Source organism: Streptococcus sp. Marseille-Q4154 (assembly GCF_916700545.1).
Lineage (GTDB): Bacteria > Bacillota > Bacilli > Lactobacillales > Streptococcaceae > Streptococcus > Streptococcus infantis_I.
On sequence record NZ_CAKAKN010000001.1, the window covers coordinates 461372 to 576714 of the forward strand.

Consider the following 115343-nt stretch of genomic DNA (forward strand, 5'->3'; position numbering starts at 1 on the left):
GTCAATGTTGATTCTACCGAGCAAGTAGTGATGTAGAAATTGAAGCTACACAAAAACCAAGGATGATTGTCCTTGGTTTTTATGTTTTAGAAAAATGGATTGAAAGTTTTTTCGTGAGCGATGGTCGTAGCCGGACCATGTCCTGGATAGACATCGTAGTTTGGAAGGGTGAAGAGCTGGGTTTGGACACTATGAAGGAGTTGTTCCATACTACCAGTTGGCAAGTCTGTCCGACCAATGGTTTCTCGGAAAAGGGCATCTCCCGTTAAGACCAAGTGTCCATCTGGGAAAACCAATGAAACTCCACCGATAGAGTGACCTGGCGTTGGTAAGGCTGTGAAGCGGAATTCCTCAATCTGGTATTCTTCATGAAAGACATAAGTGTGTTCAGCTGGTTTGCAGATGACATCCGCCATATCATCGTGTCGAGGGAGTCCTGAAAGGTTGTCAACAGGAGTATAGAGCCAGCTAGCTTCACTTTCTGCCACATAGACTGGAGGATTTCCATAAGTATCTCTGACCAAGTCAAGACTCATAATATGGTCGTAGTGAGTGTGGGTCAGAAGAATGGCACAGACCGGTTTGTTGATGGTTTCGATAGTCTTGCGAATAGCCTCCCAATGGCTACCAGGATCGACTACAATCAGGTGTTGCTCCCCTTCGAGATAATAAGTATTTTCATAGGCGACAGGATTCACAGTTTTATGGATTTTCATAGGATTTCCTCTTTCATAGATTTACAGTTTCTAGTATAACACAGAAGAATAAAATAAGGAATCAACAAGAAAGTCCCTCCATAAAAGAAGGGACTTTTAACTTTTTAAAAATGATTTTTCCAGGCTTGGAAGCGTGCATCCAGTAGGAGTTGTGTCAGGTTTTTTAAGATTTCGACTTGCTCGGGCTCCAGTGTCTGGGCTTGAGAAACAAGTTGTTGAATGTGTTCAATAGCATTTCTAGAAGATAAATCGTTGATGGAAGTGATTCCAGATTCTAGGATGGTTCCGAAAAAGAGATCAAAGTAGAGCTCTAGTTCTTCATCAGGCACACTGTCCACCCATTCTTTAAGAGCGTCTTTGATTTGGAGACTTTCGCTACTAATTTCCTCTAGTTGGACAAAGTGCTGTCCTTCAGTTAGCCAGCTAAAGGTATTGTGTTGAGCGATTCCACCGAGAGCCGTAGATTTGACAACGGTAGGAGTATCAGGAACTTCTAGCATCATGCCGATGACAGAACCTTGTGGGACATAACGGTGAAATTTAGGGATAACATCTTGATAACCAGTCGTTTCTGTCAGATGAGCCTGCAAACCAGGAGCATCGTAGGTATAAACTGCTGATATCTTTTCCTGCAATTCAGGCTGGATTTGACTAGCAGCAAAGACGGCTAGATTCCCACCTTTAGAATGCCCAGCAAGAAGTACTTTTTGTTTTGGATGTTGTTTAAAGAAATCTTCCAAGTACTCAAGAGCATGCTTTTGGGCAGGGATTTCCTTCATATAGGTCATATGGAAATCTTCCTTCCAGCCAATAATACTGTCGTCTGTGCCACGAAAGACAATGAGATAAGTATCTAGGTTCAGACGATAGGTCATAGCAGCGAACTGTTTCTGTTGCTCAGTGTCAATCTCGTTAATAAAGTTTGATAGCTTGCAATTTCTAAAACGTTTGTGTTGGGCAAGCTGGTCTAAAAGTTGCAGACGTTCTTTATTGGTCAGCATGGTGCTTTCTCGCGGAACACGTGTTGCGATATCGCTTAAACGATTGACAGGCTGGTCCAATAGGTTATCAAAAGGAAGATAAGTCAGCTCTGTCAAAGCAAGTACATCCAGTTCATTTAAGGGAAGATCATAAAAAGAATCGTATTGAACATCAATTAGATAGTCAAAAATATTGGCCATGAGAATTCCTTTCTTAACTTTTATCATATCAGATTTGCATCAATTTCGCTAGTAGTCAGAAGAATTTTGCTATAATATAAAAAAAGGAGGAGCAGATGCATAAGATTTTACTAGTAGAAGATGATCCAGTAATCCGTCAGCAAGTTGGGAAAATGCTCTCCGAATGGGGTTTTGAAGTAGTCATGGTAGAAGACTTTATGGAAGTTCTGACATTATTTGTTCAGTCTGAGCCTCATCTGGTCCTGATGGATATTGGATTGCCTCTCTTTAATGGTTATCATTGGTGTCAGGAAATTCGCAAGATTTCCAAAGTTCCTATTATGTTTCTGTCTTCAAGAGACCAGGCTATGGATATCGTGATGGCTATTAATATGGGAGCAGACGATTTTGTGACCAAGCCTTTTGACCAGCAGGTCCTTTTAGCTAAGGTACAGGGTTTGTTGCGCCGCTCTTATGAATTTGGACGGGATGAAAGTCTCCTAGAGTATGCTGGAGTTATTCTCAATACCAAGTCTATGGATGTGCATGTCAATGGCAAAGCTATCAGCCTAACCAAGAATGAATTTCAGATTTTACGAGTTTTATTTGAGCATGCAGGAAATATCGTAGCGCGTGACGACTTGATGCGGGAACTCTGGAACAGTGACTTTTTTATCGATGACAATACCTTATCTGTTAATGTCGCTCGTTTGCGCAAGAAACTGGAGGAAGAAGGTTTGATTGGTTTTATCGAAACCAAGAAAGGGATAGGGTATGGATTGAAACATGCTTGAACTTAAAAGTTTTTTTCTAGCTTATATCCGTTCGCGTAGCCGTTTTTTTGCTTTTATTCTATCGCTTACAGGTTTGCTTTTTCTCTTTGAAATCTTGTTTGATAAGCAAGGGCCCTACTTTAACTATTTCTTCTTTCTATCTACATTTTTGACATTTTTGTTTTTGGTATTTGATTTCTTGATAGAATTGCAACGTTATCGTAAGGAATTGCTCTATGGCGAAAGAAAAGCTAAGTCACCAATGGAAGTCCTTCTAACTGAAAAATTAGAGAAAAGCGAATCTGAACTCTATCAAAAGAAATCAGATGCTGAAAACCGCTATAATGATTTGGTGGACTACTATACACTCTGGGTTCATCAGATAAAAACACCAATTGCAGCTAGTAAACTCCTAGTGAGTGAGGTGGCAGATCGCCAACTGAAGCAACAGTTGGAGCAGGAAATTTTTAAGATTGATTCATATACCAATCTCGTACTTCAATATCTACGCTTAGAAAGTTTCCATGATGATTTGGTGTTGAAGAAAGAAAATATAGAAGATCTGGTCAAGGAAGTCATTCGCAAATATGCCATTTTCTTTATCCAGAAAGGTCTTAGTATCAATCTGCATGACTTGGATAGAAGTATTGTGACGGATAAAAAATGGCTGTTGGTAGTCATTGAACAAATCCTGTCAAATAGCCTCAAGTACACAAATGAAGGTGGGGTTGAAATTTACATGGAAGGTTCAGACCTTTGCATCAAAGATACTGGGATTGGTATCAAAAACAGTGATCGGTTGCGAGTCTTTGAACGTGGATTTTCAGGATATAATGGTCGAATGACCCAGCAGTCATCTGGACTTGGGCTCTATCTAACCCAGAAAATCAGCCAAGAATTAGGACATCAGATTCAAATAGAATCCGAACTTGGGCAAGGAACAACTGTGAGGATTAAGTTCTCTGAAGTGAATTTACTGATTGAATGAAAAGATTGTGAAGAGGCTGGGACAAAAGTCCTAGCCTCTCAATTATCTTTGGATTGTCGAGCAAGACGCAGTGGTTGAGTGGGCTCTACTACGCTGATTTCATCAACTTTTACAGCCCTACTCAACTGTGCGGAGGTGGGACGACGAAATCAAATTCTAACGAATTACCGATTTCTGTCCCACTCTCTTCTTTAGACCTTGATATGGTGAGAAAAAAGGCTCCAATCAGATAATACTCTTTGAAAATCAAATTCAAACCACGTCAGCTTCGCCTTGCCGTACTCAAGTACAGCCTGCGGCTAGCTTCCTAGTTTGCTCTTTGATTTTCATTGAGTATAAAATAGTTTAATCTTACAAAAATGTAAGATTAAAGGCCTCTTTTGTAAGGTTATGTTATGGCAAGCCCTCTTTTTTTGGAGTAAACTTAGAGCATAAAGAAAAAGGAGAGGAACCATGAAAACAATTTTACAAAAGAAACAAACAAGTAAGCCAAGTCCAAAGGAAATCGAGCGAGTTCAAATCGGCATTCAAATGATGCAAGCTCAGTTTCAATTAATGGGATATTAAAAAGGAGAAGTTAAAATGACACTATTAGATGTAAAACACGTTCAAAAGATTTATAAAACTCGCTTTCAAGGCAACCAAGTAGAAGCACTGAAAGATATTCACTTTACCGTTGAAAAAGGCGACTACGTCGCTATCATGGGTGAGTCTGGATCTGGTAAATCTACTCTACTCAATATTCTTGCTATGCTTGACAAGCCAACGCGTGGGCAGGTCTTCCTAAACGGAACTGACACAGCTACCATTAAAAATTCTGAAGCATCAAGCTTCCGTCGTGAAAAGTTAGGCTTTGTCTTCCAAGACTTCAATTTGTTAGATACGCTTTCTGTTAAAGACAATATCTTACTCCCTTTGGTATTGTCTAGAAAGCCTATTACAGAAATGATGAAAAAATTGGTCGTGACAGCCGAAAATCTTGGCATCAATCAATTGCAGGAGAAGTACCCTTATGAAATCTCTGGAGGGCAAAAACAAAGGGTAGCAGTTGCACGGGCTATCATCACAGAACCAGAAATTCTTCTTGCGGACGAGCCAACAGGTGCTCTAGACTCTAAATCGTCTGCAGCCCTCCTTGATATCTTTGATCAGATTAACGAGCAAGGGCAAACCATTCTCATGGTGACCCACTCAACAGCAGCAGCTAGCCGTGCAAAACGTGTTCTTTTCATCAAGGACGGTATTCTCTATAATCAAATCTACCGTGGTGAAAAGACGGATCGTCAGATGTTCCAAGAAATCTCTGACACCTTGACTGTTATGGCAAGTGAGGTGAACTAGTATGTTTCGATTAACCAATAAGTTGGCCATATCCAACTTAATTAAAAACCGCAAACTCTATTATCCGTTTGCTTTGTCTGTTATTTTGGCAGTCACTATCAGCTATCTCTTTTACTCTCTAGCCTTTAATCCTAAAATTGTGGATTTACGTGGTGCATCTGCTATACAATTTACCCTACAACTAGGGCTTGTCGTTGTGACACTTGCATCTGCCATTATCGTTCTTTATGCCAATAGCTTTGTCATGAAAAATCGCTCAAAAGAACTGGGTGTATATGGCATGTTGGGATTAGAAAAGCGCCACTTGATTGGTATGACCTTTAAGGAGCTCTTGATATTTGGGCTAGTAACAGTCACTGCCGGGATTGGAATTGGTGCCCTCTTTGATAATCTGATTTTCGCATTACTGCTCAAACTTGCAAAGATGAAGGTAGAGTTAGTTGCAACTTTCCAATGGTCCGTAGTGCTTTCAATCCTTCTGGTATTCGGTTTTATCTTTTTAGTCATCGTTTTCCTGAACGCTGTACGCATTATCCGTATGGATGCTCTCCAGCTTTCTAGAGAAAAAGCGAAGGGTGAGAAGAAGGGGCGTTTCCTAGTCCTTCAAACACTTGTAGGGCTAATTACTCTAGGCGGTGGCTACTACCTAGCACTAAGCGTAACAGATGCTTTCAAAGCTGTCGCTACTTTCTTTATTGCGGTTATGTTAGTTATTGTAGGGACCTATCTCTTATTCAATGCTGGTATTACAGTTTTCTTACAGTTGCTCAAGAAAAATAAGAGATATTACTACCAACCCAATAACCTCATCTCTGTTTCTAACCTTATCTTTCGTATGAAGAAAAATGCGGTCGGATTAGCAACCATTGCCATCCTTTCAACAATGGTTTTAATCACCATGTCTGCAGCAACCAGCATCTACAACGGATCTGAGAATATGAAAAAACTCATGTATCCTCACGATTTTGATGTTAAGGGACAAAATATAGAAGTTGAGGATTTAGACAAGCTTTTGACTCAATACGCTAGCGAAAAGAACCTAACCATCAGCAATAAGGACGTCCTCAGTTATGCAAGTTTCGGTCTTTCGAGTCAAGACGGGACAAAATTAACCGCCTTTGAAAAAGGGCAAAACAATGTCATGCCTAAGACAGTCTTCCTGGTTTTTGATCAAAAAGATTATGAAAAAATGACTGGACAAAAGCTAAACCTTACTGGTAACGAAGTAGGACTTTGGGCTCGAAATGACCAACTTAAAGATCAGAAAGCATTTAGTCTGAACAATCAGAACTATACGATCAAGGAAGCAATTCAGCAGGATTTTATTGCCAATCATGTTTCCAATCCCTATGTACTATTGGTATCGGATTATAACTATCTTGTAGTAGCTGACCTTCAAAGCTTTTTAAAACAGTTCCAGGATTCAGCTGTATACTCACAGATCTACGGTGGTATGGATGTAACAGCTAGTCTAGAGGAACAGTTAAAGCTATCTGATGATTTTGATGCGTATGTGAACAATTTTAGTCATAATCTCAAAAATGAAGACGGTATGGTTTATGGTGGAGGCACTGCAAGTGACGCAATTGCCCAAATGAATGCCCTCTTTGGAGGAGTTCTCTTTATTGGTATTTTCCTCTCTATCATCTTTATGATTGGAACAGTACTCGTTATCTACTATAAACAAATCTCAGAAGGTTATGAGGATCGTGAACGCTTTGTCATCTTACAAAAAGTGGGCTTGGATCAAAAACAAATCAAACAAACCATTAACAAGCAGGTCTTGACTGTTTTCTTCCTCCCTGTAATCTTTGCTTTCCTACACTTGGCTTTTGCCTATCATATGTTAAGTTTGATTCTTAAGGTCATTGGGGTAGTAGATACAGCTATGATGTTAAGTGTAACACTTTCTATTTGTGGTATCTTTGCTTTAGTCTATGTACTAATCTTTATAATTACTTCAAGAAGCTATCGTAGAATCGTTCAAATGTAAAAACAGAAACATCAAAAAAGAGAGTGGGACAGAAATCGTTAATTCGCTAGAATTCGATTTCGTCGTCCCACCTCCGCACAGTTGAGTAGGGCTGTAAAAGCTGATGAAATCAGCGTAGTAGAGCCCACTCAACCACTGCGTCTTGCTCAACAATCCAAAGACAATTGAGAGGCTAGGACTTTTGTCCCAGCCTCTTTTTTAGAGCTGGGATTTTGTACAAGGTTTTATCTCTTATTTCTCAACACGTGATTTGTTGGCGATATCAACTAGGATTGCTGCTACAAACTCATCATGTTTAAACATTAAAACGGTATCTACTTTCAGAGGAGATATCGTTTTTCTTCTTCAACGGATAAGGATACAAAAATTTCTTCCTTTCTCTATCTTTTAAATGAATTGATTTCTTCAGAGAAAGACTGTAAAATTTTTGATATAATATCAAGGATGGATTGATGGATAAAAAGATAATGTTCAAAAGAATTACAGCTAAGAATTAAAAATATGTCAGATTGGACAAAAGTCTCTCTACCATCGTCTATACAGAAACAAGATTATATGAAATAAAAGGAGTAACCAATGACCGGAAACTATTCAACACGTGAATACCGTGAAAAATTATATGATGATCTTCATGTTCGATTAAGAGATACACTGATTTTGATGTGTTCGATTTTTATTGCCTCTATAGGTCTAAATATGAATTCAACAGCTGTCATTATTGGAGCCATGCTGATTTCCCCTCTTATGACACCGATTGTTGGACTGGGATTCGGTTTAGCTATTTTTGATACGCGTTTAATCAAGCAATCTCTAGAGGTTTTATTTACTCAAGTATTGGTCAGTTTGCTTGTCTCGACTCTGTATTTCTGGATTACTCCCTTATCTTATGCAAGTAGCGAGTTGATTGCACGAACCTCTCCAACAATTTGGGATGTTCTCATTGCTATTGCTGGTGGGATAGCAGGTGTTATTGGTTCAAGGAAAAAAGAAGCAAACAATATCGTGCCTGGAGTAGCTATTGCAACAGCTCTGATGCCACCTATCTGTACTGCAGGTTATGGTTTAGCTAATGGAAATGTGCGATTTTTATTTGGAGCTCTCTATCTTTTCTTGATCAACTGTGTCTTTATCATGCTAACCAATATTGTTGGAACTAGAATTTTAATGAGAAAATCTCCTTTAAGTTCATTTAAAGAGCTAAACATTAAAATGAAAATTGGCTTGATATCCTTAATTGTATTATTGGTTCTTCCAGCCAGCTATTCAGCAGTCACTCTGACGATAGATCAAGCGCGAAAAGAAGGGATTAAACAGTTTGTAGGAAAAGAGTTCGCCAATCATACGCTCATTAATCAAGTCTACAAGTCAAGTAGCAATGAATTAGTCTTGACAGTTGTTGGAGATCCGATTTCAGAAGAAGAATTAGAAACAATCCGCCAAAAACAAGCCTCTTACGGTATTCAAACTGTTCAATTGAAAGTCAATCAAGTCCATAATTCGACAAAATTAGATAGTGAGATGACCAAGGAATTTTATGAAACTATTAACAAGTATATCGATCAAAAACTCTCTGAAAAAGATTCACAAAAAGATCTCGTAAAAGAGAATGAAGCAGACAAGGATTGAGGATAGTCAACTTATCTAACTCGAGGAAGCAAATCTTGGGAGAATATCCTATATCCAAAAGTTAGTGGATAGAAAGGATCGTTGACGAGGATACCATTTGTGGTAGTTTGACCAATCACTACTAGCTCAGCTTAATCAAAATACAAAAAAGCAACAACTGAAATAGTTGTTGCTTTTTCTTACTGAAAAATGTTTCTCAGACTGTGATCGTTTTATTTCTCAACACGAGATTTGTTGGCGATATCAGCTAGGATAGCTGCTACAAACTCATCTACTGGCACAGTGTTTGTTTCTTTTTGTCCATAGCGACGAACGTTGACAGTTCCATCCTCCATTTCCTTGTCACCAACGATCAATTGGTAAGGAATCTTGCTAGTTTGTGAAGCACGGATCTTGAACTGCATTTTTTCATTACGTTCATCCACATCAGCACGGACACCACGGTCACGGAGCTTCTTAGCTACTTCCCAAGCGTAGTCAACGTGTTTCTCGTTAGATACTGGGATGAGGGTTACTTGATGTGGTGCAAGCCATGTTGGGAAGGCACCCTTGTAGTTCTCAATCAAGATCGCTGTGAAGCGTTCCATGGTTGAGATAACCCCACGGTGGATCATAACTGGGCGATGTTCTTCACCATCAGCTCCGATGTATTTAAGGTCGAAGCGTTCTGGGAGCAAGAAGTCAAGCTGGATCGTAGAAAGGGTTTCTTCTTTTCCAAGGGCAGTCTTAACCTGGATATCCAATTTTGGTCCATAGAAGGCTGCTTCCCCTTCAGCTTCAAAGTAGTCAAGTCCCATGTCATCCATAGCTGATTTCAACATACGTTGAGCATTTTCCCACATTTCATCATTATCAAAATATTTGTGAGTATCTTTAGGGTCGCGGTATGACAAACGGAAACGATAGTCAGTCAAGTTGAAATCTTCGTAAACATCAATAATCAATTGAAGCGTACGTTGGAACTCATCTTTGATTTGTTCAGGTGTTACGAAAGTATGACCATCATTAAGTGACATTTCACGTACACGTTGAAGCCCTGTGAGAGCACCAGATTTTTCATAGCGGTGCATCATACCGATTTCAGCAATACGGATTGGCAATTCACGGTAAGAGTGAACGTGGTGTTTAAAGACTTCGATATGGTGAGGACAGTTCATTGGACGAAGAACGAATTCTTCCCCATCACCCATATCCATAGTTGGGAACATATCTTCACGGTAGTGATCCCAGTGACCAGAAGTCTTGTAAAGTTCTACTGAGGCAATTGGTGGAGTGTAGACGTGTTGGTAACCAGCAGCGATTTCCTTGTCGACGATGTAGCGTTCCAATTCACGACGGATAGTGGCACCATTTGGCAACCAGAATGGTAGACCTTGACCAACTTCTTGAGAAATCATGAAGAGATCAAGCTCTTTACCAAGTTTACGGTGGTCACGTTCTTTGGCTTCTTCACGCATTTGAAGGTAGTTTTTCAAGTCTTTCTTGTCGAACCAAGCTGTACCGTAAATACGTTGCATCATAGCATTGTCACTATTTCCACGCCAGTAAGCACCAGCTACATGGAGAAGGTGGAAGATTTGGATGCGGCCTGTTGATGGGACGTGTGGTCCACGACAGAGGTCTACATATTCACCTTGACGGTAGATGGTCAAGCCACCCTCGTCTTCTGAGTGCTCTTCGATCAATTCCAATTTGTATGGATCATTCTTAAAGATTTCACGCGCTTCATCCTTAGTCACTTCTTCACGAATAGATGGGAAGTTTTCTTTAACGATTTTTTGCATTTCTTCTTCGATACGAGGAAGGTCTTCGTTAGAGATTTGACCAGCTTGGTTATCTGTATCGTAGTAGAAACCATCTTCGATAGCTGGACCAACACCCAAGTGAATATCTGGGAAAAGGCGACGAGCGGCTTGAGCAAACAAGTGAGCTGCTGAGTGACGCAAGATGTCAAGAGCGTCTTCGTGATCAGGTGTCACGATTTCAATGCTTCCATCTTCAGTGATCGCACGAGTAGTGTCGATGAGTTTGCCGTTGAATTTACCAGCAAGAGCTTTTTTAGCTAGGGAATTGCTGATTGATTGAGCAATTTCAAAAGTTGTAACGCCAGATTCGAATTCACGAACAGCGCCATCTGGGAAAGTAATTTTGATCATGGTTTTCTCCTTATATTAGTTATCCATTATTTCTATAGCAGAAGTGTTTCCTATTTTGCAGTCTTAAATCAAGAAAAACAAAAAGCGACATCCTAAAAAGGACGTCGCAACGTGGTTCCACCTTCATTTATGTTCCTCAAAAAAGAGGGACACCTCTGATTGGCTCTAACGTGGCCACCGTTTTATGTTTGCATAAAAGTTAGTAGAGTAGTATCAGTATAGTCTTTCTATGCGTTCTCAGCAACCACGCACTCTCTGGTAGAAAGGTTCTAAGTGACTTGTCTCTATGCATTATTATAGCATGATTGCGAGATTTTTCAAGGATTTTGTGAAAGTTTTTTGTTTTTCAGTTTTTGAACCAGATACTTGATAGTGGCACCAATAACTGTACCTAGTAGAATAAGAATTTCATAGGCTAGGAAATAAACAATGATAAATTCTCTGAAAGGAATGATAGTAAATCCATAGAGTAAGCAACTACCTAAAAGCCAATGAAGTGAAAAACCAAATCGGTAGCTATAAAGAAGAGAGACTATAAAAACTACAACAGGCGAAATGATGAATATATTTAAAAGATAGAGCTCCGTTAGTTTTGGATTCTGTAATAGTAGTATAAATAATCCATAAAGTGGACAATAAAAGAAAAATACGACCAAATAGTAGGGGAGATATTTGAAGAATTTACGCATGGTCAATCACCTCTCTTTTCAAGCTGTCTACTTAGATATCCTTCCTATAACTATTATAGCACATTTGAGGTATGGATAGTAAATCAGTTGACAAAGAACTTAGTTATTGGTAGAATAAGAAATGTCGTAAAGACAAATAACTTCTTCTTGGTTACAGGCATGCCAACCTGTCACTCGGATGAAGCCAAATAAAAAGGAGAAACATCATGGCAATCTCAAAAGAGAAAAAAAATGAAATCATTGCACAATATGCACGTCACGAAGGTGATACAGGTTCAGTAGAGGTTCAAGTTGCTGTCCTTACTTGGGAAATCAACCACCTTAACGAACACATCAAACAACACAAAAAAGACCACGCTACTTACCGTGGATTGATGAAGAAAATTGGTCGCCGTCGTAACTTGCTTGCATACTTGCGTAAAAACGACGTTAACCGTTACCGTGAGTTGATCAACTCTCTAGGACTTCGTCGCTAATCTTGCATCTAAAACGTTTCTATACTTCGTTGGCTTCGCATCGATGTACCATCAGTACAATCTTCGGCTTGCCGCCTAGTCTACAAACGTTTTATCCAGCAAGAATCAAGCTCTCTGACTTCAGAGGGCTTTTTATTTTTGTCACCTTACCTCGATATACTCAAGTATAATCTTCGGTTACGGTTCCTAGCACTGTAAGGAAAAATAAACCAGGATGATCTCCCTTCGGGGAGATTTTTTGTTTCACTAAGATTTTATCCCGAGTTCAAACGAACTCTCTGAAATCAGAGGGCTTTTTTGTGTGCTTTTTTCTAGTCTTGTTCCTGATTTAGAAATGTGGTATACTAATTATGAAAATTGTCTAAATTTTTAATTTTTGTTAAAGGAGGGTTTCATGCTTTCCAAATTTTCTGGAAGCCATCAAAACCTGAGATATTGTTTTTTACTAGCTATCCTGTTAGGAGCTTTGGGGATTTCTCTGTTTCTGGCAGTTTCTATGGGGTCTGTTCAAATTAGCTTGAGTGACACCTATCGGATAATTTTGAGTCAGTTAGGGGCTCCTTTTGAGATAGGAGACATTTCAAAGTCTACGCTTGCTATTGTTTGGAATATGAGATTGCCACGGGTTTTTCTTGCTTTGATTGTTGGTGCTGGCCTCTCCATGTGTGGCAGTGTCATGCAGTCAACTGTCAACAATCCAATAGCAGAGCCCTATGTATTAGGAATTTCAGCCGGGGCAACCTTTGGAGCAACTTTGAGTATTATTCTTGGATTTAAAGTTATGATTGGTCTAGGATCTTTCCTCGGAGCGATTTTAGCAACAGTTGCAGTTCTTCTCATTGCATCTATGCAGGGTAGGATGACAACTTCTAGCTTAATCTTATCGGGTACGGTAGTGAATGCCCTATTTTTGGCTTTTTCAAACTTTATTATCTCTATTGGGGCCAATGCTGACAGTGTCATGACCATCAAGTTTTGGACCATGGGTTCTCTAGCAGGGATTTCATGGGCTCACTTAACCCTGCCAGCAGTAGTCGTTGGAATCGCTTTTTTATTTTTCTCTACCCAATATCGTGTTTTCAATGCCATGATGATGGGAGATGAGGCGGCTTTGACTTTGGGAATTCCCTTGCGTTTTTATTGGTATCTCTATGTGACGATTGTAGCTGTGATGACGGCAGTCCTAGTTTCGACTTGTGGGATCATCGGTTTTGTCGGTTTGATTACACCACATTTGGCCCGAAGTTTGGTTGGTACAAATTATAGAAGGCTTTTTCCAATTGCAACCTTGCTAGGAGCCCTCTTTGTCGTCTGGGCAGATGTCTTTGCTCGCGTTTTGATTCAAAATGCTGAACTACCGATTGGAATTTTCACAGCCTTAGTAGGAGCCCCTTTCTTTATCTACATGGTTGCAAGTAGACGAAGGGAGGTGAAGGTCTGATATGGACTTAATGTGTCAGGATATTCACTTTGGAATTGGAGAAAAAAAGATTCTCAAAGGAGTCTCACTTAAACTTGAGGGAAACCAATTTCATACTATTTTGGGACCAAATGGAAGTGGAAAGACCAGCTTGCTGAAACTCTTCTATAGACAGGAAAAGCCGAATCAGGGCTTGATTTCTTTAGATGGGAAGCCTCTAGACCAAATGAGCGTCAAAGAAACGGCAAAGCAGATGGCAGTCATCACGCAGTTTAATCAACTTCAGTTTGATTGTACGGTTGAGGAGATTGTCATGCTGGGTAGAACACCCCATCTCTCTTTCTTGCAAAAGGAAAAAGACAGAGATTTTGCTTTGGTTGAGGATGCTTTGGTCAAGGTAGATATGCTCGAAAAGAGAAATCGACTCTACTCTTCTTTGTCAGGAGGAGAGAAGCAGCGGGTTCTGTTAGCACGCGCCTTGGCCCAAGAGCCGACCCTCTTGCTCTTAGATGAACCGACCAATCATTTGGATATCAAGTATCAGCTAGACTTATTGACCATTGTCAAAAATCTTCAGATCAATGTACTAGCAGTATTACATGATATTCAGCTAGCTTGTCGCTATTCAGACTATCTCTACCTAATGAAAGAAGGGGAGATTGTTTACCAAGGTACTCCAAAAGAGACCATCACACCCGAGTCATTGCAGGCTGTCTATGGCGTTCAAAGTAAGGTAACTTGGACAGAAGATCAGCAAGCCATGATTCACTATTTATAAAAAGGAAAATAAAAACATGAAAAAAACACTTAGTATTTTACTTGTAACAGTAGCTACCTTATCTTTGGCAGCTTGTGGTAACGCATCTAAAGAAACATCATCTGCACCGGCTACAACAGAAGCTAGTCAAAAAGCTACTACAGAAACCAGCTATCCTGTAACTATCAAAACTTATGATGCTAAAGGAAACGAAGTCGAACAAGTATTTGAAAAGGCACCTGAAAAGGTCATCACCAACAACCTCTCAACAACTGAAATCCTACTTGAACTCGGTTTGCAAGATAAAATTGCTGGCATGCTCAATCCTGATAATGCTGTAACTGGTAAATACAAGAATGCTATTGAAGCCATCCCTCACATTGGTGATAAAAAATCTGTCTCACAAGAAACAGTTCTTTCTTATGAACCAGATGCCTTGATGGGACGCAACATGATGTTTTCTGAAAAATCAATGGGAACCATTAGTGCTTGGAATGAAAACAAAATCCCTGTTTATACGCAAAAAGCTTCACTTTCAACTATCCAACAAGATTTAGGAAATATCGTAGAAGATGTGAAGAATCTTGGTACCATTTTCAATGTCCAAGACAAGGCGAATCAATACGCAGAACAATTACAAGCTAAAATCGATGCGGTTAAGAAAGCAAACCCAGAAACACAGGGTGAAAAGAAAAAAGCTCTGATTATGGTGGCCTACAATGACGAAACCTTTGGTGCTTACAAGTCAGCCCTTCAGGAAAGCTTGCTCAATCAACTTGGTTATACCAATGTCGCAACGGGAACTTCTGGCTTGACCTTGGAAAATCTAGTATCAATGGATCCTGAGTTGATTATCTATGTAACTAGTGACCGCAATCAAAAATTAGATGAAAAAGCAGTGGATTTGATGAAGGCAAATGCTGTTTTGGAAAATGTACCAGCAATCAAGAATCAAAAAATCATGACTATCTCTTACGATGAGCTGATGGATTACGGTCCTGCCGTGATTGATTCCCTTGAGAAGATCAATGACTTTATCAAGAAATAAGGAGTTTAACTGGGAAGGGATTCGAGTTAGGGTCAGTCTTCCTTCAAACTATGATCCTCAACAAGCCTACCCAACGATTCTTTTAAATGATGGACAATTGGACTATTTGTCAGACCTATCCCAATCTGTGATTTTGGTGGGGTTGATTCCAGAAAATCGTCTGGATGACTTTACACCCTGGAAGTCTAGAGCTTTGAAAGAAGGGGCACCAGACTTTGGTGGAAAGGTAGACCAATACCATCAGAAGCTATTTCAAGGAATTATAGCAAGTCTAAAAAAAGACTATTTGCTTGATGAAAGTCGAATTGCTTATGGTGGCTATTCACTGGGTGGGCTTGCTGCTGTCTATAGTCTCTATAGTAGTTATCTTCCTGCGTCCTGTATCTTTTCTATCTGTGGTTCCTTCTGGTATCCTGATTTTACAGAATATTGTAGGGAACAGGACTTGATACAGAGCCAAAGCCTGATTTATCTACAAAATGGTCAGACAGAAGGTGCCAATCATTCCAATCGTCTGTCTAAGGCTCCTATTTTTGCAAGAGACATTCATGATTTGATTTCAGAGAAAGTGCCTTCGACTTATTGCACATTTGATGCTTATGGGCATCATGAAGCTCTTAAGGAACGTTATCATCATTTTTGTGATTGGCTGAGAGACGAATGGAAGCTTTAGTAATCCTATAACACTCCTTGTTCATCATAACTAGGAGTGTTTCTTATGTATGCTTGGTTGTTAAAATGTTCATGGTATTATTCTTGACGGAAATCCATCCCCTGTAATAGACTAAATTATGGTATAATGAGTAGATAGATAGAATCGAGGAAATTATGTCATTTACACAATTTAAATTTAAAAAATATATAGAAGAAGCCTTGGAGGAGTTGAAATTTACGACTCCTACCGAGGTTCAGGAAAAGTTAATTCCTATTGTCCTAGCAGGTCGTGACTTGGTTGGTGAATCAAAAACAGGTTCAGGTAAGACTCATACTTTCTTGTTACCTATTTTCCAACAGTTGGATGAAGAGAGCGATAGCGTGCAGGCAGTTATTACAGCTCCAAGTCGTGAATTAGCGACTCAGATTTACCAAGCTGCTCGTCAGATTGCAGGACACTCAGAAGTAGAGATTCGTGTTGTGAACTATGTTGGTGGTACAGATAAGGCTCGCCAAATTGACAAACTGGCAAGCAATCAGCCACATATTGTCATCGGAACTCCAGGTCGTATCTATGATTTGGTAAAATCAGGTGATTTGGCTATTCACAAGGCTAAGACCTTTGTAGTAGATGAAGCTGACATGACCTTGGATATGGGATTCTTGGAAACAGTTGATAAGATTGCAGGTAGTCTTCCTAAGGACTTGCAGTTTATGGTCTTTTCAGCGACTATCCCACAAAAACTACAACCATTTTTGAAGAAATACTTGTCAAATCCTGTCATGGAGAAAATCAAGACCAAGACAGTTATCTCTGATACCATTGACAACTGGCTGATTTCGACCAAGGGTAGAGACAAGAACGCTCAGATTTATGAGTTGACTCAAGTCATGCAGCCGTATCTCGCCATGATTTTTGTCAATACAAAAACTCGTGCGGATGAATTGCACAACTACCTAACGGCTCAAGGCTTGAAGGTGGCTAAGATTCATGGAGATATTGCTCCTCGTGAACGCAAACGAATCATGAATCAGGTGAAAAATCTTGATTTTGAATATATCGTAGCGACTGACTTGGCTGCGCGTGGAATTGATATTGAGGGTGTCAGCCACGTTATCAATGATGCCATTCCACAAGACTTGTCCTTCTTTGTCCACCGTGTTGGACGAACTGGACGTAATGGTCTACCAGGTACAGCCATCACCCTCTATCAACCAAGCGATGACTCTGATATCCGTGAGTTGGAGAAATTAGGAATCAAGTTTGTACCTAAGGTTGTTAAAGATGGAGAGTTCCAAGACACTTATGACCGTGACCGTCGTGCCAATCGTGAGAAAAAACAAGAAAAACTGGATATCGAAATGATTGGCTTGGTTAAAAAGAAAAAGAAAAAAGTCAAACCAGGCTATAAGAAGAAAATCCAGTGGGCTGTCGACGAAAAACGCCGTAAAACCAAGCGTGCTGAAAGTCGTGCCCGTGGACGTGCAGAACGAAAAGCCAAACGTCAAACATTTTAGAATTGAGACAGTAAAACCAAGTGGTTTTACTGTTTTTTTGGAATAATTTAGAAGTGTTACGCTAGAGGATTTGGTGGCTATGATGAATTCTTTAATCAAGCAGAAGAAAGAACTTTGATATGAAAGGTTGATTTGCTTGTTATCAGAGTTCAAAAATGATGAACGCTTAAATTTATTGATGAAGTTATCCAAAATGAAATAAACATACTGGGACGAGTATCTCAGTGTGTTTTTGTGGTAAATTTGTCTTTAAAATAGATAAGATAGATTATTTGATAAAGCCGTTGTATTAGATGATTGGTTTGCCAAGAATGTAACAGATGAATTATTTCATTCAGCTAGAGCTGGATAAAAAACGCACCATTTTTGGTGCGTTTTTATTTTTTGTGCTATAATAGAAATAAAAGGAGGAGTTACATGATTGGAGAAAATATAAAAACGTTACGTAAAACACATAAATTAACCCAGCCTGAGTTTGCAAAGATCGTTGGTATCTCTAGAAATAGTCTGAGTCGTTATGAAAATGGGACAAGTCGAGTTTCGACAGAATTAATCGATCGTATCTGCAAGAAATTTAATGTTTCTTATATCGATATCGTAGGGGAGGAAAAAATGCTCACACCAGTAGAAGATTATCAGTTAACTCTAAAAATTGAAGTGATTAAAGAACGAGGGGCGAATATCTTAGCTCAACTTTATCGTTTTCAAGATGAACAAGGAATTGCATTTGATGATACTTCTAATCCTTGGGTTCTAATGAGCGATGATTTGTCTGATTTGATTAACACGAGGATTTATCTTGTTTCAACTTTTGAGGATATTGAGCGATTTAATGGCTATTTGGATGGCATTGAACGTATGTTAGAACAAGCTAGTCATCTGGTGGTGGCTTAATGAAATTAGAAGAATTTAGTCAAAATAATTTTGAACAAGCCTCCAAACGGCTTATCCGTTCTTTAACTCGTGGAAAAACAAGCTCATCTCATCCTAAGGCTATTTTGCTCGGTGGACAGAGTGGTGCTGGGAAAACAACGATTCATCGTATTAAACAAAGAGAATTTCAAGGTAATATCATTATCATTGATGGGGATAGTTATCGCTCTTTTCATCCGAACTACCTTGGCCTACAGGAAAAGTATGGCAAAGATAGTGTGGATTATACCAAAGTATTCGCGGGACAAATGGTTGAATATCTTGTAGATGAGTTGAGTAAAAAAGGTTATCATTTATTAATCGAGGGTACCTTGAGAACAACAGAAGTCCCTAGAAAAACGGCCCAATTATTGGCAACTAGAGGATATCAAGTCTCACTTGCACTGATTGCGACCAAGCCAGAATTGTCTTATCTCAGTACCTTGATACGTTATGAGGAGCTCTACGCCATAGATCCTAGTCAAGCAAGAGCGACTCCCAAAGAGCACCATGATGGAATTGTAGAACATTTAGTTGATAACTTACGAGAGTTAGAAAATGACAAAATTTTTAATCAAATTCAAATTTATCAAAGAGATCAATCGTGTGTTTATGATTCGGAAGTAGATCAAATCTCAGCAGCAGAAGTTTTACACAAATGCCTATTTGGAAAATGGAGTAAGGTGGAGGAAGAGATGTTGAAGATAGGGCAGGAACGGTTGAGAGAATTAATGGAAATAAAAAAAGGTATAATTGATGGAAATTAAAAAAATCTATATTCAACATTATCGTTTATTAAACGATTTTTCTTTAGAGTTGAAAAATGATTTATCCTTAATTGTGGGTAAAAATAATTGTGGCAAGACTTCAGTTTTATCTGTGTTAGAAAAAATATTCAATAAAAATTCTAATCGCAATTTGGTATGGGAAGATATTAATTTAAATCATAGGAGGGAAATCTTTGAGAATATAAAGAGAGTCGCTGATATTCCTGATTCGGAATTATCGTCTATTTTAGGGATTAATCTTCAAATTTGGATTCAATACTCAGAATTAGATTCTTATCAAAATATCCAAGGATTTATGATGGATTTAAATCCCGAAAATAATTTTATTATTCTTGAATTTTCGTATATAATTCCTACTCAAAAGCTTCGTGAGATAAGTAGTTTGACTTGTGATTTTGCAGATGATTTTTCAAAATTTGAATCATTTATGAAGAAAAATCTGAATAAATTTTTCGAAATACAGATTTATTCACGTGGATATAATCCTATTACTCAAGAAATGACAGAAGAAAAGTCTGATTTACATGAAATGAAAGATGTTCATAAAATTATTAAAGTAAGAGGCATTAGTGCTAGTCGAGAAGTATCTAATAAAGAAAATAACCATTCATTATCTAAGACATCAAATCGATTTTATAAATTAAATAATGGCGAAGAAATTAACAGTAAAGCAAATAATTTACTGCAATCTGCTATTTTAAAGGCAGATGAAACTTTAACCAGAGCATATAGTGGTGATGATAGCGACGAAGGAATTTTTACTTCAGTCTTTGAACGCGTCAAAAGATTTGGTGGAAATGATAGTGAAGCAGAGTTAGCAATTCATTCATCATTGTCTGAGAAAGATATTTTAAGTAATAATACGACACTGTACTATAAGCATGATGATAGTCTATTACCTGAAACATATAATGGTTTGGGGTATTTAAATTTATATGGAATTATTTTTGAAATTGAGACTTTAATGGCAGATATAAAAAACGAACCTGCTGATATTAACCTAATATATATTGAAGAACCAGAATCACATACACATCCACAATTACAGTATATTTTTATCAAGAATATTAAAGATTTGCTAAAGGAACACAATGATGAACTAAAAGAAAGTGGAGATTTTAGTTGTATTCAAACTTTAATTACAACTCATTCCTCTCATATAGTTTCTGATTGTAACTTTGATGATCTAATTTATTTTAAACGTGATAACGGTACAGCAGTATCAAAGGCTTTTAATTCATTGAAAGAAGAATATGGTGATGAACAACTAGGATATAAATTTGTAAAGCAGTACCTTACTCTCAATAGTAGTGAATTATTTTTTGCTGATAAAGTCATTTGTGTTGAGGGTGATACAGAAAGAATTTTAATTCCTACGATGATGCAAAAGGTGGATATATCCAATCCAATAAATCAAACTTCTAATACAATGCCATTGCTTTCTCAAAATATTTCAATCATTGAAACAGGTGCTCATTCACAAGTGTTTAGGAAGTTATTTGATTTTTTAGGAATAAAAGTATTGATAATTACAGATATTGACCCAGCGAATAAAAATGGAAATAATCGCTTGACTTCTTGTTCAGCAGTAGAGGCTACTTCTACGACAAATGCTTCAATTAAAAATTTTTTTGATATTTCTGGAGATGAAGTTTTTTCAATAGTAGCCCAAAAGAGTTCTGCAGAAAAAATAACATCAGATGGTAGAATTCGTATTGCATATCAAATTCCCGAAGATGAAAATGGTTATCAGCCTGCTAGTTTTGAGGATGCTTTTATCAGTTTAAATAAACAATTCATTATTGATCAAAAAGCTGGTTTTATTCAATTTAAAGCTTTAAAAGACTTTGATGATAGTGAAATAGAAGATTTTTATAAATTTGCTAGGGATAAAGTAAACAAAAAATCTGCATTTGCATCAAGTTTATTATATTTTGAAGGTGAAGAAAATACTTGGAAAGTACCTAACTATATTTCGGAGGGATTATTATGGTTGAGAAAACAGTAGAACCAGAGGTAGAAAAAGTATTTGAAGTAATAAAACAAGGTCAAAATTTTATTCTTGAGGGTGGTGCTGGGAGTGGGAAAACTTATTCATTAATTTCCATTATTGAAAAAATATCTATAGAAGAACCAAAAAAATCGATTGTATGCATTACTTATACTAATAATGCTGTTGCAGAGATTAAATCACGAATCATTAATGATAATTTATGGGTTTCAACAATTCACGAGTTTATTTGGCGTGTCATTGGAAATTTTCAAAAAGAGATTAAAGAATGTCTTGTTGAGTTAATAAATGATGATGCACAAAATTTATTTATTACTCCAAAGGAGATATCTAGTGAAGACTTTATTTCACTTGATTACTTTGATGGTGTTCGTGTTGACTATGCTGAATGGTATTCTATGAGCATAACTGAGCAAAATAAGGTTCAAATAAGTCATGACCATGTTCTTATAGTTGCTGAAAAAATGTTTTCTAAATATAAGAAGTTATGTGATATTTTAGCGAATACTGCAAACTATATATTTGTTGACGAGTATCAAGATACGAGTCCTTTAGTTGTAAAAATTTTATTAGAGCACCTTGAAAAGAGTACTAGAACTAATATTGTAGGTTTTTTTGGAGATTCAATGCAGGCTATATATGATTCGGGAGTGGGAAACATAGATTTCTACGGTCTTGAAAAAATACAAAAAAATCTAAACAGACGTAATCCACAAAAAGTTATAAATTTAGCGAATAAATTTAGAAGTGATGGATTAGTCCAGATTCCTTCGGGGGATGTAGACGCTCCGAACATGAATAATGGTAATGTAATTCAAGGGGTGGTGAAATTCATCTATGGAGATGGAATTAATCATCTTGAAAATCTTAGAAATAGTAAACTATACAAAGATTTAGAATTTGATATATCTAAAAAAACAAAGGAATTACGCCTGACACATAAACTTAATGCTGAAATGGCAGGTTTCTCTAAGCTATTTGAATTATATAATTCTGATTTGTTTGTAAAGTTAATTACAAATATAAAGAAAAAAATTAGTGCAAACGAGCTAGTTGATAAAGGAAAATCGTTTGAAGAACTAGTAGAAGAGGCAAAAATAGTTTTTGGGAAGGGCGGTCCATTAATAATTGATATTGTCAAATCTACTCCAGAACTTTTAGCTATTTACAATAGAATTAAGACATTTTCGTTTGAAGAAGTGATTAGTAAGAGTAAAATTAATAAAGATTCTTTATTGGCTTATAAATTTAATGGTTTAAATAATAGATATGAGGCTGGTACAGATAGAGATAGGATTCTTAAAAGATTAGATTTAATTTATGAACTATTAGAACTATATAAAATAGGTAAACATAATGAATTTTTGCGTATTACTCGTTTTAAAATAACTTCGTCAGATGATAAAATTACTCTATCTAAAATTATGACGGAAATCTCTGCTAATGATACTACAATTGGAAGAGTCATAGAACTTGCAGAGAGAACAGGATTAATTTCAAAGGACGACTTATTTACTAGTTTTATTGAAAATAAGGGATGTTATTTATGGTTACGACTCGAGAAATTACCATTTAAAGAATATGTAAATAGTATTGCTTATCTTAGAGAATATGTTTCAGTCATAACTCAGCATAAGGTTAAAGGTAGTGAATATGAGAATGTCTTAGTTTTGTTAGACAACGGAAGATGGAATCAATATAATTTTAACACTATATTTGGAAAAGGTTCAGCTAATGAGAATGTTCAAAACAGGACTAAGAAACTTTTTTATGTTGCAATCACTAGAGCAATGAAAAATTTAATTGTTTACATGCCAAGTAATGATCAACAGATTGTTGAAAAAGCTCAAGATTATTTTGAATCTAGTGATATTGTTGATGTTCTATGTTTAGACAAAGCGTAAATAATAATATTTGTTAACTTAAATTTAGTAAGGAAAAAGTATGATTACATTACAAAAAAAAATTCTTGAATTTGATATTACAGGTGTTCTAGGTTCTGAAATTAATCAGCATATTGATTTTTATAATATTGGAGTTGAAGAAGCTTATGTTGCAATAAAAAATAATGATGACAGTACAGCTCTGTCCATTTTAAGAATATTAAAATCACAACTAGATATAGAGTATAAGTATTTTGATTCTAAAAGGTTTTGGAATTTTAGTACATTAAACGACGCTTATAGTTATGTTGATGGTATAAATAGAGCTAGTCGAGCATTGGTGGGAGCACCCAATTATCGAAATATGAAATCTATGCTCTATGACATTCAAGATTATATGACTAGAACAAGATTTGACGATGATAGGTATTATGGAAATGTATTCGCTTTAGCTGTTGACAAATATTTAGATGAGATGACAGCCTCGGAACGTCATTCGCGTTTTGGAATATTCCTTCAAGGGATTAGAAAGTTTTACCATCGACCAGGAAAAGGTACAGCAAAACAATGCATTACTCTATCTAAAGGTCTCGCTCTTAAAGATATAGAACCTTTTATCTTCGTAGAGCATATTGAGAGATATTTGTGATAATTTATAATGCACTTCGTATATCAAATGTACAAAACAATAACAATTCAAATGGTGTGAACTTTTTGGTAGAATCTAGCTCAATTTGTGTATTTTTAGGGTAAAATTCACACCATTCAAATGAAATTTATTCAAATTAGATGAAATTCTGTTTTCTGTAAATGTGGGAAAACATTGATTTTAAGCGGATATTGAAACTTATTCAAATAAAAGTGTTTCCAACCAGGTCTTAAGAAAGCTCGTAAAGCATCACAATTTAGTAAACGTTAATTCGAAAGAATTACTATACTTACAAAGAGCACCTTTCGGGGTGTTCTTTTTTATACTTTCTGACTAAGTTGGTACAAATGTGGCTGCAATCTAACAAAGTCAGTTGCCTCAAAACGTTAATCAACACGATTATATCAACGTTTCAAAACACTTTATGGTTCACACTATGGTGTGCTTTTTTTAATGATTTTTAGCAAAATTCACACCACTTTTCACACCAAGTTCTCCCAATAGTCTTTGTCTTATATAATTTGTTCCTAGTATAAGTTTAGTATGATATAATTAGGGTGACAACAATCGAAAGGTATTATAAATGAAAATAGGCAAGATAATTAAAAGTACTGAAGATACTGTTTATATCGGTTATAATAATGGAAATTTTCAAAAGTCTGCTGTTGAGAATTGTGAATTTGAGCCCAAAATCGGGGATATTGTTCATATCTATGAGGATCTAGTTGTAAAACTTGAAGCTAAAAATTCTGCTTTTATTTATAAACCGAAGCATAAGATCATTAGAATTGAAGATGGACTTGCTAGAATACAGCGGAATACAGGGGATGAATTAACAATTCCGATTCGTGAGTTGAATTTTCAGCCTAAATTGAATGAATTAGTTGAGATTTATCAGGATGCTGATGAAATTATTGTTCTACGATCGAAAGAAAAAGGCATCAACTGGCTGTTGCTTTTGTCATGTTCCTTAATTCCTATAGTACTGATAAGTTTTATGTTCTTCTTTAATCATAAGAAGCAAGATAAAGAAGCAGTAAGTGCTACAACAGAACAAGTTTCTACTACTAGTACGACAACGACTAGTACAACAAGTACGACGACAACTAGCTCAACTTCTGCAACATCTTCTCAGGCTAGTATTATTGATACTACAGCAGAAACACTTAGAGATATGGAGAATGATGGCACTTTAAAGACTGGACAACTCTATCGCTTTACTGCTGAATTATTTCGTCAAGAAGATTGGGGAGATTATTCCGGTCACTTTAGTTACTTAAATAAATACTATAACATAAAAGTTAAGGCGTCCAATGCTTCAATAGCAGGTATAGAAATTCATATTGATAAAAAGCTAACTGGTGGATGGAAGGAAGGACAAATAGTTACTTTCACAGTAAAAATTTTTGAAGACTCAGAGAAATTCCAATACTGGGTTGTTACAGAGGCAACTCCAAATACAGAACCATCGACTCAGAAAGATGAACAAGTATCTGAGCAACAAGAAATTGATGCTCAAGCTATTCTCAATGGAGACTTCTCCACTGTGGCTGGAACATGGAGAAATGGGATTGGTCATGAGTTTACATTTGATAAAAAAGGTCTAGTGAATGCTGGTAATATTAATAAAGCTAGCATAGGTAGTGATGGAAGTATTTCATTTAGTATTAGTACCGGTGCTACAGGATATGGTATGACTATTTACCCGGCTGGTGCTACTATAAAATGGGTAGATTCTGATTTAAGTAAAAATAGAATCATTGCGGGACAAAATGCACCACATAGTTCAAAACAGGTTTATTATAAAGTAGATTAAATATTTGACCATCTCATCAAATTTGAGATGGTTTTTTTAAAAGTATTTAATTTGAATTTAAATTCTGTTTATTCCTTGTATATTAAAAGGTTTCTATAAACAATTTATCCGACTGCTTTATTGACTTTATAGATAGTGTTGACATATGTTTTGATAACTTCCTTATTACTATGTGTTAGTGTCTCTAAAATGGTTTTGAGTAAAATTTCTGCTTGTTTTACAAGTGCTGCGCTTGTATGTCTCAATTTATGAGGCGATGTTGGATAGAGTCCAGAGTATCTTTTTCTTACTGATATCTTTTTCTTACTGATTTCATTCGATAGTTCAAATAGTTAGTGTGGAGTGGAAGAATAATGTTATTCATAATATTGTTAATTTTATATTCATTTTTTTAATGCGTGAGGTATAGCTATAAATAGGTATTAAACATTAACGAATGCTACAAAACATTTCCTCCCTATCCAAACTTGGGTAGGGATTTTTGTTATTATAAACTTAGAGTAGAGTTTTATTACTTTTCTTTGTTTTAGTGCTACTATTAATATTTTTAAGTTTTTAACACTTCTTAATTCAATTATTATAATGTATGTTTTAAAATGAAAATCATTTTGATATAATTGTAGATGAAAAAATGAAAAGAGGATAACATTATGTCTTTCACTGATTTAGAAAATTTATTGCCGGATGAAGAAATTTTGATGGAGGGATTTGCTAATTGGAATACGACTTTAAATTCAAAAGGTGGTAAGCTGTTCTTAACAAATAAAAGAATTATTTTTAAAGCTCACTTAATCAATTTTGGGAAAAAGTATTTTGAATGTTACTTAGATGAAATTTATGTTGAAAAAAATACAATCACAATATTTGTTGTTTCTAATTTAGTCTCTTTTACAATTAGTTTTAGAACGAAAAATGGTGAAGAACATTCGTTTGTAGTCACTAGGGGGGATAAAGATTTATGGGTTTTTAAAATTAGTGAAGCTGTATTAAATACAGTTCAGTCTAATCTATCAGTTCCGAGTGAGTTATCTGAAACTGAAAAACAAGAGATTAAATCTAATGTAGGTGTGGTTTGCTGTGGAGGCTGTGGAGCCTTTGTTGTTTCTGTTGCTGGCCAACCTACAAAATGTAATTACTGTGGTCGTTTAATCTAATAGGAGAAGATAATGGGACTAATAAAGACAACTATTGATAGTGTATCAGGAGTTTTGGATGATCAGTGGAAAGAATATTTTTATTGCGATAGCTTGCCTGCTACAGTATTAATGAAAAAAGGTCTAAGTACAAGAAAAACACACGAAGATAATATTATAGCTAACGGAAGTGTAATTGCTGTTAATCAGGGCCAATGTGCTCTTATAATAGAAGATGGCGAAATAATAGATATCGTTTCGGAACCTGGACAGTTTATTTGGGATTTTTCAACCTCTCCATGTATTTTTACTGGGAATCTTAAAGATAGTGTTAGGGAATCATTTAGAGAAATTTCTAAGCGATTTCAATTTCAAGGAACTACTGGTAAGGACCAGAGAATTTATTTTATTAATTTGAAATTAATTGAAAATAATCTCTTTGGCACCCAAACCCCCATTGCTTTTAGATTTGTTGATATCTCTATCAATGCGGATTTTGATTTACATATTCAATGTAGAGGTCGTTTTTCTTACCAAATTATTGATCCTATTAAATTTTATTCTAATATCGCAGGCAACGTTAAAGATGTTTACCATTCAAGTGAGATTTGTGAACAACTGAGGGCAGAGTTCATGAATTCGTTTTATATTGCGTTAAGTTCAATTTCCTCAATTGGTATGAGACCAAGTGAGTTATTAAAATATACCAATGTTATTGTGAATGAAATGAATAGCAATATGGAGAATTCTTGGGGAAATTTAAGAGGAATTAAATTAATATCAATTGCATTTGAAGCAATTAATTTACCTGATGAAGAACAAAGAATATTGACAAATTTACAAGAGAAGAGAGCATATTCGGCTCAAGAGGTTGCTCTTGGTCACTTTAATCAAGCACGTGGAGATGCTTTGAGAATGGCTGCTTCAAATGAAAATGGGAATATTTTAGCATTTGCTGGAGTTGACATAGCAATGAATAAGGGAGAAGAAATCGCTCGTTCACTAGAAGCTAATCAAGATTTAAAAAATAATTCAATAGAATTAAGATTACAGCGATTAGACCTACTAAAAGATAAAATTTCTCAGGAGGCTTACGATAAAAAAATAGAAGAAATATTAAGTGAAATCTAATTATGACTTATCTTCATCAGTAGTTCTGTAAATTCATATTGTCATAATATATATTTGAACAAGCAAAGATTTTTAAATAAACATTTACCATTCTTTAGATGTAAATCATGTAAAATTGGGTACTATTTATAATAGATATTAATTTTTCTTTACTAAGAAATTTTCCTATTTTAATTAAATTTATTCAAATTTTATTAAGGGAGATAATAGTAGAAGCATGTTAAATGTTGATATTATGCTATTCTCAGTTTTTCTAAAATAGAATCATATTAAACCAGGTCTTTAGAAAGCTTGTAAAGCATCAAATAATAGAAAAATAAAATTTAATATAAAAAAATCCCATCAGAATATTCTGGTGGGATTTTTGGTGGGGAACCAATCAATTTTGATTTGTTTTTAACCTTTTATAATAACTGAAAATGCTGTTAAATCAACCATTTCACTTCAAATCATGTTTATAAATCATTCCCACTCTACAGTTGCAGGTGGTTTACTTGTGATATCGTAGACGATACGGTTAACGTGGTCAACTTCGTTTACGATGCGCACTGAGATTTTCTGGAGAACTTCCCAAGGAATTTTAGCGAAGTCAGCTGTCATACCATCGATAGAAGTGATAGCACGGATAGCGATAGTGTAGTCGTAAGTACGTCCATCTCCCATAACACCTACTGAACGAACGCCAGTGTTAACAGTGAAATATTGCCAGATGTCCCGGTCAAGGCCAGCTTTAGCGATTTCTTCACGAAGGATAGCATCTGACTCACGAACAGTTTCTAGTTTTTCTTCAGTGATTTCTCCCATGACACGGATAGCAAGCCCTGGACCTGGGAATGGTTGGCGCCACACGATGTGGTCTGGCATACCAAGTTCTGTACCAAGGGCACGAACTTCATCCTTGTAAAGAGTATTGAGTGGCTCGATCAGTTCAAACTGCATATCTTCAGGAAGTCCACCCACGTTGTGGTGAGACTTGATGGTTTGAGCAGTATCCGTACCAGACTCAATCACGTCAGTATAAAGAGTTCCTTGAGCAAGGAATTTCACATCTGTTAGCTTGCTTGCTTCGTCATCAAAGACATAAACAAACTCGTTACCGATAATCTTCCGCTTTTGTTCAGGATCAGACACACCTGCCAACTTGTCCAAGAAACGTTTTGCAGCATCTGCTTTAACAATGTTCAAACCAAACTTACCACCAAGCATATCCATAACTTGGTCAGCTTCCCCTTTACGAAGAAGACCGTGGTCTACAAAGATACAGATTAACTGATCGCCGATTGCTTTTTGGAGGAGAACCCCAACAACAGAAGAGTCAACACCACCAGAAAGTCCGAGAAGAACACGTTTATCTCCAACTTTTTCACGGATTTGTTTGATTTGCATCTCGATGAAATTATCCATAGTCCAGTCACCTTTGGCACCACAGATATTTAAAGCAAAGTTACGCAAAATATCATAACCGTGAACTGAGTGGCGAACTTCTGGGTGGAATTGGATACCGTAAATTTTCTTATCAGGGTTTTCAATAGATGCATAAGGACAGTCTGCAGAAGTTCCAGTACGAACAAAGTCAGCAGGAATTTCCGTTACAGCATCACCGTGGCTCATCAAGACAAGTTGCTCATCTGGAGTACCCGCAAAAAGAGCTGATTCTGTGTGAGTCAATGTTGATTGACCGTATTCACGGTTACCAGCGTCACCTGCAGGAACAACCTTACCACCAAGCTTGTGAGTCAATAGCTGCATACCATAGCAGATTCCCAAAATCGGAATTCCAAGTTCAAAAATTTCTGGGTCAATATCAAATGATCCTTCTTCGTAAACAGAGTTTGGACCACCTGAAAGTACAATCCCAATAGGATTGATAGTACGGACTTCGTCAGCCGAAATCTTGTGACTTTTTAGTTCTGAAAAGACACCAATCTCACGGATACGACGTGAGATGAGTTGGTTGTACTGGCTACCATAGTCCAGCACGATGATCTTTTCGACATATTGCAAATCAGTTGAAATGTTGCTCATCTGTTCCCCTTCTTAAAAGAAATATCTTCTTGAATATTCTATCATAAAAGGGCTAGAATTACCAACCAAACAAGTGTGGTTTGACTTTTCCCTATGAGATAGGGTACAATGGAAAAAATAAAGAAAAGAAGTGATCAAGCATGTTACCAGCTTATATGAAAATCCACGACCAAATCAAGAAAGATATTGATGAGGGAAGTTGGGAAATTGGGGAAAGACTTCCAAGTGAGCGAGATTTAGCAGAAGAATTTGCCGTTAGCCGCATGACCTTACGTCAAGCAATCTCTCTTTTGGTTGAAGAAGGGGTTTTGGAACGACGTGTAGGTAGTGGGACCTTTGTTTCAAGTACACGTGTTCAGGAAAGAATGCGTGGAACAACTAGTTTTACGGAGATTGTTAAAGCTCAAGGGAAAACTCCGTCTAGTCACTTGATTTCTTATCGTCGAACCATTCCAAATGAGCAAGAAGTGGTTAAACTAGGTTTACTGCCAACTGATAATATCATTCGTATGGAGCGTGTTCGTTATGCGGATAAGGTTCCTGTTGTCTATGAAGTGGCGTCGATTCCTGAGAAATTTATCAAAAATTTCAAAAAAGAGGAAGTAACCAGGCACTTCTTTCAAACCTTGCAAGAGCATGGTTATCGAATTGGTAAATCTCACCAGACCATATACGCACGTTTAGCCAAAGAAAAGATAGCTCATTACTTAGAAGTTGAAAAAGGGCATGCTATTTTAGGTTTGACTCAGGTTTCTTACTTTGATGACGGAACGGCTTTTGAGTATGTAAAGAGTCAATACGTCGGAGAACGGTTTGAGTTTTATCTAGAAAATAATTAGTTTATAACATCACTCTTAGAGTAGAAACTCATCTACTTTAAGAGTTTTTATTTGGTTATGATTAGAAAACATTTTCCTAGTAAGAAAAATAGTAATCATACGAGTATTTTTCAAAGATTCGTGTTATAATAGTTAGGTTATATGGTCCCGATAAGGTGGTGGGATTGATTGTAAATACTCTTCCTACCAGTTCTTTGTAACTCTATAACGAATATTTTTTAAGGGGGGACATTTTTATGTCAGAACGTAAATTATTCACGTCTGAATCTGTATCTGAGGGGCATCCAGATAAGATTGCAGACCAAATTTCAGATGCTATCTTGGATGCTATTCTAGAGCAAGATCCAGAGGCGCACGTTGCTGCTGAAACAGCTGTTTATACTGGTTCAGTACATGTTTTCGGTGAAATTTCAACCAATGCTTATGTCGATATTAACCGAGTGGTTCGTGATACGATTGCAGAAATCGGTTATACCAATACAGAGTACGGTTTTTCTGCGGAGACGGTAGGAGTTCACCCATCCTTGGTAGAACAATCACCAGATATCGCTCAAGGGGTTAATGAAGCCTTAGAGGTTCGTGGGAATGCGGATCAAGATCCACTTGATTTGATTGGAGCTGGAGACCAAGGTCTCATGTTTGGTTTTGCAGTTGATGAAACTGAAGAACTCATGCCATTGCCAATCTCACTCAGCCACAAGTTGGTTCGTCGCTTGGCAGAGCTACGTAAGTGTGGTGAAATTAGCTACCTTCGTCCAGACGCTAAATCTCAAGTTACTGTTGAATATGATGAAAATGATCAACCAGTGCGTGTGGACACTGTCGTTATTTCAACTCAACATGATCCAGAAGTCAGCAATGAACAGATCCATGAGGATGTGATTAACAAGGTCATCAAAGAAGTGATTCCAGCTTCATATCTTGACGATGAAACTAAATTTTTCATCAATCCAACAGGTCGTTTCGTTATCGGAGGTCCTCAAGGAGACTCAGGTTTGACGGGCCGTAAGATCATCGTGGATACCTATGGTGGTTATTCACGTCACGGTGGTGGTGCCTTCTCTGGTAAGGATGCGACTAAGGTTGACCGTTCAGCTTCTTATGCAGCTCGCTACATTGCTAAAAACATTGTTGCTGCAGGTCTTGCTAAGAAAGCAGAAGTGCAATTGGCTTACGCGATTGGGGTAGCTCAACCTGTATCTGTCCGTATCGATACTTTCGGTACAGGAACAGTAGCTGAAAGTAAACTTGAAAAAGCAGCGCGTCAAATCTTTGACCTTCGTCCTGCAGGAATTATCCAAATGCTTGACCTCAAACGTCCAATCTACCGTCAAACAGCGGCTTATGGACATATGGGACGTACAGATATTGATCTTCCATGGGAACGCTTGGATAAAGTAGAAGCTTTGAAAGAAGCCGTTAAGTAAACTAAAAAAAAGATTGGTCCTTAGACCAATCTTTTTTATGTTTAAAATTAGTTATCCAGTATTTTTACAAAAGCCCAGTTTCCAATAGATTTTGTTCCGTATTCTAACATCATCGAATCTAGTAATTCATACTTGTTTTTTTCATAGAAGCAAACATTTTTTTCAGTACTAGTAATCAAGCCCAAGCGTTTGCAGCCTTTGGATTTAAGATAAGGTTCAACACCTTCTTGTAGAAAAGCACTCCCGATTCCTTGGTTTTGACTAGAAGCGTTGACTCCCAATATCATCAAATACCAGTCAAAATTTCCTGATCTTTTCAAATGCTGTTCGGAACGTTCCACCAAATCAAGATATTTCAAGAGATTGCGCAGAGTAATAAAACGGAAAAGCTTGACCATACCATTCAGCAAATAAGATAGAATGGAAAAATCCTTTTGTTGCAGGAGGGCAACGGCCATGATTTCCCCGTCTTGTTCAGCTATCAGACAGGTCTCTCCTTTGATATAGAGTCTGGTCAGAAGGCTATCCAATAATTCTAAGAATGCTTGGTAATATTCTGGTTTTTTTAAATCATCTTTAATAAGAGTCATGAAAGGGTAGTCCATAAAGGCACCAGCCAACACTTTTCCAATTTTTTGATATTCATCTAGCCTGGCTTCTCTGTATACTATTTCTTTCATATCAAACTCCTTCATTAAAATCTCTCTATCTATTATAACGAAATTTCTCACATTTTTCGATTAAAGTGTGAAATTTTCACAAAAAAGCTTTATTCACAATAATTTATTTAAAGATATAAACAAGAAAAGGTATTAAAAAACCCCGCAGTTTTAACTGTAGGGTAGATTAATTCTATTTTGTAGGGATTGAAATCTCAATCAATTTATCAGAATAGAGGGTTTTAATATTTGCCTTATCAATAGCCTGTTGATTAATTTTACGATTGAGGAAAAATTCTTTGATTATTTCCATTTCTTTTTCACGGATTGCCCGATGTTTATTGGAAATGAGGATTTCGTAATGAAGTGGAGCCTGAGTAAAAATAACATCTGTATTTCCCGCAGAATAAACCTCTACAAGCGTTGCGTCGGTACTTTCTAGCTGACTTTTAACAAGTTGCGAGTGTGAATTTGTAGTATTGATAAGCTTCATAGGGTTTCCTCCTGTATTTCTATGTCTATTATAGCACTTTTTGGGAAATTTGGTAAAGATAGTTTAAATTTGATGTTGTTTTTTCCAAGCTTCAATCGCCCATTTGTGACTTCCGCGTTTTAAGTTAGTAATAGCTTCATCGATTGGGAACCAAGCTAGATGATTGAAGTCCTCGAGAGGTCTTTGGATTTCTTGGTAAGAAGTAGCTTCGTAGAGATAGGCTGGATTGTAGTAATAGGTGTCACGATGTCTAGAGTAGAAGTATTCATCAGCTTGCCCGTAGTAGGTGCCGATTTCAGCTGTAAATCCTAATTCTTCAATCAATTCTCGTTTGAGAGCTTCAAGGTGATTTTCACCTTCTTCAATTTCGCCCCCTGGTAAGAACCATGCACCATTTGGAGCTTGTACGAGGATAATCTTTTCATGGTTTGCATCAGGTATGACTGCATAAACGCCATATCTATTTTTGTAGGTTACTCCCTCTTTTTTTTCTCCAAATGTTGGATTTGCCATAAAGTTCTCCTTCGTGAGTGCGCTTTCTTTCTATAATAGTAAAGAATGTTCTCACTGTCAAGCAAGAACATTCTTTTGTATGTGAGGAACTAGTCGTTTGACTCGACTGTTTCCGTTTTATTTTTGGACTTAATCACGATTTTACCTTTACTTGTCATGACTGCCTTGAGGTCTTTTTCACTTGGATTTTCAAGGTAGTAGTCTGTAATGGCATCTTCGATATAGTCTTGAATCGTACGACGGAGTGGACGAGCTCCCATTTTTGGATCGTAACCAAGGTCTACAAGTTTTTCTTTCACCTTATCTGTTACATCTAAATGGATGTTGTTGCTTGAGAGACGTTTATTCACATCATCCAACATAAGGTCAACGATTTGTAGGAGATTTTCCTTGCTGAGAGCTTTGAATTCGATAATCCCATCAAAGCGGTTCATGAATTCTGGACTAAAGAAGTTACCTAATTCTCCAAGGACAGAGTTGGTACGACCTTCTCTAGCAGCACCAAAACCAACACTAGCTTCAGCCTTGCCTGTACCTGCATTTGAGGTCATGATAATGATGGCATCCTTAAAGCTAACAGTTCGACCTTGACCATCTGTTAAACGGCCATCATCCAATACTTGAAGGAACATATGCATAACATCTGGATGGGCTTTTTCAACCTCGTCCAAGAGGATAAGTGAGTAGGGGTTACGACGAACCTTTTCAGTCAATTGTCCAGCTTCATCATAGCCTACGTATCCTGGAGGGGCACCGACGAGTTTGGCAACGCTATGTTTTTCCATGTATTCGCTCATATCAAAGCGAATCATGCTATCAGCAGCACCAAAAAGCTCAATGGCCAGTTGTTTAGAAAGTTCTGTCTTACCGACACCAGTAGGACCAACAAAGAGGAAGCTACCGATTGGACGGTTTGGAGTTCCAAGCCCAACACGGTTACGGCGGATAGCCTTAGCAATCTTATCAACTGCATCATCTTGACCGATGACATGAGCCTTGAGGTCGTCTGCTAGGTTGATGAGTTGAGACTGCTCTTTTTCTTTCAAATCACCAACTGGAATATTAGTCTTTTGCTCAATAATGTGTTCAATCGTCTTTTCGCTGATGATTGGAGTATCCTGATCCGTTACCTTGGTCTTTTGCATTTCTTTATATTTAGCAATCTGGTCACGGAAGTAGGCTGCTTTCTCAAAATCTTCATCTCGAGTTGCTTGGGCCTTGAGATTTTCTGCCTCGATTAAGCGTTGGTCGATGACCTTAGGATCCACAAAATTCAAAGTTAAGTTCATTTTAGAACCAGCCTCATCTAGGAGGTCAATAGCCTTGTCCGGCAAGAAACGATCTTGGATGTAGCGGTTAGAAAGAGTAGCAGCAGCTTCGATAGCAGCATCTGTATAATGAACGTGGTGGTAATCTTCGTATTTCTTTTGGATACCTTTGAGAATAATAATAGTCTCTTCCACAGTTGGTTCATCAACTTTGACAGGTTGCATACGACGTTCAAGGGCAGCATCTTTTTCGATGATGCGATATTCATTGAGGGTAGTAGCACCAACTAGTTGGAGTTCGCCACGAGCAAGAGCTGGTTTTAGGATATTTCCTGCATCCATATTGCCGTCTCCGGCAGAACCAGCACCGACAATCTCGTGAATTTCATCGATAAAGAGGATGACATCTTTGCGCTCACGAATTTCTTCCATGAGTTTCTGCATGCGCTCTTCAAACTGTCCACGAATTCCTGTACCTTGGACAAGGCTAACAACGTCTAAACGGATGACTTCTTTCCCTTGAAGTTTGTGGGGAACATCACCATCTACAATTTTTTGAGCGAGGCCTTCGACAACGGCTGTCTTACCAACACCAGGCTCTCCGATAAGGACGGGATTGTTTTTGGTTCTACGGTTGAGAATTTCAATGACACGGATGATTTCTTCGTCGCGACCGATAACAGGGTCGACATTTCCACGGCGGGCAATCTCGGTTATGTTGATACCGTACTCATCCAAGAGTCCTTTTTCTTGACTAGGAGGAGGTGTTTGAGCTGGCCCGCGATTTTGGGAACCAAAACCACCATTGCCACCATTTCCACCACCTGACTGGGTTGGAGGAACATTATTATTTGAAGAAGGTCTAAAGTTATTCAGATCGTTAAAGAAGTCTCCAAATGGATCAAAATCACGATTGTTTAAATCTGTAATGCCTTTGAATAAGCTATTGTTAGGATCTGTTTTGATAATTTTGTAGCAATTTTGGCAAAGATCGATTTGCTTTTGTTGCCCATTAAGATTGGTGTAAAGATGGATCGTAGAATCATTGATTTTACAATTTTGACAGAGCATATCACTACCTCGTTTCTTTCTTGGCTTTGACTAAAACAGAAAGGTCAAAAATAGTCAAAGTTCTTTAGTCTCATTATATCATGATTGAAGGGGAAAGCAAGTAAAAAGATTGAGTCTTAGAACTCATGATAAAAGAGTTTTGTAGATGAAATATAGGGATAAAAAGAAAAATCCTATTTGTCATGCAAAAAGGATTTTCATTGGTCAAAGCAGGAGACTTCTCCGGCATTTATTCAACAATTAGTATAAAAGTTCGTAGATTTCCATCGCAATGAGGTCGATGCTATCAAATGTATATGTTTCACGAGCTTCAACGTCACGAAGTGTAAAGAGTGGTCCGTTTTCTTCGTCGTGGTTAAAAGCAACCTCTGCGACAACAACTCCTTCGCGCTCAAAGTTACGTTTCAAGTTACCACCATCTTTAGTCATTGCTTCTAAGCGATTGATGATTCTAACCAAATGTGATTCCATTTTGATTCTCCTCCATTTCTTATCTTTACTATTTTACCATAAACAGACTCGACTTGACTAGAAAAAAACTAAGATTTCTCGCTATTTCTATCGTCTTTGAAAATTTATTGAAAATATTAGGAGAAAATGTTGAATTTTTATGCAATATATGTTATCCTTATACAAGTTTTAAGTTTAAATATTAAAAACAGAAAGTAGAGTATCCATGAATTTTTCTTTTTTACCGAAATATCTACCATATTTTAACTATGGAGCCGTTGTAACAATTATCATATCTATCTTGGTAGTCTTCTTGGGGACCATTCTAGGAGTGCTGCTGGCCTTTGCACAACGTTCAAAGATTAAACCACTTGCCTGGTTTGCTAATCTATATATCTGGGTCTTCCGTGGGACTCCAATGATGGTGCAGATTATGATTGCATTTGCCTTGATGCATATTAGTGCTCCGACTATTCAAATTGGGATCTTAGATGTTGATCTGACTCGCTTGATTCCGGGGATTTTGATTATCTCTATGAATAGTGGTGCCTATGTATCAGAAACAGTTCGTGCTGGGATTAATGCAGTGCCAAAGGGACAATTAGAAGCAGCTTATTCACTAGGTATTCGTCCTAAGAATGCCATGCGTTATGTCATTTTGCCCCAGGCTATCAAAAATATCTTACCTTCTCTAGGAAATGAGTTTATCACTATTATCAAGGATAGCTCGCTCTTGTCAGCTATCGGGGTTATGGAGTTGTGGAATGGAGCTACTACAGTATCAACAACTACTTACCTACCTTTAACACCGCTCTTATTTGCAGCCTTTTACTACTTGATTATGACCTCTATCTTGACACTGGCCTTGAAAGCTTTTGAAAATCGTATGGGACAAGGAGATAAGAAATAATGACTGAAACACATATAAAAATTGAAAACCTTCATAAAAACTTTGGGAAAAATGAAGTTTTAAAAGGAATTGATCTTGAAATCAAAAAAGGACAAGTAGTGGTGATTATCGGACCTTCTGGTAGCGGTAAGTCAACCCTCCTTCGTTCGATGAATCTCCTCGAAGAAGCTACTAAAGGAAAAGTTATATTTGAAGGTGTTGACATTACCGATAAGAAAAATGACCTCTTTGCCATGCGCGAAAAGATGGGAATGGTTTTCCAACAATTCAATCTCTTCCCAAATATGACGGTAATGGGAAATATTACACTCTCTCCTATTAAGACTAAAGGGGAAAGTAAGGCAGTTGCTGAAAAGAGAGCCCATGAGCTTTTGGCAAAGGTTGGGTTACCAGATAAGGCAGATGCTTATCCACAAAGTCTGTCTGGTGGGCAACAACAACGTATCGCTATCGCCCGTGGTCTTGCTATGGAACCAGATGTCCTACTCTTTGATGAACCAACTTCTGCTCTAGACCCAGAAATGGTAGGAGAAGTACTAGCAGTTATGCAAGAACTTGCTCAGTCAGGAATGACCATGGTTATCGTAACGCATGAAATGGGCTTTGCTCGTGAGGTGGCGGATCGTGTCATCTTTATGGCTGACGGTGTCGTTGTCGAAGACGGAACTCCAGAGCAAGTTTTTGAACAAACCCAAGAACAAAGAACCAAGGATTTCTTGAGTAAGGTTTTGTAAGAGTCGTAAAATTATATCCATTTCGACTTTTTTTAGGTGGATAGTTCGACAAGTTAGAGCAAAACTTCATTACTTAGTTTAGATTAAAGTTATAAATAAAAAGTAGGCATCAGCAAATGCTGATGCCTACTTTTTGTAGTTAAAATAAGAAGGTAATGCTTGTAAGTATACCTAATACTGCGAAAATAATTTTCCAAACTTGTTGGTTCTTTTTGAAAAGCTTATCAGAGTATAATGCTAGTATAAGAAATATAAAAAATAGTATATATTTATTAAATATTGGCATGGATTTCCTCCTTTTATTGTAAGACTTCCATTACTTACATTATACATTATTTTAAATGCAGAATCAAAAATTAATATCTTTATTCTGTGAAGTTCCTTTATCCTCCAGTAAGAGAATGACTAGTTCTCCAACTGAGCCTTTTCTTATAGTTTCAGACTATAGGGTATCTTAGGTAAGAAGTGTTAGAATGCCGAACGATTTTTTGTTATAATAGAGAATATTTTTTAGAAAAGAGATAATACATGACACAGATGATTGATGGAAAGGCTTTAGCAGCCAAGCTACAAGGACAGTTGGCTGAAAAAACAGCCAAATTAAAGGAAGAGACAGGTTTGGTTCCAGGATTGGTCGTTATTTTAGTCGGAGAAAATCCAGCAAGCCAAGTTTACGTACGCAACAAGGAGCGTTCTGCTATCGCTGCAGGCTTCCAAAGTGAAGTCGTGCGAGTTCCTGGGACCATTACTCAAGAGGAATTGTTAGAATTAATCGCTAAATACAATCAAGATCCAGCTTGGCATGGGATTTTGGTCCAGCTTCCATTACCAAAACACATCGATGAAGAAGCTGTTTTACTAGCAATTGACCCTGAAAAGGATGTGGATGGTTTCCATCCTCTCAACATGGGACGTCTCTGGTCTGGTCACCCAGTTATGATTCCTTCAACACCTGCAGGGATTATGGAAATGTTTCATGAATATGGGATTGACTTAGAAGGTAAAAATGCGGTTGTCATTGGTCGTTCAAATATTGTTGGGAAACCCATGGCCCAGTTGCTATTGGCTAAGAATGCAACTGTAACCTTGACCCACTCTCGCACCCACAATCTAGCCCAAGTAGCTTCTAAAGCCGATATTTTGGTCGTAGCTATCGGTCGCGCCAAGTTTGTGACTGCCGACTTTGTCAAACCAGGTGCAGTTGTCATTGATGTAGGGATGAACCGAGATGAAAATGACAAGCTCTGTGGAGATGTTGATTACGATGCTGTTGCACCAATTGCTAGTCATATCACCCCTGTACCTGGTGGAGTTGGTCCAATGACCATTACCATGCTGATGGAGCAGACTTATCAGGCTGCTTTAAGAACGCTGGATAAAAATTAAGTTTATGATGAAAAATGGTTGAGATAGTGATATCTCGACTTTTCATTTGCTGTAAAGATACTTATTTCAATTGATGTTTTTCTTTATTTTTTTGTAGTATAATAAAAATAGGAACAAGCATGAAGGAGTAGCTTATGAAAGTCATTAATCAAGCTCTACTGAAAAAAGTGATCATCGAGCGTCCTTGTTCTAGTCATAAGGGAGACTACGGTCGTCTTCTCTTGATTGGGGGAACGTATCCTTATGGGGGAGCGATTATTATGGCTGCTTTAGGGGCGGTTAGAAGCGGTGCAGGCTTGGTGACAGTAGCAACGGATAAAGAGAATATTTCAGCTCTACATAGCCATCTGCCAGAGGCTATGGCTTTTGACCTTGGTGATAAGCAATTGCTCGAGCAACAGTTGCAGAAAGCTAATATTGTCTTGGTCGGACCTGGACTAGTGGATGATGAGCGTGGAGAAGAGCTTCTCCAAACAGTCTTTAATCATTCAAATCAAGATCAGACTCTCATACTGGATGGTGGCGCCCTATCCATTTTTGCTAAGACGGGAATGAAATTTCCTAAGGCTCAGCTTGTTTTAACGCCACACCAAAGGGAATGGCAAGTCTTGTCAGGTTTAGATTTGGATTCTCAGGGAACTGAGGAAACAGGAGAGACTTTGAAGAGATTTCCTTCAGGAACGATTCTAGTTCAAAAAGGTCCTGCGACTAGAATCTGGCTAGCTGGTCAAACTGATTGTTATCAGCTAAGTGTTGGTGGTCCATATCAGGCGACTGGGGGCATGGGAGATACCCTAGCTGGGATGATTGCTGGTTTTGCTGGTCAATTCCCACAAGTTAGTCTCTATGAAAGAGTGACGGTAGCGACCTATCTACATTCAGCCATTGCCCAAGAACTAGCTGAGGACAACTTTGTAGTTCTGCCAACCACGATTAGTCAACATATTCCTGCATTCATGAAAAAAATACAAAAAGACACCTGATTTTTCCAGGTGTCTTTTGATGATTAGAAGAGGCCTTTGACCTTATCTACAAGACCGTCAAGTCCTTCTGAGCCTGAAACCAAAGCTTGAGCTTGGCTTAGGTACTCACCGAGTTGATCCTTGTTTTCTTCAACAAAAGTTTTTGCTGCAGAAAAATCTTTGTTCTCAATGAGTTCTTTTACTTGATTAAACAAATCTAATGGGTTCATGAGTTCCCTCCTTTACTACAATTCTATTCAATCATTTTTTTTTTAAATCTTGCAAGAAACTTGACTCTTCAAATAAAGTTCAGGGGTGTCAAATGGTGCAAATTTTGATATAATTTTTAGTGATGAATTTTAGAAATAATCGGTACGTGGTTGTAGATTTAGAAGCAACAAGTACTGGAAGTAAGGCAAAAATCATCCAAGTGGGAATTGTAGTCATTGAAGATGGTGAGATTGTTGAGCAGTATGCGACTGATGTCAACCCTCATGAACACTTGGATTCTCATATCAAAGAATTAACGGGTTTGACTGATAAACGTTTGGCAAAGGCTCCGGAGTTTTCTCAGGTGGCTGAAAAGATTTTTGAACTGGTCAAAGACGGTATTTTTGTTGCGCACAATGTTCAATTCGATGCTAATTTATTGGCAGAATTCCTCTTTTTTGAGGGTTATGAATTGCGCACGCCTCGTATCGATACAGTGGAGTTGGCTCAAGTATTTTACCCTCAGCTTGAGAAGTATAATCTCGGCATTCTTTGCCAAGAGTTGGGGATTCCTCTAGAGCAAGCCCATTCAGCCCTATCTGATGCCCAAGCAACAGCAGAACTCTTTCTTTGTATGAGACAAAAAATGTTTGGACTGCCAAAAGGGTTGTTGGAGCGCTTATTGAGTTTATCAGACAGCTTACTCTATGAATCTTACCTAGTCATCGAGGAAGTTTATCAGAAACAGTCTCTCCTCGTTGAGCATGATTTGGTAGAAGTGCAAGGCTTATTCTTAAGAAAAGAGAAGCCAGTCCTTTCTCCACGCAAACTCTCAAAAGATTTCCAAACTAATATTGCCTTGCTAGGTTTGGAGGAGAGAAGTCAACAAGAAGAATTTGCCCAAAAGGTTCAAGAGTTTTTACAAGGGGAAGCCATTTCCTTTATTCAGGCTCAAACAGGAATCGGGAAAACCTATGGTTACCTGCTACCGGCCTTGTCACTTGAGAATGAAGGGGGAATCCTACTCAGTGTTCCGACTAAAATCCTTCAAAATCAGGTGATGCAAGAGGAGGCAAAAAAACTAGAAGAGATTTTCCAAATCTCTATTCATAGTCTTAAAGGTCCTCAGAATTACTTGAAGCTAGATGCCTTTCATGCAGCGCTAGAGGAAGAAGAGTCCAATCGTTTGTATACTCGTTTCAAGATGCAACTTCTAGTTTGGTTGACAGAGACAGATACAGGAGATTTAGACGAGATTGGTCAGCTATATCGCTACCAGCAATTTTTACCGAACTTGGTACACGATGGTAATCTTCACAAAAACTCTCTCTTTTGGCTAGAGGATTTTTGGAAACGAGGTCAGGACAAGGCTCGTTCTTGCAAGTTGCTTGTGACCAATCATGCTTACTTAGTTACCCGACTTGAAGATGATCCGAGTCTTTTAGAAGGGCGTCTCTTGATTTTAGATGAAGCCCAGAAAGTCTTGTTGACATTGGAAAATCTTTCTCGTAAAACTTATTTGTTAACGGATTTGCTAGATCAACTAGACCAAGCTTTATCGAGAGAAGAAGGTATGCTTCAAAGACGCTTGCTAGAAAGTATTCGTTTTGAAGTTTCTTACCTACTCGATCAGTTTCTATCTGGTAAACGGAAGATGTGCCCAGCTAGTAGCATTGACAAGCTCCACCAAGATTTTTCTGAGTTGAATTTACCAGAATTTAAAGACTATCAGAGATTTTTTACATCTGAGGGAGAATTTTGGTTATCGAGTTCAGATGTGTCTAGTAAGAAGGTTGAAATCACTTCTAGTCGAAATCATCGGTTGCTCTTTTCTCAGATTTTCCCAGAATCCTGTCAACTTTTAGGAATCTCTGCAACTCTTGAAATTAGTAGTAGGGTTTCTTTACCAGAATTGTTAGGTTTTCCTCAAGCTGCCTTTTACTGCATGGACAAACAGTTTCAGGAAAATCAGGAAATTTTATTAGTGAAGGATTTTCCGTTGGTGACAGAAATTTCATCTGAGGAATATGCACAAGCAATTGTAGAAGTTCTAGAAGAATTATTCCAGCTTGAAGAACCCATTCTAGTCTTATTTACTGCAAAAGATTTATTGTTGCAAGTTTCAGATGCTTTGAGGGTTCCCCATCTGGCCCAGTACAAGCACGGAGAACCAGCCCAATTGAAAAAACGCTTTGAAAGAGGCGAGCGTGAGCTCTTGCTTGGGGCGGGAAGTTTTTGGGAAGGTGTCGATTTTTCAAGACATCCGCGGGTTATTGAAGTGGTGACTCGTCTACCTTTCCAAAATCCAGAAGATCCCTTTACTAAAAAGATGAATCAAGAACTTCGTTTGGAAGGAAAAAATCCTTTTTACGATTATCAGCTTCCTATGGCCATTATTCGTCTTAAGCAAGCGATTGGACGAACCATGCGCCGAGTTGGTCAACGCTCCGCAGTTTTGATTTTAGATAGCCGTATGTCAAGTAAACGATATGGCAAACAAATCAGCAAGGCTCTGTCTCGTACCAGTCGAGTAAGGAATATTAGCCGAGAGCAAGTATTCTCAAAAGTTCAAGAATTTTTAAATAAACAATGAAATGAATACCTGAAAGAATGAAGGAGGCCTTTTATGAAACGTTCTCTCGACTCTAGGGTCGATTATAGTTTAATATTACCAGTATTTTGTTTGTTGGTGATTGGAGTTGTAGCTATTTATATAGCAGTTAGTCATGACTACCCAAACAATGTTTGGTCCATACTTGGACAACAACTGGCTTGGATATCGCTAGGGATTGTTTTTAGCTTCATAGTCATGTTTTTTAACACAAAATTTCTCTGGCAGTCCACGCCTTATTTATATGGACTCGGTCTAGCCTTGATGGTCTTGCCTTTAGTCTTCTACAAGCCGAGTTTAGTAGCTGCAACTGGTGCGAAAAACTGGGTGTCAATCGGTGGTTATACACTTTTTCAACCCTCCGAATTCATGAAGATATCCTATATTTTGATGCTGGCATACGTTATCGTAACCTTTACCAAGAAACATAAAGACAAAGAACGAACGATTGGTTTAGATTTTTTATTAATTTTGTGGATGATTGTTTTCACGATGCCAGTTATGGTTTTGCTAGCCTTGCAAAGTGACCTTGGTACAGCTATGGTTTTTGTCGCAATCTTTGCAGGACTTGTCTTATTGTCTGGTGTTTCTTGGAAGATTATTATTCCAATTTTTGTAGCAGTTGTATCGGCGATTGCAGGATTCCTAGCAATCTTTATCACAAAAGACGGGCGTGCCTTTATGCATCAGATTGGGATGCCAACTTATCAGATAAATCGTATCCTAGCTTGGCTCAATCCCTTTGATTATGCCCAAACGACTACCTATCAACAGGCGCAGGGTCAAATTGCGATTGGTAGCGGTGGAATTTTTGGTCAAGGCTTTAATGTGTCTAATCTCCTTATTCCAGTCCGCGAGAGTGATATGATTTTCACAGTAATTGCGGAAGATTTTGGATTTATTGGTTCAGTTGTAGTGGTTGCACTCTATCTACTGCTCATCTATCGCATGTTAAAGATTACCCTAAAATCCAATAATCAATTTTATACCTACATCTCAACTGGATTTATCATGATGCTCTTGTTCCATATCTTTGAAAATATTGGTGCGGTTACTGGTCTTCTTCCTCTGACAGGGATTCCTTTGCCCTTTATTTCCCAAGGGGGATCAGCTATTATCAGTAATCTAATTGGTGTCGGTTTGCTGTTATCGATGAGCTACCAAACCCATTTGGCTGATGAAAAGAGTGGTCGAACAAGATTCAAACGTAAAAAAGTTGTATTGAAAAAAGTGAAATAAGGAGGTCGCTATGCCTAAAGTTGCAGTTATCCTAGCAAATGGTTTTGAAGAAATTGAAGCCTTGACGGTCGTAGACGTCATGCGCCGCGCAAATATCACCTGCCATATGGTAGGATTTGAAGATAAAGTGACAGGTTCACATGCCATTCAAGTTCAGGCTGATCGAGTGTTTGATGGTGATTTATCAGAGTATGACATGATTGTCCTTCCAGGAGGTATGCCTGGCGCTGCCCACTTGCGGGACAATGAACAATTAATCACTGAACTTCAAAAATTTGAGAAAATCGGTAAAAAGGTGGCAGCCATCTGTGCTGCTCCAATTGCTTTGAATCGAGCTGGTCTCCTAGAAGGAAGAAACTTCACCTGCTATGATAGAGTCCAAGAACAAATTGCTGGCGGTCACTACCACAAAGAAACAGTCGTAGTGGATGGAAATATCATTACGAGCCGTGGACCAGCAACAGCTTTAGTCTTTGCTTACTACTTGGTTGAAACACTGGGCGGAGATGCTGAGTCTCTAAGAAATGGCATGCTCTACACAGACCTATTTGAAAAATAATGAACAAACGGAGGAGAATCTTTCTTGATGGAGAAGATTCTTCTCTTTTTTAATGGCAAAAACCAAGGTAAACATCGCTTTTTTTTATAAAAAATGGTATAATGAAGGGTATGAAATATCACGATTACATCTGGGATTTAGGTGGAACCCTGCTTGATAATTATGAAACTTCTACAGCAGCTTTTGTAGAAACATTAGCAGAGTTCGGGATTGAGCAGGAACACGATAGTGTTTACGAGGCTTTGAAGATATCGACTGCCTTTGCTATCGAAAAGTATGCTCCAGGTATTGAAAACTTTCTTGAGAAATATAAGGAAAATGAAGCCCGTGAGCTTGAACACCCAGTTTTATTTGATGGGATTCCGGCACTCTTGGAAGAAATATCAAACCAAGGTGGCCGTAATTTCTTGGTTTCTCATCGAAACGATCAGGTATTGGAGATTTTAGCAAAAACTGAGATAGCTCCTTACTTTACAGAAGTAGTGACGGCTAGTTCAGGTTTTAAACGCAAGCCTGATCCTGAATCGATGATTTATTTACGTGATAAGTATCATATAACGTCAGGTCTAGTCATTGGTGACCGTGCCATTGATGTAGAAGCAGGCCATGCTGCAGGCTTAGATGCCTATCTCTTTGAGGATGTTGTGTCCTTAAAACAAGCAATAGACATGTAAGAAAAAGGGGAAAAATGACAGAAGATATTAAAAACCAACAGGCACAAGATTATGATGCCAGTCAAATTCAAGTTTTGGAAGGTCTGGAAGCTGTTCGTATGCGTCCAGGGATGTATATTGGTTCAACTGCCAAAGAAGGTCTTCACCACCTAGTCTGGGAAATCGTAGATAACTCTATCGACGAAGCTTTGGCAGGATTCGCTAGTCATATCGAGGTCTTTATTGAACCGGATGATTCCATTACTGTTGTCGATGATGGTCGTGGAATTCCTGTTGATATCCAAGAAAAAACAGGACGTCCTGCCGTTGAAACAGTCTTTACTGTTCTTCACGCCGGAGGTAAATTCGGCGGTGGCGGATACAAGGTATCTGGTGGACTCCATGGTGTAGGGTCATCAGTTGTAAATGCTCTTTCAACACAGTTGGATGTTCGCGTTCATAAAAATGGAAAGATTCACTACCAAGAATACCGTCGTGGACATGTTGTTGCAGACCTTGAGGTGATCGGGGATACGGATAAAACAGGAACAATCGTTCACTTTACTCCAGACCCAGAAATTTTTACTGAGACAACGACATTTGATTTTGATAAATTAAATAAACGGATTCAAGAGCTAGCCTTTTTGAACCGCGGGCTTCAAATTTCTATTACTGACAAACGTGAAGGACTTGAACAAACCAAGCATTATCACTACGAAGGCGGGATTGCGAGCTACGTTGAGTACATTAACGAAAACAAGGATGTTATCTTTGATACACCAATCTACACAGACGGTGAGATGGATGATATCACAGTTGAAGTAGCGATGCAGTACACAACGGGTTACCACGAGAATGTTATGAGTTTCGCCAATAATATTCATACCCATGAAGGTGGAACACATGAGCAAGGTTTCCGTACAGCCTTAACTCGTGTTATCAATGACTATGCTCGTAAAAACAAACTTCTAAAAGATAACGAAGATAACCTAACAGGTGAGGATGTCCGTGAAGGATTGACAGCCGTTATCTCTGTGAAGCATCCAAACCCTCAGTTTGAAGGACAAACTAAGACCAAACTTGGAAATAGTGAAGTTGTGAAGATTACCAATCGCCTCTTCAGCGATGCATTTTCTGACTTCCTTTTGGAAAATCCACAGATTGCTAAGCGCATCGTCGAAAAAGGGATTTTGGCTGCCAAAGCGCGTGTTGCTGCCAAGCGTGCGCGTGAAGTTACACGTAAGAAATCTGGTTTAGAAATTTCAAATCTTCCAGGAAAATTAGCGGACTGTTCATCAAACAATCCAGCTGAAACTGAACTTTTCATCGTTGAAGGAGACTCTGCAGGAGGTTCTGCAAAATCAGGACGCAATCGTGAGTTCCAAGCCATCTTACCAATTCGTGGTAAAATCCTTAACGTTGAAAAAGCGAGCATGGATAAGATTTTAGCTAATGAGGAGATTCGTAGTCTTTTCACAGCTATGGGAACAGGATTTGGCGCTGAGTTCGATGTTAGCAAAGCTCGCTATCAAAAACTGGTTATCATGACAGATGCCGATGTCGATGGAGCCCATATTCGTACTCTCTTGTTAACTCTGATTTATCGCTATATGAAACCCGTTCTAGAGGCTGGTTATGTTTATATCGCTCAACCACCAATTTACGGTGTCAAAGTTGGTAGTGAGATTAAGGAATATATTCAACCTGGCGCAGACCAAGAAATCCGCCTACAAGAAGCCCTGGCTCGCTACAGCGAAGGTCGTTCTAAACCAACCATTCAACGTTATAAAGGTCTTGGAGAGATGGATGACCACCAACTTTGGGAAACTACGATGAATCCTGAACATCGTCTCATGGCTCGTGTATCAGTAGATGACGCTGCAGAAGCAGATAAGATTTTTGATATGCTCATGGGTGATCGAGTAGAACCACGTCGAGAATTTATCGAAGAAAACGCTGTTTACAGTACTCTTGACGTATAAAAATATTGGGAAATAGTTCCCAAGGTTTGAAAAATATGATATAATCATTACAATTGTGTCATGTATAAAAGGAGTTTGATATGTCAAATAATCAGTTGATTATTACTTTGATTGGAATTGCAGTCCTGCTTCTTATTGCCTTTGCAGTGGCTATTTTGCTACGTAAACGTAATGAGAGTAGACTTGCAGCTTTAGAAGATAGAAAAGAAGAATTATATAACCTTCCTGTTAATGATGAGGTAGAGGTTGTTAAAAATATGCATCTGATTGGTCAAAGTCAGGTTGCTTTTAGAGAATGGAACCAAAAATGGGTAGATTTGTCTCTGAACTCTTTTGCAGATATTGAGAATAATCTCTTTGAAGCTGAAGGATACAATAACTCATTCCGTTTCTTGAAAGCTAAGCACCAGATTGATCAAATTGAAAGTCAAATCCAACTTGTTGAAGAAGATATTGCAGCAATTCGTAATGCCTTGTCTGAGTTGGAAAAACAAGAATCAAAAAATAGTGGACGTGTTCTGCATGCCCTAGATTTATTTGAGAAACTACAAAACACTGTAGCTGAAGATTCTGAAAAATATGGCCAAGCTCTTCCAGAAATTGAAAAACAATTGGAGAACATCCAATCTGAGTTTTCTCAATTTGTAACCTTGAATTCATCGGGAGATCCGGTTGAAGCAGCAGGCATTTTAGATAACGCTGAAAATCATATTTTAGCTTTGACACATATCGTTGAAAGAATTCCAGCGATTGTCACTAAGCTTACTACTGAATTGCCAGAACAACTTGAAGATTTAGAAGCAGGTTACCGCAAGCTTTTAGATGAAAACTACCATTTTGTAGAAACTGATATCGAATCTCGTCTTCAACTACTCTATGAAGCCTTGAAGAATAATCACGAAAATATCCGTACATTGGAGTTGGATAATGCAGAGTATGAAAACACTCAAATCCAAGAAGAAATCAATGCACTTTATGATATTTTCACTCGTGAAATTGCAGCCCATAAAGCTTTTGAGAAATTGGTAACTACCCTTCCTACCTATCTTAAACACTTGAAAGAAAATAATCAGGTACTGGTTAAAGATATCGAACGTCTTGGGAAAACCTATTTGATTTCAGAGAGCGATGTAAATCGAGTTCGTCGTCTTCAAGCTGATATCTCATCCTTGAATGCTACTATTGAAGAAATGAATAATGCAGAGTCAGAAGTTTCAGAAGCATATTCTGTCTTACAAGAACGTTTGGAAAATCTCCAATCTACATTAAAAGATATTGAAGATGACCAAATCGGTGTTAGTGAGCGTCTCGTTCAAATTGAAAAAGATGACATCAATGCTCGTCAAAAAGCAAATGTATATGTCAACCGTCTGCATACGATTAAACGCTACATGGAGAAGAGAAATCTTCCAGGAATTCCACAAAAATTCTTGAAGCTCTTCTTTGATGCAAGCCACAGTACAGAAGACTTGATGGCTGAGCTGGAACAAGCGCAAGTGAATATCGAATCTGTGAATCGTATCCTTGAGATTGCGACAAATGATATGAATATGTTAGAAGAAGAAACATACAGTATCGTTCAAAATGCAACATTGACAGAACAATTGCTTCAATATTCGAACCGTTACAGATCATTTGATGATCGTATTCAACAAGCTTTCCAAGAAGCTTTGAATATCTTTGAAACAACATTTGATTACCAAGCATCTTTCGAAAAAATCTCTCAAGCATTAGAAGTTGCTGAGCCTGGTGTTACCAATCGCTTCGTTACTTCTTATGAAAAAACAAGAGAAAGTATTCGTTTCTAATTTATAAAAGAATCCTAGATTTTTCTAGGGTTCTTTTACTTTTCTTTACTTATTTTAAATCTTTCCCTGCCATGTTTTCATTGAAATTATAGTTCATATTTGATATGATAAGACTATGACAAAAAAGAGATTACCCCAGAATAAAGTAAAGAAGAAAAATAATAAAAAGCTTGGCACTCTTGTCTTGCTTTTGTTTCTAACAATGTTAGCACTCGGTAGTGTGATTACCTATAAAGTGTTGAACAAGCAAGCCTTTGAACAGAAGATTGAGAGTCTCAAGAAGGAAAAAGATGACGCCTACTCCCAAGGAAGTCAAAAAGAGCATTTCCGCAAAGAAAAATCTGAAATTATCACCTATTATCCACTAGTAGGAGACAGCCTTATTTCCTCTGTCAAAGATATCATCGTAAAAGACATCACTGACAAAGTAGAAGGTAAAGAACAGTTGATTTTTTATTACTCAGAAAAAGGGGATTCCACTTTAACTGGGGTTGAAAATCGTTTGATAAAAAAACAGGCCTATGACTTAGCAAATTCTAATGTCGTTGAATTAGAAAATACTACTTTAGACCAGCTGTATCTGAAAGAGGATGGCTCTATCTTTACCATGGATCAACTCTTTACAGACCCATCCACAGCTAAAGAAAAAATCCTTGAGGGTGTTAAGTCAGCTCTCCAAGATAAAAAAATAGAGCAATCAATTGTTGACCAAGTTTCAGCTGATTTCTCAGCTGCAGAATTGTCAAGCTGGAAGTTTGCTTACAAAGATAGTCAATTGGTTCTATATCCAGTCAAAGCAATGACTAATATAGAAGAAATAGCAATGCCTATTTCAGATTTCTTTGATTATATTCAAACATCCTATCTAACAGAGAAAGATGCTGAACTTTATAAGAAAGTTCAAGCGGAAAAACATAAAAAAGTGGTAGCTCTTACCTTTGATGATGGTCCCGATGGCAATACAACACCACAAGCCTTGGATATCTTAGCTAAGTACAAAATCAAAGCTACCTTCTTTGTCCAAGGGAAAAATATTGCAGGTAATGAAGCTATCCTTAAACGTATGCAGGCTGAGGGGCATGAAGTCGGAAATCATAGTTGGAACCATCCAGTTTTAACACAACTCTCATTAGAAGATGCCAAGAAACAAATTACGGATACTGAATCAGCAATTACTAGTGTTCTCGGAAAGAGCACAAAATTGATGCGTCCACCATATGGTGCTATTTCGGATGATATTCGTAATAGCCTTGATTTGAGCTTTATCATGTGGGATGTCGATAGTTTGGACTGGAAGAGTAAAAATGAAGCAGCGATTCTGACACAAGTCCAACGTCAAACGACAGATGGGTCTATCATCCTCATTCACGATATCCATCAAACATCTGTTAATTCATTGCCAAAAGTTATTGAATATTTGCAGGGACAAGGGTATAGCTTTGTTACAGTCTCTGAATTACTAGGGAATCGTGAAAAACCACATGAGATATACTATTCTCGAAACCAATAGTTGAAATTAAATTCAAATATTAGAAAAAAATTAAAAAAGATTATTTTTATCTTGACAAGTAGGGAAAAACTTGATATCATATACAAGATGAGAAAAGCAGAAGTGAGAACTTCTCGCCTTGCGACTAACGTTGTCTGGCCCCTACAGATCAAGTTTCAGAAATGAACTATAATCATGTAGAGCGGATTTGCGTTAGCAAGTCCGCTCTTGTTTTTCTCTAAAATAAAAAAAGAGGTGAAAACCATAGCAAAGCAAGACTTATTCATCAATGATGAAATTCGTGTACGTGAAGTTCGCTTAATCGGTCTTGAGGGCGAACAATTGGGTATCAAACCACTTGGTGAAGCGCAAGCACTTGCGGACGACGCTAATGTGGACTTGGTTCTCATTCAACCTCAAGCTAAACCTCCTGTTGCGAAAATTATGGATTACGGTAAGTTCAAATTTGAGTACCAGAAGAAACAAAAAGAACAACGCAAAAAACAAAGCGTTGTGACCGTGAAAGAAGTTCGATTGAGCCCAGTTATTGATAAGGGTGATTTCGATACGAAACTTCGCAGTGCTCGCAAGTTCCTTGAAAAAGGGAACAAAGTGAAGGTTTCCATTCGCTTTAAGGGTCGTATGATTACCCATAAAGAGATTGGAGCAAAAGTTTTAGCCGATTTCGCTGAAGCAACTCAAGATATTGCTATCATCGAACAACGTGCTAAAATGGATGGTCGTCAAATGTTCATGCAGTTGGCCCCAGCAACTGACAAGAAATAATCTGTCAGAAAGTTAAAAAAAGGAGAAAATATCATGCCAAAACAAAAAACACACCGCGCATCAGCTAAACGTTTCAAACGTACAGGTTCTGGTGGACTCAAACGTTTCCGTGCTTACACTTCTCACCGTTTCCACGGAAAAACTAAGAAACAACGTCGTCATCTTCGTAAAGCATCTATGGTGCATTCAGGAGATTTCAAACGTATCAAAGCAATGCTTACTCGCTTGAAATAATCGCGTATTTGTAAGTTAACAATTCTAGGAAATATTGGAGGAAATATAAATGGCACGTGTTAAAGGTGGCGTTGTATCACGCAAACGTCGTAAACGTATTTTAAAATTAGCAAAAGGTTACTATGGAGCTAAACACATCTTGTTCCGTACTGCAAAAGAACAAGTAATGAACTCTTACTACTATGCATACCGTGACCGTCGTCAAAAGAAACGTGACTTCCGCAAATTGTGGATCACACGTATCAATGCGGCAGCTCGTATGAACGGACTTTCATACTCACAATTGATGCATGGTTTGAAATTGGCTGAGATCGAAGTAAACCGTAAAATGCTTGCTGACTTGGCTGTTAACGATGCAGCAGCTTTCACAGCTCTTGCAGATGCAGCAAAAGCAAAACTTGGTAAATAATTATCCACAAGACTGGTGCAAATTTGTCCCAGTCTTTTTTAAACAAAGGAGAAAAAATGGCTTCAAAAATGTTACACACTTGCTTGCGAGTAGAAAATCTTGAAAAATCAATTGCTTTTTATCAAGATGCTTTTGGATTTATGGAATTGCGTCGTCTGGACTTCCCAGAACACGCTTTTACCATTGTTTATCTAGGTCTTGATGGTGACGATTATGAATTAGAGTTGACTTACAACTACGATCATGGACCTTATGTTGTAGGTGACGGTTTTGCTCACATTGCTCTAAGCACACCTGACCTTGAGGCTCTTCATAAAGAACATAGCGACAAAGGCTACGAAGTTACAGCACCTAATGGACTTCCAGGAACACAACCAAACTATTACTTTGTCAAAGATCCAGATGGATACAAGGTAGAAGTGATTCGTGAAAAATAATAAAAACTCCTCATTTATCAAATTGAGCTAGACAATTTCACCTGACTTAGAAAAATTTGATAGAGAGCAGTGTAGGTCATTTATGTTAGTTCTTTTCAGATAAATGTTAGCGTTTATCTGAGACTAATATAGATGGCTTTTTCTATCTAGCTTAATGTAACAAATTGGGATATAATAAAAATAATTAAACAAATTAGTGGGAGAAAAAAATGTCAGACCAAAATCCAAATGTAGAGCTAAACAAAGAAGAAGATAAACTAATTGTAGAGGATAATTTAGTTGAAGATATGAAGAATGGTCCAAAAGCAGTCAAGAAAGCTTCGACTCTTCTATCTTTCTCATTTTATTTGGCACTTGCCTATATACTTCTATTTATAACTCTTGCTTTATTTACTGCTCCATGGGGAATTGTATTCTTGATTTTTCTAGGTCCTAATTTAATTGCTTACGTTATAGCAACTGTCTTAACACAGATAGGAATTAAGAAAGTAAATAAAACTGTCTTGTATACAAGTGCAGGATTTTATTTACTTTCCGGACTTTTAGCATTCGACCCGGATTGGGAGTTTTTTAGGGTCTTTCCTTATCTCTCACTAGTTCTAGTTCTAATCGGAATATTTTTAACGAAGGATACAAGTAACTAAATTAACAAAGCTAGGCGCAATTCTTCTTCGAATTTATTTCATCTCATAAAACCATAGCCTTTAAGGCTGTGGTTTTTTAGTTTCATGATTAGAAAGAAATTGTGCTTCTATTTTTTAAAATGGTATAATAGAAAAAGAAAAAGGGAGGTGAGAAAGAATGATTGCCCAACTGGATACGAAAACTGTCTATAGTTTCATGGAGAGTATGGTTTCAATCAAGAGATATGTTAGCCTTGGGAAAGAATATGGCTATTCATCACTTGGCATCATGGATGAAGATAATCTCTATGGAGCCTATTATTTCATCAAAGAATGCCAAAAACAGGGGATTCAGCCTTTATTAGGTCTTGAAATGACTGTTCATCATAAAGATGAATGGATTAATCTACGTTTTTTAGCCCTGTCAAACCGAGGTTATCAAAACCTGATGAAGCTGTCGTCTCTAAAGATGACAGGTAAAAAAGAATGGACTGTTTTCTCTTCCTACCTTGAAGATATTTGTGTCATTGTTCCTTATTATTCTGGAATGAACGACTTGGACTTGGGGCATGACTACTATATAGGAGTGTATCCAGATACACCTCAATCGAATTTTTCTCACCCTATTCTCCCACTTTATCGTGTTAATTCTTTCGAAGCTGAGGATTTAGAAGCTCTACAGATGCTTAAAGCGATTAAGGAAAACGTGACCTTGAGAGAGGTTGATGTTCAATCTCAACAGGGCTTGTTTTTACCTGCTGATCGTCTAGAACAGACTTTTTTAGAGAAGTTTCCACAAGCAGTCGAAAATCTTGCAAGATTAACCAAGGAGACTTCCTATGAGATTGATAGTAGTCTCAAGCTTCCACGTTTCAATCCAGAGAGACCTGCTGTTGAAGAACTTCGGGAGAGAGCTATCAAGGGCTTGGAGCAAAAAGGCTTGCTAGATTCAGTCTATCAGGAACGTTTAGAAGAAGAACTGTCTGTGATTCATGATATGGGATTCGATGACTATTTCTTGGTTGTCTGGGACCTCTTACGTTTTGGTCGTTCCCAAGGTTATTATATGGGAATGGGACGCGGATCCGCAGTTGGAAGTTTAGTGGCCTACGCTTTAGATATTACTGGAATTGATCCTGTTGCTAAAAATCTTATCTTTGAGCGTTTCTTGAATCGTGAACGTTACACCATGCCAGATATTGATATTGATATCCCAGATATCTATCGCCCTGAGTTTATTCGCTATGTTCGTGACCGTTATGGTAGTATTCATGCTGCTCAGATTGTCACTTACTCGACCTTTGGAGCCAAGCAAGCCATCCGAGATATTTTTAAACGTTATGGTGTCCCTGAATATGAATTGACGGCCATTACGAAAAAAATAGGCTCTAAAGATACTCTAACGACAGCCTATGAAGGAAATCTAGGTTTTAGACAACTCATTCAGAGTAAGATTGAGTACCCAAAGGCCTTCTCTATTGCTAAAAAGATAGAAGGTTATCCACGACAGACTTCTATCCATGCAGCAGGTGTCGTTATTAGTGACAAAAATCTAACAGACTACATCCCTCTCAAGTATGGAGAGGATATGCTCATTACCCAATATGATGCGCATGGAGTTGAAGGAAATGGCTTGCTCAAGATGGATTTCTTGGGCCTACGAAACTTAACCTTCGCTCAAAAAATGCAGGAGCTCTTATATGAAACTCAAGGTATTTCACTAAGAATTGAGGATATTGATCTTGAAGATAAGGCAACCTTAGCCCTCTTTGCAGCTGGTAAGACCAAGGGAATCTTTCAGTTTGAACAACCTGGAGCCATACGCTTATTGAAACGAGTGAAACCACAAAATTTTGAAGAAGTAGTGGCGACGACTTCCTTGAACCGACCAGGTGCGAGCGACTATATAGATAACTTTGTTGCCAGAAAACATGGTAAAGAAAAGGTTACGGTTCTGGACCCTGTGCTAGAAGATATCCTAGCTCCGACTTATGGTATTATGCTTTACCAAGAGCAGGTGATGCAAGTAGCTCAACGCTATGCTGGTTTTAGCCTCGGGAAAGCCGATATGTTACGTCGTGCTATGGGGAAAAAGAATGCGGCTGAGATGCATCGAATGGAGGAGAGTTTTATCCAAGGGGCTCTCGAAAAAGGGCATGGACAAAAACAGGCTCAAGAAGTTTTTGCCGTAATGGAAAAATTTGCCGGCTATGGTTTTAACCGTTCGCATGCATATGCTTATGCTGCCTTAGCTTTTCAGCTTACCTACTTTAAAACACATTTTCCAGCAATCTTCTATCAGGTCATGCTCAATTATGCTAGCGGAGATTATATTCTAGATGCGCTTGAAATGGGCTTTGAACTAGCTCCGCTTTCTATCAATACGGTTCCATATCAAGATAAACTAGCAGATAAGACAATCCATCTAGGACTTAAGAGTATTAAGGGAATGCCTCGTGATTTTGCCTACTGGATTATCGAGCATCGTCCATTTAGCAGTGTTGAAGATTTTATCACACGATTACCCAAAAATTATCAAAAGATTAGCCTCTTAACCCCTTTAGTGGAAGTAGGACTTTTTGATGGATTTGATAAAAATCGTCAAAAAATCTTAACCAATCTACCAACTCTATTTATCTTTGTAGAAGAATTAGGTAGCCTCTTTGCGGATTCTAGCTATAGTTGGACAGATACAGAGGATTTTCCAAATATTGAAAAATTCCAAAAAGAGCAGGAATGGTTAGGAGTTGGCATCAGCCAACACCCATTGCTGGTTTTAGCGAAGAATCCTTTGTATCCAATTGTGAGTTTATCTGAGCTTTCCGAGGGACAGACAGCTACAGTGCTCGTTGAAATTCAGTCTATCCGAGTGATTCGAACTAAAAAAGGTGAAAACATGGCCTTTTTGAAAGTTACTGATAGTAAAACAAGTCTGGAAGTCACTGTTTTTTCTGAACAGTACCGCCAATTTAAAAATCTCTTGCACGAAGGAAGTTTTTATTACCTAAATGGGAAAGTGCAAGCCAGAGATGGTCGTCTTCAATTAGTTTTAAATAATTTAAAAGAGGCAGTGAGTGAGCGTTTTTGGATTCAAGTTCCCAATCATGACCACGATTCTGAAATTTATCATATTTTAGATCAGTACAAGGGACAAATTCCTGTTGTCATTCGTTATGAAAATGAACAAAAGAATATTCTTTTGCCTGGTTATTTAGTTGCAAAAGACGATGGCTTACAAGAATCTTTAAAACAGATTGTCATGAAAACGATTTATCGTTAAAAATCAATGAAAATAAAAGAATTTTAACTTTAAATATGGTATAATCAGTTAGAATGTTAAAGAAAAAGGAGCAAAACCAAATGAAACGTATTGCTGTTTTGACTAGTGGTGGGGACGCCCCTGGTATGAATGCTGCCATTCGTGCAGTTGTTCGTCAAGCAATCTCAGAAGGAATGGAAGTTTTTGGTATCTATGATGGATACGCTGGTATGGTTGCTGGTGAAATTTATCCACTTGATGCTGCTTCAGTAGGAGACATCATTTCACGTGGTGGTACTTTCCTTCACTCAGCTCGTTACCCTGAGTTTGCAAAACTCGAAGGTCAACTTAAAGGGATTGAGCAATTGAAAAAACACGGTATAGAAGGTGTCGTGGTTATCGGTGGTGACGGTTCTTATCATGGAGCTATGCGCCTGACTGAGCATGGATTCCCTGCTATTGGACTTCCTGGAACAATCGATAACGATATCGTAGGTACTGACTTTACAATCGGATTTGACACTGCAGTAACAACTGCAATGGATGCAATCGATAAGATTCGTGATACATCATCAAGTCACCGTCGTACTTTCGTTGTTGAAGTAATGGGACGTAACGCTGGAGATATCGCTCTTTGGGCAGGTATCGCAACTGGTGCTGACGAAATCATCATCCCTGAAGAAGGCTTCAAATTTGAAGATATCGTAGCAAGCATCAAAACTGGATATGAACACGGTAAAAAACACAACATTATCGTTTTAGCAGAAGGTGTTATGTCAGCAGCTGAATTTGGTCAAAAACTAAAAGAAGCTGGCGATACAAGCGACCTTCGTGTAACTGAACTTGGTCACATCCAACGTGGTGGTTCACCAACAGCTCGTGACCGTGTATTGGCGTCACGTATGGGTGCACATGCTGTTAAACTCCTTAAACAAGGAATCGGTGGTGTTGCTGTCGGTATTCGTAACGAGAAAATGGTTGAAAATCCAATTCTTGGAACTGCAGAAGAGGGAGCTTTGTTTAGTTTGACAGCTGATGGTAAGATTGTTGTTAATAACCCTCATAAAGCTGATATTGAACTCTCTGACTTGAACAAGAGCTTGTCATAATCAACTTTAACTAATCTGGTAAAATGACCATAAAAGGTCGAATTATATAAAGGAGTCACAAAATCATGAACAAACGTGTAAAAATCGTTGCAACTTTGGGTCCTGCGGTAGAAATCCGTGGTGGAAAAAAATTCGGTGAAGATGGATACTGGGGTGAAAAACTTGACGTTGAAGCTTCAGCTAAAAACATTGCTAAATTGATTGAAGCAGGAGCTAACACTTTCCGTTTCAACTTCTCACACGGTGACCACCAAGAACAAGGTGAACGTATGGCAACTGTTAAACTTGCAGAAAAACTTGCAGGTAAAAAAGTTGGTTTCCTTCTTGATACTAAAGGACCAGAAATCCGTACTGAATTGTTCGAAGGTGAAGCTAAAGAGTACTCATACAAAACTGGTGAAAAAATCCGTGTTGCAACTAAACAAGGAATCAAATCAACTCGTGAAGTGATTGCTTTGAACGTTGCAGGTGCGCTTGACATCTATGATGACGTTGAAGTTGGTCGCCAAGTATTGGTTGACGATGGTAAATTGGGTCTTCGTGTTGTAGAAAAAGACGACGCAAGTCGTGAATTTGTCGTTGAAGTTGAAAACGACGGTGTTATCGCTAAACAAAAAGGTGTTAACATCCCTAACACGAAAATTCCTTTCCCAGCTCTTGCTGAACGTGATAACGACGATATTCGTTTCGGTTTGGAACAAGGTATTAACTTTATTGCGATCTCATTCGTACGTACTGCAAAAGACGTAAACGAAGTTCGTGCTATCTGTGAAGAAACTGGTAACGGTCACGTTCAATTGTTCGCTAAAATCGAAAACCAACAAGGTATCGATAACTTGGACGAAATCATTGAAGCCGCTGATGGTATCATGATCGCTCGTGGTGACATGGGTATCGAAGTACCATTCGAAATGGTTCCAGTTTACCAAAAAATGATCATCACTAAAGTAAATGCTGCTGGTAAAGTTGTTATCACTGCAACAAACATGCTTGAAACAATGACTGAAAAACCACGTGCAACTCGTTCAGAAGTATCAGACGTATTCAACGCTGTTATCGACGGAACTGACGCTACAATGCTTTCAGGTGAGTCTGCAAATGGTAAATACCCACTTGAGTCAGTTACAACAATGGCTACAATTGACAAGAACGCTCAAACTCTTCTTAACGAATACGGACGTTTGAACTCAGATTCATTTGAACGTAACTCTAAGACAGAAGTTATGGCTTCAGCAGTTAAAGATGCTACAAATTCAATGGATATCAAATTGGTTGTAACTCTTACTAAGACTGGTCACACAGCACGTTTGATCTCTAAATACCGTCCAAATGCTGATATCTTGGCATTGACATTTGACGAATTGACAGAACGTGGATTGATGTTGAACTGGGGTGTTATCCCAATGTTGACAGAAGCTCCATCATCAACTGATGACATGTTTGAAATCGCTGAACGTAAAGCAGTTGAAGCAGGTCTTGTAGAATCTGGTGACGATATCGTTATCGTTGCAGGTGTGCCACTTGGCGAAGCTGTTCGTACAAACACAATGCGTATCCGTACAGTACGTTAATCAAAAAAACAAAAACCTATCGCATCAAGCTTTCGGGCTTATGTGATGGGTCTTTTTTTGTTGTAGAATAATAAAGAAGTTTAAAAATAAAAAAAACTCTCTGGAAAACCAGAGAGTGTGAGAGGCATCTCCATGTGAGAAACTGGTTCACACAATTTCTCAAGGTCCGCTCCTGCGTTATGACCTCCTTTGCGCAATTGTAGCTCTTGCTACATATCGACTCATCGCAGACTTTATTGTACTATAGGGGGTAATAGTTTGTCAAGAAAAAAACAGTCCCTAAAAAAGGAACTGATGAATGATGCTAATTGCCGGGATCGAACCGGCGACCTCATCCTTACCATGGATGCGCTCTGCCTACTGAGCTAAATCAGCTTACTTTGAAAGTATACTATAGATTTAAGCTTTTGTCAATATGCTAATTAGTATGGTAACTCATTGGAAAAGCCCAAGTAATAAACTTGGGCTTGTGAAAATTAGACTATTGTAATTTCTCTCTCTTTTTATCTGGGTTCCAAACAAAACTTGCAACAAAGGTAAAGAGTATTGTCAGAATTCCTATTATAATTGCTAGAATCAAGGCAGGGATACGAATCAGCCACCACAGTGGATTTGGCTTTTTATTGTTGTGCCACTGTTTTGTTTCCTCATCCAGGCGTTGAAATTCAGATTGGATGCGGTCTGCAACCATCTCAATTCCCTCATCATTCATCTTTTTAATATCTGAGATATCAATCGGATTTCCGAAGTTCATATCAATACGTTCACGGCTGACAAATCCTTTTAGAGTCATAGGGCCAGTATAAGTAACTGGCATGATGCGAACCTTAGCCATCTTCGCGATTAGAGCAACACCACCCTTAACATCGTTAGAATGACGACTACCACTTGGAAACATAATCAGTGAGCGATTGCTCTTTTTTAGAACATTAATTGGATATTTGATAGCAGAAGAACCTGGGTTATCACGGTCGATAGGGAAAGCACCACACATGCGAATCCACCAACCAAAGATGCGATTTGAAAAGAGTTCTTTTTTTGCCATAAAGACAAATTGCTTTGGTTTTGTTGCAAAAGCCATATATACTGGATCCCACCAGGTACGGTGTGGCGCAACAAGGATATAGTTTTCATCTAAACTTGGAATTTTTTCAGTATTGTGAAAGTGAGCATTTCCATTGATTGACCATAGAATCAACATAACCAGCCCACGCAGATAAGTATAAAACATGATGTCTCCTTCAGTTCTCTTTCTTTTATTATACCTTATCATACTAGGACAGGCAAATGTTTTTTGTTTAGGCGGAATAGCTTTTTATATGAAATTAGAAATATTCAAAAAAAAATGATATTATAGAATTTATGGATAAAAATAAAATTATGGGCTTAAGCCAATCAGAAGTCAAAGATCGTCAGAAACAGGGACAGGTCAATGATTTTCAAGATTCAGCTAGTACGAGTACATGGCAGATTGTGAAGAGAAATGTCTTTACTTTATTCAATGCTTTAAACTTTGCCATTGCCTTAGCGCTCGCCTTTGTTCAAGCTTGGAGCAACCTAGTTTTCTTTGCGGTTATCTGTTTTAATGCATTTTCTGGGATTGTAACCGAGCTACGTGCCAAACATATGGTTGATAAGCTCAATCTCTTGAATAAAGAAAAGATTATCACTATTCGTGATGGACAAGAGATCGCTCTGGATCCTGAGGAGCTTGTTTTGGACGATGTGATTCGCTTGTCAGCAGGGGATCAGATTCCAAGTGATGCCATTGTACTAGAAGGTTTTGCAGAAGTCAATGAAGCTATGTTAACGGGTGAGAGCGACTTGGTGCAAAAAGAAGTAGAAGACTTAATGTTGTCGGGTAGCTTTCTTGCAAGTGGTTCTGTCCTCGCTCAGGTACATCATGTTGGGGCGGATAACTATGCTGCTAAACTCATGCTTGAAGCTAAGACAGTGAAGCCGATTAACTCTCGTATCATGAAATCGCTAGACCAGTTAGCCGGCTTTACTGGGAAAATTATCATTCCTTTTGGTATTGCTCTCTTGCTTGAAGCCTTGGTCTTAAAAGGTCTGCCACTCAAGTCTTCTGTAGTCAATTCATCTACAGCTCTTTTAGGAATGTTGCCTAAGGGAATCGCCCTTTTGACCATCACTTCTCTCTTAACTGCTGTTATCAAGCTTGGGTTGAAAAAGGTTTTGGTGCAGGAGATGTATTCTGTTGAGACCTTGGCGCGTGTGGATATGCTCTGCTTGGATAAGACAGGGACAATCACCCAAGGGAAGATGCAGGTTGAGACGGTCCTTCCTCTTACGCAGGCTTACGACAAAGATGCCATTGCCAAAATACTAACCAGCTATATGGCACACAGTGAGGATAAAAATCCAACTGCCCAAGCTATTCGAAAGCGTTTTGCGGGAGAGGTAGCTTATCCGATGATTTCTAGCCTTCCATTTTCAAGTGATCGAAAATGGGGAGCAATGGAGTTGGAAGGTCTAGGGACTGTTTTCCTAGGCGCACCGGAGATGTTGTTGGATGCTGAAGTTCCTGAAGCTAGAGAAGCTCTTGAACGAGGATCTCGTGTCTTGGTGTTAGCGCTCAGTCAAGAAAAACTTAACCATCACAAGCCACAAAAGCCATCTGATATTCAGGCTTTGGCTTTGCTTGAGATTCTAGATCCGATTCGAGAAGGTGCTGCTGAGACGCTAGACTATCTTCGTTCTCAGGAAGTAGGGCTGAAAATTATCTCTGGTGATAATCCAGTCACTGTTTCAAGTATTGCCCAAAAAGCAGGTTTTGCAGACTATCAGAGCTATGTAGATTGTTCGAAAATTAATGATGAAGAATTGATAGCCATGGCTGAGGAAACAGCCATTTTCGGACGTGTTTCGCCTCATCAAAAGAAACTAATCATCCAAACTCTGAAAAAAGCAGGACATACTACAGCAATGACAGGGGATGGTGTCAACGATATCCTAGCTCTCCGTGAGGCAGACTGTTCCATTGTTATGGCTGAAGGAGACCCAGCAACTCGTCAGATTGCAAATCTGGTCCTCTTAAATTCAGATTTCAATGATGTTCCTGAGATTCTCTTCGAAGGTCGTCGTGTGGTCAACAATATTGCCCACATTGCTCCGATTTTCTTGATTAAGACAATCTATTCCTTCTTGCTAGCAGTTATCTGTATTGCCAGTGCTTTGTTGGGTCGTACTGAATGGATTTTGATTTTCCCATTCATTCCGATTCAGATTACCATGATTGACCAGTTTGTGGAAGGATTCCCACCGTTTGTATTAACTTTTGAACGAAATATCAAACCTGTGGAACAAAACTTCCTCAGAAAATCCATGCTACGTGCACTTCCAAGTGCCTTGATGGTAGTCTTTAGTGTTCTCTTTGTTAAAATTTTTGGAACCAGTCAAGGCTGGACAGCCATTGAAATTTCGACACTTTTGTATTATCTATTGGCATCGATTGGTTTCATGTCTGTAGTTAGAGCTTGCTTGCCATTTAGTCTGTGGCGTGTGCTATTGATTATTTGGTCAGTTGGAGGTTTCCTTGGAACAGCTCTATTCCCAAGAATCCAAAAATTGCTTGAAATTTCAACACTTACAGGTCAAACATTGCCTGTCTATGGCATTATGATGCTCGTCTTTATTGTGATTTTCATACTTACAAGTCGTTATCAAGTTAAAAGATAAAGAAAGACTGCAATCCATGATTGCGGTCTTTTTTAGGTGCAGGATTGCCAGATAAAATATGGTATAATAAAGGGAAATAGAGTTTTTGAAAGTGAGAGAAGATGATTTCAAAGAGATTAGAAACAGTAGCTTCTTTTGTTCCCAAAGGAGCTGTTTTACTGGATGTCGGTAGCGACCATGCTTATTTACCTATTGAATTAGTTGAAAAAGGTCATATTGAAGCTGCCATCGCGGGTGAAGTTGTAGAGGGACCCTATCAATCTGCAGTTAAAAATGTTGAAAGTCATGGCTTAGCTGATAAAATCCAGGTTCGTTTAGCCAATGGTTTAGCAGCTTTCGAAGAAAGTGACCAGGTCTCTGTTATCACTATTGCTGGGATGGGAGGCCGCTTGATTGCTACGATATTAGAAAAGGGCTTTGACAAACTAGCCAATGTTGAGCGATTGATTCTTCAACCCAATAATCGTGAAGATGAGTTACGCAGTTGGTTACAAGAGCATGGATTTCAGATTGTAGCTGAAAGTATTTTAGAGGAAGCTGGAAAATTTTACGAGATTCTAGTTGTGGAAGCTGGGAAAATGAATTTATCAGCTAGCGATATCCGTTTTGGTCCTTTTCTATCTAAAGAACTTAGCCCCGTATTTGTCCAAAAGTGGCAGAGAGAAGCAAGTAAGCTCGAATTTGCCCTTAGTCAAATCCCAGAAAAAAATCATGAAGAACGTCAAGTTTTAGTAGATAAAATTCAAGCCATCAAGGAGGTGCTCCATGAAAGCAAGTGAAGTGATTAAGCGTTATGAAGCCTATTGTCCTCAAGAATTTTCTATGGAAGGCGATAATCGTGGACTGCAGATTGGAACTTTAGACAAGGACATCCAAAAAGTCATGGTTGCCCTTGATATCCGTGAAGATACAGTGGCAGAAGCTATTGAAAAGGGTGTAGATTTGATTATCGTTAAGCACGCACCTATCTTCCGTCCGATAAAGGACTTGGTAGCTAGTCGCCCTCAAAATCAGATTTATATTGATCTTATCAAGCATGATATTGCAGTCTACGTTAGCCATACTAATATTGATATTGTTGAAAACGGCCTTAATGACTGGTTCTGCCAACTATTGGATATTAAGGATACAACTTTTCTACAGGAAACAGGTCCTGAACGTGGGATCGGGCGTATTGGCAATATTAAACCTCAAATGTTTGAAGAATTTGCTAGTCATGTTAAGGAAGTATTTGGTCTAGATAGCCTTCGTATGGTGTATTATAAAGAGACTGATTTGCAAAAAACAATCTCAAGAGTAGCTATTTGTGGTGGCAGTGGGCAGTCTTTCTACTCTGATGCTTTAGCAAAAGGAGCAGATGTTTACATTACTGGTGACATCTATTACCACACTGCCCAAGATATGTTGTCAGACGGCTTGTTGGCTCTGGATCCAGGCCACTATATTGAAGTTCTCTTTGTTGAAAAAATTTCAGCGTTCCTGAATGAATGGAAGGAAGAGAATGCTTGGTCTCTAGAGGTTATCGCAAGTCAAGCGTCCACCAATCCATTCCATCATATCTAGTTAGAAGGTAAAAACAATGAAAAAAGTTGCCATTGTAGGTGCAGGAATTGTAGGGGCAACAGCTGCCTACTATCTTTCTAAGGAAGCTGATATCGAAGTAACTGTTTTTGATTTTGGACATGGGCAAGCAACCAAGGCGGCAGCAGGAATTATTAGTCCCTGGTTTTCTAAACGACGCAATAAAGCTTGGTACAAGATGGCGCGTTTGGGAGCTGATTTCTATGTAGATTTATTAGCTGATCTAGAAAAATCGGGTCAACAAGTTGATTTTTACCAGCGTTCTGGCGTCTTTCTTCTTAAAAAAGATGACTCTAAGCTAGAGGAGCTCTATCAACTGGCTCTGCAACGTAGAGATCAATCTCCCTTAATAGGAGAATTAGCCATTTTGGACCAAGCGACTGCTAGTAACCTATTTCCAGGCTTAGAGGGATTTGAACGTTTACTCTATGCTTCTGGTGGAGCTCGAGTAGATGGGCAACTCCTAGTGAGTCGCTTACTGGGAGCCAGTCAAGTGAAGGTCATAAATAAAGAGGTCAGTCTAACCCCTCTATCATCGGGCTATCAGATAGACAATCAAATGTTTGACCAAGTCATCTTATCCACAGGAGCTTGGCTTGGCCAGATCTTAGAACCCTTAGGATATGAGGTGGATGTTCGCCCACAAAAAGGGCAACTCCGAGATTATCAGGTTGATTTAGACATGGCAAGTTATCCCGTCGTAATGCCTGAAGGTGAGTGGGATTTGATACCATTTCCCGACGGTAAATTATCTCTAGGAGCTACCCATGAAAATGATATGGGATTCGACCTGACGGTCGATGAGAATTTGCTCCAACAAATGGCTGAAGCAGCAAGTTCGTTTTATCCTAGCTTAAAAGATGCAATGATAAGTGGTGAACGTGTGGGGATTCGTGCTTATACGAGTGATTTTTCGCCGTTTTTCGGACAGGTGCCAAACTTGTCAGGAGTATTTGTTGCGAGTGGATTAGGATCTTCAGGGTTAACGACTGGTCCTATTATCGGTTATCATCTAGCTCAAATGCTTCAAGGGAGAAAAGGAGTATTGGATCCAGCAGATTATCCGACTGAAAGATACATTAAAAAGAAACAATAGTATACCTTTTACCTAGTTTTTACGATAGTCTTAGGAAAGTAAATGACTTTCCCTATCAAAAATGGTAAAATGAAAAAAATAATTCAAGAATTGAGGAAAAATGATGCAAGAAAAGATTTTGGTAACAGGTGGAGCAGGTTTTATCGGAACTCACACTGTCATCGAACTGGTCCAAGCTGGACATCAGGTTGTTGTGGTGGATAATTTGGTTAACAGTAGCCGTAAAAGTTTAGAAGTAGTGGAAAGAATTACAGGAGTAGAGATTCCTTTTTATGAAGCTGATATCCGAGATACGGATACACTTGGCGATATTTTCAAACACGAAGAGCCAACAGGTGTGATTCATTTTGCTGGTTTGAAGGCAGTTGGTGAGTCAACTCGTATCCCTCTTGCCTACTATGATAACAATATTGCTGGTACAGTTAGCCTTTTGAAGGCAATGGAAGAAAACAACTGTAAGAACATTATCTTCAGTTCTTCAGCAACAGTTTATGGAGATCCACATACTGTTCCAATCCTAGAAGATTTCCCACTTTCAGCTACCAACCCTTATGGCCGTACCAAGCTTATGCTTGAAGAAATCTTGACAGATATCCATAAAGCAGATTCAGAGTGGAACGTTGTCTTACTTCGTTACTTCAACCCAATTGGGGCGCATGAGAGTGGTGACCTAGGAGAAAATCCAAACGGCATTCCAAATAACCTTCTACCGTATGTAACACAAGTTGCAGTTGGTAAGTTAGAACAAGTTCAAGTCTTCGGAAATGACTACGATACTGAAGATGGAACAGGTGTTCGTGACTATATCCACGTCGTTGACCTAGCAAAAGGACACGTTGCCGCCCTTAAGAAGCTTCAAAAAGGCTCTGGACTCAATGTGTATAACCTTGGTACTGGAAAAGGTTACTCAGTGCTTGAAATTATCCAAAATATGGAAAAAGCTGTTGGACGCCCAATTCCTTACCGTATTGTTGAACGCCGCCCTGGTGATATTGCAGCCTGCTACTCAGACCCAGCAAAAGCTAAGGAAGAGCTAGGCTGGGAAGCTGGACTTGGTATTACAGAAATGTGTGAAGATGCATGGCGTTGGCAGAGCAAGCATCCAAATGGATTTGAAGACTAATCGTTTGATTAAACAAAAAAAGAGGAAGTAATTCCTCTTTTCTTATAACTTTATATGTGGTTGAAATAAAAAATTTGCTTAGTGATTATGTGATAGAAAACGTCTTAAAAGAACACTTTATTTATTATTAAAATATCAGAAAAAATAAAAGTGAAATTGTATAAAAATAGCTAGCAAAAGACTATAATTTTCTAGAAAAATATGCTAAACTAGAAGGAGTGGAAATTAGAGATCAATGTTCCACCAAATTTTAAGATTCATCTATAATCAGAGCACGAGTAGGGCAATTTTTAACGGCTTCTAAAACATCGTCGCTACAAGAAATTTCTCTTTCTGATTGCTTAGGATCATCGAAAAAACGGACAATACCATTATCATGGTAATCAAATAATTCTGAATAAGTTTGGCAGAGCCCACAAGCGATGCAACGTTCAGGTATAAGTCTAATCTTCATATTTATATTGTAATAAGAAACTAAAAAAAACTCAAGGAGTAAGGTATGGAAAAGGAACCGTGGCAAGAAGATATTTATGAAAACCAAGAAGAGGAATCAAGAACAGAACGCCGTCAACGAAACAAAAATGATTCAGGTGTCATTGCGAATCGTATTTTAACTGTTTTGGCTGTTCTTTTCTTTGTCATTGTTGTTGGTATGGTAGTTGTATTAGTCTACTTGTCATCAGGTGGAAGCAACCGTACTTCAGCTCTGAAAGATTTTTATGATTCTTCAGCTCCAAAAGTAGAAGAAGTTACAACAGTTGCTACAACTACTCAGTCAACAGAAGCAGAGACAACTCAACAAGAACATACAGAGGCGCATACTGATTCTGAAGGAACAATTACAGTCTTGCCAGGAGAGGGTGAAGCAGCCATTGCTACTCGAGCTGGAATCTCCATTGCTCAACTTGAAGCTTTAAACCCTGGTCATATGTCTACTGGAACTTGGTTTGCAAATCCTGGTGATGTCCTTAAGATAAGATAGGAGTGACGATGAAAACAATTCAGATTGCTATTGATGGGCCAGCTTCCAGTGGTAAGAGTACGGTAGCTAAGATTATCGCTAAAGACTTTGGCTATACTTATCTGGATACGGGTGCTATGTATCGTGCTGCCACTTACATCGCTTTGAACAACCAAATAAGTCCAGAGGAGTCTTCACGACTTCTTGAATTACTGGAACAATATCCGATTAGCTTTGGTCGCGCTGAAACAGGAGAACAGCTTGTTTTTGTTGGAGATGTCGATGTAACGAATCCAATCCGAGAAAATGAAGTAACCAATGCTGTTTCTGCCTTTGCTGCTATTCCAGCTGTTCGTGAAAAATTGGTAGCCCTTCAGCAAGAAATTGCCCGACAAGGTGGTATCGTTATGGATGGCCGCGATATTGGAACAGTAGTCTTGCCTCAGGCTGAATTGAAGATTTTTCTAGTAGCATCTGTAGATGAGCGTGCGGAACGTCGTTATAAGGAAAATCTTTCAAAGGGAATCGAAACAGATTTGGAAACTTTGAAAGAAGAGATTGCTGCGCGTGATTATAAAGATAGTCATCGTGAAACTTCACCTCTCAAGCAAGCTGAGGATGCAATCTATTTGGATACGACTGGCCTCTCTATTTTAGAAGTTATTGAAAAAATTAAATCAGAAGCTCAAAAACATCTATAAGAACTATAAAAACGATGAACTGAATTTCGGTTTGTCGTTTTTTTATCATGATTTGTCAAATAGTCTGTTTTAAGGTATAATAGTTGCTGTTGAAGAAAATTTGACATTCAAATAATCATAAATTTATTAAGGAGATAACATGAGTCAATTACCAAATTGCCCAAAATGTAATTCAGAATATGTATATGAAGATGGCGCACTTCTTGTTTGCCCAGAATGTGCTTACGAGTGGAATCCTGCTGAGCAAGCAGAAGTTGAAGAAGGACTTGTTGCCATCGATGCAAATGGAAACAAACTAGCTGATGGAGATACAGTAACCTTGATTAAAGATTTGAAGGTAAAAGGTGCTCCTAAAGACCTCAAACAAGGAACTCGTGTGAAAAACATCCGTATTGTAGAAGGTGACCATAACATTGACTGTAAGATTGATGGTTTTGGTGCTATGAAGCTTAAATCAGAATTTGTGAAGAAGATTTAATCATGATTAAAAATGAAAAAGTAATATTTTATAGTCGTATCTTTTTATTTATAGCAGCCTTTACCGGTGTATACTTGGAGATTACCAAACGCGGTGGTTTAGGGATGTTGCTATACTACACAGTACTTTCTAACCTTTTGGTTGTACTTTTTACAGGTTATCTTTTGTTAAAGATGCGTAGTGGAGGTGATAGTTGGCAGAGTCCTGGTATTCTACGTCTCAAAGGTGGCGTCACTATGAGTATTATGATTACTTGTGTCATCTATCATTTCATGCTAGCTCCTTTGACGACAGATTTTTACCGTTTGGAAAATTTCCTTTGTCATTATATTGTCCCTCTCTGGTTTTTAGCAGATACAATTATTTTTGATAAGAGTCGTCAATATAAGTTAGTTGATCCCATGCTTTGGACTAGCCTTCCTTTGCTTTATATGATTTTTGCCCTCTTAAACGGTTTTGTTCTAAAGATGGATGTTCCTAATGCTAAGGATAGTCCCTTCCCTTATTTCTTTTTGAATGCTACCAAACATGGTTGGGGCTTTGTCTTTAAATGGGCGGCAACTATTTTTGTTGCCTACATGGTTTCAGGATATCTCTTTTATCTTGTGAAAAGTATTAAAAAATCTAAGAAATAAAAGTACCCAATGTGGGTGCTTTTTTTGTGATAGAGATAATTGTACCCGGACAAATCGATTTATTTTATCTTGTTATGCAGTCTTTTATACCTTACAATAAAACTGTAGCTACCAATACAACTATTGAGGATGAAAAAAATGACTGAAAATCGTTATGAATTAAATAAGAATTTAGCACAGATGCTTAAAGGTGGCGTCATCATGGATGTCCAAAACCCTGAACAGGCAAGAATTGCTGAGGCTGCAGGTGCGGCAGCAGTTATGGCTTTGGAACGAATCCCAGCTGATATTCGTGCGGCGGGTGGTGTCTCTCGCATGAGTGATCCAAAGATGATTAAGGAAATCCAAGAAGCAGTCAGCATTCCAGTTATGGCTAAGGTTCGAATTGGGCATTTTGTTGAAGCACAGATTTTAGAGGCTATCGAGATTGACTATATCGATGAGAGCGAAGTTCTATCTCCAGCTGATGACCGTTTCCATGTGGACAAGAAAGAATTTCAAGTTCCTTTTGTTTGTGGTGCTAAAGATCTAGGAGAAGCCTTGCGTCGTATCGCTGAAGGAGCTTCTATGATCCGTACAAAAGGGGAACCAGGAACAGGAGACATCGTTCAGGCGGTTCGTCATATGCGTATGATGAATCAAGAAATTCGCCGCATTCAAAACCTCCGTGAGGACGAGTTATATGTTGCTGCAAAAGAACTCCAAGTACCTGTAGAATTAGTTCAATATGTCCACGAAAATGGGAAATTACCAGTTGTCAACTTTGCAGCTGGAGGGGTTGCAACACCAGCGGACGCTGCTCTTATGATGCAACTAGGTGCAGAAGGTGTGTTTGTTGGCTCAGGGATTTTCAAATCAGGTGATCCTGTTAAACGTGCGGCAGCAATTGTCAAAGCTGTTACCAATTATCAGAATCCTCAAATTCTAGCTCAAATCTCTGAAGACTTGGGAGAAGCCATGGTAGGTATCAACGAGAACGAAATCCAAATTCTCATGGCTGAGCGAGGAAAATAGATGAAAATCGGAATCTTGGCCTTGCAAGGTGCCTTTGTAGAACACGAGAAAATGCTTGCTCAACTAGGAGTTGAAAGTATTGAACTGCGAAACCTAGAAGATTTTCAGCAACACCAGAGTGACCTGTCTGGGTTAATCTTGCCAGGGGGAGAGTCTACAACTATGGGGAAACTGTTGCGAGATCAGCAGATGCTCATTCCTATAAGAGAGGCTATTCTCAATGGTTTACCAGTCTTTGGAACTTGTGCGGGTTTAATTTTGCTAGCAAAACAAATCACTTCTAAAGAGGAAAGCCATCTAGCGACTATGGACATAGTAGTAGAGCGCAATGCCTATGGACGTCAGCTAGGAAGCTTTTATACAGAAGCTGACTGCAAGGGCGTTGGTAAAATTCCAATGACCTTTATCCGTGGCCCAATTATCAGTAGTGTTGGTGACAGTGTTGATGTTCTAGCGATTATGAACAATCAAATCGTTGCGGCACAAGAAAAGAATATGCTGGTAACCTCCTTTCATCCTGAATTGACAAATGATCTTCGTTTGCATCAGTACTTTATGAATATGTGTAAATAAAAAAAGAGGTTGGGATTTTTCCCAACTTCTTTTTACATGTAATAAACAATAGCAATGTATTGAAGAGCAGAGGCTGCTAGAATGAAGAGATGCCAAATCATATGGAAGTATGGTTTCTTTTTAGCGTAGAATCCAGCGCCAACTGTATAGCAAAGGCCACCTGATACCATAAGACTCCAAAACATTGGACTTGTCTGACTGATGATTGCTGGTAAGATTGCCAATACGAGCCATCCCATGATGAGGTAAAGGATGAGGCTGAATTTTTCATTGACCTTCTTGGCAAAGATTTTATAAAGAATACCGAAAATAGTTGTCCCCCATTGGATAGCAATAATGAGATAACCAAACCAATTATTCATCAGGGTTAAAACCACTGGTGTATAAGAACCTGCAATCGCAACATAAATCATGGAATGGTCAATAATTCGTAACACATATTTATGAGTTGAACCATAAGCCATAGAATGATAAATAGTTGATGATAAGAACATGAGAAAGAGGCTGATGACGAAGATGGAAACTCCGATAGACGATAAGAAACCATGTGCCTCATAACTGTAAGTAGATGAAATGGGTAGTAGGATGAGCATGATAAATGCTCCTACAGCATGGGTGACACTGTTGGCAATTTCTTCTCCAAAACTAAGTCGTTTACTAAGTTTGAAACTAGTATTCATTTGTTTCCTCCTCTTCGGTTTCTATATAGACTAGTGCAAGTGTTTGATGATAGAGTTTGACCGTTTGGCAGCTTGCCTGGATAATGGGATTAGCTGGATCAATATCTTCATTCATATAGTCCACAAAAGCATTGTAAAGTTCTTCTGAATTAGTGTCTGTGTGTAGGGTATTAAGGGTTTGAGCAATTTCTTGGATAGAAAAAACAGACTTGAGAGTGGTAATAGCAATCAATCGTGCGATTTGTTTGCGTTGATATTTTTTCTTTTCAGGTTTACTGATATATCCGTGTTTGACATAGTTGTTCACCATGGATGCTGTCAAACCTTTCTCCTTGTCAGGAGAAGCTGGAGGACAGATTTGATTGACATAGAGCAGAACCTGGTCCAGATAGAGATTGATACTTGGAATTTCTTCCCATTTTGGATAGGAAAAAGTGGTATTCATTTTCAACTCCTTTTTATCTAGTTTTAATAACTAGATTATAAAATATTAGAAATAATAAGTCAAGTTTCAAGTGCTTGTAGAAAGAAATAATTTATGCTATGATGAGAGAAAATAGTATGAAAAGAGGATAAATGATGGAGATTCGCTTAGCATTTCCAAACGAAGTTGACGCAATTATACAAGTGATTGAAGGAGCCAAGAAATGTTTGGCAGAAGCTGGTAGCACTCAGTGGCAAAACGGCTACCCAGATGCAGATACCATTATTGAAGATATCATCTCTGGTCAAGCTTATGTAGCCCTAGACGAAGGTAATCTCTTAGCCTATGCAGCAGTGACTAAGAGCCCAGAAAAAGCTTATGAAGCAATTTATGATGGCAACTGGGAGGGAAATGAAACAGAATACTTAGTATTTCACCGTATTGCCGTTGCTAGAGATGCGCAAGGTCAAGGTGTTGCTCAGACCTTTTTAGAAGGCTTGATTGAAGGCTTCGATTACCTAGATTTTCGTTCAGATACGCACGCTAAAAACATAGCCATGCAGCATATCTTTGAAAAACTTGGCTTCAAACAGGTTGGTAAAGTTCCAGTAGACGGGGAACGCTTGGCCTATCAAAAATTAAAATCAAATGACTAAGAAGTATGCAAAGATGCTATACAAGTCACCGATTGGCCCCCTATCTCTGGTAGCAGATGACCACTATTTGTTTGGGATATGGATTGAAGAAGAGAGCGATTTTGAGAAGGGATTATCTGAAAATGATGTAACTATTGTTGAAAGTCATCCCATTTTAAATCAAATTACTTCCTATATAGAGACTTATTTTAAGGGGCAAGATCAAGACTTATCTGAGATTCCTTTAGCTCCTGTCGGTAGTGACTTTGAAAAAAGAGTTTGGAACTACTTGCGAGGAATTCCTTTTGGTCAGACAGTTACTTATGGGCAAATAGCTAAGGACTTGCAGGTAGCTTCTGCTCAAGCAGTCGGAGGAGCAGTAGGTCGCAATCCCTGGTCTATCCTTGTACCTTGTCACCGTGTGCTAGGTGCTGGAGGACGTCTGACAGGCTACGCTTGGGGACTCGAAAAGAAGGCTTGGCTCTTGAGGCATGAAGGTGCAAGTTATCAAGAAAATAAAAAATAGAAAGAGAAAAAATGTTAGAATTTATCGAATATCCAAAATGTACAACTTGTAAAAAAGCTAAGAAAGAATTAGATCAACTCGGACTAGAATATAAAGACGTTCATATCGTTGAAGAGACTCCGAGTGAAAAGGTCATTTTAAACTGGCTCGAAACTTCGGGATTTGAATTGAAGCAATTTTTCAATACTAGTGGAATCAAATATCGTGAACTCGGATTGAAAGATAAGGTTGGAACATTGTCAAACAAAGAAGCAGCCAAACTCTTGGCCAGTGATGGTATGCTGTTAAAACGTCCGATACTAGTTGAAAATGGTCTTGTAAAACAAATTGGCTATCGTAAATCATACAATAACTTGGATTTGAATTAGTTTTTTTCTATCTCTTCGATAGGTAAAATATATAACCTCCCACTTTTAAAGTATGATAAACTAGAAGGTAGATGAAATCTGATATGCTCGTAGCAAATATTTTTAATTAGAGCATAAGTATGATAGAATGAATCATTATCTTGAGAGGATGTTTCTATGAATGTTACAACGATTTTAGCATCTGATTGGTATCAAAATTTGATGCAATATATTCCAGATGGCAAACTTTTTAGTTGGCGTTCGGTCTTTGATGGGATTCCAAGAATTGTACAGCAATTACCTACAACATTGATGTTAACGGTATTCGGTGCCTTTTTTGGTATCATGCTAGCCCTAATCTTTGCTATCGTGAAAATCAACCGAGTTAGATTTATATACCCATTACAAGCCTTTTTTGTTAGTTTCCTAAAAGGAACCCCAATTTTAGTCCAACTGATGTTGACTTATTACGGGATTCCACTAGCTCTGAAAGCCTTGAATCAACAATGGGGAACTTCTCTGAACATTAATGCTATTCCTGCAGCAACATTTGCGATTGTGGCATTTGCTTTTAACGAGGCAGCCTATGCCAGCGAAACTCTTCGTGCGGCAATTCTTTCTGTAAATCCAGGTGAGATTGAAGCTGCTCGTAGTCTTGGTATGACACGTGCGCAAGTTTATCGTCGTGTGATTATTCCCAATGCAGCAGTAGTTGCAACACCAACCTTGATTAACTCCTTGATTGGCTTGACCAAGGGGACTTCCCTAGCCTTTAGTGCAGGTGTTGTAGAAGTCTTTGCCCAAGCTCAGATTTTGGGTGGTGCAGACTATCGTTACTTTGAACGTTTTATCTCAGTTGCCCTTGTCTACTGGGTAGTAAATATCGTTATTGAAAATCTTGGCCGTTTCATTGAAAGAAAAATGGCTATTACAGCACCAGATAATGTTGAGACAGATGTGAAAGGAGAGCTTCGCTAATGATTAAAATTTCAAATTTAAGCAAATCCTTTTCAGGTCAAACCGTTTTGGACCATCTGAATTTAGATATTCAAAAAGGAGAAGTTGTTGCCTTAATTGGTTCTTCAGGAGCTGGGAAATCAACTTTTCTTCGTAGCCTAAACTATCTAGAAACTCCTGATAGTGGAAGTATTCAGATTGATGATTTCAAAGTTGATTTTTCTCAAATAACGCAAGAAGAAATTCTAACTCTTCGTCGCAAATTATCGATGGTTTTCCAACAGTTTAATTTATTTGAGCGTAGAACAGCGTTAGAAAATGTTAAAGAAGGCTTGGTGGTAGTTAAAAAACTATCGGACGAAGAAGCGACTGAAATTGCTAAGGAAGAGCTAGCTAAGGTTGGGCTTTCTGATCGTGAACAGCATTATCCGCGTCACTTGTCAGGGGGGCAAAAACAACGGGTAGCTATAGCGCGTGCCCTGGCCATGAAACCAGACGTCTTACTTTTGGATGAACCGACTTCAGCACTGGACCCAGAATTGGTTGGTGAGGTAGAAAGATCGATTGCCAATGCTGCAAAATCAGGTCAAACCATGGTTTTGGTTAGTCATGATATGTCATTTGTTGCTCAAGTAGCTGATAAGGTTTTATTCTTGGATAAAGGAAAGATTATTGAATCTGGAACACCGGATGAGATTATCAACCATCCTAAAGAAGAACGAACAAAAGAGTTCTTTGCTAGTTACAAACGGACCTATATCTGATATAATAGAAGATAAGAAAAACTCAGTTGGCTAAGCTAACTGGGTTTGCTCTTTAAAAATAATAGAAATGAGAGAGAGCATGCTAGTTCAGCTATTTGCTTTGTATTTAGAGAGTTTGGTTTTGACGATTTTACTAGTCTTGGTTGTCTTAGGGCTTTGGATTGGTTTAAGAGCTCTATCAGGTGTGGATAAAACTGCTAAGGAGCGTCAGGCTCACCTCTATGATATGATTATGATTGGAGTTCTAACAATTCCAGTATTATCTTTTGCAACCATGAGCATCTTGTTGGTTCTCAAGGCTTAATAGTTGTCAAATAGGATTTTATCCGTTAGAATAAGAATAGTTACAACAAGAAAGAAGGAAATAGAATGTACGATACGATTATTGTTGGTGCAGGTCCTGCTGGGATGACTGCAGCCTTGTATGCAGCTCGTAGCAATCTCAAAGTAGCTTTGATTGAAGGTGGTCTTCCTGGCGGTCAGATGAACAATACTTCTGACATTGAAAACTATCCAGGTTATGCTAACATTAGTGGACCTGAGTTAGCAGAAAAGATGTTTGAACCTCTTGAAAATCTAGGTGTTGAGCATCTCTATGGCTTTGTAGAAAATATTGAGGACCATGGTGATGTTAAGAAAGTAATCACAGACAATGAAGAATTTGAAACTCGCACAGTTATTGTGGCGACTGGTTCTAAGCACCGACTCTTAGGCGTTCCAGGAGAAGAAGAACTCAACAGTCGAGGTGTTTCTTACTGTGCGGTTTGTGATGGAGCCTTTTTCCGTGACCAAGATTTGTTGGTTGTAGGTGGTGGTGACTCAGCGGTTGAGGAAGCAATCTTCTTAACACAGTTTGCCAAAACTGTAACCATCGTTCACCGTCGTGATGAGCTTCGTGCTCAAAAAGTCTTGCAAGATCGCGCCTTTGCCAATGAAAAAATCAACTTCATTTGGGATTCTGTTGTCAAAGAAATTAAGGGTGAAAACCGTGTGGAGTCAGTTGTCATTGAAAATGTTAAAACAAATCAAGTGACTGAACATGCCTTTGGAGGCGTCTTCATCTATGTTGGTTTAGATCCAGTTAGCGATTTTACAAAAGATTTACAAATCCAAGATGAGTCAGGTTGGATTGTGACAGATGACCACATGAAGACAAGTGTTGCAGGTGTCTTTGCAGTTGGAGATGTTCGTCAGAAAGACCTTCGCCAAGTTACAACAGCAGTTGGAGATGCTGCTATTGCAGGTCAAGAAGCCTATAAATATATTACTGAACACAGTTAAAAAAGTTTCCAATCATTTGATTGGAAACTTTTTTATAATCGATTGCGGAAGACTTCGTACATAAGAATAGCAGCAGCAACGCTTGCATTGAGACTCTGTACATGTCCATTCATTGGAATAGTGATCATCTCGTCCACTTGCTTTTTGATGTTACTTGAGATACCTTTTCCTTCATTTCCGATAATGAGGGCGACCTTTCCACTGGTGTTCCATTTATGGCAAGGAGTTCCATTCATATCAGTACCAAAGGTCCAAAAGCCCTCTTCTTTAAGTTTATCCAAAGTTTGGCTGAGATTGGTTACGCGAGCAATGGGGACGTGCTCGATAGCACCTGTTGCTGTTTTTGCAACTACGGGTGTCACACCAACAGCTCGATGTTTTGGAATAATAACACCTGAAACGTTGGTTGCATCTGCCGTTCTTAGGATAGAACCTAAGTTATGAGGGTCAGTTAGTCCATCGAGGATCAATACTAGTGGGTTTTCTTCTTGACGGGTTTTGGCAAGAATCTGCTCAAGTTCAGTATAGGCAAATTCAGAAACACGTAGGACAAAACCTTGGTGGACAGCTCCTTCAGTCATTTCGGAAAGAGATTTTTTTGAAGTCCAAGAAATGGATACTTTCTTTTCAGTTGCCAGTTCCTTGACTTTTTCTACATTCTTACCTCGTAAATCATCCTGGAGATAGAGTTTGTTTCCAGTATTTGCTAACAGTGCTTCGGTAACGGCGTGAACGCCATAGACAATATCATTTGTTTTCATGGCTCTATTATAACATAAAACCCCGTTGTTGAACGGGATTTTCTTTATTCCAGAATGAGTAAACCTTCTTTGACTGCGAAAGGATCCTTTTCATTGATACGATCATAAAACATAACACCATTTAAGTGGTCGATTTCATGTTGTACAACGATGGAGTTGTAGCCTTTTAGCTTGATGCGATGTTTTTCACCATCCTTGTCAAAGTAGTCAACAGTCACTCGAGCGTGACGGATAACATAACCTGGGACAGCACGATCGACTGATAGGCAACCTTCTCCCTCTCCTAGAGCAGCGTCTTGGACTGAGTGTGAGACAATCTTAGGATTGTACATAACAGCTTGTAAGTCATAGGCTTCTTGAGGTGTTTCACCTTCCTCAGTGATATTAGGAACTAAAACAGCAATGATGCGTTTTGAGATATCTAATTGTGGTGCAGCAAGTCCGACTCCTCCACGTAGACCTAACTTTTCAGCCATAACTGGGTCTTGCGAATGTTTTAAAAATTGCATCATTTTCTCTCCGAGAATGATATCTTGATCACTCAATGGGAAAGTGACTTCCTCGGCAACTGCACGTAGGGTTGGATTGCCCTCGCGGATAATATCTTTCATATCGATTAAATGTGAAGCTTTTGTAATACGTTCTATAGCAGACATCTTCTCTCCTTCCTTCCATTACAATTCCATGATAACACAAAATAGTTGAGAAAGAAAGTCACAGAAGTTGCTAATAAAAGGAAATACCAATTTGTCTGTGGTATAATAAAGTAAGGAGACTTGCATCAAAAAGCAAGGAGAAAAGATATGGAAAAACGTAGTAGTAGAAATCAAAAAGATCCTGTCTTAGGACTTGTCAGAAAATTTATTCGTTTTTTTAGAAACTATCGCCAATGGAGTAATAAAACCTTTATTGTGGTTTTGTTAATCGTAGTTGCTATTTCTATGGCATTGACCTTATTATCTGAAGGGATAAAGGGGATTCCATTAGTGAATAGTAGTGTAACTACAGTGAGTCAGAGTGCTGATTCTAAGGAGAAAACTACTGTAACGGAACAGGAAACAAGTGCTCGCATCATGGCAAATGGTGATTTGCTTTACCATGACATCATCTACATTTCAGCTAAAAAATCAGACGGTAGCTACGATTTTCATGAAAACTTTGAATACGTAAAACCTTGGCTGAAGCAAGCTGACTTAGTTCTTGGTGATTTTGAAGGAACCGTAAATAAAGATCACTATCTTGCAGGTTATCCTTTGTTTAATGCACCTGGTGAAGTTATGGATGCTATAAAAGATGCAGGCTATCAAGTGCTAGACTTGGCTCACAATCATATCTTGGATTCTCAGATTGAGGGAGTGGTATCAACTGCGGATGCTATTGAAAAGGCAGGAATGACACCAGTCGGTGTTTATACTCATGAAGCTAGAGATAAGGCGCCTTTAGTTATCAAGGAAGTCAACGGAATTAAAGTTGCTATTTTAGCCTATTCCTATGGTTTTAATGGCATTGAACAAAGCATTTCTCAAGAGGATTATAATCGCTATCTTTCAGACTTAGATGAAGATAAAATGAAGGCTGAAATTGAGCGAGCAGAGAAAGAGGCAGATATTACAATTATCATGCCTCAGATGGGAGTTGAGTATCAAATTGAGCCGACTGAGGAGCAAAAGAAACTTTACCATAAAATGATTGATTGGGGTGCTGATATTATCTTTGGTGGTCATCCTCACGTTGTTGAACCAGCTGAAACGGTTGAAAAAGAAGGTGATAAAAAGCTTATCATTTACTCTATGGGGAATTTCATCTCAAATCAACGGATTGAAACCATGCAGGATGTTGAAAATGCCAAGTGGACGGAACGTGGAGTTCTCATGGATGTGACCATTAAGAAGAAATCTGGTAAAACGACTATCGAAACTGCCCAAGCCCATCCAAGCTGGGTGAGTAGGACTCCAAAGGGAGGCTATTCTCCAGAAGGATACCCACTCTATCTTTACCAAACTTATATCCTGGAAGACTTTATTGAGGGTGGGAAATACCGTAGTCAGTTAGACGAGGCTACCAAGGAACGGATTGATACAGCCTATAAAGAAATGAATGAACATGTAGGTTTGAAGTGGTAGTGATTCGAATCTCAAGGAGACAAAATGGAAATTAAGATAGTAGCAACGGATATGGATGGTACTTTGTTAGATCCAAGAGGTCAACTAGACCTTCCTCGCTTAGAGAAAATTTTGGATAAGCTGGACCACCGTGGCGTTCGGTTTGTCATTGCGACTGGAAATGAAGTTCATCGTATGCGACAATTACTGGGACATCTAGCAGAAAGAGTCGTTCTGGTAGTTGCTAATGGTGCTCGGATATTCGAAAATAATGAATTGATTCAAGCACAAACTTGGGATGATGCCATGGTTGATAGGGCTTTAGCTCATTTTAAAGGTAGAGAATGTCAGGATCAGTTTGTCGTAACTGCGATGAATGGTGGTTTTGTAAAGAAAGGTACTGTTTTTACAGAACTTGATAAATTTATGACTCCAGAGATGATTGAGAAGCTCTATCAACGAATGAACTTTGTCGATGAATTTGACTCTAATCTCTTCGGTGGTGTTCTCAAGATGAGTATGGTAGTTGGTGAAGAACGATCCGATTCGGTTTTACAGGAAATTAATGACTTGTTTGATGGGCATGTGCGAGCTGTTTCCAGCGGTTATGGCTGTATTGATATCTTACAAGATGGGATTCATAAGGCGTGGGGGCTAGTAGAATTACTCAGACGTTGGAACTTAAAACCTGAACAAATCATGGCCTTCGGTGATAGTGAAAATGACATTGAAATGTTAGAGTTGGCCGGAATTTCATACGCTATGGAAAATGCAGAAGAGGCTGTTAAGAGAGTTGCGACAAAAGTAGCTCCAGCCAACAGTCAGGCGGGTGTTTACAAAGTTTTAGAGAACTGGCTAGAAAGAGGAGAATAACTTGGCAGTACAGCTATTAGAAAATTGGCTCTTAAAAGAGCAGGAGAAAATCCAAACCAAGTATCGTGAACTCAACCAGATTTCTGTAATTGAACCAGATATCATCTTTATTGGAGATTCTATTGTTGAGTATTATCCCTTGCAAGAATTACTAGGGACAACAAAGACCATTGTGAACCGAGGTATTCGAGGCTATCAAACTGGACTTTTACTAGATAACCTTGATGCCCACCTCTATGGTGATGCAGTGGATCAAATTGTGCTTTTGATTGGGACCAATGACATCGGGAAAGATGTTCCAATGAGTCAAGCATTAACGAATCTTGAAAGTGTAATTCAAAGTATTTCTCGTGACTATCCGCTGTCACAGATTAAGCTAGTTTCTATTCTGCCAGTTCATCAAGGGGAAGAATACAAACAGACAGTTTATATTCGCACAAATGAGAAAATCAAGGCCTGGAACCAAGCCTATCAAGAGCTAGCTTCTGCATACATGCAGGTAGAATATGTGTCTGCTTTTGAAGAGCTACTCGATCAGGAAGGGCAACTCAAATCTGACTATACAACAGATGGGCTTCACCTTAGCGTTTCTGGCTATCAGGCTCTATCAGAAATCTTGAAAACTAGACTTTTCTAGACATCTACTTGCATTTTTGCTTTTTTAACCTAGATAAGGTATAATATCTTTATAGTCTTTGGGGTCGTTACGGATTCGACAGGCATTATGAGGCATATTTTGCGACTCGTGTGGCGACGTAAACGCTCAGTTAAATATAACTGCAAAAAATAACACTTCTTACGCTCTAGCTGCCTAAAAACCAGCAGGCGTGACCCGATTCGGATTGCTCGTGTCTGATGATGGGTCTTATTATTAGCGAGATACGATCAAGCTTTGTCTAGCAGTTTGGTAAGAGATTTATAGACTCGCAGTTCCTAGGCTTGAGTTATGTGTCGAGGGATTGTTAAAACAATACATAACCTATGGTTGTAGACAAATATGTTAGCAGGTGTTTGGACGTGGGTTCGACTCCCACCGGCTCCATTGATAATTTACATTGTTTTGTAAATCTTTCTAAAACGTTGTTTTTACAACGTTTTTTATTTTATTCTTTGGTATTCTTTTGCAAAAAAAGAATACAACATTTTGTTGTATCCTAAATATTAAATCAAGTCCTGAATTTTCTTAAGTTTTTATCATATTTTCTGTTATAATTAAGGTGCCTTAAGAAAAATAATGAAAAAACTAAATGTTTTTCATATAGTTTTCATTGTTTTAATAGTTTAAAGTCAATCTTATTTTTCTCTAATAGAAAATAATGAAAAAGTAGGTTTAGAAAGAGGTAAGTATCTATGTCTTCTCATAAAAAAGTGTCACTCTCTGAGATTAATCAATCTATCGATACTCCAAATAACAATCATTTCTGGCAAAATTTAAAGGCCTTTTTAGGTCCGGGTGCTCTTGTCGCAGTTGGTTATATGGATCCAGGAAACTGGATTACCAGTGTAGTCGGTGGTGCTTCCTATAAGTATAGTCTCTTGTTTGTTATCTTGATTTCATCTCTCATTGCCATGCAACTTCAGCAGATGGCAGGAAAGCTTGGTATTGTAACCCAGATGGACCTGGCTCAAGCAACGGCTCATCATTCACCTAAATGGCTTCGTTATAGTCTATGGGTGATTTTAGAATTAGCCTTGATGGCGACAGATCTGGCAGAAGTTCTAGGTTCAGCGATTGCTCTCAATCTTCTCTTTAAGATTCCGATTATGATAGCAATTCTCTTGACCGTGTTGGATGTTTTTCTCTTATTGCTTCTGATGAAATTTGGCTTTAAGAAGATTGAAGCTATTGTGACAACACTGATTTTAACCATTCTAGCAATTTTTACCTATCTAGTAGCTTTGTCACATCCAAGCTTCCAAGGAATCGTTGAGGGTTATCTACCGAATGCAACCTTATTTGAAAGTCCCTTGCCAGGGCATGAAAGTCAATTAACCTTGGCACTAGGGATCGTGGGAGCAACGGTTATGCCCCATAACCTCTATTTGCATTCTTCCTTGTCTCAAACTCGGAAAATCAATCACAAGGACAAGAATGATGTTCGAAAAGCCGTGCGCTTTATGACCTGGGATTCAAATCTTCAACTGTCCTTGGCCTTTATCGTTAACTCCCTTCTATTAATCCTCGGGGCGGCCCTCTTTTTCGGACATGCATCTGAGATTTCTGCCTTTTCTCAAATGTATAATGCCTTGCAGGATTCTACTATTGCAGGAGCTATAGCTAGCTCAACCTTATCAACCTTGTTTGCCTTGGCTTTATTAGCCAGTGGTCAAAATTCGACAATTACGGGTACCTTGACGGGACAAATCGTTATGGAAGGTTTCTTGCATATGAGATTGCCTCAGTGGTTCATTCGTTTGGCGACTCGTCTCTTTGCTTTGTTGCCTGTCATGATTGTAGCGGTTGTGTTTGGTCATCAGGAAAAAACCTTGGATCAGTTATTGGTTTATTCGCAGGTCTTTCTTTCAATCGCTCTTCCATTTTCAATCTTCCCTTTGATTTATCTAACTTCTAAGAAATCACTGATGGGCGAATTTACCAATGCTAAATGGAATACCATCCTTGGTTATATTGTTTCCATTATCTTAACAATTCTCAATGTGAAATTGTTATTTGATATTTTCTAAGAAATTCACCCGAGTTATAAAACAAGTATATAAGAAAAAAGATACCCAAGATTTCTTGGGTATCTTTTTTGAAACTAAACGGAAGACATGGGATTCGAACCCACGCACGCTTTAACACGCCTACCGCGTTTCCAACACGGCCTCTTAAGCCTCTTGAGTAATCTTCCATTGTTTACTAACCTAGTCTACCATAAAGCCTTCTTTCTTGCAAATTTATTTAAAGTTGAGGATCCAGTGATAGAAAGTGAAAGAAATTGACAAAAAATGCTTGACTTTGATATTTTTTATGATAGAATGAATAATGTAATCGTTAACAGGAGGTGGGTTCGTGCTAAAAAGCGAGAGAAAAAAGTTGATTTTAGAAGAATTGAGTAAGCATAAAATCGTCTCTCTAGAGAAATTGGTAGGCTTGTTAGATACTTCAGAATCAACAGTCAGACGTGATTTAGATGAATTGGAGTCCGAAAATAAACTTCGTCGAGTGCATGGTGGAGCAGAGTTACCTCATTCCTTGCAAGAAGAAGAAACCATTCAGGAAAAATCTGTCAAAAACCTTCAAGAGAAAAAGTTGATTGCTCAAAAGGCAGCTTCTCTGATTAAAGAAAAAGATGTTATCTTTGTGGATGCAGGAAGTACGACAGCCTTTCTCATTAAAGAATTGGAGCGAAAAGACATTACAGTGGTAACCAATTCCATTCACCATGCGGTTCAATTAGTGGATAAGCAAATCCCAACAGTCATTATCGGTGGTGGAGTCAAGATGACAACTGATGCCAGTATCGGAGGAGTAGCTCTCAACCAGATTAACCAACTGCACTTTGATCGTGCCTTTGTTGGAATGAATGGTGTAGATGAAGGTTACTTTACAACTCCAGATATGGAGGAGGGAGCTGTTAAACGTGCTATCTTAGAAAATGCTAAGCAGACATATGTTCTAGCAGATTCATCCAAGATTGGTCAGTCTTGTTTTGCTAAGGTAGCTCCTATAAAACGTGCTATTGTCATTACAAGCAAGGGTCACGAGCTCTTGTCAGCTATCAAAGAGAAAACGGAGGTAATAGAAGTATGATTTATACAGTCACACTCAATCCATCTATAGACTACATTGTCCGTTTGGACAAAGTGGAAGTTGGTAGTGTTAATCGTATGGATAGTGATGATAAGTTTGCTGGTGGTAAAGGTATCAATGTTAGCCGTGTCTTGAAGCGTTTGGATATTCCAAATACAGCGACAGGTTTCATCGGAGGCTTTACTGGAAAATTTATCACAGATACTTTAGCTGAAGAACAAATTGAAACGCAATTTGTCCAAGTGGCAGAAGATACGCGTATCAATGTTAAGATTAAAGCCGACCAAGAAACTGAAATCAATGGGACAGGCCCTAATGTTGAGCCCGAACAACTTGAAGAGTTAAAAGCCATTCTTTCAAGTCTGACAGCAGAAGATACAGTAGTATTTGCTGGATCAAGTGCAAAAAACTTGGGTAATGTTGTTTACAAAGAATTAATTGCTTTGACACGTCAGACAGGCGCTCAAGTAGTCTGTGACTTTGAAGGTCAAACCTTGATTGATAGTTTGGATTATCAACCACTTTTGGTCAAACCAAATAATCATGAACTTGGAGCTATCTTTGGAGTCAAGCTTGAAAGCCTTGATGAAATCGAGAAATACGCTCGAGAATTGCTGGCTAAAGGTGCTCAAAACGTTATTATCTCTATGGCTGGTGATGGAGCCCTTCTGGTAACATCAGATGGAACCTACTTTGCTAAACCGATTAAGGGAACCGTGAAAAACTCAGTGGGTGCTGGTGACTCGATGGTTGCTGGATTTACGGGTGAGTTTGTCAAATCAAAAGACGCAGTAGAAGCCTTCAAGTGGGGAGTGGCATGTGGAACAGCGACCACCTTCTCAGATGATTTGGCAACTGCAGCATTTATTAAAGAAACTTATGAAAAAGTTGAGGTAGAAAAAAGATGAAAATTCAAGATTTATTGAGAAAAGATGTCATGTTGCTTGATTTGCAAGCAACTGAAAAAACAGCAGCTATCGAAGAAATGATTCATAGCTTGGTGGAGCATGGCTACGTGACAGATTTTGAAACCTTTAAAGAAGGAATCTTAGCGCGTGAAGCTTTGACTTCTACAGGCTTGGGCGACGGTATCGCTATGCCACACAGCAAAAATGTTGCTGTAAAGGAAGCTACTGTTCTCTTTGCTAAGTCGAACAAGGGTGTTGACTACGAAAGTTTAGACGGGCAAGCAACTGATCTCTTCTTTATGATTGCTGCTCCAGAAGGTGCCAATGATACTCACTTGGCTGCCTTGGCAGAATTGTCACAATATTTGATGAAAGACGGATTTGCTGATAAACTTCGTCAAGTAACATCAGCTGATCAAGTCATTGAACTCTTTGACCAAGCTTCAGAAAAAGCTCAAGAACCAGTTCAAGCTCCTGCAAATGAATCTGGTGACTTTATCGTAGCAGTTACAGCTTGTACAACAGGAATTGCCCACACATACATGGCCCAAGAAGCTCTTCAAAAAGTGGCTGCGGAAATGGGTGTTGGTATCAAGGTTGAAACCAACGGTGCTAGCGGTGTTGGCAACAAATTGACAGCAGAAGATATCCGCAATGCCAAAGCTGTTATCATCGCTGCAGATAAAGCAGTTGAGATGGATCGTTTCGATGGTAAACCATTGGTGAACCGTCCAGTTGCAGATGGTATTCGTAAGACAGAAGAATTGATCAACTTGGCCCTTTCAGGTAATGCTGAAGTATACCATGCTGCTAACGGAGCACAAGCTTCAACAGCATCTAATGAAAAACAAAGTCTAGGTGGTGCCTTCTACAAACACTTGATGAGTGGTGTATCCCAAATGTTGCCATTCGTTATCGGTGGAGGTATCATGATTGCCCTCGCCTTCTTGATTGACGGTGCTTTGGGTGTGCCTAATGAGAGCCTTGGAAATCTTGGTTCTTACCATGAACTCGCTTCGATGTTCATGAAAATTGGTGGTTCTGCCTTTGGTTTAATGCTTCCAGTATTTGCAGGATATGTTGCTTACTCAATCGCTGAAAAACCAGGTTTGGTAGCCGGTTTCGTAGCTGGTGCTATCGCTAAAGAAGGTTATGCCTTTGGTAAAATCCCTTACGCACAAGGTGGCGAAGCAACTTCAGCCCTTGCAGGGGTATCATCAGGTTTCCTAGGAGCCCTCGTAGGTGGATTTATCGCTGGTGCCTTGGTGCTCTTGGTTAAGAAATACGTGAAGGTTCCTCGCTCACTTGAAGGTGCTAAATCAATCCTTCTCTTGCCGCTTTTTGGAACAATCTTGACAGGCTTTGTCATGCTAGCTGTTAATATCCCAATGGCTGCAATCAACACTGGTATGAACAACTTCCTTGGTGGTCTTGAAGGTGGATCAGCTGTCCTTCTTGGAGTCGTTCTTGGAGGAATGATGGCTGTCGATATGGGTGGCCCTGTCAATAAAGCAGCCTACGTCTTTGGTACTGGTACTCTTGCAGCAACAGTGGCAACAGGTGGTTCAGTAGCCATGGCAGCAGTTATGGCTGGAGGAATGGTTCCACCACTTGCAATCTTTGTGGCAACGCTTCTCTTTAAGAATAAATTTACCAAAGAAGAACGTAACTCTGGTTTGACGAACATCGTTATGGGCTTGTCATTTATCACTGAAGGTGCGATTCCATTTGGTGCAGCAGACCCAGCTCGTGCTATCCCGAGCTTCATCCTTGGTTCAGCGGTAGCAGGTGGACTCGTTGGTCTTGCAAATATCAAACTCATGGCTCCTCACGGAGGAATCTTCGTTATCGCCCTTACTTCAAATGCTCTTCTTTACCTTGTCTTTGTCTTGGTAGGAGCAATTGTCAGTGGTGTAGTTTACGGTTACCTTCGTAAACCATTAGAAAAATAATCACAAACACATTCAAATGACTGAACACGAAAGTGGGCAGTCATTTTTTTAACCTCTCGAAAAGTTCATGAAATATGATATAATAGAAGCATGGCAAACAAGAATACAACTAAAACAAGACGAAGACCGTCTAAAGCAGAATTGGAAAGAAAACAAGCGATTCAACGAATGTTGATTTCCTTAGCTTTGGCTATCTGTTTAATTTTTGCTGCTCTTAAATGGGGAGCTGTCGGAATCACTGTTTATAACCTGATTCGCTTACTCGTAGGGAGTTTAGCATACTTAGCTATTTTCTCTCTCTTGATTTATCTATTCTTCTTTAAATGGATTCATAAACAAGAAGGCTTGCTAGCAGGTTTCTTCTTTATTTTTGCAGGCTTGCTCCTCATCTTTCAAGCTTATCTTGTTTGGAAGCTTAGCATGGCAAATGCTGTTTTTCAAGGAACGATTGGACAAGTCTTTAAAGATTTAACCAGTTTTCAAGTAACCAGTTTTGCAGGGGGAGGCTTGTTAGGGGTAGGGCTCTACATTCCGGTAGCCTTTTTGTTCTCAAATATCGGTACCTATTTCATAGGGGCAATCTTAATTCTAATCGGAGCTCTTTTAATGAGTCCATGGTCTATCTATGATATTGCTGATTTTCTTTCAGCTCGATTTGCTATCTGGATGGAGCGCCGTGAACAGAAAAAACAAGAGCGCTTTATCAAGCGTGAAGAAGAAAAGGGACGAAGAGAAGCAGAAGAGCAAGCAAGACTTGAAAAAGAAAGAGAAGAGCAGGCTTTGCTTGACATGCAGCCTGTAGATATGGAAACTGGAGAAATCTTATCAGACGAACCACTGCAAGAATTTCCTCCACTTCCAGAGGAGGAATGGGTAGAACCTGAGATTATTCTCCCGCAAGCTGATTTTGATTACCCTGAAGAAGCAGACTATCCAGAGGAAGAAGTTTTCTCTGAAGAAGATGATGATGATGACGAAGAGGTAGAAGTAGACTTTTCTGCTAAAAAGGCCTTGGAGTATAAGCTTCCAAGTTTGCAACTCTTTGCGCCAGACAAACCAAAAGATCAGTCAAAAGAAAAGAAAATCGTTCGAGAAAATATTAAAATTTTGGAAGAGACCTTCGCAAGTTTTGGTATTAAAGTGACTGTAGAAAGAGCAGAAATCGGTCCGTCGGTGACCAAGTATGAGGTTAAACCTGCAGTTGGTGTCCGTGTCAACCGTATTTCAAACCTAGCAGACGATTTGGCTTTGGCTTTGGCTGCTAAAGATGTCCGTATCGAAGCACCGATTCCTGGGAAATCCTTGGTAGGTATCGAAGTTCCTAACTCGGAAATTGCAACTGTATCCTTCCGTGAGCTTTGGGAACAATCTCAAACAAAACCTGAAAATCTTTTAGAAATTCCTCTTGGGAAAGCAGTCAATGGTACGGCTCGTAGTTTTGATTTGGCTAAAATGCCTCACTTACTTGTAGCTGGTTCTACTGGTTCAGGTAAATCTGTTGCAGTTAATGGTATTATCGCAAGTATTCTGATGAAGGCTCGTCCAGACCAAGTCAAGTTTATGATGGTGGACCCTAAGATGGTCGAGTTATCAGTTTACAACGATATCCCTCATCTCTTGATTCCAGTTGTAACAAATCCTCGCAAGGCAAGTAAAGCTCTTCAAAAAGTCGTAGATGAAATGGAAAACCGCTACGAACTATTTGCTAAAGTCGGAGTTCGAAATATCGCTGGTTTCAATGCTAAGGTAGAAGAGTTTAACGCTCAGTCTGAATACAAACAAGTACCGTTACCTTTAATCGTTGTGATTGTCGATGAGTTAGCTGACCTCATGATGGTTGCCAGCAAGGAAGTAGAAGATGCTATTATCCGTCTAGGACAAAAGGCGCGTGCAGCTGGTATCCATATGATCCTTGCAACCCAACGTCCTTCAGTAGATGTTATCTCTGGTTTAATTAAGGCCAATGTTCCGTCTCGTGTAGCTTTCGCTGTTTCATCAGGTACGGATTCACGAACTATCCTAGATGAAAACGGTGCTGAGAAATTGCTTGGTCGAGGAGATATGCTCTTTAAGCCAATCGATGAAAACCATCCAGTTCGTCTTCAAGGTTCCTTTATCTCAGATGATGATGTCGAGCGTATTGTGAACTTCATCAAGGCCCAAGCAGATGCTGACTATGATGAAAGTTTTGACCCTGGAGAAGTGTCCGAGACTGAAGGCGACTTTGGTTCTAGCGATGATGCTGGAGATCCACTCTTTGAAGAAGCAAAAGCCCTTGTCATCGAGACACAAAAGGCGAGTGCCTCCATGATTCAGCGTCGTTTATCAGTTGGTTTTAACCGAGCAACTCGATTGATGGAAGAATTAGAGATGGCTGGTGTTATCGGTCCAGCTGAAGGTACAAAACCTCGAAAAGTCTTACAACAATAAAAAAATAGCTTCTTTCCGAAACTGGAGAGAAGCTTTATTGTTAAGGGTTTGTTTTATTGTCTGTCGCAACTGTATCAGATTGAGCAACTCCATCAGTTTGATTTTTTGGGACGTTGTTAGAAGCTTGAGTAGTCTCTTCTGATTGAACATTATTGTTTTTATCGTCAACTCCACCATTTGCAGAATTAGTTTCTTGGTTGCTTCCTTGATTCTGTGCAGGTGCATTGGATTCAGCGGGAGCTTCCTTTTGAACTTCCTTGATAATGGTTGTTTGTGTAGTCGTATCTTTATGATCCTTGTTTTTATCTAAAGCATTCATGATAGTGATACTAGCTGTAATCAAACCAAGGATACTGGCTAAAGTTGCAATTGTTTTTTGAAAGACGGTAAAGCCTTTTTTGATATGTTCAGTTTTAGGTTTTGATTTTCTGCGATAGTTAGACATAATTTCTCTCCTTTACCATGATTCATTATACCCAAAATCTTTAAAAAAAACTTAAATGAACCTGAACGGCATTTCTTGTCGCCTGAACTGTTTCGTGTTACAATAGAAGGAGTGATTTTAGAAAGTGTGAGAAACAATGATTTACTTTGATAATTCGGCTACGACCAAGCCTTATCCTGAAGTACTTGAAACTTACATGCAGGTGTCTGCAAAAATTATTGGTAACCCATCTAGCCTTCATCGTTTGGGTGATCAGTCTACCAGAATTTTAGAAGCTTCTCGTCAGCAAATTGCAGATTTAATTGGTAAGAAAAGCGAAGAAGTCTTCTTTACCTCTGGTGGTACCGAAGGAGATAACTGGGTTATCAAAGGTGTCGCTTTTGAAAAAGCTCAGTTTGGTAAACACATCATCGTGTCAGAAATTGAGCATCCAGCGGTTAAGGAATCTGCTCTTTGGCTTCAGACTCAAGGATTTGAGGTGGATTTTGCACCAGTAGATGAAAAAGGATTTGTAGATGTAGCTGCTTTAGAAAATCTACTTCGTCCTGATACAACGCTAGTCTCTATCATGGCAGTCAACAATGAAATCGGCTCAATCCAGCCTATTGAAGCTATTTCAGAATTTTTGGCAGATAAGCCAACGATTTCCTTCCATGTTGATGCTGTTCAAGCTTTAGCTAAGATTCCGACAGAAAAGTATTTGACTGACCGAGTGGATTTTGCGACCTTCTCTAGTCATAAATTCCACGGAGTTCGTGGTGTTGGATTTGTCTATATCAAGTCTGGTAAGAAGATTACGCCCCTATTAACTGGTGGTGGCCAAGAGCGTGACTATCGTTCAACTACTGAGAATGTAGCAGGAATTGCAGCGACAGCCAAGGCTCTGCGTCTAGCCATGGAAAAACTGGATTTGTTTACAAGCAAAACAAGTCAGATGAAGGCAGTCATCCGTCAAGCTCTACTCGAATATCCAGATATTTTTGTTTTCTCAGGTGAGGAAGACTTTGCTCCTCATATTCTGACCTTTGGGATTAAGGGTGTCCGTGGTGAAGTCATCGTTCATGCATTTGAAGACTATGATATTTTCATTTCCACAACCTCTGCTTGCTCGTCCAAGGCAGGAAAACCTGCTGGTACCTTGATTGCCATGGGGGTTGAAAAAGATAAGGCCCAGTCAGCAGTACGCGTCAGCCTAGACCTAGAAAATGACATGAGTCAAGTTGAGCAATTTTTGACCAAACTAAAATTAATTTACAATCAAACTAGAAAAGTAAGATAGGAGCATTCATGCAATATTCAGAAATTATGATTCGCTACGGGGAACTTTCAACCAAAGGTAAAAACCGTATGCGTTTCATCAATAAACTACGTAATAATATCTCAGATGTTTTATCTATCTATCCTCAAGTCAAGGTAACTGCTGATCGCGACCGTGCCCATGCTTATCTTAATGGAGCCGACTATGCAGCAGTAGCTGAGTCTCTCAAACAGGTTTTCGGGATTCAAAACTTTTCTCCAGTATATAAGGTTGAAAAATCTGTAGAAGTTCTTAAATCTGCTGTCCAAGAGATTATGCGGGACATCTATAAGGAAGGCATGACCTTTAAGATCTCTAGCAAACGTAGTGATCACAACTTTGAACTGGATAGTCGTGAACTCAACCAAGTTCTTGGTGGTGCTGTTTTTGAAGCCATTCCAAATGTACAAGCCCAGATGAAAAATCCCGATATCAATCTGCAAGTGGAAATTCGTGAGGAAGCAGCCTATCTTTCTTATGAGACCATTCGTGGTGCGGGTGGGTTGCCAGTTGGAACTTCTGGTAAAGGAATGCTCATGTTGTCAGGTGGGATTGACTCGCCTGTTGCTGGATATCTAGCTCTAAAACGTGGAGTAGATATCGAGGCTGTTCACTTTGCGAGCCCACCATATACTAGTCCAGGTGCCCTCAAGAAAGCTCAGGATTTGACCCGTAAATTGACTAAGTTCGGTGGGAATATCCAGTTTATCGAAGTGCCTTTCACTGAGATTCAAGAAGAGATTAAGGCTAAGGCCCCAGAAGCTTACCTCATGACTCTGACTCGCCGCTTTATGATGCGGATTACCGACCGTATCCGTGAAGTGAGAAAAGGTTTGGTCATCATCAATGGTGAAAGTCTTGGTCAGGTGGCAAGCCAAACCCTAGAAAGTATGCAGGCTATCAATGCCGTAACCAATACACCGATTATCCGACCAGTTGTGACTATGGATAAGTTGGAAATCATTGACATTGCGCAGGAAATTGATACCTTTGAAATTTCTATCCAACCTTTTGAAGACTGCTGTACGATTTTTGCGCCTGATCGTCCGAAGACAAATCCAAAGATTAAGAATGCTGAACAGTATGAAACACGTATGGATGTTGAAGGATTGGTTGAGCGAGCAGTAGCAGGAATCATGATTACTGAAATTACACCTCAAGCTGAGAAAGATGCGGTTGATGAGTTAATTGATGACCTCCTTTAATCAGAAAAACCAGAGGAAAAAATAAAATAAGTAAAAAAAGTTAGTTTATTGTCCTAAATTTGGACGGAAACTGACTTTTTTTCTATTTTTATGATATAATTAGGTAAAATTTTGAATATAGAGAGTTTTCTGACAATGAATCAATCCTACTTTTACCTGAAAATGCGAGAGCATAAACTGAAGGTTCCATACACAGGCAAGGACCGCCGTGTACGTGTTCTCCTCCCGAAAAACTACGAGAAAGACACGGATCGAACTTATCCGGTTGTCTATTTCCATGATGGTCAAAATGTCTTTTATAGTAAAGAATCCTATGTCGGTCATTCATGGAAGATTATTCCTACCATTAAACGGAATCCAGATATCAGCCGTATGATTGTAGTGGCTATTGATAATGATGGTCTAGGACGGATGAATGAGTATGCGGCATGGAAATTCCAAGAGTCTAATATTCCTGGTCAACAGTTTGGTGGTAAGGGAGTCGAGTACGCCGAGTTTGTCATGGAAGTGGTCAAACCCTTTATCGATGAAAACTATCGTACAAAATCAGACCGCAAGCATACTGCTATGGTTGGGTCTTCTCTGGGTGGAAATATTACCCAGTTTATTGGCTTGGAGTATCAAGACCAGATTGGCTGCTTGGGTGTCTTTTCATCAGCTAACTGGCTTCACCAAGAGGCCTTTGATCGCTATATGGAGCGTAAAAAACTATTACCTGATCAACGTGTCTTTATCTACGTTGGTACGGAAGAAGCAGACGATACAGACAAGACCCTTATGGCTGGTAATATTAAGCAGGCCTATATTGACTCTTCTCTTCGCTATTATCATGATTTGATAGCAGGAGGAGTACAGTTGGAAAATCTCTCTCTCAAGGTTCAGGCTGGAGCCATTCACCATGAAGTGCCATGGTCAGAAAATCTTCCAGCTTGCCTACGCTTTTTTGCAGAAAATTGGTAATTAGTATAAAGGAGACAGGATATGCATATTGAACATCTTAGCCACTGGAGTGGTCATCTTAACCGTGAAATGTATGTCAATCGATACGGACATGGAGGCATCCCAGTTGTTGTCTTTGCTTCTTCTGGTGGTAGCCACAATGAATACTATGATTTTGGGATGATTGATGCTTGTGCATCCTTTATTGAAGAAGGTCGCGTGCAGTTCTTTACCCTTTCAAGTGTAGATAGTGAGAGCTGGCTTGCGACTTGGAAAAATAGTCATGATCAAGCTGAGATGCACCGTGCCTATGAACGATATGTGATTGAAGAAGCTATTCCTTTTATCAAGCACAAGACAGGCTGGTTTGACGGTATGATGACAACAGGGTGCTCTATGGGAGCCTATCACGCTTTGAATTTCTTCCTCCAGCATCCAGATGTCTTTACCAAGGTTATCGCCCTCAGTGGTGTCTATGATGCTCGTTTCTTTGTTGGAGATTACTACAACGATGATGCTATCTATCAAAATTCACCAGTAGACTATATCTGGAATCAAAATGATGGTTGGTTTATCGATCGTTACCGTCAGGCTGAGATTGTCATCTGTACAGGACTAGGTGCTTGGGAACAGGATGGCCTTCCTTCTTACTACAAGTTAAAAGAAGCCTTTGACCAAAAACAAATTCCTGCCTGGTTTGCAGAATGGGGGCACGATGTTGCCCATGACTGGGAATGGTGGCGCAAACAAATGCCTTATTTCCTCGGTCATATGAGTCTATAAAAGGAGTTGCTTATGAATTATCTTGTAATTTCACCCTATTACCCACAAAATTTTCAGCAATTTAGTATTGAGTTAGCCAATAAAGGAATCACAGTTCTAGGGATTGGGCAAGAACCCTACGAACAGCTAGATGAACCATTGCGCAATAGCTTGACGGAGTACTTCCGAGTTGATAATCTTGAAAATATCGATGAGGTTAAACGAGCAGTTGCCTTTCTTTTCTATAAGCATGGTCCAATTGACCGCATCGAATCACACAATGAATACTGGCTAGAGTTGGATGCTGCCCTTCGTGAACAGTTTCATGTCTTTGGTGCCAAACCAGAAGACCTCAAGAAGACCAAGTTTAAGTCTGAGATGAAAAAACTCTTCAAAAAAGCTGGAGTTCCAGTTGTGCCAGGTGCTGTCATTGAAACAGATGCAGATGTTGACAAAGCTGTGAAAGAAATCGGTCTTCCGATGATTGCCAAACCTGACAATGGAGTAGGTGCAGCAGCAACCTTCAAACTTGAAACAGAAGATGATGTAAACCACTTTAAGGCTGAATGGGACCACTCAACCATTTATTTCTTTGAAAAATTTGTTACCTCTAGTGAAATCTGTACCTTCGATGGTTTGGTGGATAGAGACGGGAATATTGTCTTTTCAACTACCTTTGACTATGCACATACACCCCTTGATCTCATGATTTACAAGATGGACAATTCTTATTATGTTCTTAAAGATATGGATCCAAAATTGCGTAAATATGGTGAGGCTATTGTCAAGGAATTTGGTATGAAAGAACGTTTCTTCCACATCGAGTTCTTCCGTGAGGGTGATGATTATATTGCTATTGAGTACAACAACCGTCCAGCGGGTGGCTTCACTATTGATGTCTATAACTATGCGCATTCCTTGGATTTGTACAAGGGCTATGCAGCTATCGTTGCAGGTGAAGCATTCCCAGAGTCTCCGTTTGAAACCCAGTATTGCTTGGCAACATCTCGTCGCGCCAATGCTAACTATGTTTATTCAGAAGAAGACTTGCTCGCTAAATATGGTCAACAGTTCAAAGTAAAGAAAATCATGCCGGCAGCCTTTGCTGAATTGCAAGGAGACTATCTCTATATGCTTACGACACCAAGTCGTGAGGAAATGGAGCAGATGATTAAGGATTTTGGTCAGCGTCAAGAATAATCGAAATTAGGACTTAACAAAGGATGTTTGTTAGGTCTTTTTTGTAGACTTGAAATAAAAGCGTTTTCCCCTTAGATTCTTTTAGAAAATCTGTTGCTAAAAGGTTTAAAAATTGATAGAATAGGGATTGTCTAAAAAATATTAAGGAGAATCTATCAATGGATTTCACATGGGCAGTCAAATATGCCACTGAATTTTTGGGAACAGCTATCTTGATTATCTTGGGTAATGGTGCAGTTGCCAACGTTGAACTTAAAGGTACGAAAGGTCACCAAAGTGGCTGGCTCGTTATCGCTGTTGGTTACGGTATGGGGGTTATGATCCCAGCTTTGATGTTTGGTAACGTTTCTGGTAACCATATCAACCCAGCCTTCACTCTTGGACTTGCAGTTAGCGGTCTCTTCCCTTGGTCACAAGTAGCCCAATACATCATCGCACAAGTGTTGGGAGCAATCTTCGGACAAGCCTTGGTTGTTGCGACTCACCGTCCCTACTACTTGAAGACAGAAAATCCAAATAACATCTTGGGAACTTTCTCAACAATTTCAAGTATCGACCACGGAACAAAAGAATCACGCTTCGCAGCAACTGTGAACGGATTTATCAATGAGTTTGTTGGGTCATTTGTTCTTTTCTTCGCAGCACTCGGTATGACAAAGAACTTCTTTGGTGCTGAATTGCTTTCTAAAGCCCAAGGATTGATTAATGACCAAGTGGCACAAGCGACTGCTCAAGGTCAAACAATTCCTCAAGAACAAGTAACAGCAGCTCTTGAACAAGCAAAAACTCAAGTGGCTCCATTCTTGTCACCAGGTCTTGGTATCGCACACTTGGCACTTGGTTTCCTAGTAATGGCCTTGGTAACATCTCTTGGTGGACCTTCAGGACCAGGTTTGAACCCAGCTCGTGACTTTGGACCACGTCTTCTTCACGCAGTACTTCCTAAATCAATCCTTGGTGAACACAAGGGTGATTCAAAATGGTGGTATGCTTGGGTACCAGTAGTTGCACCGATTGCTGCTGCTATTGCAGCTGTAGCACTTTTCAAATTACTTTACCTATAATATTTAAAAACTGGGTTTTCCCAGTTTTTTCTTTTTAGTACAGTTGTGTCTTATAGAATTAAAGGGTGAAATCGTCAGACTTTTTTCATTTTAAATCAAAAGATGTAAATATGGCAAAAATATGGTAAAATAGAGTATTAAGTAAACGTTAAAAAGGAATATTATGCGTAAAGAAATTGCACCTGAATTATACAATTACAATAAATTCCCTGGTCCAGAATTTCATCTATCTGGAGATAAAGTCGAGGCTGAAGGATTCACCTTCAACTTGGTTGAAAATAGTAAGGAAGCCTTTGATGCAACAGCTTTTACTCAACGCTTTTCGGAAGTTTTAAACAAGTATGATTATATTGTAGGAGACTGGAGCAATGAGCAGTTGCGCTTGCGAGGATTCTACAAGAATGAGCGAGCTGAAGAATCTCTCGAGAAAATCAGTCGTTTACAAGATTATCTACTCGAGTATTGTAGCTATGGATGTGCCTATTTTGTCTTAGAAAATGAGACACCGAAACGAGCACCATTTGACCAAAAAATGCGCAAGAAAGAAGAAGAGAAAGACAACCGTAAAGGGAAAAAGTCTTCTCAAAATAAGAAAAAAAATCATACGGACAAGAGAAATAGACGTCGTCGTAAAGAACAGAAACCTCAGAATGAAGAAAAGGGACAACGTCATTTCGTCATCCGTAAGAAAGACTAGAAAATAAGGAGAAAAGATGAAACCGTCGATTTATAGTTTAACTCGTCAAGGAATGCAAGAATGGGTCTTAGAGCAAGGAGAAAAGAAATTCCGAGCGGATCAAATCTGGGAATGGCTTTACCGTAAACGTGTTCAGACATTTGAAGAAATGACTAACTTGTCTAAGGATTTGATTACCAAGCTTAACGAGCAGTTTGTGGTTAATCCTTTGAAACAACGTATCGTTCAAGAGTCAGCCGATGGAACTGTAAAGTATCTCTTTGAGTTGCCAGATGGTATGTTGATTGAGACGGTGCTTATGCGTCAACACTACGGCTTATCAGTCTGTGTAACAACTCAGGTAGGATGTAATATCGGTTGTACCTTCTGTGCATCAGGCTTGATCAAAAAGCAACGTGACCTCAATAACGGAGAAATTGTTGCCCAGATTATGCTTGTTCAAAAATATTTTGACGAACGTGGTCAAGATGAGCGTGTTAGCCATATCGTTGTTATGGGTATTGGAGAACCATTTGATAACTACAATAACGTTTTGAACTTTATTCGTACCATCAATGACGATAAGGGAATGGCAATCGGTGCTCGTCACATCACCGTATCAACCTCTGGCTTGGCTCATAAGATTCGTGAGTTTGCCAATGAAGGAGTACAGGTTAACCTTGCTGTTTCTCTTCATGCTCCAAACAATGAACTGCGTTCAAGCATTATGAAGATTAACCGTGCCTTTCCAATTGAAAAACTCTTTGCAGCGATTGAGTATTACATCGAAACAACCAACCGCCGTGTAACTTTTGAGTATATCATGCTAAATGAAGTCAATGACGGAGTCGAACAAGCACTTGAGTTAGCAGAATTGCTCAAGAACATTAAGAAATTGTCATATGTCAACTTGATTCCTTACAACCCGGTCAGTGAGCACGACCAATACAGTCGTAGTCCCAAAGAGCGTGTTATGGCCTTCTATGATACGCTCAAGAAAAAAGGCGTCAACTGTGTTGTTCGTCAAGAACACGGTACAGATATTGATGCCGCATGCGGACAATTGCGTTCAAATACCATGAAGCGTGATCGCCAAAAAGCAGTAGCTGAAGTAAATCCATAAGATGAATCGAAAAAAAATACTAATTTTGGGAGTGCTATTATACAGTCTTTGTATCGTCTGTTTTTGTTTTACTCCCCAGCCTCAACTTCCTACAGGAGTGGAAACTCCAGGTATTCAAACTTTTGGACGCCTGGTTTTTCTTTTGACGCCTTTTAACTCCCTTTGGAATCTGGGAGAAGTAACCAGCCCTATACAACTATTTTGGATTTTTTTACAAAATGCTTTAAATATCCTCTTGCTCTTCCCTTTAATTTTCCAGCTTCTCTATCTTATACCTGCACTAAGAAAAACGAAGCGTGTGATTTTGTTTAGCTTTTTATTGAGCTTGGGAATCGAATGCACACAGCTAGTTTTAGACTTTTTCTTTGATTTCAATCGGGTCTTTGAGATTGATGATTTATGGACCAACACTTTGGGTGGCTACCTAGCCTGGGTCCTTTATAAACTACTACATAAAAACAAGATAAGGAATTAAAATGAGTATCTTAGAAGTAAAAAATTTAAGTCACGGTTTTGGTGACCGTGCGATTTTTGAAGACGTGTCTTTCCGACTCCTAAAAGGTGAACATATCGGTCTGGTCGGTGCTAATGGTGAAGGGAAATCAACCTTCATGAGCATCGTGACTGGTAAGTTGGTACCTGATGAAGGTAAGGTGGAATGGTCCAAATATGTGACAGCAGGTTATCTGGACCAGCATGCAGTTCTCAAAGAAGGTCAAACCGTGCGTGACGTTCTTCGGACTGCCTTTGACGAATTATTCAAAGCCGAAGCTCGCATCAATGACCTTTATATGGAAATGGCAGAAGAGGGCGCTGATATTGATGCATTGATGGAAGAAGTCGGCGAACTTCAGGACCGTTTGGAAAGTCGTGATTTCTATACCTTGGATGCCAAGATTGACGAAGTTGCTCGTGCTCTCGGTGTCATGGATTATGGTATGGATACGGACGTAACAGCCTTATCTGGTGGACAAAGAACCAAGGTACTCTTGGCTAAACTCCTCCTTGAAAAGCCAGATATCTTATTGCTTGATGAGCCAACCAACTATCTAGATGCGGAGCATATTGACTGGCTCAAGCGTTATCTGCAGAACTATGAGAATGCCTTTGTCCTTATTTCGCACGATATTCCATTCCTCAATGATGTGATCAATATCGTATATCACGTTGAAAATCAACAGTTAACTCGTTATTCTGGAGATTACTACCAGTTCCAAGAAGTCTATGCCATGAAGAAATCGCAGCTGGAAGCAGCCTATGAGCGTCAACAGAAAGAAATTGCTGATCTCAAGGATTTCGTGGCCCGTAATAAGGCGCGTGTCGCAACTCGTAACATGGCCATGTCTCGCCAGAAGAAATTAGATAAGATGGACATTATCGAGCTCCAAAGTGAGAAACCAAAGCCTTCCTTTGATTTCAAACCAGCTCGTACACCAGGTCGCTTTATCTTCCAAGCCAAAGACTTGCAGATTGGTTACGACCGCCCACTTACAAAACCATTAAATCTTACCTTTGAACGCAATCAGAAGGTTGCGATTATTGGTGCCAATGGTATCGGTAAAACAACCCTCTTGAAGTCTCTTTTGGGAATTATTCCGCCAATTGCTGGTGAAGTTGAACGCGGTGATTATCTAGAACTTGGTTACTTTGAGCAAGAAGTGGAAGGTGGCAATCGCCAGACACCTTTAGAAGCTGTTTGGAATGCCTTTCCAGCCCTTAACCAAGCAGAAGTCCGTGCAGCCCTTGCCCGTTGTGGTTTGACGACGAAGCATATCGAAAGCCAGATTCAGGTCTTGTCAGGTGGGGAACAAGCCAAGGTTCGTTTCTGTCTCTTGATGAATCGTGAGAACAATGTCCTTGTTCTAGACGAGCCTACCAACCACTTGGATGTGGATGCCAAGGACGAGCTTAAACGAGCTCTAAAAGAGTATAAGGGCTCTATCCTTATGGTCTGCCACGAACCAGACTTCTATGAAGGTTGGATGGATCAAATCTGGGATTTCAATGAACTAACATAAATAGCCATAAAAAAGCCAAGTCTATATGACTTGGCTTTTTTTACGAGGGTTACAAATAATAGAAGTCGTGCTGCTATCAACTTGTTTTAGTATCAAAAATAACTAATTTGTTTGATTTTCCACGATTTCATCCTCTTCAAAGTGTCCCACACCATCTTCAACAACAAATGGGCAAGTAACTTTCTTTTTTATTCCATTTTCATCATAAGAACAACTGATGTTATAGATTCCATCGGAAAATGAATTTTTTGGTAAAGATAAGATTTTTTCCTTAAAGGCATCTAAAGGACTACCATTTTCTGCCTTGATTTTCGTAAGGTCACAATCAAAATCGAGAGTGATACCCTTGTTTTTCATGAGATCTTTTGTTGTAATATTATAAAAACCAGCTGCGTCAGAATCCCCTTTTTCTCGATTGCTGATAGCCTGAGCCATAATTGCAACATAGTAGTTTTCTATAGGATATTTTCTAAATTCAAAACTAGAAGCAATTTTTCCTGGTGTATTAAAAAGCTTATTTATTTTGTCAGCAGTAGCATTTTTGATACTATCTTCTTCTTGTTGTAGATTTGGTCTTTCTTGGTTTACATGTAGCAAGAAACTGAATTCGTCTTGTTTGACAGTGTGAAACAGTGCCTTTTCTTTGTCATTAAGAAGTGTTTCGAGATCTGTTCCTGAAAGAAGAAAGAAATTTGATAAATGTTCTCCATCCTTTCCATGAATTTTTGCAGTAGTAGTTTCTTTTAAAATAGTTCCATCTGATAAATTTTCTGTATATGTTAGCTTGTAGGCTGTTCCATAAAATGCTTCAATCTCTCTGTGTTTATCAACTACCTCAACCTTTCCCTTAAGCCCAAGTGATTGGAATTCTTCAGCGAAAGAAGGAGTAGTATTTTTAATAGAAGAGGAAGAGCTTGTAATTAGTATTAGGTTAGTAAATAAAATTACCGTAACAGCAAAGACAAAACCAAGTTTTGCCGAAATATCTTTCCCTTGTCCTAACTTTATCGTCTGATAAATACCGATAAGGAGAACGATAGAGTACACAATACTAGCGCTAACTAGTAGTGGATAATTATCAATGTAATTAAGTGGAGCCCCCTTAAAACCTATTATTTGCATGAAAAATCCAATTGTAGCTAGAACTAACTGTATTGTACATGTCTTTTGAATCAACTCATTATCTTCAAAGGAGGCTTTTAATTTTGAAATATCTCTAAAAATAAAAATATTTCCTAGCACTATTCCAGCATATGATGCGAAAAATGCCGGCCACAAGATTATAAAAGCAAAACCTCCAGAATCATATGTAATCGAATAAACGACATTAAAGATTAAATACGAAAATAAGAGTAAACCAAGCCGGAATATATTTATCTTATAAGGTTTCATAGGAAAACCTCCTCGTTACTATTGACTAAATTATATCATATTTGAAACAAAAAGAGAGCGTTTACATGGAGGTGTAAATAAAAAAAGATAGGCACATGACCTATCTTTTTTAATAGTTGAGATATTGATCAATCTCAGATTTTTGAATTTCTTTACCGTAGTGACAAATCGGGCAAGAAACGAAATAAGTTTTACCATAAGGGAAGAGCGGAATCCAGTAAAGAGTAAATTTACGTCCGTATTCCGTAATTTCCCAAGTACCAACATTGTTACAATGACCACATTCGATAGCAGTTTGTGTATGTCCCAACACTTTTTGGTAACCTTTTGACCCCCAAAATAGAATCATTTTAACATCTCCTTATAGTTAATGGTGTTATTGTTTACTGAAATCGTAGTCTTTAACAATTTCGATACTGTCGATTGTAATAGCAGTAGTTGGTTTATCTTTTTCATCTTTTTCAGCCTTAGCAATTTTATCTACAACGTCCATCCCATCGATTACTTGACCAAAGACTGGGTGTTTTCCGTCAAGAGTTGGATTTCCGCCTTCTTTGTAGGCTTCGATAATTTTCTTAGGATAGCTACTTGTAGGAAGTTTAGCAGAATAGTCTGTTGTACTTTGGTTGATGAAGAATTGGCTACCATTTGAGCTTGGTTGACCAGTATTGGCCATGGATAGGGAACCACGGATATTATAGAGGTATGGAGAGATTTCATTTTTAAAACCGGTTCCCTTGTCCTTGGTTTTGTCTTTATCATGCCAGATAGATTCACCACCTGTTCCATCTCCCTTAGGATCTCCGGTTTGTACCATAAATCCGTCAATCACACGGTGGAACGTAACCCCATTGTAGTAGCCTTCCTTAGCGTGAGTAAGGAAGTTTTCAACGGCAAGTGGAGCTAACTTTGGAAAGAGCTTGATACGGATATCGCCTAGGCTTGTGTGGAGGATAGCTTCAGCCTCGTCTTCAGCAACTTCCTTAGAAAGTTGAGGGAAGTTAGCATTTTCGTTTGTTAAGGCGTCTTTCAAATCCTTTTCTGCTTGGGCAGTCGCTTTTGAACGTTCTTCCTCGGCAATTTTTGTATCAACGTAATCATCCCCACGAAGTGCACGTTGGATACTAGTACATCCACCAAGGGCAAATGTTGAGATGAGTAGTAGTGTAGCTAATTTCTTCATGTTATTCCTTTCAAGATTCATTTCTACCATTGTACCGTAAAAGAAAGGGGATTTCAAATTTTCAATTAAGAATATTTATCTAACACATGTAACTTTATAGCTTTACTTACTCCATTTTGTTCATTAGAGTCAGTAACTGCTTTTGCACAAGTTTTGACATCTCTAGGAGCATTCCCCATGGCTATACCTAGCCCTGCGGTTTCAATCATGGGAATATCATTATAATTGTCACCGAGAGTCATAATTGAGGTAAGGGGAAGTTGATAGTAATTTGCTAATTCTAACAGAGCTTGTTTTTTGGATACTTGATTATGTGTAACTTCTAGATAGTTATCTTTAGAGAGATAGAAGTCGGTTTGAGGGAAATCTATTGAGGATAAGGTTTTTTGAAGTTTCTGTATGGTATCCGTATTATCTATCAGCAAAAGTTTATGAACAAGAGTTTTCTCGTCTCTTATAAAATCTGCTAAAGATGTAACTTTTGGACTTTCTCCAGTAATAGTTGCTTCGATTTCTACCCATTCATCAATAGTATTCACAAGCCAATCTTTTCCAGAATAAACATTTATAGAAACTGTCGGGAATTCTTTTTTCAAAAAGTCATGAAGTAAGAGCAATTCGCTTTTATCAATAGAATACTGACTTAGGATTTTATCTCCTAAACTGATGAGTGCTCCATTATAGCAGGCAATAGGACAGTCGGTGATGCCAAGTTCTTTAGAAATTGGAGCTATACCGAGAGGAGATCTAGCAGAAGCTAGAACAAAAGGAATATTACATTGTTTTAAAAGTGGCATCAGTTCTATCAAATAAGAATCTAATTGGTGATTTTTATCCAAAATAGTGCCGTCAATATCACTCATAATTAATTTAATTCTTGACATATTTTGCTCCTTTTTAAAATAGTATTGTTGTTCTACCATCTAAAGATTCTTGTATTTCTACATCAGGCTCTTTATCTGTAATCCAGTAATCAAAATCAGCTAGTTCAGAAAGTATAAAATGAGAGTGTTTGTTTATCTTTCCTGTTTCAGCTAACAAGACGCGAATTTTACTAGTTTTAAATGCTCTTTTTTTCATGAGAACATCTTCTTGATCCTCAAAACTAACTTGTCCGTCTGAAAGACTAGCAGCGCCAAAAAATGCTACATCAAATCTAATTCCCTCTAAAGTATTGGATTCTTCTAGTGAATAATAAAAACGATTCTGTCTATGAAATTTTCCACCGAGAATATGAAAATCGACATTTTCATTATTTCCTAAGATAAGTGCGTTATCTAATGAATGACTGAAAATAGTAACTTTTTTATCTATAATTTTTGCTAACTCAAGTATAGTGGTTGAAACATCAAAGAATATCAGTTGTGAATCAGAAATGAGTTGGGTAGCTAAATGAGCAATTTTCTCTTTTTCTTTAGAAGATTGTTCTGCTCTACCTTGAAAATCAAGAATCCTTTGCTTTTGAATTGGCAATAAACCTCCATGAGTTCTTCTTGCTCGTTTTTCCTTTGCGAGAATTGAAAAATCTCTACGGATGGTATCTTTGGAAACATGGAAATGGTCAACCATTTCTTTTGCTGACAGACTTCCTCTATCCTCTAAAAGTTTTATGATTTCTTCTAATCGTTGTTCTTGGTACATAGGAATTCCTCCTTTTTTTAATACTATACTCTTTTTATAAGCATTTGTCAATAATTGTAATGATTTGTAAGTGTTTTAAAAAATTACAAAAAAATCAACCAGCTTTGGTTGATTAAAGATTCTTTTTAGGATGGAGGTCAATGATTACTTGATGGTCTTTGAGAGCTTGTTCACCTTTTGGAGTTAGTTTATAGCCACGAATCGAAAAGCGGTTAGCTAATTCTTCTTCTGAAAAATGATCATGAAGTGCTTGATTCAATTCGGTGGCCTTCATCTTGGAGAGTCCAGTAACACCCTTCTTTTTAAGGATACTCTTTTTCATAGTAGCATTTAGATGGTAAAGCGAGTCAAAGGCGGTTTCGATAATAGCATATCCTTTTTCAACAAGCGTATCTAAATGTTTTGGGATATCAATGCCATAAGAATTACTATATTTTAAAAGAGCACATTTTCAAAGGATTTTTTCTTTTGGCTTCAATTCCTAATTAATCAATGAACTTAATGCTAGGTCTCGAAAAGAATTATGCTTCCTCTTTCTGTCTGAGTTCAAAGAGGTCTTCTACTTTCAAATCAAAAACTTGAGCAATTTTAAGAGCCATTTCCAGCGAAGGATTGTAACGATTATTTTCCAAGTGCAGAATTGTCTCGCGTCGCATGCCGATAAGGTCGGCTAACTCCTGCTGGGTCATGCCTGTGGACTCACGAACAGATTTGAGATTAGTAATAATCTTGCTTTCTTTGGCCATGCTTATCCTCTCCGTTCCAAGATAAAATAGACAACCGCAAAGATTAAAATCAAGGCAGCTATGCTAATAAAGATCTGGCCCATGTAAAGCGTGAGAGACCCTATATATCCAATGCTAACTGCTAGGATCATCAGTGCACCTAGCATAAAAACAAACATCAAGCTAGCTGCCTTTGCTAAATTAGCATAAAAGCGTTCGTCCGGAGTTTCCTTGACATTTTTTAAAGAGAAAAAACCAAATAGAATCACTTCAATAACGAGGATAATTCCGAAACTCCATTCTTTAATACCAGAACTTACGCTAGGGGTTGCAACCCAAAGCCCTACTGTATAAAAAATGCTTGCTGCAAACACAAGTATCGTGTAAAGCTTAACAGACAAGTCGAAAATAGTCTTCCCCATACCTTTCTGAATCTTATGAGGCCGTGATTTCATATGTAGCCAGCTCCAAATAGCTATAATTTGACCTAACACTGAAATACCAGTAATAACTAACTTGGGTCCCCAACTAAGATTAGAACCAAATAAAACAATAAAATCAATAAAGAGAGCTACGGCAATCATTGCAATGAGGCCACGCATTTTTTGACTTTTTTTCATGATAGACTCCTTTTTTGTGTTATAAATATATAACATTTAAATGTTATGTTATAAATATATCACACTTAAATTTAGAAAGCAAGAATTTTATGTGTCAAGGTGGCAATTATTTGAAAAAAATTTTTAATTAAAGACCTCGCTAGTCAAACAACTAAAGAATTCTTTGAAGCAATGCATCGGATTTGGTTTGGATAGTTTCGTTAATAGTATTTGATGATAAAGAATTTTTGGAAAATCTAGATACTGTATGAAACTCTACTTTTTTCTTAGACTGTTATAAAGTCTGTCAGAATAAGCTTTGTAGGTGTAGAAGTTAATTTTTTCTTTCTAATTTATCCCTATTAGTCTAAAAAATTTAAAAATTTTAAAGTCTGTCAAGTTTTTTTCTTGACACCTCTCAGAAATCTGCTATAATAGAACATGTGCTAAATAGCTTAGCTATTTCACCGAAATAAAAAATAAAAGAAAAGAGATATTAAAAATGGCAGTAAAAATCCGTTTGACTCGTATGGGTTCTAAGAAAAAACCTTTCTACCGTATTAACGTAGCAGATTCACGTTCACCACGTGACGGACGTTTCATCGAAACAGTTGGAACATACAACCCACTTGTTGAAGAAAACCAAGTAACTTTGAAAGAAGACCGTATTTTGGCATGGTTGGCTGATGGAGCTCAACCTTCAGATACAGTTCGCAACATCCTTTCAAAAGAAGGTGTATTGAAGAAATTCCACGATTCTAAATTCTCAAAATAAGTTTAAAGTAGGTTGACAGATGGATACGATTGAAAATCTCATTATTGCAATTGTGAAACCTTTGATTTCACAACCAGATGCCTTAACTATCAAGATTGAAGATACACCAGAATTTTTGGAATATCATTTGGATCTTGACCAGAGCGATGTGGGTCGTGTAATCGGTCGTAAGGGTCGCACTATTTCTGCGATAAGAACGATTGTCTACTCTGTCCCAACTGAAGACAAAAAAGTAAGAATCGTTATTGACGAAAAATAAGAAAAGCGGGACATGGTCTCGCTTTTTTTGCAAGGAGAAGGAATGAGAGATTTAACAGTTAGACAACTAGAGGAATACTTACTTGATCATTACCAACAATCTAGAACAGAAGAAGGACTTTTTATCAAACTAGTGGAAGAAGTTGGAGAAGTCGCTGAGGTTTTAAATGGACGTTCAGGTAGAAAAGAGGATGTCCAAGATTCAAACGAGGAATTGGCAAAGGAGTTGGCAGATATCATTCACTACACAGTGGCAATTGCAGCTATCAACGATATTGACCTAACGAAGACCATTTTTGAAAAAGACAAAAAGGCATCCATCAAGTATCAGCATGTACAAGATTTGGAAAGCTTTTTAGATAAAAACCATCCATAGTTGCTCTTTTCTCCAACTTGTGAAAATCCCTGTAACATGATAAAATAAAGGGAGAAACAGATACAGGAGATCAGATGAACTACTTTAATGTTGGGAAAATCGTCAATACGCAAGGTTTGCAGGGTGAGATGCGAGTCTTGTCAGTGACAGATTTTGCTGAAGAACGCTTTAAAAAAGGGGCAGAGCTTGCCTTATTTGATGAAAAAGATCAATTTGTGCGTACAGTGGTCATTGCAAGCCACCGTAAACAAAAAAACTTCGATATCATCAAGTTTAAAGATATGTACCATATCAATGATATCGAAAAATACAAGGGTTACAGTCTGAAGGTTGCTGAGGAGAATCTCAATGACCTCGATGAAGGTGAGTTTTACTACCACGAGATTATCGGTTTAGAAGTCTATGAGGGAGATAACTTGATTGGAACTATCAAGGAAATCCTTCAGCCAGGCGCCAATGATGTCTGGGTAGTCAAACGAAAAGGCAAACGAGACCTACTCTTACCTTATATCCCGCCTGTAGTTCTCAATATAGATATTCCTAATAACCGTGTGGATGTTGAACTCTTAGAAGGGTTAGACGATGAAGATTGATATTTTAACTCTCTTTCCAGAAATGTTCACACCCTTAGAACATTCCATCGTTGGCAAGGCTCGTGAAAAAGGACTCTTAGATATCCACTATCATAATTTTCGTGACTACGCTGAAAAGGCCCGTCATGTGGATGATGAACCTTACGGAGGTGGTCAAGGGATGCTCCTTAGAGCGCAACCCATCTTTGACGCCTTTGATGCGATTGAAAAAAAGAACCCTCGCGTGATCCTCTTAGACCCTGCTGGGAAGCAGTTTGACCAGGGTTATGCGGAGGATTTAGCACAAGAAGAAGAACTTATCTTCATCTGTGGTCACTACGAAGGCTATGATGAGCGTATTAAGACCTTGGTAACCGATGAGATATCTCTTGGAGATTATGTCTTGACTGGTGGAGAACTAGCAGCGATGACCATGATTGATGCAACGGTTCGCTTGATTCCAGAAGTTATCGGCAAGGAAGCAAGTCACCAAGATGATAGCTTTTCATCAGGACTCTTGGAATATCCTCAGTACACAAGACCTTACGATTATCGTGGAATGTTAGTCCCAGATGTGCTTATGAGTGGACATCATGAAAACATACGTCAATGGCGACTCTATGAGAGTCTTAAGAAAACCTACCAACGTAGACCTGATTTGCTGGACAACTATGAATTGACAGCAGAAGAAGAAAAAATGTTAGCAGAAATTAAAGAAAATAACAATTAAAAGGAGAAAACTATGCAAGTAATTAAACGTGATGGACAAGTCGCTGATTTTGATCCAGATAAAATCTACCAAGCTATCCTTAAGGCGGCTCAGACAGTCTATGTTTTGACTGACGATTTGCGCCAAAATCTAGCTCAAGTTACTAAAAAAGTTGTGTTGGATTTGGAAGAAGCAAAAGTAGAGCGTGCGACTATCAGTATGATTCAATCAATGGTTGAGCACCGCTTGCTTGGTGCTGGCTACATTACAATCGCAGAACACTATATCTCTTATCGTTTGCAACGTGATTTGGAGAGAAGTGGTTATGGCGACCACATCGCTGTTCACCTTCATTTTGAACAAATTCGCTAAGATAAAAAGAGTGAGATGATAGAAGCATCTCACTCTTTCTTAAATCTTCTTTTTTGGGCCGTTTGGATAGTAGAAGGAACGAAAGTTACTCTTCGAATATCCGACACTCGAATAATACGGCTGACGTTTTTGGCGAAATTTTTAACGATAATTTGTTGGCGGTCAGTATCATACTTGATAATATCGCCTGTAAAACTTGACTCAGCAAAGATGATATGTACAGCCTTTTTTTGGGCTAGGGCTTTTTCAAGTCTAGCAATTAGGAAATCGCTTTTTTCAGGAATGGAATCTTCATATCCATTGACAAAATCATGGACTTTTTGCAAAGTCTGTTTTAATAAATCTTTCATTCCGGCCTCCCTTCTTTTAATCATTATATAAAAATTTTATGAAATCTACAAGATTTTTCGAATAATCAATTGAGAACAAAAAGGAGAAAAACATGGCAGAATTTACATTTGAAATTGAAGAACACTTGCTTACTCTATCTGAAAATGAAAAAGGATGGACCAAAGAAATCAATCGTGTCAGCTTTAATGGTGCGCCAGCGAAGTTTGACATTCGTAGCTGGAGTCCTGACCACACCAAGATGGGGAAAGGAATTACCCTCTCAAATGAAGAATTTCAAATCATGGTGGATGCTTATAAGAATCAATAAACGTTCATCTAAGATTAATTAAAAAGAGGCTAGGGAAAATCCCGGCCTCTTTTATTTGCTTGAAAAATAAGCTTGTGTACGAAGACGTTGGAGTAGTGGTCGGCTGATGAAGCTAATGGCTACAATTTTGGCAAGATCAGGTATGATAAAGGGAATAACACCGACAGCCAGTGCTTTATCAAAAGGCATTCCAGCTAAGAAGTGAAGACTGAGAATACCACCGACAAAAACAAGTGAATCTCCCAAGAGATTTGCAAAGAAAATACGTAGGACACCACTATTGGTGTGAATGAGATAGGAAGCAAGCCCTGCATAGACAAGGTCGAACCAAAGATAACCAGCGCTTGGTCCAACTAAAACATGAAATCCAGCTCCACCGTTAGCAAAGACCGGAAGGCCAATAGCCCCAAGTAAGAGATAGAGTCCGACAGAGAGAACAGCTTCCCTTGGTCTAAAAACAGTAGCGATGAGTCCAATAGCAAAGTTTTGCAGAGTGAAAGGAACTGGACCAATCGGCATACTAATTTGGGCCAATACTGCAATAAGAGCCGCTCCAATAGCAGGAATAGCGTAAATGTGTGCTTTTTTCAAAATAGTTAACCTCTTCTATAAATTATAGTAACTATTATACTAAATGAGATATGAATGTCAACCTATTTTAAAATAAAAGGTTACAAATTTGTAACGGCCGATTTAGAGTAAAAAAGAGACCAAGGGGTCTCTCTTTTCTTTTAACGCATGGTTACAAATTCTTCTGAGCCAGTTGGGTGGATAGCGACAGTAGCATCAAAGTCAGCTTTTGTAGCTCCCATCTTGATAGCAACTGCAAAACCTTGAATCATTTCGTCAACGCCATAGCCGATTCCATGAAGGCCAACTACCTTTTCGTCTGCACCAGCTGTTACGAGCTTGAAGCGAGCTTCTTGACGGTGACTAGTAACAGCAGAATACATAGATGCAAATTTTGAAGTATAGACTTTAACGTTTTCTTGGCCGTACTCTTTGATAGCTTCTTCCTCAGTCAGACCGACTGTTCCGATTGCTGGGTGTGAGAAAACTACAGTTGGAATAGTAGTGTAGTCCATTTTTGCATTGGTTTTACCGTTGAAAAGTCTCTCGGATAGGGTACGACCAGCCTTGATAGCAACAGGGGTTAGTTCCTTTTCACCTGTGACATCTCCAAGAGCGTAGATTCCATCAACGACGGTGTTCTGGTATTCATCAACCTGGATAAAGCCGCGTTCATTGAGGGTGACACCAGCTTTTTCGAGTTGAAGTCCTTTAACATTTGGACGACGACCAGTTGCCCAGATAACTTGACTGGCAGTATGAGTGCTGCCATCTTCGAAATGAATGGTAATACCTTGTTCAGTTTCTTCAAGTTTAGCAGGAACCTTATGTGTGTGGAGGTTTAGTCCTGTATTTTCCATTTCTTGAACTAGACTCTCAACGATATAGCTATCAAATCCACGTAGCGGACGTTCACGGCGGACAAATAAATCTGTCTGAACACCAAGTGTATGGAGTACACCAGCCAATTCTACAGCAATGTAACCAGCACCTAGAATAGCTACCGATTCAGGCAACTCTTCCCAGGCGAAGACATCATCTGAGCTACCACCTAGTTCAGCACCAGGAATAGCAGGAATATGAGGATGAGCTCCAGTCGCAATCACAATATGCTTAGCGTGGATCAACTCGCCATTAACGCTGACAGTATGAGCATCAACGAACTCGGCACGCCCTTCAATCAAATCAACTCCGTTGCGCTTGAAGCTTCCATCATAAGACGAGCGAGCACGGTCAATATAGGCTTCACGATTCTGACGAAGAGTTGCATAATCAAATTCGTTGTCAGTATTTGTGAATCCATAGTCAGGTCCATATTTGTGGATACTCTCTGCAATTTGGGCTCCATACCACATGATTTTTTTAGGGACACAGCCGAGGTTGACACAAGTTCCACCTAATTTCTTTTCCTCAATAACTGCAGCTTTAGCACCATGTTCACCAGCACGATTCATGGTAGCAATTCCCCCGCTACCTCCTCCGATGGCGATAATATCATATTCTCTCATAAGAAAGCTCCTTTAGTTGTTTTCTAGTCATATTCTATCTTTTTTTGAAAGTCAATGCAAAAATCTGCTACGCTTAAATTTCTTAAGAAAATGCTTGCAAAAATAAAAAAGAAGTTGTATTATATAACTAACACAACAATAAAAGATTTGGCAATTATTTTTGGATGGTCAGAAAGCAATTGTCCATTTTTAGGACTTGTGCTATAATTTTAATATATGTTTATAAAAGAGGTATGATATGAAAAAGAAGTCAAAAGCTAAAAAATGGCCCCTATTTACAGCTATAGGAGTTACGTCAGTTCTTGTAGTAGGAGCAGCTGCTGTCCTTCTATTGAGACAACCAAATCAAGCTGCAACACAAGATGAAACTGCAAAAATCGTTCTTGCCAAAGAGGGTTCAGTGGCTTCATCGGTTCTCTTATCAGGTACTGTGACGGCTCAGAATGAACAATATGTTTATTATGATGCAAGTAAGGGTGACTTGGATGAGGTTTTGGTTTCTGTAGGAGATAAGGTTAGCGAGGGGCAGGCACTAGTCAAGTATAGTAGTACAGAAGCCCAGGCTGCCTATGATGCTGCAAGCCGTGCTGTAGCTAAAGCTGACCGTCATATCAATGAATTAAACGATGCACGTAATACCGCCGCAGCAACACCAAGTCTTCCTCAAGCAGGTCTAGAAGGAGCAACTGGACAAGCACCAGCTCAGTCATCCGGTTCTGCCACAGCTGCTATTGATTCTCAAATCAGCGATGCACGTGATGTGCGTGCAGATGCAGAAGCGCAACTCGAAAAAGCTCAAGCCCAGTTGAATTCTGCTACTGTATTGAGTACTGTAGAGGGAACAGTTGTTGAAGTGAATCGTAATGTTTCAAAATCTCCAACAGGAAATAGTCAAGTTTTGGTTCATATCGTAAGTAACGATAACTTGCAGGTCAAGGGAGAGCTTTCTGAGTACAATCTTGCAAACCTTTCTGTCGGCCAAGAGGTTACCTTTACTTCAAAGGTTTATCCAGATAAAACTTGGAATGGTAAGATTAGCTATATTTCAAATTATCCAAAGAACAGTAGTGAAGCAAGTAGTAGCTTAGCTGGTTCAAACACAGGTTCTAAATACCCATATACGGTCGATGTAACTAGTGAAATTGGTGATCTGAAACAAGGTTTTACTGTCAGTGTCGAAGTGAAAAGCATGAGTAAAGCATTGCTTGTTCCTATTACAAGTATCGTCATGGAAGAAGATAAAAACTATGTTTGGATTCTTGATGAAAATCAAAAGGCCAAAAAAGTTGAAGTTGGATTGGGCAATGCAGATGCAGAAAACCAAGAAATCACATCTGGTCTGACAGATGGAGCAAAAGTCATCAGTAATCCGACAGCTTCCTTGCAAGAAGGAAAAGAGGTGAAGACTGATGAAGCAACTAATTAGCCTCAAAAATATCTGCCGTAGTTATCGAAATGGTGATCAAGAGCTTCAAGTTCTCAAAGACATTAACCTTGAAGTTCACGAGGGAGAATTCGTGGCTATCATGGGACCATCTGGTTCTGGTAAGTCCACCCTCATGAATACCATCGGTATGTTGGATACCCCTACAAGTGGTCAGTATTTTCTAGATGGAAAAGAAGTAGCTGGTTTGGGTGAAAAACAATTAGCCAAGGTGCGAAATCAAGAGATTGGCTTTGTCTTTCAGCAATTCTTTCTCTTGTCCAAAATGAATGCTCTCCAGAATGTCGAACTTCCCTTGATTTATGCGGGAGTTTCAGCTTCAAAACGTCGCAAATTAGCAGAAGAGTATCTGGAAAAGGTTGAACTGACTGAGCGTAGCCATCACTTGCCATCGGAGTTGTCTGGGGGGCAGAAACAAAGGGTTGCCATTGCACGAGCTCTTGTCAACAATCCATCTATTATCTTGGCTGATGAGCCAACTGGAGCTCTGGATACCAAAACGGGTAATCAGATCATGCAACTCTTAGTTGAATTAAACAAAGAAGGAAAAACCATCATTATGGTAACGCATGAGCCTGAAATTGCCGCCTATGCGAAGCGTCAAATCGTCATCCGCGATGGAGTCATTTCATCTGACAGTGGTATCGAAGAAAAGGAGGAAAACTAAGATGCAGAATCTGAAATTTGCCTTTTCTTCAATCATGGCCCACAAGATGCGTTCCTTCCTGACCATGATTGGTATTATCATCGGTGTTTCCTCAGTTGTCGTGATCATGGCCTTGGGCGATTCCATGTCTCGTCAGGTCAATAAAAACATGACCAAGTCTCAGAAAGACATTCATGTCTTTTTCTCACCTACCAAGAGTAAGGACGGTTCCTTTACACAAAGACAATCTGCACTGACCTTGTCTGGCGGTCAAGAAGATTTTGTTGAACCACCAAAACCTCAAGAATCTTGGGTTAAAGAAGCTGCCAAACTAAAAGGTGTGGACAGCTACTATGTAACCAACTCAGCCAATGTGACCTTGACTTATAAGGATAAAAAGGTCGAACACGCTAACATGACGGGTGGGAATGTCACCTATATGGATGCGGTCGAAAATGAAATTATTGCAGGTCGTGGACTTAAAGCACAAGATTATAAAGATTTTGCAAGTGTGATCATTTTAGATGAAGAGCTTGCCAATAGCCTTTTTGGTTCTGCAAAAGAAGCCCTCAACCAAATTGTTGAAGTAAATGAAATCAGTTACCGTGTTATTGGTGTTTACGCAAGTAAGGAAGCCAAGGCAGCCAAAGCATTTGGTGTTGGAGGACTACCAATCACGACCAATATTTCCTTGGCAGCTAATTTTAACACAGACGAGATTTCAAACATTGTCTTCCGTGTTAACGATACGAGCTTGACTCAGACTTTGGGTCCAGAGTTGGCAAGAAGAATGACAGAGATTGCAGGTCTTCAACAAGGGGAATATCAAGTTGCAGATGCGTCTGCTGCCTTCCAAGAAGTTCAACAACTCTTTGGCTTCATAACAACGATTATTAGTGCTATTGCAGGGATTTCCCTCTTTGTTGGTGGTACTGGTGTTATGAACATTATGCTTGTTTCTGTGACAGAGCGTACCCGTGAGATTGGTTTACGGAAAGCACTAGGAGCAACTCGGGGTAATATCCTAGTTCAGTTTTTGATTGAATCCATGATTTTAACCTTATTAGGTGGATTCGTTGGTCTACTGCTTGCTGCAGGGGTGACTATGCTTGCAGGGGTTCTTCTTCAAAACTTGATTGCAGGAATCGAAGTTGGTGTATCCATCCCAATCGCTCTCTTTAGTTTAGCTGTCTCAGCTAGTATCGGTATGATATTCGGTGTTCTACCAGCCAACAAAGCCTCTAAGCTTGATCCAATCGAAGCTCTTCGCTATGAATAATTTAAAAGATAAAAAAACGAGATAGACATTTGTCTGTCTTGTTTTTGTATGGATTTCTCTATCGAAAATCACTAAAAATGTGGTATAATGAAGTGTTAGAAAAACAGGTTTCATTAGCCTGGAAAGGAAATATTATGTCTGAAAAGAATTTTTATATTACAACACCGATTTACTATCCATCTGGTAAACTTCATATCGGTTCTGCCTACACAACTATCGCATGTGATGTCCTAGCACGTTACAAACGCCTGATGGGCTACGATGTCTTTTATCTGACTGGTCTTGATGAGCATGGTCA

At 38.8% G+C, this 115343-nt stretch carries 116 protein-coding genes, 2 tRNA genes, 1 other RNA gene and 1 other annotated feature (1 of these 120 cut by a window edge); of the genes, 88 read left to right on the top strand and 31 right to left on the bottom strand.

Features of this window, described 5'->3' with window-relative positions; translation table 11 throughout:
- Nucleotides 1–86: 86 nt before the first annotated feature.
- Entirely contained in the window at nucleotides 87–716 is a 630-nt protein-coding gene (locus LG369_RS02330) for an MBL fold metallo-hydrolase (protein ID WP_225750114.1), read from the bottom strand.
- Between the two features lie 104 nt (nucleotides 717–820).
- Nucleotides 821–1897, bottom strand: a complete 1077-nt coding sequence (locus LG369_RS02335; protein WP_225750487.1) for a DUF2974 domain-containing protein — start codon at nucleotides 1895–1897, stop codon at nucleotides 821–823.
- A gap of 95 nt (nucleotides 1898–1992) precedes the next feature.
- Between LG369_RS02335 and LG369_RS02340 the strand changes: the two genes are divergently transcribed.
- The 5 genes from LG369_RS02340 (at nucleotide 1993) to LG369_RS02360 (ending at nucleotide 8597) form a co-directional block, all read left to right on the top strand.
- Nucleotides 1993–2670, top strand: coding sequence for a response regulator transcription factor (locus tag LG369_RS02340; RefSeq protein WP_000548968.1), 678 nt, complete (start codon nucleotides 1993–1995; stop codon nucleotides 2668–2670).
- Nucleotides 2663–3637, top strand: a complete 975-nt coding sequence (locus tag LG369_RS02345) for a sensor histidine kinase (protein WP_225750115.1) — start codon at nucleotides 2663–2665, stop codon at nucleotides 3635–3637. Before LG369_RS02340 ends, LG369_RS02345 begins: the two co-directional genes overlap by 8 nt.
- A 582-nt stretch (nucleotides 3638–4219) precedes the next feature.
- On the top strand, nucleotides 4220–4978 hold the full coding sequence (locus tag LG369_RS02350; protein WP_006152604.1) for an ABC transporter ATP-binding protein: 759 nt from the start codon (nucleotides 4220–4222) through the stop codon (nucleotides 4976–4978).
- Nucleotide 4979: 1 nt separating this feature from the next.
- A complete protein-coding gene (locus LG369_RS02355) occupies nucleotides 4980–6971 on the top strand; it encodes an ABC transporter permease (RefSeq protein WP_225750116.1) in 1992 nt (663 codons plus the stop codon).
- Nucleotides 6972–7547: 576 nt separating this feature from the next.
- Nucleotides 7548–8597, top strand: coding sequence for a DUF389 domain-containing protein (locus LG369_RS02360; protein ID WP_016465552.1), 1050 nt, complete (start codon nucleotides 7548–7550; stop codon nucleotides 8595–8597).
- A 212-nt stretch (nucleotides 8598–8809) separates the two neighbouring features.
- Here the strand turns inward: LG369_RS02360 and thrS are convergent, their stop codons facing one another.
- Nucleotides 8810–10753 (bottom strand): threonine--tRNA ligase, encoded by a 1944-nt coding sequence (gene thrS, locus LG369_RS02365; protein ID WP_225750117.1) that lies wholly within the window; start codon nucleotides 10751–10753, stop codon nucleotides 8810–8812.
- Between the two features lie 317 nt (nucleotides 10754–11070).
- The gene (locus LG369_RS02370) at nucleotides 11071–11442 is read right to left on the bottom strand and encodes a hypothetical protein (RefSeq protein WP_225750118.1); all 372 of its coding nucleotides are present in this window, start codon (nucleotides 11440–11442) and stop codon (nucleotides 11071–11073) included.
- Between the two features lie 206 nt (nucleotides 11443–11648).
- Between LG369_RS02370 and rpsO the strand changes: the two genes are divergently transcribed.
- The 14 genes from rpsO (at nucleotide 11649) to LG369_RS02440 (ending at nucleotide 27638) form a co-directional block, all read left to right on the top strand.
- Nucleotides 11649–11918, top strand: a complete 270-nt coding sequence (gene rpsO, locus LG369_RS02375; RefSeq protein WP_001018251.1) for a 30S ribosomal protein S15 — start codon at nucleotides 11649–11651, stop codon at nucleotides 11916–11918.
- A 394-nt stretch (nucleotides 11919–12312) separates the two neighbouring features.
- The gene (locus LG369_RS02380) at nucleotides 12313–13359 is read left to right on the top strand and encodes a FecCD family ABC transporter permease (RefSeq protein ID WP_225750119.1); all 1047 of its coding nucleotides are present in this window, start codon (nucleotides 12313–12315) and stop codon (nucleotides 13357–13359) included.
- Nucleotide 13360: 1 nt separating this feature from the next.
- Nucleotides 13361–14116, top strand: a complete 756-nt coding sequence (locus LG369_RS02385) for an ABC transporter ATP-binding protein (protein WP_225750120.1) — start codon at nucleotides 13361–13363, stop codon at nucleotides 14114–14116.
- Between the two features lie 16 nt (nucleotides 14117–14132).
- A complete protein-coding gene (locus tag LG369_RS02390) occupies nucleotides 14133–15143 on the top strand; it encodes an ABC transporter substrate-binding protein (RefSeq protein ID WP_225750121.1) in 1011 nt (336 codons plus the stop codon).
- Nucleotides 15124–15816 carry an alpha/beta hydrolase-fold protein gene (locus tag LG369_RS02395; protein WP_225750122.1) on the top strand — a complete coding sequence of 231 codons (693 nt, stop codon included), beginning with the start codon at nucleotides 15124–15126 and terminating at the stop codon, nucleotides 15814–15816. Before LG369_RS02390 ends, LG369_RS02395 begins: the two co-directional genes overlap by 20 nt.
- A 155-nt stretch (nucleotides 15817–15971) precedes the next feature.
- Entirely contained in the window at nucleotides 15972–17315 is a 1344-nt protein-coding gene (locus tag LG369_RS02400) for a DEAD/DEAH box helicase (RefSeq protein ID WP_225750123.1), read from the top strand.
- 417 nt (nucleotides 17316–17732) lie between these two features.
- Complete coding sequence (pezA, locus tag LG369_RS02405) at nucleotides 17733–18209, top strand: type II toxin-antitoxin system antitoxin PezA (RefSeq protein WP_225750124.1); 477 nt, start codon at nucleotides 17733–17735, stop codon at nucleotides 18207–18209.
- Nucleotides 18209–18994 carry a type II toxin-antitoxin system toxin PezT gene (pezT, locus tag LG369_RS02410; RefSeq protein ID WP_225750125.1) on the top strand — a complete coding sequence of 262 codons (786 nt, stop codon included), beginning with the start codon at nucleotides 18209–18211 and terminating at the stop codon, nucleotides 18992–18994. Before pezA ends, pezT begins: the two co-directional genes overlap by 1 nt.
- Complete coding sequence (locus LG369_RS02415) at nucleotides 18984–21023, top strand: ATP-dependent nuclease (protein WP_225750126.1); 2040 nt, start codon at nucleotides 18984–18986, stop codon at nucleotides 21021–21023. Before pezT ends, LG369_RS02415 begins: the two co-directional genes overlap by 11 nt.
- On the top strand, nucleotides 21005–22930 hold the full coding sequence (locus tag LG369_RS02420; protein ID WP_225750127.1) for an ATP-dependent helicase: 1926 nt from the start codon (nucleotides 21005–21007) through the stop codon (nucleotides 22928–22930). The genes LG369_RS02415 and LG369_RS02420 overlap by 19 nt, the downstream gene beginning before the upstream one ends.
- 40 nt (nucleotides 22931–22970) lie before the next feature.
- Nucleotides 22971–23558 carry a hypothetical protein gene (locus LG369_RS02425; protein WP_225750128.1) on the top strand — a complete coding sequence of 196 codons (588 nt, stop codon included), beginning with the start codon at nucleotides 22971–22973 and terminating at the stop codon, nucleotides 23556–23558.
- Between the two features lie 583 nt (nucleotides 23559–24141).
- Nucleotides 24142–25374: a DUF6287 domain-containing protein gene (locus LG369_RS02430; RefSeq protein WP_225750129.1), complete on the top strand. Its 1233-nt coding sequence runs from the start codon at nucleotides 24142–24144 to the stop codon at nucleotides 25372–25374.
- A gap of 650 nt (nucleotides 25375–26024) precedes the next feature.
- Nucleotides 26025–26528 (top strand): hypothetical protein, encoded by a 504-nt coding sequence (locus LG369_RS02435; protein ID WP_225750130.1) that lies wholly within the window; start codon nucleotides 26025–26027, stop codon nucleotides 26526–26528.
- A 12-nt stretch (nucleotides 26529–26540) separates the two neighbouring features.
- Nucleotides 26541–27638, top strand: a complete 1098-nt coding sequence (locus tag LG369_RS02440; protein ID WP_225750131.1) for an SPFH domain-containing protein — start codon at nucleotides 26541–26543, stop codon at nucleotides 27636–27638.
- A 462-nt stretch (nucleotides 27639–28100) separates the two neighbouring features.
- On the opposite strand, the gene guaA is transcribed toward LG369_RS02440, so the two are convergent.
- Nucleotides 28101–29663, bottom strand: coding sequence for a glutamine-hydrolyzing GMP synthase (gene guaA, locus LG369_RS02445; RefSeq protein ID WP_225750132.1), 1563 nt, complete (start codon nucleotides 29661–29663; stop codon nucleotides 28101–28103).
- A gap of 140 nt (nucleotides 29664–29803) precedes the next feature.
- On the opposite strand from guaA, the gene LG369_RS02450 reads away from it, so the two are divergent.
- Both LG369_RS02450 and metK read left to right on the top strand, forming a co-directional pair.
- Entirely contained in the window at nucleotides 29804–30502 is a 699-nt protein-coding gene (locus LG369_RS02450) for a GntR family transcriptional regulator (protein WP_225750133.1), read from the top strand.
- A 236-nt stretch (nucleotides 30503–30738) separates the two neighbouring features.
- Nucleotides 30739–31929 (top strand): methionine adenosyltransferase, encoded by a 1191-nt coding sequence (metK, locus tag LG369_RS02455; RefSeq protein ID WP_074324253.1) that lies wholly within the window; start codon nucleotides 30739–30741, stop codon nucleotides 31927–31929.
- A 47-nt stretch (nucleotides 31930–31976) separates the two neighbouring features.
- Here the strand turns inward: metK and LG369_RS02460 are convergent, their stop codons facing one another.
- The 5 genes from LG369_RS02460 to LG369_RS02480 all read right to left on the bottom strand — a co-directional run bounded on the left by LG369_RS02460 (nucleotide 31977) and on the right by LG369_RS02480 (nucleotide 36404).
- On the bottom strand, nucleotides 31977–32609 hold the full coding sequence (locus LG369_RS02460; RefSeq protein WP_225750134.1) for a GNAT family N-acetyltransferase: 633 nt from the start codon (nucleotides 32607–32609) through the stop codon (nucleotides 31977–31979).
- A gap of 172 nt (nucleotides 32610–32781) precedes the next feature.
- Nucleotides 32782–33081 carry a DUF1827 family protein gene (locus LG369_RS02465; protein WP_070677576.1) on the bottom strand — a complete coding sequence of 100 codons (300 nt, stop codon included), beginning with the start codon at nucleotides 33079–33081 and terminating at the stop codon, nucleotides 32782–32784.
- Between the two features lie 63 nt (nucleotides 33082–33144).
- Nucleotides 33145–33594: an NUDIX hydrolase gene (locus LG369_RS02470; protein ID WP_070677574.1), complete on the bottom strand. Its 450-nt coding sequence runs from the start codon at nucleotides 33592–33594 to the stop codon at nucleotides 33145–33147.
- 89 nt (nucleotides 33595–33683) lie between these two features.
- On the bottom strand, nucleotides 33684–35933 hold the full coding sequence (locus LG369_RS02475; RefSeq protein ID WP_225750135.1) for an ATP-dependent Clp protease ATP-binding subunit: 2250 nt from the start codon (nucleotides 35931–35933) through the stop codon (nucleotides 33684–33686).
- Nucleotides 35934–36173: 240 nt separating this feature from the next.
- Complete coding sequence (locus tag LG369_RS02480) at nucleotides 36174–36404, bottom strand: DUF1797 family protein (RefSeq protein ID WP_004253825.1); 231 nt, start codon at nucleotides 36402–36404, stop codon at nucleotides 36174–36176.
- A gap of 205 nt (nucleotides 36405–36609) precedes the next feature.
- On the opposite strand from LG369_RS02480, the gene LG369_RS02485 reads away from it, so the two are divergent.
- From LG369_RS02485 to LG369_RS02500, 4 genes are all read left to right on the top strand, one after another.
- Nucleotides 36610–37293: an amino acid ABC transporter permease gene (locus LG369_RS02485; protein WP_004253828.1), complete on the top strand. Its 684-nt coding sequence runs from the start codon at nucleotides 36610–36612 to the stop codon at nucleotides 37291–37293.
- On the top strand, nucleotides 37293–38027 hold the full coding sequence (locus LG369_RS02490) for an amino acid ABC transporter ATP-binding protein (RefSeq protein WP_070677571.1): 735 nt from the start codon (nucleotides 37293–37295) through the stop codon (nucleotides 38025–38027). The genes LG369_RS02485 and LG369_RS02490 overlap by 1 nt, the downstream gene beginning before the upstream one ends.
- Before the next feature lie 528 nt (nucleotides 38028–38555).
- Complete coding sequence (locus LG369_RS02495) at nucleotides 38556–39413, top strand: bifunctional methylenetetrahydrofolate dehydrogenase/methenyltetrahydrofolate cyclohydrolase (protein ID WP_225750136.1); 858 nt, start codon at nucleotides 38556–38558, stop codon at nucleotides 39411–39413.
- Between the two features lie 134 nt (nucleotides 39414–39547).
- Nucleotides 39548–40396, top strand: coding sequence for an NAD(P)H-hydrate dehydratase (locus LG369_RS02500; protein WP_225750137.1), 849 nt, complete (start codon nucleotides 39548–39550; stop codon nucleotides 40394–40396).
- A gap of 23 nt (nucleotides 40397–40419) precedes the next feature.
- Here the strand turns inward: LG369_RS02500 and LG369_RS02505 are convergent, their stop codons facing one another.
- Nucleotides 40420–40605, bottom strand: coding sequence for a hypothetical protein (locus tag LG369_RS02505; RefSeq protein ID WP_006148859.1), 186 nt, complete (start codon nucleotides 40603–40605; stop codon nucleotides 40420–40422).
- A gap of 122 nt (nucleotides 40606–40727) precedes the next feature.
- Here LG369_RS02505 and LG369_RS02510 point away from each other — a divergent pair, with 122 nt between their 5' ends.
- The 15 genes from LG369_RS02510 to pyk all read left to right on the top strand — a co-directional run bounded on the left by LG369_RS02510 (nucleotide 40728) and on the right by pyk (nucleotide 59354).
- Nucleotides 40728–43178 (top strand): bifunctional DnaQ family exonuclease/ATP-dependent helicase, encoded by a 2451-nt coding sequence (locus LG369_RS02510; RefSeq protein WP_225750138.1) that lies wholly within the window; start codon nucleotides 40728–40730, stop codon nucleotides 43176–43178.
- Nucleotides 43179–43211: 33 nt separating this feature from the next.
- Nucleotides 43212–44435, top strand: a complete 1224-nt coding sequence (locus tag LG369_RS02515; RefSeq protein ID WP_070677565.1) for an FtsW/RodA/SpoVE family cell cycle protein — start codon at nucleotides 43212–43214, stop codon at nucleotides 44433–44435.
- Between the two features lie 10 nt (nucleotides 44436–44445).
- Nucleotides 44446–44994, top strand: coding sequence for a DJ-1 family glyoxalase III (locus LG369_RS02520; protein ID WP_070677564.1), 549 nt, complete (start codon nucleotides 44446–44448; stop codon nucleotides 44992–44994).
- Nucleotides 44995–45104: 110 nt separating this feature from the next.
- Nucleotides 45105–45668 (top strand): HAD family hydrolase, encoded by a 564-nt coding sequence (locus LG369_RS02525; protein ID WP_318779990.1) that lies wholly within the window; start codon nucleotides 45105–45107, stop codon nucleotides 45666–45668.
- A gap of 14 nt (nucleotides 45669–45682) precedes the next feature.
- The gene (gene gyrB / locus LG369_RS02530) at nucleotides 45683–47629 is read left to right on the top strand and encodes a DNA topoisomerase (ATP-hydrolyzing) subunit B (RefSeq protein WP_225750140.1); all 1947 of its coding nucleotides are present in this window, start codon (nucleotides 45683–45685) and stop codon (nucleotides 47627–47629) included.
- Between the two features lie 80 nt (nucleotides 47630–47709).
- Nucleotides 47710–49437, top strand: a complete 1728-nt coding sequence (gene ezrA / locus LG369_RS02535) for a septation ring formation regulator EzrA (protein WP_074324244.1) — start codon at nucleotides 47710–47712, stop codon at nucleotides 49435–49437.
- A 115-nt stretch (nucleotides 49438–49552) separates the two neighbouring features.
- Nucleotides 49553–50947 carry a peptidoglycan-N-acetylglucosamine deacetylase PgdA gene (gene pgdA / locus LG369_RS02540; RefSeq protein ID WP_225750141.1) on the top strand — a complete coding sequence of 465 codons (1395 nt, stop codon included), beginning with the start codon at nucleotides 49553–49555 and terminating at the stop codon, nucleotides 50945–50947.
- An 88-nt stretch (nucleotides 50948–51035) separates the two neighbouring features.
- Nucleotides 51036–51166: a sequence feature (ribosomal protein L20 leader region), on the top strand.
- Nucleotides 51167–51181: 15 nt separating this feature from the next.
- Nucleotides 51182–51712, top strand: coding sequence for a translation initiation factor IF-3 (gene infC / locus LG369_RS02545; protein ID WP_004253871.1), 531 nt, complete (start codon nucleotides 51182–51184; stop codon nucleotides 51710–51712).
- A 33-nt stretch (nucleotides 51713–51745) separates the two neighbouring features.
- Nucleotides 51746–51946, top strand: a complete 201-nt coding sequence (gene rpmI, locus LG369_RS02550; protein ID WP_001125942.1) for a 50S ribosomal protein L35 — start codon at nucleotides 51746–51748, stop codon at nucleotides 51944–51946.
- A gap of 49 nt (nucleotides 51947–51995) precedes the next feature.
- Nucleotides 51996–52355, top strand: coding sequence for a 50S ribosomal protein L20 (gene rplT, locus LG369_RS02555; RefSeq protein ID WP_000124834.1), 360 nt, complete (start codon nucleotides 51996–51998; stop codon nucleotides 52353–52355).
- A 56-nt stretch (nucleotides 52356–52411) separates the two neighbouring features.
- Nucleotides 52412–52792, top strand: a complete 381-nt coding sequence (locus tag LG369_RS02560) for a VOC family protein (RefSeq protein ID WP_225750142.1) — start codon at nucleotides 52412–52414, stop codon at nucleotides 52790–52792.
- A gap of 209 nt (nucleotides 52793–53001) precedes the next feature.
- A complete protein-coding gene (locus LG369_RS02565) occupies nucleotides 53002–53436 on the top strand; it encodes a hypothetical protein (protein ID WP_225750143.1) in 435 nt (144 codons plus the stop codon).
- A gap of 157 nt (nucleotides 53437–53593) precedes the next feature.
- Entirely contained in the window at nucleotides 53594–56695 is a 3102-nt protein-coding gene (locus LG369_RS02570; protein ID WP_225750144.1) for a DNA polymerase III subunit alpha, read from the top strand.
- Between the two features lie 80 nt (nucleotides 56696–56775).
- Nucleotides 56776–57783, top strand: a complete 1008-nt coding sequence (gene pfkA / locus LG369_RS02575; protein WP_225750145.1) for a 6-phosphofructokinase — start codon at nucleotides 56776–56778, stop codon at nucleotides 57781–57783.
- A gap of 65 nt (nucleotides 57784–57848) precedes the next feature.
- Nucleotides 57849–59354 (top strand): pyruvate kinase, encoded by a 1506-nt coding sequence (gene pyk, locus LG369_RS02580; RefSeq protein ID WP_225750146.1) that lies wholly within the window; start codon nucleotides 57849–57851, stop codon nucleotides 59352–59354.
- 302 nt (nucleotides 59355–59656) lie between these two features.
- On the opposite strand, the gene LG369_RS02585 is transcribed toward pyk, so the two are convergent.
- Together LG369_RS02585 and LG369_RS02590 are read right to left on the bottom strand one after the other, a co-directional pair.
- Nucleotides 59657–59729, bottom strand: a tRNA-Thr gene (locus LG369_RS02585).
- Nucleotides 59730–59835: 106 nt separating this feature from the next.
- Complete coding sequence (locus LG369_RS02590; protein WP_225750147.1) at nucleotides 59836–60585, bottom strand: lysophospholipid acyltransferase family protein; 750 nt, start codon at nucleotides 60583–60585, stop codon at nucleotides 59836–59838.
- A gap of 131 nt (nucleotides 60586–60716) precedes the next feature.
- Here LG369_RS02590 and LG369_RS02595 point away from each other — a divergent pair, with 131 nt between their 5' ends.
- From LG369_RS02595 to galE, 5 genes are all read left to right on the top strand, one after another.
- Nucleotides 60717–63053, top strand: a complete 2337-nt coding sequence (locus tag LG369_RS02595) for a cation-translocating P-type ATPase (protein ID WP_225750148.1) — start codon at nucleotides 60717–60719, stop codon at nucleotides 63051–63053.
- Between the two features lie 101 nt (nucleotides 63054–63154).
- The gene (locus tag LG369_RS02600) at nucleotides 63155–63832 is read left to right on the top strand and encodes a tRNA (adenine(22)-N(1))-methyltransferase (RefSeq protein WP_225750149.1); all 678 of its coding nucleotides are present in this window, start codon (nucleotides 63155–63157) and stop codon (nucleotides 63830–63832) included.
- Nucleotides 63819–64616: a Nif3-like dinuclear metal center hexameric protein gene (locus LG369_RS02605; RefSeq protein ID WP_225750150.1), complete on the top strand. Its 798-nt coding sequence runs from the start codon at nucleotides 63819–63821 to the stop codon at nucleotides 64614–64616. Before LG369_RS02600 ends, LG369_RS02605 begins: the two co-directional genes overlap by 14 nt.
- 16 nt (nucleotides 64617–64632) lie before the next feature.
- Nucleotides 64633–65730 (top strand): NAD(P)/FAD-dependent oxidoreductase, encoded by a 1098-nt coding sequence (locus tag LG369_RS02610; RefSeq protein ID WP_225750151.1) that lies wholly within the window; start codon nucleotides 64633–64635, stop codon nucleotides 65728–65730.
- Nucleotides 65731–65833: 103 nt separating this feature from the next.
- Nucleotides 65834–66853, top strand: a complete 1020-nt coding sequence (gene galE, locus LG369_RS02615; protein ID WP_225750152.1) for a UDP-glucose 4-epimerase GalE — start codon at nucleotides 65834–65836, stop codon at nucleotides 66851–66853.
- A gap of 250 nt (nucleotides 66854–67103) precedes the next feature.
- Here the strand turns inward: galE and LG369_RS02620 are convergent, their stop codons facing one another.
- Nucleotides 67104–67307, bottom strand: coding sequence for a ferredoxin (locus LG369_RS02620; protein WP_074324237.1), 204 nt, complete (start codon nucleotides 67305–67307; stop codon nucleotides 67104–67106).
- 45 nt (nucleotides 67308–67352) lie between these two features.
- On the opposite strand from LG369_RS02620, the gene LG369_RS02625 reads away from it, so the two are divergent.
- The 6 genes from LG369_RS02625 (at nucleotide 67353) to pdxT (ending at nucleotide 71215) form a co-directional block, all read left to right on the top strand.
- The gene (locus tag LG369_RS02625; protein WP_225750153.1) at nucleotides 67353–67835 is read left to right on the top strand and encodes an SAG1386/EF1546 family surface-associated protein; all 483 of its coding nucleotides are present in this window, start codon (nucleotides 67353–67355) and stop codon (nucleotides 67833–67835) included.
- A gap of 8 nt (nucleotides 67836–67843) precedes the next feature.
- Nucleotides 67844–68515 (top strand): (d)CMP kinase, encoded by a 672-nt coding sequence (cmk, locus tag LG369_RS02630; protein WP_225750154.1) that lies wholly within the window; start codon nucleotides 67844–67846, stop codon nucleotides 68513–68515.
- Between the two features lie 139 nt (nucleotides 68516–68654).
- A complete protein-coding gene (locus LG369_RS02635) occupies nucleotides 68655–68993 on the top strand; it encodes a zinc ribbon domain-containing protein YjdM (RefSeq protein WP_225750155.1) in 339 nt (112 codons plus the stop codon).
- A gap of 2 nt (nucleotides 68994–68995) precedes the next feature.
- Nucleotides 68996–69628 (top strand): Pr6Pr family membrane protein, encoded by a 633-nt coding sequence (locus tag LG369_RS02640; RefSeq protein ID WP_049494849.1) that lies wholly within the window; start codon nucleotides 68996–68998, stop codon nucleotides 69626–69628.
- 138 nt (nucleotides 69629–69766) lie between these two features.
- A complete protein-coding gene (pdxS, locus tag LG369_RS02645; protein ID WP_004253907.1) occupies nucleotides 69767–70642 on the top strand; it encodes a pyridoxal 5'-phosphate synthase lyase subunit PdxS in 876 nt (291 codons plus the stop codon).
- Nucleotides 70643–71215: a pyridoxal 5'-phosphate synthase glutaminase subunit PdxT gene (gene pdxT / locus LG369_RS02650; RefSeq protein ID WP_225750156.1), complete on the top strand. Its 573-nt coding sequence runs from the start codon at nucleotides 70643–70645 to the stop codon at nucleotides 71213–71215.
- 32 nt (nucleotides 71216–71247) lie between these two features.
- Here the strand turns inward: pdxT and trhA are convergent, their stop codons facing one another.
- Both trhA and LG369_RS02660 read right to left on the bottom strand, forming a co-directional pair.
- Nucleotides 71248–71895, bottom strand: coding sequence for a PAQR family membrane homeostasis protein TrhA (gene trhA / locus LG369_RS02655; protein WP_004253913.1), 648 nt, complete (start codon nucleotides 71893–71895; stop codon nucleotides 71248–71250).
- Nucleotides 71885–72340, bottom strand: a complete 456-nt coding sequence (locus LG369_RS02660) for a DUF1836 domain-containing protein (protein WP_225750157.1) — start codon at nucleotides 72338–72340, stop codon at nucleotides 71885–71887. Before LG369_RS02660 ends, trhA begins: the two co-directional genes overlap by 11 nt.
- Nucleotides 72341–72474: 134 nt before the next feature.
- On the opposite strand from LG369_RS02660, the gene LG369_RS02665 reads away from it, so the two are divergent.
- The 7 genes from LG369_RS02665 (at nucleotide 72475) to trxB (ending at nucleotide 76829) form a co-directional block, all read left to right on the top strand.
- The gene (locus LG369_RS02665) at nucleotides 72475–72975 is read left to right on the top strand and encodes a GNAT family N-acetyltransferase (RefSeq protein ID WP_225750488.1); all 501 of its coding nucleotides are present in this window, start codon (nucleotides 72475–72477) and stop codon (nucleotides 72973–72975) included.
- Complete coding sequence (locus LG369_RS02670; protein WP_413252021.1) at nucleotides 72968–73480, top strand: methylated-DNA--[protein]-cysteine S-methyltransferase; 513 nt, start codon at nucleotides 72968–72970, stop codon at nucleotides 73478–73480. Before LG369_RS02665 ends, LG369_RS02670 begins: the two co-directional genes overlap by 8 nt.
- A gap of 11 nt (nucleotides 73481–73491) precedes the next feature.
- On the top strand, nucleotides 73492–73848 hold the full coding sequence (locus LG369_RS02675) for a Spx/MgsR family RNA polymerase-binding regulatory protein (RefSeq protein ID WP_006148818.1): 357 nt from the start codon (nucleotides 73492–73494) through the stop codon (nucleotides 73846–73848).
- Between the two features lie 156 nt (nucleotides 73849–74004).
- Nucleotides 74005–74805 carry an amino acid ABC transporter permease gene (locus LG369_RS02680; RefSeq protein ID WP_004253929.1) on the top strand — a complete coding sequence of 267 codons (801 nt, stop codon included), beginning with the start codon at nucleotides 74005–74007 and terminating at the stop codon, nucleotides 74803–74805.
- Nucleotides 74805–75548, top strand: a complete 744-nt coding sequence (locus LG369_RS02685; protein ID WP_006148814.1) for an amino acid ABC transporter ATP-binding protein — start codon at nucleotides 74805–74807, stop codon at nucleotides 75546–75548. The genes LG369_RS02680 and LG369_RS02685 overlap by 1 nt, the downstream gene beginning before the upstream one ends.
- A 79-nt stretch (nucleotides 75549–75627) precedes the next feature.
- Complete coding sequence (locus tag LG369_RS02690; protein ID WP_195183931.1) at nucleotides 75628–75852, top strand: DUF4059 family protein; 225 nt, start codon at nucleotides 75628–75630, stop codon at nucleotides 75850–75852.
- 65 nt (nucleotides 75853–75917) lie between these two features.
- Complete coding sequence (trxB, locus tag LG369_RS02695) at nucleotides 75918–76829, top strand: thioredoxin-disulfide reductase (protein ID WP_225750158.1); 912 nt, start codon at nucleotides 75918–75920, stop codon at nucleotides 76827–76829.
- A 32-nt stretch (nucleotides 76830–76861) separates the two neighbouring features.
- On the opposite strand, the gene rlmB is transcribed toward trxB, so the two are convergent.
- Both rlmB and def read right to left on the bottom strand, forming a co-directional pair.
- Nucleotides 76862–77590 carry a 23S rRNA (guanosine(2251)-2'-O)-methyltransferase RlmB gene (gene rlmB / locus LG369_RS02700; RefSeq protein ID WP_070677535.1) on the bottom strand — a complete coding sequence of 243 codons (729 nt, stop codon included), beginning with the start codon at nucleotides 77588–77590 and terminating at the stop codon, nucleotides 76862–76864.
- Between the two features lie 44 nt (nucleotides 77591–77634).
- A complete protein-coding gene (gene def, locus LG369_RS02705; protein ID WP_070677533.1) occupies nucleotides 77635–78246 on the bottom strand; it encodes a peptide deformylase in 612 nt (203 codons plus the stop codon).
- 147 nt (nucleotides 78247–78393) lie between these two features.
- Between def and LG369_RS02710 the strand changes: the two genes are divergently transcribed.
- The 5 genes from LG369_RS02710 to LG369_RS02730 all read left to right on the top strand — a co-directional run bounded on the left by LG369_RS02710 (nucleotide 78394) and on the right by LG369_RS02730 (nucleotide 83250).
- Complete coding sequence (locus tag LG369_RS02710) at nucleotides 78394–79713, top strand: CapA family protein (protein ID WP_070677531.1); 1320 nt, start codon at nucleotides 78394–78396, stop codon at nucleotides 79711–79713.
- A 24-nt stretch (nucleotides 79714–79737) separates the two neighbouring features.
- Nucleotides 79738–80565: a Cof-type HAD-IIB family hydrolase gene (locus LG369_RS02715; protein ID WP_070677529.1), complete on the top strand. Its 828-nt coding sequence runs from the start codon at nucleotides 79738–79740 to the stop codon at nucleotides 80563–80565.
- A 1-nt stretch (nucleotide 80566) separates the two neighbouring features.
- Entirely contained in the window at nucleotides 80567–81202 is a 636-nt protein-coding gene (locus LG369_RS02720) for an SGNH/GDSL hydrolase family protein (RefSeq protein WP_070677527.1), read from the top strand.
- A 60-nt stretch (nucleotides 81203–81262) separates the two neighbouring features.
- Nucleotides 81263–81610: a transfer-messenger RNA gene (gene ssrA, locus LG369_RS02725) on the top strand.
- Between the two features lie 305 nt (nucleotides 81611–81915).
- Entirely contained in the window at nucleotides 81916–83250 is a 1335-nt protein-coding gene (locus tag LG369_RS02730) for an Nramp family divalent metal transporter (RefSeq protein WP_225750159.1), read from the top strand.
- Between the two features lie 79 nt (nucleotides 83251–83329).
- Here the strand turns inward: LG369_RS02730 and LG369_RS02735 are convergent.
- Nucleotides 83330–83417 (bottom strand) — tRNA-Ser (locus LG369_RS02735).
- 161 nt (nucleotides 83418–83578) lie between these two features.
- Between LG369_RS02735 and LG369_RS02740 the strand changes: the two genes are divergently transcribed.
- From LG369_RS02740 to LG369_RS02755, 4 genes are all read left to right on the top strand, one after another.
- The gene (locus LG369_RS02740; RefSeq protein ID WP_225750160.1) at nucleotides 83579–84319 is read left to right on the top strand and encodes a DeoR/GlpR family DNA-binding transcription regulator; all 741 of its coding nucleotides are present in this window, start codon (nucleotides 83579–83581) and stop codon (nucleotides 84317–84319) included.
- Entirely contained in the window at nucleotides 84316–85227 is a 912-nt protein-coding gene (gene pfkB, locus LG369_RS02745) for a 1-phosphofructokinase (protein WP_225750161.1), read from the top strand. The genes LG369_RS02740 and pfkB overlap by 4 nt, the downstream gene beginning before the upstream one ends.
- Nucleotides 85224–87179, top strand: coding sequence for a fructose-specific PTS transporter subunit EIIC (locus LG369_RS02750; protein ID WP_225750162.1), 1956 nt, complete (start codon nucleotides 85224–85226; stop codon nucleotides 87177–87179). Before pfkB ends, LG369_RS02750 begins: the two co-directional genes overlap by 4 nt.
- Nucleotides 87180–87320: 141 nt before the next feature.
- Nucleotides 87321–89609, top strand: a complete 2289-nt coding sequence (locus LG369_RS02755) for a DNA translocase FtsK (RefSeq protein ID WP_413252022.1) — start codon at nucleotides 87321–87323, stop codon at nucleotides 89607–89609.
- A 40-nt stretch (nucleotides 89610–89649) separates the two neighbouring features.
- On the opposite strand, the gene LG369_RS02760 is transcribed toward LG369_RS02755, so the two are convergent.
- A complete protein-coding gene (locus tag LG369_RS02760) occupies nucleotides 89650–90054 on the bottom strand; it encodes a DUF6556 family protein (RefSeq protein WP_225750164.1) in 405 nt (134 codons plus the stop codon).
- Nucleotides 90055–90190: 136 nt separating this feature from the next.
- Between LG369_RS02760 and LG369_RS02765 the strand changes: the two genes are divergently transcribed.
- The 10 genes from LG369_RS02765 to LG369_RS02810 all read left to right on the top strand — a co-directional run bounded on the left by LG369_RS02765 (nucleotide 90191) and on the right by LG369_RS02810 (nucleotide 100338).
- Entirely contained in the window at nucleotides 90191–91333 is a 1143-nt protein-coding gene (locus tag LG369_RS02765) for a cysteine desulfurase family protein (RefSeq protein WP_225750165.1), read from the top strand.
- Between the two features lie 8 nt (nucleotides 91334–91341).
- Nucleotides 91342–92556 (top strand): tRNA uracil 4-sulfurtransferase ThiI, encoded by a 1215-nt coding sequence (gene thiI / locus LG369_RS02770; RefSeq protein WP_225750166.1) that lies wholly within the window; start codon nucleotides 91342–91344, stop codon nucleotides 92554–92556.
- Nucleotides 92557–92691: 135 nt separating this feature from the next.
- Nucleotides 92692–93516 carry an alpha/beta hydrolase gene (locus tag LG369_RS02775; protein WP_225750167.1) on the top strand — a complete coding sequence of 275 codons (825 nt, stop codon included), beginning with the start codon at nucleotides 92692–92694 and terminating at the stop codon, nucleotides 93514–93516.
- Nucleotides 93517–93537: 21 nt separating this feature from the next.
- The gene (locus LG369_RS02780; RefSeq protein ID WP_075567841.1) at nucleotides 93538–94278 is read left to right on the top strand and encodes an esterase family protein; all 741 of its coding nucleotides are present in this window, start codon (nucleotides 93538–93540) and stop codon (nucleotides 94276–94278) included.
- A gap of 12 nt (nucleotides 94279–94290) precedes the next feature.
- Nucleotides 94291–95457, top strand: coding sequence for an ATP-grasp domain-containing protein (locus tag LG369_RS02785; protein WP_225750168.1), 1167 nt, complete (start codon nucleotides 94291–94293; stop codon nucleotides 95455–95457).
- Nucleotides 95458–95615: 158 nt separating this feature from the next.
- Nucleotides 95616–96521, top strand: coding sequence for an aquaglyceroporin Gla (gene gla, locus LG369_RS02790; protein ID WP_004253806.1), 906 nt, complete (start codon nucleotides 95616–95618; stop codon nucleotides 96519–96521).
- A gap of 163 nt (nucleotides 96522–96684) precedes the next feature.
- The gene (locus LG369_RS02795) at nucleotides 96685–97218 is read left to right on the top strand and encodes a YutD family protein (RefSeq protein ID WP_004253808.1); all 534 of its coding nucleotides are present in this window, start codon (nucleotides 96685–96687) and stop codon (nucleotides 97216–97218) included.
- 16 nt (nucleotides 97219–97234) lie between these two features.
- Nucleotides 97235–98320, top strand: a complete 1086-nt coding sequence (gene rlmN / locus LG369_RS02800) for a 23S rRNA (adenine(2503)-C(2))-methyltransferase RlmN (RefSeq protein ID WP_225750169.1) — start codon at nucleotides 97235–97237, stop codon at nucleotides 98318–98320.
- 1 nt (nucleotide 98321) lies between these two features.
- On the top strand, nucleotides 98322–98795 hold the full coding sequence (locus LG369_RS02805) for a VanZ family protein (protein WP_225750170.1): 474 nt from the start codon (nucleotides 98322–98324) through the stop codon (nucleotides 98793–98795).
- 1 nt (nucleotide 98796) lies between these two features.
- Entirely contained in the window at nucleotides 98797–100338 is a 1542-nt protein-coding gene (locus tag LG369_RS02810; RefSeq protein WP_074324219.1) for an ABC-F family ATP-binding cassette domain-containing protein, read from the top strand.
- A gap of 102 nt (nucleotides 100339–100440) precedes the next feature.
- Here the strand turns inward: LG369_RS02810 and LG369_RS02815 are convergent, their stop codons facing one another.
- From LG369_RS02815 to LG369_RS02850, 8 genes are all read right to left on the bottom strand, one after another.
- Nucleotides 100441–101730, bottom strand: coding sequence for a hypothetical protein (locus tag LG369_RS02815; RefSeq protein WP_225750171.1), 1290 nt, complete (start codon nucleotides 101728–101730; stop codon nucleotides 100441–100443).
- Between the two features lie 109 nt (nucleotides 101731–101839).
- Nucleotides 101840–102079, bottom strand: a complete 240-nt coding sequence (locus tag LG369_RS02820) for a zinc-ribbon domain-containing protein (protein WP_225750172.1) — start codon at nucleotides 102077–102079, stop codon at nucleotides 101840–101842.
- A 27-nt stretch (nucleotides 102080–102106) separates the two neighbouring features.
- Nucleotides 102107–102913: a peptidylprolyl isomerase gene (locus LG369_RS02825; protein WP_225750173.1), complete on the bottom strand. Its 807-nt coding sequence runs from the start codon at nucleotides 102911–102913 to the stop codon at nucleotides 102107–102109.
- Nucleotides 102914–102978: 65 nt separating this feature from the next.
- The gene (locus LG369_RS02830) at nucleotides 102979–103797 is read right to left on the bottom strand and encodes a Cof-type HAD-IIB family hydrolase (RefSeq protein ID WP_004253054.1); all 819 of its coding nucleotides are present in this window, start codon (nucleotides 103795–103797) and stop codon (nucleotides 102979–102981) included.
- A gap of 13 nt (nucleotides 103798–103810) precedes the next feature.
- On the bottom strand, nucleotides 103811–104554 hold the full coding sequence (locus LG369_RS02835) for a DeoR/GlpR family DNA-binding transcription regulator (protein WP_004253055.1): 744 nt from the start codon (nucleotides 104552–104554) through the stop codon (nucleotides 103811–103813).
- Between the two features lie 112 nt (nucleotides 104555–104666).
- Entirely contained in the window at nucleotides 104667–104876 is a 210-nt protein-coding gene (locus LG369_RS02840) for a hypothetical protein (protein ID WP_004253056.1), read from the bottom strand.
- Nucleotides 104877–105075: 199 nt separating this feature from the next.
- Complete coding sequence (locus LG369_RS02845) at nucleotides 105076–105300, bottom strand: helix-turn-helix transcriptional regulator (protein ID WP_006151257.1); 225 nt, start codon at nucleotides 105298–105300, stop codon at nucleotides 105076–105078.
- 2 nt (nucleotides 105301–105302) lie between these two features.
- A complete protein-coding gene (locus LG369_RS02850) occupies nucleotides 105303–105899 on the bottom strand; it encodes a DUF3796 domain-containing protein (protein ID WP_225750174.1) in 597 nt (198 codons plus the stop codon).
- A gap of 481 nt (nucleotides 105900–106380) precedes the next feature.
- Between LG369_RS02850 and rpsP the strand changes: the two genes are divergently transcribed.
- The 6 genes from rpsP to LG369_RS02880 all read left to right on the top strand — a co-directional run bounded on the left by rpsP (nucleotide 106381) and on the right by LG369_RS02880 (nucleotide 108940).
- Nucleotides 106381–106653: a 30S ribosomal protein S16 gene (gene rpsP, locus LG369_RS02855; protein WP_004253064.1), complete on the top strand. Its 273-nt coding sequence runs from the start codon at nucleotides 106381–106383 to the stop codon at nucleotides 106651–106653.
- A gap of 19 nt (nucleotides 106654–106672) precedes the next feature.
- On the top strand, nucleotides 106673–106912 hold the full coding sequence (gene kphA / locus LG369_RS02860; RefSeq protein ID WP_000379617.1) for an RNA-binding protein KphA: 240 nt from the start codon (nucleotides 106673–106675) through the stop codon (nucleotides 106910–106912).
- A gap of 42 nt (nucleotides 106913–106954) precedes the next feature.
- Nucleotides 106955–107287 carry a MazG nucleotide pyrophosphohydrolase domain-containing protein gene (locus tag LG369_RS02865; protein ID WP_225750175.1) on the top strand — a complete coding sequence of 111 codons (333 nt, stop codon included), beginning with the start codon at nucleotides 106955–106957 and terminating at the stop codon, nucleotides 107285–107287.
- Between the two features lie 74 nt (nucleotides 107288–107361).
- A complete protein-coding gene (rimM, locus tag LG369_RS02870) occupies nucleotides 107362–107880 on the top strand; it encodes a ribosome maturation factor RimM (protein ID WP_016465641.1) in 519 nt (172 codons plus the stop codon).
- Entirely contained in the window at nucleotides 107870–108589 is a 720-nt protein-coding gene (gene trmD / locus LG369_RS02875) for a tRNA (guanosine(37)-N1)-methyltransferase TrmD (RefSeq protein WP_225750176.1), read from the top strand. Before rimM ends, trmD begins: the two co-directional genes overlap by 11 nt.
- A 12-nt stretch (nucleotides 108590–108601) precedes the next feature.
- Nucleotides 108602–108940, top strand: a complete 339-nt coding sequence (locus tag LG369_RS02880) for an ATP cone domain-containing protein (RefSeq protein WP_004253071.1) — start codon at nucleotides 108602–108604, stop codon at nucleotides 108938–108940.
- Nucleotides 108941–108969: 29 nt separating this feature from the next.
- On the opposite strand, the gene LG369_RS02885 is transcribed toward LG369_RS02880, so the two are convergent.
- Complete coding sequence (locus LG369_RS02885; RefSeq protein ID WP_225750177.1) at nucleotides 108970–109290, bottom strand: cytochrome P450; 321 nt, start codon at nucleotides 109288–109290, stop codon at nucleotides 108970–108972.
- Between the two features lie 92 nt (nucleotides 109291–109382).
- Between LG369_RS02885 and LG369_RS02890 the strand changes: the two genes are divergently transcribed.
- Entirely contained in the window at nucleotides 109383–109598 is a 216-nt protein-coding gene (locus LG369_RS02890; protein WP_225750178.1) for a YdbC family protein, read from the top strand.
- A gap of 51 nt (nucleotides 109599–109649) precedes the next feature.
- On the opposite strand, the gene LG369_RS02895 is transcribed toward LG369_RS02890, so the two are convergent.
- Nucleotides 109650–110189, bottom strand: coding sequence for a biotin transporter BioY (locus tag LG369_RS02895; protein WP_004253081.1), 540 nt, complete (start codon nucleotides 110187–110189; stop codon nucleotides 109650–109652).
- Between the two features lie 140 nt (nucleotides 110190–110329).
- Entirely contained in the window at nucleotides 110330–111676 is a 1347-nt protein-coding gene (gene gor, locus LG369_RS02900; RefSeq protein ID WP_225750179.1) for a glutathione-disulfide reductase, read from the bottom strand.
- Between the two features lie 238 nt (nucleotides 111677–111914).
- On the opposite strand from gor, the gene LG369_RS02905 reads away from it, so the two are divergent.
- From LG369_RS02905 to metG, 4 genes are all read left to right on the top strand, one after another.
- Nucleotides 111915–113102, top strand: coding sequence for an efflux RND transporter periplasmic adaptor subunit (locus tag LG369_RS02905; RefSeq protein WP_225750180.1), 1188 nt, complete (start codon nucleotides 111915–111917; stop codon nucleotides 113100–113102).
- On the top strand, nucleotides 113086–113787 hold the full coding sequence (locus LG369_RS02910) for an ABC transporter ATP-binding protein (protein ID WP_225750181.1): 702 nt from the start codon (nucleotides 113086–113088) through the stop codon (nucleotides 113785–113787). The genes LG369_RS02905 and LG369_RS02910 overlap by 17 nt, the downstream gene beginning before the upstream one ends.
- A gap of 1 nt (nucleotide 113788) precedes the next feature.
- Nucleotides 113789–115045: an ABC transporter permease gene (locus tag LG369_RS02915; RefSeq protein WP_225750182.1), complete on the top strand. Its 1257-nt coding sequence runs from the start codon at nucleotides 113789–113791 to the stop codon at nucleotides 115043–115045.
- A gap of 134 nt (nucleotides 115046–115179) precedes the next feature.
- Nucleotides 115180–115343, top strand: partial view of a methionine--tRNA ligase gene (gene metG / locus LG369_RS02920; protein ID WP_004253089.1) — the beginning only. 1834 nt of this gene lie beyond the right edge of the window; 164 of the gene's 1998 nt are visible here — the first part of the coding sequence; the start codon lies at nucleotides 115180–115182; its stop codon lies off the right edge, out of view.

Coding starts and splice junctions, on each gene's coding strand:
- LG369_RS02330 (WP_225750114.1), bottom strand. CDS start 716: ATGAAAATCCATAAAACTGTGAATCCTGTCGCCTATGAAAATACTTAT.
- LG369_RS02335 (WP_225750487.1), bottom strand. CDS start 1,897: ATGGCCAATATTTTTGACTATCTAATTGATGTTCAATACGATTCTTTT.
- LG369_RS02340 (WP_000548968.1), top strand. CDS start 1,993: ATGCATAAGATTTTACTAGTAGAAGATGATCCAGTAATCCGTCAGCAA.
- LG369_RS02345 (WP_225750115.1), top strand. CDS start 2,663: ATGCTTGAACTTAAAAGTTTTTTTCTAGCTTATATCCGTTCGCGTAGC.
- LG369_RS02350 (WP_006152604.1), top strand. CDS start 4,220: ATGACACTATTAGATGTAAAACACGTTCAAAAGATTTATAAAACTCGC.
- LG369_RS02355 (WP_225750116.1), top strand. CDS start 4,980: ATGTTTCGATTAACCAATAAGTTGGCCATATCCAACTTAATTAAAAAC.
- LG369_RS02360 (WP_016465552.1), top strand. CDS start 7,548: ATGACCGGAAACTATTCAACACGTGAATACCGTGAAAAATTATATGAT.
- thrS (WP_225750117.1), bottom strand. CDS start 10,753: ATGATCAAAATTACTTTCCCAGATGGCGCTGTTCGTGAATTCGAATCT.
- LG369_RS02370 (WP_225750118.1), bottom strand. CDS start 11,442: ATGCGTAAATTCTTCAAATATCTCCCCTACTATTTGGTCGTATTTTTC.
- rpsO (WP_001018251.1), top strand. CDS start 11,649: ATGGCAATCTCAAAAGAGAAAAAAAATGAAATCATTGCACAATATGCA.
- LG369_RS02380 (WP_225750119.1), top strand. CDS start 12,313: ATGCTTTCCAAATTTTCTGGAAGCCATCAAAACCTGAGATATTGTTTT.
- LG369_RS02385 (WP_225750120.1), top strand. CDS start 13,361: ATGGACTTAATGTGTCAGGATATTCACTTTGGAATTGGAGAAAAAAAG.
- LG369_RS02390 (WP_225750121.1), top strand. CDS start 14,133: ATGAAAAAAACACTTAGTATTTTACTTGTAACAGTAGCTACCTTATCT.
- LG369_RS02395 (WP_225750122.1), top strand. CDS start 15,124: ATGACTTTATCAAGAAATAAGGAGTTTAACTGGGAAGGGATTCGAGTT.
- LG369_RS02400 (WP_225750123.1), top strand. CDS start 15,972: ATGTCATTTACACAATTTAAATTTAAAAAATATATAGAAGAAGCCTTG.
- pezA (WP_225750124.1), top strand. CDS start 17,733: ATGATTGGAGAAAATATAAAAACGTTACGTAAAACACATAAATTAACC.
- pezT (WP_225750125.1), top strand. CDS start 18,209: ATGAAATTAGAAGAATTTAGTCAAAATAATTTTGAACAAGCCTCCAAA.
- LG369_RS02415 (WP_225750126.1), top strand. CDS start 18,984: ATGGAAATTAAAAAAATCTATATTCAACATTATCGTTTATTAAACGAT.
- LG369_RS02420 (WP_225750127.1), top strand. CDS start 21,005: ATGGTTGAGAAAACAGTAGAACCAGAGGTAGAAAAAGTATTTGAAGTA.
- LG369_RS02425 (WP_225750128.1), top strand. CDS start 22,971: ATGATTACATTACAAAAAAAAATTCTTGAATTTGATATTACAGGTGTT.
- LG369_RS02430 (WP_225750129.1), top strand. CDS start 24,142: ATGAAAATAGGCAAGATAATTAAAAGTACTGAAGATACTGTTTATATC.
- LG369_RS02435 (WP_225750130.1), top strand. CDS start 26,025: ATGTCTTTCACTGATTTAGAAAATTTATTGCCGGATGAAGAAATTTTG.
- LG369_RS02440 (WP_225750131.1), top strand. CDS start 26,541: ATGGGACTAATAAAGACAACTATTGATAGTGTATCAGGAGTTTTGGAT.
- guaA (WP_225750132.1), bottom strand. CDS start 29,663: ATGAGCAACATTTCAACTGATTTGCAATATGTCGAAAAGATCATCGTG.
- LG369_RS02450 (WP_225750133.1), top strand. CDS start 29,804: ATGTTACCAGCTTATATGAAAATCCACGACCAAATCAAGAAAGATATT.
- metK (WP_074324253.1), top strand. CDS start 30,739: ATGTCAGAACGTAAATTATTCACGTCTGAATCTGTATCTGAGGGGCAT.
- LG369_RS02460 (WP_225750134.1), bottom strand. CDS start 32,609: ATGAAAGAAATAGTATACAGAGAAGCCAGGCTAGATGAATATCAAAAA.
- LG369_RS02465 (WP_070677576.1), bottom strand. CDS start 33,081: ATGAAGCTTATCAATACTACAAATTCACACTCGCAACTTGTTAAAAGT.
- LG369_RS02470 (WP_070677574.1), bottom strand. CDS start 33,594: ATGGCAAATCCAACATTTGGAGAAAAAAAAGAGGGAGTAACCTACAAA.
- LG369_RS02475 (WP_225750135.1), bottom strand. CDS start 35,933: ATGCTCTGTCAAAATTGTAAAATCAATGATTCTACGATCCATCTTTAC.
- LG369_RS02480 (WP_004253825.1), bottom strand. CDS start 36,404: ATGGAATCACATTTGGTTAGAATCATCAATCGCTTAGAAGCAATGACT.
- LG369_RS02485 (WP_004253828.1), top strand. CDS start 36,610: ATGAATTTTTCTTTTTTACCGAAATATCTACCATATTTTAACTATGGA.
- LG369_RS02490 (WP_070677571.1), top strand. CDS start 37,293: ATGACTGAAACACATATAAAAATTGAAAACCTTCATAAAAACTTTGGG.
- LG369_RS02495 (WP_225750136.1), top strand. CDS start 38,556: ATGACACAGATGATTGATGGAAAGGCTTTAGCAGCCAAGCTACAAGGA.
- LG369_RS02500 (WP_225750137.1), top strand. CDS start 39,548: ATGAAAGTCATTAATCAAGCTCTACTGAAAAAAGTGATCATCGAGCGT.
- LG369_RS02505 (WP_006148859.1), bottom strand. CDS start 40,605: ATGAACCCATTAGATTTGTTTAATCAAGTAAAAGAACTCATTGAGAAC.
- LG369_RS02510 (WP_225750138.1), top strand. CDS start 40,728: ATGAATTTTAGAAATAATCGGTACGTGGTTGTAGATTTAGAAGCAACA.
- LG369_RS02515 (WP_070677565.1), top strand. CDS start 43,212: ATGAAACGTTCTCTCGACTCTAGGGTCGATTATAGTTTAATATTACCA.
- LG369_RS02520 (WP_070677564.1), top strand. CDS start 44,446: ATGCCTAAAGTTGCAGTTATCCTAGCAAATGGTTTTGAAGAAATTGAA.
- LG369_RS02525 (WP_318779990.1), top strand. CDS start 45,105: ATGAAATATCACGATTACATCTGGGATTTAGGTGGAACCCTGCTTGAT.
- gyrB (WP_225750140.1), top strand. CDS start 45,683: ATGACAGAAGATATTAAAAACCAACAGGCACAAGATTATGATGCCAGT.
- ezrA (WP_074324244.1), top strand. CDS start 47,710: ATGTCAAATAATCAGTTGATTATTACTTTGATTGGAATTGCAGTCCTG.
- pgdA (WP_225750141.1), top strand. CDS start 49,553: ATGACAAAAAAGAGATTACCCCAGAATAAAGTAAAGAAGAAAAATAAT.
- rpmI (WP_001125942.1), top strand. CDS start 51,746: ATGCCAAAACAAAAAACACACCGCGCATCAGCTAAACGTTTCAAACGT.
- rplT (WP_000124834.1), top strand. CDS start 51,996: ATGGCACGTGTTAAAGGTGGCGTTGTATCACGCAAACGTCGTAAACGT.
- LG369_RS02560 (WP_225750142.1), top strand. CDS start 52,412: ATGGCTTCAAAAATGTTACACACTTGCTTGCGAGTAGAAAATCTTGAA.
- LG369_RS02565 (WP_225750143.1), top strand. CDS start 53,002: ATGTCAGACCAAAATCCAAATGTAGAGCTAAACAAAGAAGAAGATAAA.
- LG369_RS02570 (WP_225750144.1), top strand. CDS start 53,594: ATGATTGCCCAACTGGATACGAAAACTGTCTATAGTTTCATGGAGAGT.
- pfkA (WP_225750145.1), top strand. CDS start 56,776: ATGAAACGTATTGCTGTTTTGACTAGTGGTGGGGACGCCCCTGGTATG.
- pyk (WP_225750146.1), top strand. CDS start 57,849: ATGAACAAACGTGTAAAAATCGTTGCAACTTTGGGTCCTGCGGTAGAA.
- LG369_RS02590 (WP_225750147.1), bottom strand. CDS start 60,585: ATGTTTTATACTTATCTGCGTGGGCTGGTTATGTTGATTCTATGGTCA.
- LG369_RS02595 (WP_225750148.1), top strand. CDS start 60,717: ATGGATAAAAATAAAATTATGGGCTTAAGCCAATCAGAAGTCAAAGAT.
- LG369_RS02600 (WP_225750149.1), top strand. CDS start 63,155: ATGATTTCAAAGAGATTAGAAACAGTAGCTTCTTTTGTTCCCAAAGGA.
- LG369_RS02605 (WP_225750150.1), top strand. CDS start 63,819: ATGAAAGCAAGTGAAGTGATTAAGCGTTATGAAGCCTATTGTCCTCAA.
- LG369_RS02610 (WP_225750151.1), top strand. CDS start 64,633: ATGAAAAAAGTTGCCATTGTAGGTGCAGGAATTGTAGGGGCAACAGCT.
- galE (WP_225750152.1), top strand. CDS start 65,834: ATGCAAGAAAAGATTTTGGTAACAGGTGGAGCAGGTTTTATCGGAACT.
- LG369_RS02620 (WP_074324237.1), bottom strand. CDS start 67,307: ATGAAGATTAGACTTATACCTGAACGTTGCATCGCTTGTGGGCTCTGC.
- LG369_RS02625 (WP_225750153.1), top strand. CDS start 67,353: ATGGAAAAGGAACCGTGGCAAGAAGATATTTATGAAAACCAAGAAGAG.
- cmk (WP_225750154.1), top strand. CDS start 67,844: ATGAAAACAATTCAGATTGCTATTGATGGGCCAGCTTCCAGTGGTAAG.
- LG369_RS02635 (WP_225750155.1), top strand. CDS start 68,655: ATGAGTCAATTACCAAATTGCCCAAAATGTAATTCAGAATATGTATAT.
- LG369_RS02640 (WP_049494849.1), top strand. CDS start 68,996: ATGATTAAAAATGAAAAAGTAATATTTTATAGTCGTATCTTTTTATTT.
- pdxS (WP_004253907.1), top strand. CDS start 69,767: ATGACTGAAAATCGTTATGAATTAAATAAGAATTTAGCACAGATGCTT.
- pdxT (WP_225750156.1), top strand. CDS start 70,643: ATGAAAATCGGAATCTTGGCCTTGCAAGGTGCCTTTGTAGAACACGAG.
- trhA (WP_004253913.1), bottom strand. CDS start 71,895: ATGAATACTAGTTTCAAACTTAGTAAACGACTTAGTTTTGGAGAAGAA.
- LG369_RS02660 (WP_225750157.1), bottom strand. CDS start 72,340: ATGAATACCACTTTTTCCTATCCAAAATGGGAAGAAATTCCAAGTATC.
- LG369_RS02665 (WP_225750488.1), top strand. CDS start 72,475: ATGGAGATTCGCTTAGCATTTCCAAACGAAGTTGACGCAATTATACAA.
- LG369_RS02670 (WP_413252021.1), top strand. CDS start 72,968: ATGACTAAGAAGTATGCAAAGATGCTATACAAGTCACCGATTGGCCCC.
- LG369_RS02675 (WP_006148818.1), top strand. CDS start 73,492: ATGTTAGAATTTATCGAATATCCAAAATGTACAACTTGTAAAAAAGCT.
- LG369_RS02680 (WP_004253929.1), top strand. CDS start 74,005: ATGAATGTTACAACGATTTTAGCATCTGATTGGTATCAAAATTTGATG.
- LG369_RS02685 (WP_006148814.1), top strand. CDS start 74,805: ATGATTAAAATTTCAAATTTAAGCAAATCCTTTTCAGGTCAAACCGTT.
- LG369_RS02690 (WP_195183931.1), top strand. CDS start 75,628: ATGCTAGTTCAGCTATTTGCTTTGTATTTAGAGAGTTTGGTTTTGACG.
- trxB (WP_225750158.1), top strand. CDS start 75,918: ATGTACGATACGATTATTGTTGGTGCAGGTCCTGCTGGGATGACTGCA.
- rlmB (WP_070677535.1), bottom strand. CDS start 77,590: ATGAAAACAAATGATATTGTCTATGGCGTTCACGCCGTTACCGAAGCA.
- def (WP_070677533.1), bottom strand. CDS start 78,246: ATGTCTGCTATAGAACGTATTACAAAAGCTTCACATTTAATCGATATG.
- LG369_RS02710 (WP_070677531.1), top strand. CDS start 78,394: ATGGAAAAACGTAGTAGTAGAAATCAAAAAGATCCTGTCTTAGGACTT.
- LG369_RS02715 (WP_070677529.1), top strand. CDS start 79,738: ATGGAAATTAAGATAGTAGCAACGGATATGGATGGTACTTTGTTAGAT.
- LG369_RS02730 (WP_225750159.1), top strand. CDS start 81,916: ATGTCTTCTCATAAAAAAGTGTCACTCTCTGAGATTAATCAATCTATC.
- pfkB (WP_225750161.1), top strand. CDS start 84,316: ATGATTTATACAGTCACACTCAATCCATCTATAGACTACATTGTCCGT.
- LG369_RS02750 (WP_225750162.1), top strand. CDS start 85,224: ATGAAAATTCAAGATTTATTGAGAAAAGATGTCATGTTGCTTGATTTG.
- LG369_RS02760 (WP_225750164.1), bottom strand. CDS start 90,054: ATGTCTAACTATCGCAGAAAATCAAAACCTAAAACTGAACATATCAAA.
- LG369_RS02765 (WP_225750165.1), top strand. CDS start 90,191: ATGATTTACTTTGATAATTCGGCTACGACCAAGCCTTATCCTGAAGTA.
- thiI (WP_225750166.1), top strand. CDS start 91,342: ATGCAATATTCAGAAATTATGATTCGCTACGGGGAACTTTCAACCAAA.
- LG369_RS02775 (WP_225750167.1), top strand. CDS start 92,692: ATGAATCAATCCTACTTTTACCTGAAAATGCGAGAGCATAAACTGAAG.
- LG369_RS02780 (WP_075567841.1), top strand. CDS start 93,538: ATGCATATTGAACATCTTAGCCACTGGAGTGGTCATCTTAACCGTGAA.
- LG369_RS02785 (WP_225750168.1), top strand. CDS start 94,291: ATGAATTATCTTGTAATTTCACCCTATTACCCACAAAATTTTCAGCAA.
- gla (WP_004253806.1), top strand. CDS start 95,616: ATGGATTTCACATGGGCAGTCAAATATGCCACTGAATTTTTGGGAACA.
- LG369_RS02795 (WP_004253808.1), top strand. CDS start 96,685: ATGCGTAAAGAAATTGCACCTGAATTATACAATTACAATAAATTCCCT.
- rlmN (WP_225750169.1), top strand. CDS start 97,235: ATGAAACCGTCGATTTATAGTTTAACTCGTCAAGGAATGCAAGAATGG.
- LG369_RS02805 (WP_225750170.1), top strand. CDS start 98,322: ATGAATCGAAAAAAAATACTAATTTTGGGAGTGCTATTATACAGTCTT.
- LG369_RS02810 (WP_074324219.1), top strand. CDS start 98,797: ATGAGTATCTTAGAAGTAAAAAATTTAAGTCACGGTTTTGGTGACCGT.
- LG369_RS02815 (WP_225750171.1), bottom strand. CDS start 101,730: ATGAAACCTTATAAGATAAATATATTCCGGCTTGGTTTACTCTTATTT.
- LG369_RS02820 (WP_225750172.1), bottom strand. CDS start 102,079: ATGATTCTATTTTGGGGGTCAAAAGGTTACCAAAAAGTGTTGGGACAT.
- LG369_RS02825 (WP_225750173.1), bottom strand. CDS start 102,913: ATGAAGAAATTAGCTACACTACTACTCATCTCAACATTTGCCCTTGGT.
- LG369_RS02830 (WP_004253054.1), bottom strand. CDS start 103,797: ATGTCAAGAATTAAATTAATTATGAGTGATATTGACGGCACTATTTTG.
- LG369_RS02835 (WP_004253055.1), bottom strand. CDS start 104,554: ATGTACCAAGAACAACGATTAGAAGAAATCATAAAACTTTTAGAGGAT.
- LG369_RS02840 (WP_004253056.1), bottom strand. CDS start 104,876: ATGAAAAAGAGTATCCTTAAAAAGAAGGGTGTTACTGGACTCTCCAAG.
- LG369_RS02845 (WP_006151257.1), bottom strand. CDS start 105,300: ATGGCCAAAGAAAGCAAGATTATTACTAATCTCAAATCTGTTCGTGAG.
- LG369_RS02850 (WP_225750174.1), bottom strand. CDS start 105,899: ATGAAAAAAAGTCAAAAAATGCGTGGCCTCATTGCAATGATTGCCGTA.
- rpsP (WP_004253064.1), top strand. CDS start 106,381: ATGGCAGTAAAAATCCGTTTGACTCGTATGGGTTCTAAGAAAAAACCT.
- kphA (WP_000379617.1), top strand. CDS start 106,673: ATGGATACGATTGAAAATCTCATTATTGCAATTGTGAAACCTTTGATT.
- LG369_RS02865 (WP_225750175.1), top strand. CDS start 106,955: ATGAGAGATTTAACAGTTAGACAACTAGAGGAATACTTACTTGATCAT.
- rimM (WP_016465641.1), top strand. CDS start 107,362: ATGAACTACTTTAATGTTGGGAAAATCGTCAATACGCAAGGTTTGCAG.
- trmD (WP_225750176.1), top strand. CDS start 107,870: ATGAAGATTGATATTTTAACTCTCTTTCCAGAAATGTTCACACCCTTA.
- LG369_RS02880 (WP_004253071.1), top strand. CDS start 108,602: ATGCAAGTAATTAAACGTGATGGACAAGTCGCTGATTTTGATCCAGAT.
- LG369_RS02885 (WP_225750177.1), bottom strand. CDS start 109,290: ATGAAAGATTTATTAAAACAGACTTTGCAAAAAGTCCATGATTTTGTC.
- LG369_RS02890 (WP_225750178.1), top strand. CDS start 109,383: ATGGCAGAATTTACATTTGAAATTGAAGAACACTTGCTTACTCTATCT.
- gor (WP_225750179.1), bottom strand. CDS start 111,676: ATGAGAGAATATGATATTATCGCCATCGGAGGAGGTAGCGGGGGAATT.
- LG369_RS02905 (WP_225750180.1), top strand. CDS start 111,915: ATGAAAAAGAAGTCAAAAGCTAAAAAATGGCCCCTATTTACAGCTATA.
- LG369_RS02910 (WP_225750181.1), top strand. CDS start 113,086: ATGAAGCAACTAATTAGCCTCAAAAATATCTGCCGTAGTTATCGAAAT.
- LG369_RS02915 (WP_225750182.1), top strand. CDS start 113,789: ATGCAGAATCTGAAATTTGCCTTTTCTTCAATCATGGCCCACAAGATG.